Annotated in this window: 106 protein-coding genes and 3 pseudogenes (1 of these 109 running past the window's edge); 55 read left to right on the top strand and 54 right to left on the bottom strand. The window is 62.9% G+C overall.

Annotated features, from left to right (window positions below):
* From ACX3OZ_RS10110 to ACX3OZ_RS10080, 7 genes are all read left to right on the top strand, one after another.
* Positions 1–781, top strand: the 3' portion of a protein-coding gene (locus tag ACX3OZ_RS10110) for an HlyD family secretion protein (RefSeq protein ID WP_459104446.1). Its footprint begins 374 nt before the window's first position; 781 of the gene's 1,155 nt are visible here — the last part of the coding sequence; its start codon lies off the left edge, out of view; it ends in the stop codon at positions 779–781.
* A gap of 7 nt (positions 782–788) precedes the next feature.
* Positions 789–1,853, top strand: a complete 1,065-nt coding sequence (locus ACX3OZ_RS10105) for a hypothetical protein (protein ID WP_459097424.1) — start codon at positions 789–791, stop codon at positions 1,851–1,853.
* A gap of 123 nt (positions 1,854–1,976) precedes the next feature.
* The gene (locus tag ACX3OZ_RS10100; protein WP_459097425.1) at positions 1,977–2,210 is read left to right on the top strand and encodes a hypothetical protein; all 234 of its coding nucleotides are present in this window, start codon (positions 1,977–1,979) and stop codon (positions 2,208–2,210) included.
* Positions 2,211–2,330: 120 nt separating this feature from the next.
* Positions 2,331–2,507, top strand: a complete 177-nt coding sequence (locus ACX3OZ_RS10095; RefSeq protein ID WP_459097426.1) for a hypothetical protein — start codon at positions 2,331–2,333, stop codon at positions 2,505–2,507.
* Between the two features lie 174 nt (positions 2,508–2,681).
* The gene (locus tag ACX3OZ_RS10090) at positions 2,682–3,350 is read left to right on the top strand and encodes a 5-oxoprolinase subunit B family protein (protein ID WP_459097427.1); all 669 of its coding nucleotides are present in this window, start codon (positions 2,682–2,684) and stop codon (positions 3,348–3,350) included.
* Positions 3,347–4,234, top strand: coding sequence for a 5-oxoprolinase subunit C family protein (locus tag ACX3OZ_RS10085; protein ID WP_459097428.1), 888 nt, complete (start codon positions 3,347–3,349; stop codon positions 4,232–4,234). Before ACX3OZ_RS10090 ends, ACX3OZ_RS10085 begins: the two co-directional genes overlap by 4 nt.
* Entirely contained in the window at positions 4,231–4,992 is a 762-nt protein-coding gene (locus ACX3OZ_RS10080) for a LamB/YcsF family protein (RefSeq protein ID WP_459097429.1), read from the top strand. Before ACX3OZ_RS10085 ends, ACX3OZ_RS10080 begins: the two co-directional genes overlap by 4 nt.
* A gap of 172 nt (positions 4,993–5,164) precedes the next feature.
* Here the strand turns inward: ACX3OZ_RS10080 and ACX3OZ_RS10075 are convergent, their stop codons facing one another.
* The 5 genes from ACX3OZ_RS10075 to ACX3OZ_RS10055 all read right to left on the bottom strand — a co-directional run bounded on the left by ACX3OZ_RS10075 (position 5,165) and on the right by ACX3OZ_RS10055 (position 10,357).
* Complete coding sequence (locus ACX3OZ_RS10075) at positions 5,165–5,905, bottom strand: ABC transporter ATP-binding protein (RefSeq protein WP_459097524.1); 741 nt, start codon at positions 5,903–5,905, stop codon at positions 5,165–5,167.
* A gap of 26 nt (positions 5,906–5,931) precedes the next feature.
* Positions 5,932–6,699 (bottom strand): ABC transporter ATP-binding protein, encoded by a 768-nt coding sequence (locus ACX3OZ_RS10070; RefSeq protein WP_459097430.1) that lies wholly within the window; start codon positions 6,697–6,699, stop codon positions 5,932–5,934.
* 12 nt (positions 6,700–6,711) lie between these two features.
* Positions 6,712–7,869, bottom strand: coding sequence for a branched-chain amino acid ABC transporter permease (locus ACX3OZ_RS10065; RefSeq protein WP_459097431.1), 1,158 nt, complete (start codon positions 7,867–7,869; stop codon positions 6,712–6,714).
* Between the two features lie 6 nt (positions 7,870–7,875).
* A complete protein-coding gene (locus ACX3OZ_RS10060) occupies positions 7,876–8,904 on the bottom strand; it encodes a branched-chain amino acid ABC transporter permease (protein ID WP_459097432.1) in 1,029 nt (342 codons plus the stop codon).
* Between the two features lie 103 nt (positions 8,905–9,007).
* Entirely contained in the window at positions 9,008–10,357 is a 1,350-nt protein-coding gene (locus tag ACX3OZ_RS10055; protein WP_459097433.1) for a substrate-binding protein, read from the bottom strand.
* 189 nt (positions 10,358–10,546) lie between these two features.
* Between ACX3OZ_RS10055 and ACX3OZ_RS10050 the strand changes: the two genes are divergently transcribed.
* Genes ACX3OZ_RS10050 through ACX3OZ_RS10035 form a run of 4 tightly spaced genes read left to right on the top strand, consistent with a single transcriptional unit; the run spans position 10,547 to position 15,535 of the window.
* A complete protein-coding gene (locus ACX3OZ_RS10050) occupies positions 10,547–12,169 on the top strand; it encodes a helix-turn-helix domain-containing protein (protein ID WP_459104445.1) in 1,623 nt (540 codons plus the stop codon).
* 57 nt (positions 12,170–12,226) lie between these two features.
* On the top strand, positions 12,227–12,610 hold the full coding sequence (locus ACX3OZ_RS10045) for a response regulator transcription factor (RefSeq protein ID WP_459097435.1): 384 nt from the start codon (positions 12,227–12,229) through the stop codon (positions 12,608–12,610).
* A gap of 13 nt (positions 12,611–12,623) precedes the next feature.
* Positions 12,624–12,830 (top strand): hypothetical protein, encoded by a 207-nt coding sequence (locus ACX3OZ_RS10040; protein WP_459097436.1) that lies wholly within the window; start codon positions 12,624–12,626, stop codon positions 12,828–12,830.
* Positions 12,830–15,535 (top strand): ATP-binding protein, encoded by a 2,706-nt coding sequence (locus ACX3OZ_RS10035; protein WP_459097437.1) that lies wholly within the window; start codon positions 12,830–12,832, stop codon positions 15,533–15,535. Before ACX3OZ_RS10040 ends, ACX3OZ_RS10035 begins: the two co-directional genes overlap by 1 nt.
* Here the strand turns inward: ACX3OZ_RS10035 and ACX3OZ_RS10030 are convergent.
* Positions 15,532–16,347 (bottom strand): ion channel, encoded by an 816-nt coding sequence (locus tag ACX3OZ_RS10030; protein ID WP_459097525.1) that lies wholly within the window; start codon positions 16,345–16,347, stop codon positions 15,532–15,534. The two genes, ACX3OZ_RS10035 and ACX3OZ_RS10030, sit on opposite strands and share 4 nt — an antisense overlap.
* An 89-nt stretch (positions 16,348–16,436) precedes the next feature.
* Between ACX3OZ_RS10030 and ACX3OZ_RS10025 the strand changes: the two genes are divergently transcribed.
* The 4 genes from ACX3OZ_RS10025 to ACX3OZ_RS10010 all read left to right on the top strand — a co-directional run bounded on the left by ACX3OZ_RS10025 (position 16,437) and on the right by ACX3OZ_RS10010 (position 19,670).
* Positions 16,437–16,934, top strand: coding sequence for a DUF1993 domain-containing protein (locus ACX3OZ_RS10025; RefSeq protein WP_459104444.1), 498 nt, complete (start codon positions 16,437–16,439; stop codon positions 16,932–16,934).
* 116 nt (positions 16,935–17,050) lie between these two features.
* Positions 17,051–17,794 carry a glycosyltransferase family 2 protein gene (locus ACX3OZ_RS10020; protein WP_459104443.1) on the top strand — a complete coding sequence of 248 codons (744 nt, stop codon included), beginning with the start codon at positions 17,051–17,053 and terminating at the stop codon, positions 17,792–17,794.
* 71 nt (positions 17,795–17,865) lie between these two features.
* Positions 17,866–19,401 carry a flagellar hook-length control protein FliK gene (gene fliK / locus ACX3OZ_RS10015; protein WP_459104442.1) on the top strand — a complete coding sequence of 512 codons (1,536 nt, stop codon included), beginning with the start codon at positions 17,866–17,868 and terminating at the stop codon, positions 19,399–19,401.
* Complete coding sequence (locus ACX3OZ_RS10010) at positions 19,398–19,670, top strand: EscU/YscU/HrcU family type III secretion system export apparatus switch protein (RefSeq protein ID WP_459104441.1); 273 nt, start codon at positions 19,398–19,400, stop codon at positions 19,668–19,670. The genes fliK and ACX3OZ_RS10010 overlap by 4 nt, the downstream gene beginning before the upstream one ends.
* A 54-nt stretch (positions 19,671–19,724) precedes the next feature.
* On the opposite strand, the gene ACX3OZ_RS10005 is transcribed toward ACX3OZ_RS10010, so the two are convergent.
* The gene (locus ACX3OZ_RS10005; RefSeq protein WP_459097442.1) at positions 19,725–20,144 is read right to left on the bottom strand and encodes a hypothetical protein; all 420 of its coding nucleotides are present in this window, start codon (positions 20,142–20,144) and stop codon (positions 19,725–19,727) included.
* 186 nt (positions 20,145–20,330) lie between these two features.
* Here ACX3OZ_RS10005 and ACX3OZ_RS10000 point away from each other — a divergent pair, with 186 nt between their 5' ends.
* A complete protein-coding gene (locus ACX3OZ_RS10000) occupies positions 20,331–20,879 on the top strand; it encodes a DUF2076 domain-containing protein (protein WP_459104440.1) in 549 nt (182 codons plus the stop codon).
* 34 nt (positions 20,880–20,913) lie between these two features.
* Here the strand turns inward: ACX3OZ_RS10000 and ACX3OZ_RS09995 are convergent.
* Positions 20,914–21,270: pseudogene (locus tag ACX3OZ_RS09995) on the bottom strand (cell wall hydrolase); the annotation flags it as partial.
* A 204-nt stretch (positions 21,271–21,474) separates the two neighbouring features.
* Positions 21,475–21,807, bottom strand: coding sequence for a hypothetical protein (locus ACX3OZ_RS09990; RefSeq protein WP_459097444.1), 333 nt, complete (start codon positions 21,805–21,807; stop codon positions 21,475–21,477).
* Positions 21,808–21,989: 182 nt separating this feature from the next.
* Between ACX3OZ_RS09990 and ACX3OZ_RS09985 the strand changes: the two genes are divergently transcribed.
* Positions 21,990–22,316 carry a hypothetical protein gene (locus ACX3OZ_RS09985; protein ID WP_459097445.1) on the top strand — a complete coding sequence of 109 codons (327 nt, stop codon included), beginning with the start codon at positions 21,990–21,992 and terminating at the stop codon, positions 22,314–22,316.
* On the opposite strand, the gene ACX3OZ_RS09980 is transcribed toward ACX3OZ_RS09985, so the two are convergent.
* Positions 22,313–22,894 (bottom strand): 5'-methylthioadenosine/S-adenosylhomocysteine nucleosidase, encoded by a 582-nt coding sequence (locus ACX3OZ_RS09980; RefSeq protein ID WP_459104439.1) that lies wholly within the window; start codon positions 22,892–22,894, stop codon positions 22,313–22,315. The two genes, ACX3OZ_RS09985 and ACX3OZ_RS09980, sit on opposite strands and share 4 nt — an antisense overlap.
* A gap of 128 nt (positions 22,895–23,022) precedes the next feature.
* Here ACX3OZ_RS09980 and ACX3OZ_RS09975 point away from each other — a divergent pair, with 128 nt between their 5' ends.
* Positions 23,023–24,369 carry an MFS transporter gene (locus tag ACX3OZ_RS09975; RefSeq protein ID WP_459104438.1) on the top strand — a complete coding sequence of 449 codons (1,347 nt, stop codon included), beginning with the start codon at positions 23,023–23,025 and terminating at the stop codon, positions 24,367–24,369.
* A gap of 8 nt (positions 24,370–24,377) precedes the next feature.
* Here the strand turns inward: ACX3OZ_RS09975 and ACX3OZ_RS09970 are convergent, their stop codons facing one another.
* The 9 genes from ACX3OZ_RS09970 to ACX3OZ_RS09930 all read right to left on the bottom strand — a co-directional run bounded on the left by ACX3OZ_RS09970 (position 24,378) and on the right by ACX3OZ_RS09930 (position 34,323).
* Positions 24,378–25,586, bottom strand: a complete 1,209-nt coding sequence (locus ACX3OZ_RS09970) for an MFS transporter (RefSeq protein ID WP_459097447.1) — start codon at positions 25,584–25,586, stop codon at positions 24,378–24,380.
* A gap of 83 nt (positions 25,587–25,669) precedes the next feature.
* Complete coding sequence (locus tag ACX3OZ_RS09965; RefSeq protein ID WP_459104437.1) at positions 25,670–27,178, bottom strand: FAD-dependent monooxygenase; 1,509 nt, start codon at positions 27,176–27,178, stop codon at positions 25,670–25,672.
* 364 nt (positions 27,179–27,542) lie between these two features.
* On the bottom strand, positions 27,543–28,481 hold the full coding sequence (locus ACX3OZ_RS09960) for an N-acetylglucosamine kinase (RefSeq protein ID WP_459097449.1): 939 nt from the start codon (positions 28,479–28,481) through the stop codon (positions 27,543–27,545).
* The gene (locus ACX3OZ_RS09955) at positions 28,478–29,143 is read right to left on the bottom strand and encodes an N-acetylmannosamine-6-phosphate 2-epimerase (protein ID WP_459104436.1); all 666 of its coding nucleotides are present in this window, start codon (positions 29,141–29,143) and stop codon (positions 28,478–28,480) included. The genes ACX3OZ_RS09960 and ACX3OZ_RS09955 overlap by 4 nt, the downstream gene beginning before the upstream one ends.
* Positions 29,140–30,003, bottom strand: a complete 864-nt coding sequence (locus ACX3OZ_RS09950) for a carbohydrate ABC transporter permease (RefSeq protein ID WP_459097451.1) — start codon at positions 30,001–30,003, stop codon at positions 29,140–29,142. Before ACX3OZ_RS09950 ends, ACX3OZ_RS09955 begins: the two co-directional genes overlap by 4 nt.
* Positions 30,000–30,920, bottom strand: a complete 921-nt coding sequence (locus tag ACX3OZ_RS09945; protein ID WP_459097452.1) for a carbohydrate ABC transporter permease — start codon at positions 30,918–30,920, stop codon at positions 30,000–30,002. The genes ACX3OZ_RS09950 and ACX3OZ_RS09945 overlap by 4 nt, the downstream gene beginning before the upstream one ends.
* 76 nt (positions 30,921–30,996) lie before the next feature.
* On the bottom strand, positions 30,997–32,238 hold the full coding sequence (locus tag ACX3OZ_RS09940; protein ID WP_459097453.1) for an extracellular solute-binding protein: 1,242 nt from the start codon (positions 32,236–32,238) through the stop codon (positions 30,997–30,999).
* 25 nt (positions 32,239–32,263) lie between these two features.
* The gene (locus tag ACX3OZ_RS09935) at positions 32,264–33,328 is read right to left on the bottom strand and encodes an ABC transporter ATP-binding protein (protein WP_459097454.1); all 1,065 of its coding nucleotides are present in this window, start codon (positions 33,326–33,328) and stop codon (positions 32,264–32,266) included.
* 146 nt (positions 33,329–33,474) lie between these two features.
* The gene (locus tag ACX3OZ_RS09930; RefSeq protein WP_459097455.1) at positions 33,475–34,323 is read right to left on the bottom strand and encodes a MurR/RpiR family transcriptional regulator; all 849 of its coding nucleotides are present in this window, start codon (positions 34,321–34,323) and stop codon (positions 33,475–33,477) included.
* Between the two features lie 164 nt (positions 34,324–34,487).
* On the opposite strand from ACX3OZ_RS09930, the gene murQ reads away from it, so the two are divergent.
* From murQ to ACX3OZ_RS09885, 9 genes and pseudogenes are all read left to right on the top strand, one after another.
* Positions 34,488–35,423: an N-acetylmuramic acid 6-phosphate etherase gene (murQ, locus tag ACX3OZ_RS09925; protein ID WP_459104435.1), complete on the top strand. Its 936-nt coding sequence runs from the start codon at positions 34,488–34,490 to the stop codon at positions 35,421–35,423.
* Positions 35,424–35,446: 23 nt separating this feature from the next.
* Entirely contained in the window at positions 35,447–35,938 is a 492-nt protein-coding gene (locus ACX3OZ_RS09920) for a GNAT family N-acetyltransferase (RefSeq protein WP_459104434.1), read from the top strand.
* Positions 35,939–35,940: 2 nt separating this feature from the next.
* A pseudogene (locus ACX3OZ_RS09915) lies at positions 35,941–36,962 on the top strand (glycoside hydrolase family 3 N-terminal domain-containing protein).
* Positions 36,963–36,992: 30 nt separating this feature from the next.
* Complete coding sequence (locus tag ACX3OZ_RS09910; protein WP_459104433.1) at positions 36,993–38,651, top strand: ABC transporter substrate-binding protein; 1,659 nt, start codon at positions 36,993–36,995, stop codon at positions 38,649–38,651.
* A gap of 51 nt (positions 38,652–38,702) precedes the next feature.
* Positions 38,703–39,680: an ABC transporter permease gene (locus ACX3OZ_RS09905; RefSeq protein WP_459104432.1), complete on the top strand. Its 978-nt coding sequence runs from the start codon at positions 38,703–38,705 to the stop codon at positions 39,678–39,680.
* A gap of 12 nt (positions 39,681–39,692) precedes the next feature.
* Positions 39,693–40,571 (top strand): ABC transporter permease, encoded by an 879-nt coding sequence (locus ACX3OZ_RS09900; protein WP_459104485.1) that lies wholly within the window; start codon positions 39,693–39,695, stop codon positions 40,569–40,571.
* Positions 40,568–41,386 (top strand): ABC transporter ATP-binding protein, encoded by an 819-nt coding sequence (locus ACX3OZ_RS09895; protein WP_459104431.1) that lies wholly within the window; start codon positions 40,568–40,570, stop codon positions 41,384–41,386. The genes ACX3OZ_RS09900 and ACX3OZ_RS09895 overlap by 4 nt, the downstream gene beginning before the upstream one ends.
* A complete protein-coding gene (locus ACX3OZ_RS09890; protein WP_459097462.1) occupies positions 41,383–42,294 on the top strand; it encodes an ABC transporter ATP-binding protein in 912 nt (303 codons plus the stop codon). Before ACX3OZ_RS09895 ends, ACX3OZ_RS09890 begins: the two co-directional genes overlap by 4 nt.
* 5 nt (positions 42,295–42,299) lie before the next feature.
* On the top strand, positions 42,300–42,719 hold the full coding sequence (locus ACX3OZ_RS09885) for a GNAT family N-acetyltransferase (RefSeq protein WP_459097463.1): 420 nt from the start codon (positions 42,300–42,302) through the stop codon (positions 42,717–42,719).
* 129 nt (positions 42,720–42,848) lie between these two features.
* On the opposite strand, the gene ACX3OZ_RS09880 is transcribed toward ACX3OZ_RS09885, so the two are convergent.
* The 6 genes from ACX3OZ_RS09880 to ACX3OZ_RS09855 are packed head-to-tail and all read right to left on the bottom strand — an operon-like array spanning position 42,849 to position 50,066.
* Complete coding sequence (locus ACX3OZ_RS09880; RefSeq protein WP_459097464.1) at positions 42,849–43,964, bottom strand: anhydro-N-acetylmuramic acid kinase; 1,116 nt, start codon at positions 43,962–43,964, stop codon at positions 42,849–42,851.
* A gap of 10 nt (positions 43,965–43,974) precedes the next feature.
* Positions 43,975–44,976 (bottom strand): serine hydrolase domain-containing protein, encoded by a 1,002-nt coding sequence (locus tag ACX3OZ_RS09875; RefSeq protein WP_459097465.1) that lies wholly within the window; start codon positions 44,974–44,976, stop codon positions 43,975–43,977.
* Positions 44,973–46,697, bottom strand: a complete 1,725-nt coding sequence (locus ACX3OZ_RS09870) for an ABC transporter ATP-binding protein (RefSeq protein WP_459104430.1) — start codon at positions 46,695–46,697, stop codon at positions 44,973–44,975. Before ACX3OZ_RS09870 ends, ACX3OZ_RS09875 begins: the two co-directional genes overlap by 4 nt.
* Positions 46,694–47,533, bottom strand: coding sequence for an ABC transporter permease (locus ACX3OZ_RS09865; RefSeq protein WP_459097467.1), 840 nt, complete (start codon positions 47,531–47,533; stop codon positions 46,694–46,696). Before ACX3OZ_RS09865 ends, ACX3OZ_RS09870 begins: the two co-directional genes overlap by 4 nt.
* Entirely contained in the window at positions 47,533–48,492 is a 960-nt protein-coding gene (locus ACX3OZ_RS09860) for an ABC transporter permease (protein WP_459097468.1), read from the bottom strand. Before ACX3OZ_RS09860 ends, ACX3OZ_RS09865 begins: the two co-directional genes overlap by 1 nt.
* Before the next feature lie 59 nt (positions 48,493–48,551).
* On the bottom strand, positions 48,552–50,066 hold the full coding sequence (locus tag ACX3OZ_RS09855; RefSeq protein WP_459097469.1) for an ABC transporter substrate-binding protein: 1,515 nt from the start codon (positions 50,064–50,066) through the stop codon (positions 48,552–48,554).
* 346 nt (positions 50,067–50,412) lie between these two features.
* Between ACX3OZ_RS09855 and ACX3OZ_RS09850 the strand changes: the two genes are divergently transcribed.
* Positions 50,413–50,892, top strand: coding sequence for a VOC family protein (locus tag ACX3OZ_RS09850; protein WP_459097470.1), 480 nt, complete (start codon positions 50,413–50,415; stop codon positions 50,890–50,892).
* A gap of 22 nt (positions 50,893–50,914) precedes the next feature.
* Here the strand turns inward: ACX3OZ_RS09850 and ACX3OZ_RS09845 are convergent, their stop codons facing one another.
* Complete coding sequence (locus ACX3OZ_RS09845; protein ID WP_459097471.1) at positions 50,915–51,307, bottom strand: GFA family protein; 393 nt, start codon at positions 51,305–51,307, stop codon at positions 50,915–50,917.
* A 31-nt stretch (positions 51,308–51,338) separates the two neighbouring features.
* Positions 51,339–52,541, bottom strand: coding sequence for a GGDEF domain-containing protein (locus tag ACX3OZ_RS09840; protein WP_459104429.1), 1,203 nt, complete (start codon positions 52,539–52,541; stop codon positions 51,339–51,341).
* A gap of 149 nt (positions 52,542–52,690) precedes the next feature.
* On the opposite strand from ACX3OZ_RS09840, the gene greA reads away from it, so the two are divergent.
* Positions 52,691–53,173 (top strand): transcription elongation factor GreA, encoded by a 483-nt coding sequence (gene greA / locus ACX3OZ_RS09835; protein WP_459097473.1) that lies wholly within the window; start codon positions 52,691–52,693, stop codon positions 53,171–53,173.
* A gap of 34 nt (positions 53,174–53,207) precedes the next feature.
* Here the strand turns inward: greA and ACX3OZ_RS09830 are convergent, their stop codons facing one another.
* Positions 53,208–54,374: an MFS transporter gene (locus ACX3OZ_RS09830; protein ID WP_459104428.1), complete on the bottom strand. Its 1,167-nt coding sequence runs from the start codon at positions 54,372–54,374 to the stop codon at positions 53,208–53,210.
* A 189-nt stretch (positions 54,375–54,563) separates the two neighbouring features.
* Here ACX3OZ_RS09830 and ACX3OZ_RS09825 point away from each other — a divergent pair, with 189 nt between their 5' ends.
* Entirely contained in the window at positions 54,564–55,460 is an 897-nt protein-coding gene (locus ACX3OZ_RS09825; RefSeq protein ID WP_459097475.1) for a LysR family transcriptional regulator, read from the top strand.
* A gap of 194 nt (positions 55,461–55,654) precedes the next feature.
* Positions 55,655–56,395 (top strand): ATP-binding cassette domain-containing protein, encoded by a 741-nt coding sequence (locus ACX3OZ_RS09820; RefSeq protein WP_459097476.1) that lies wholly within the window; start codon positions 55,655–55,657, stop codon positions 56,393–56,395.
* Here ACX3OZ_RS09820 and ACX3OZ_RS09815 read toward each other — a convergent pair.
* The 6 genes from ACX3OZ_RS09815 to ACX3OZ_RS09790 all read right to left on the bottom strand — a co-directional run bounded on the left by ACX3OZ_RS09815 (position 56,392) and on the right by ACX3OZ_RS09790 (position 61,412).
* A complete protein-coding gene (locus tag ACX3OZ_RS09815; protein WP_459104427.1) occupies positions 56,392–57,204 on the bottom strand; it encodes an ABC transporter permease in 813 nt (270 codons plus the stop codon). The two genes, ACX3OZ_RS09820 and ACX3OZ_RS09815, sit on opposite strands and share 4 nt — an antisense overlap.
* Entirely contained in the window at positions 57,195–58,316 is a 1,122-nt protein-coding gene (locus ACX3OZ_RS09810; protein WP_459104484.1) for an ABC transporter substrate-binding protein, read from the bottom strand. The genes ACX3OZ_RS09815 and ACX3OZ_RS09810 overlap by 10 nt, the downstream gene beginning before the upstream one ends.
* A 31-nt stretch (positions 58,317–58,347) precedes the next feature.
* Positions 58,348–59,322 (bottom strand): PQQ-dependent catabolism-associated beta-propeller protein, encoded by a 975-nt coding sequence (locus tag ACX3OZ_RS09805; protein ID WP_459104426.1) that lies wholly within the window; start codon positions 59,320–59,322, stop codon positions 58,348–58,350.
* Positions 59,323–59,324: 2 nt separating this feature from the next.
* Positions 59,325–59,756: a cupredoxin domain-containing protein gene (locus ACX3OZ_RS09800; RefSeq protein WP_459097480.1), complete on the bottom strand. Its 432-nt coding sequence runs from the start codon at positions 59,754–59,756 to the stop codon at positions 59,325–59,327.
* A 136-nt stretch (positions 59,757–59,892) separates the two neighbouring features.
* Positions 59,893–60,699: a pentapeptide repeat-containing protein gene (locus ACX3OZ_RS09795; RefSeq protein WP_459104425.1), complete on the bottom strand. Its 807-nt coding sequence runs from the start codon at positions 60,697–60,699 to the stop codon at positions 59,893–59,895.
* A complete protein-coding gene (locus tag ACX3OZ_RS09790; RefSeq protein ID WP_459104424.1) occupies positions 60,696–61,412 on the bottom strand; it encodes a hypothetical protein in 717 nt (238 codons plus the stop codon). The genes ACX3OZ_RS09795 and ACX3OZ_RS09790 overlap by 4 nt, the downstream gene beginning before the upstream one ends.
* Positions 61,413–61,432: 20 nt before the next feature.
* Here ACX3OZ_RS09790 and ACX3OZ_RS09785 point away from each other — a divergent pair, with 20 nt between their 5' ends.
* Positions 61,433–61,996, top strand: coding sequence for a thermonuclease family protein (locus tag ACX3OZ_RS09785; protein ID WP_459097528.1), 564 nt, complete (start codon positions 61,433–61,435; stop codon positions 61,994–61,996).
* A 56-nt stretch (positions 61,997–62,052) separates the two neighbouring features.
* On the opposite strand, the gene ACX3OZ_RS09780 is transcribed toward ACX3OZ_RS09785, so the two are convergent.
* From ACX3OZ_RS09780 to ACX3OZ_RS09750, 7 genes are all read right to left on the bottom strand, one after another.
* Positions 62,053–63,855 carry a PQQ-dependent dehydrogenase, methanol/ethanol family gene (locus ACX3OZ_RS09780; protein WP_459104423.1) on the bottom strand — a complete coding sequence of 601 codons (1,803 nt, stop codon included), beginning with the start codon at positions 63,853–63,855 and terminating at the stop codon, positions 62,053–62,055.
* A gap of 28 nt (positions 63,856–63,883) precedes the next feature.
* Positions 63,884–64,492 carry a Rieske 2Fe-2S domain-containing protein gene (locus tag ACX3OZ_RS09775; protein WP_459097484.1) on the bottom strand — a complete coding sequence of 203 codons (609 nt, stop codon included), beginning with the start codon at positions 64,490–64,492 and terminating at the stop codon, positions 63,884–63,886.
* 51 nt (positions 64,493–64,543) lie between these two features.
* A complete protein-coding gene (locus tag ACX3OZ_RS09770; protein ID WP_459097485.1) occupies positions 64,544–64,942 on the bottom strand; it encodes a hypothetical protein in 399 nt (132 codons plus the stop codon).
* 238 nt (positions 64,943–65,180) lie between these two features.
* Positions 65,181–66,194, bottom strand: coding sequence for an FAD:protein FMN transferase (locus tag ACX3OZ_RS09765; protein WP_459104422.1), 1,014 nt, complete (start codon positions 66,192–66,194; stop codon positions 65,181–65,183).
* Positions 66,194–68,341, bottom strand: a complete 2,148-nt coding sequence (locus ACX3OZ_RS09760) for a 4Fe-4S binding protein (protein WP_459097487.1) — start codon at positions 68,339–68,341, stop codon at positions 66,194–66,196. Before ACX3OZ_RS09760 ends, ACX3OZ_RS09765 begins: the two co-directional genes overlap by 1 nt.
* A gap of 209 nt (positions 68,342–68,550) precedes the next feature.
* Positions 68,551–69,540 carry an SMP-30/gluconolactonase/LRE family protein gene (locus ACX3OZ_RS09755; RefSeq protein WP_459104421.1) on the bottom strand — a complete coding sequence of 330 codons (990 nt, stop codon included), beginning with the start codon at positions 69,538–69,540 and terminating at the stop codon, positions 68,551–68,553.
* 427 nt (positions 69,541–69,967) lie between these two features.
* Complete coding sequence (locus tag ACX3OZ_RS09750; RefSeq protein ID WP_459097489.1) at positions 69,968–71,131, bottom strand: pyridoxal-phosphate-dependent aminotransferase family protein; 1,164 nt, start codon at positions 71,129–71,131, stop codon at positions 69,968–69,970.
* 139 nt (positions 71,132–71,270) lie between these two features.
* Here ACX3OZ_RS09750 and ACX3OZ_RS09745 point away from each other — a divergent pair, with 139 nt between their 5' ends.
* From ACX3OZ_RS09745 to ACX3OZ_RS09695, 11 genes are all read left to right on the top strand, one after another.
* Positions 71,271–71,981, top strand: a complete 711-nt coding sequence (locus ACX3OZ_RS09745; protein WP_459104483.1) for a GntR family transcriptional regulator — start codon at positions 71,271–71,273, stop codon at positions 71,979–71,981.
* A gap of 163 nt (positions 71,982–72,144) precedes the next feature.
* Complete coding sequence (locus ACX3OZ_RS09740) at positions 72,145–73,278, top strand: NAD(P)/FAD-dependent oxidoreductase (RefSeq protein ID WP_459097490.1); 1,134 nt, start codon at positions 72,145–72,147, stop codon at positions 73,276–73,278.
* Positions 73,275–74,276 carry an ABC transporter ATP-binding protein gene (locus ACX3OZ_RS09735; protein WP_459104420.1) on the top strand — a complete coding sequence of 334 codons (1,002 nt, stop codon included), beginning with the start codon at positions 73,275–73,277 and terminating at the stop codon, positions 74,274–74,276. Before ACX3OZ_RS09740 ends, ACX3OZ_RS09735 begins: the two co-directional genes overlap by 4 nt.
* Complete coding sequence (locus ACX3OZ_RS09730) at positions 74,273–75,370, top strand: ABC transporter ATP-binding protein (protein WP_459104419.1); 1,098 nt, start codon at positions 74,273–74,275, stop codon at positions 75,368–75,370. Before ACX3OZ_RS09735 ends, ACX3OZ_RS09730 begins: the two co-directional genes overlap by 4 nt.
* 101 nt (positions 75,371–75,471) lie before the next feature.
* Positions 75,472–76,968 carry an ABC transporter substrate-binding protein gene (locus ACX3OZ_RS09725; protein ID WP_459104418.1) on the top strand — a complete coding sequence of 499 codons (1,497 nt, stop codon included), beginning with the start codon at positions 75,472–75,474 and terminating at the stop codon, positions 76,966–76,968.
* 55 nt (positions 76,969–77,023) lie between these two features.
* The gene (locus ACX3OZ_RS09720) at positions 77,024–77,971 is read left to right on the top strand and encodes an ABC transporter permease (RefSeq protein WP_459097494.1); all 948 of its coding nucleotides are present in this window, start codon (positions 77,024–77,026) and stop codon (positions 77,969–77,971) included.
* Positions 77,968–78,837, top strand: coding sequence for an ABC transporter permease (locus ACX3OZ_RS09715; protein ID WP_459097495.1), 870 nt, complete (start codon positions 77,968–77,970; stop codon positions 78,835–78,837). Before ACX3OZ_RS09720 ends, ACX3OZ_RS09715 begins: the two co-directional genes overlap by 4 nt.
* 26 nt (positions 78,838–78,863) lie before the next feature.
* Complete coding sequence (locus tag ACX3OZ_RS09710; protein WP_459097496.1) at positions 78,864–80,246, top strand: M20/M25/M40 family metallo-hydrolase; 1,383 nt, start codon at positions 78,864–78,866, stop codon at positions 80,244–80,246.
* An 11-nt stretch (positions 80,247–80,257) separates the two neighbouring features.
* The gene (locus ACX3OZ_RS09705) at positions 80,258–81,376 is read left to right on the top strand and encodes an NAD(P)/FAD-dependent oxidoreductase (protein WP_459097497.1); all 1,119 of its coding nucleotides are present in this window, start codon (positions 80,258–80,260) and stop codon (positions 81,374–81,376) included.
* Between the two features lie 9 nt (positions 81,377–81,385).
* Complete coding sequence (locus ACX3OZ_RS09700; protein WP_459104417.1) at positions 81,386–82,417, top strand: NAD/NADP octopine/nopaline dehydrogenase family protein; 1,032 nt, start codon at positions 81,386–81,388, stop codon at positions 82,415–82,417.
* Positions 82,418–82,590: 173 nt separating this feature from the next.
* Positions 82,591–83,460 carry a DUF2189 domain-containing protein gene (locus ACX3OZ_RS09695; RefSeq protein ID WP_459097499.1) on the top strand — a complete coding sequence of 290 codons (870 nt, stop codon included), beginning with the start codon at positions 82,591–82,593 and terminating at the stop codon, positions 83,458–83,460.
* Positions 83,461–83,489: 29 nt separating this feature from the next.
* On the opposite strand, the gene ACX3OZ_RS09690 is transcribed toward ACX3OZ_RS09695, so the two are convergent.
* The 5 genes from ACX3OZ_RS09690 to ACX3OZ_RS09670 are packed head-to-tail and all read right to left on the bottom strand — an operon-like array spanning position 83,490 to position 87,899.
* Entirely contained in the window at positions 83,490–83,849 is a 360-nt protein-coding gene (locus ACX3OZ_RS09690) for a cytochrome C oxidase subunit IV family protein (protein ID WP_459104416.1), read from the bottom strand.
* 5 nt (positions 83,850–83,854) lie between these two features.
* On the bottom strand, positions 83,855–84,577 hold the full coding sequence (locus ACX3OZ_RS09685) for a heme-copper oxidase subunit III family protein (RefSeq protein ID WP_459097501.1): 723 nt from the start codon (positions 84,575–84,577) through the stop codon (positions 83,855–83,857).
* A complete protein-coding gene (locus ACX3OZ_RS09680) occupies positions 84,574–85,293 on the bottom strand; it encodes a cytochrome c oxidase subunit 3 (RefSeq protein ID WP_459104415.1) in 720 nt (239 codons plus the stop codon). The genes ACX3OZ_RS09685 and ACX3OZ_RS09680 overlap by 4 nt, the downstream gene beginning before the upstream one ends.
* Complete coding sequence (locus ACX3OZ_RS09675; protein WP_459097503.1) at positions 85,290–87,059, bottom strand: cytochrome c oxidase subunit I; 1,770 nt, start codon at positions 87,057–87,059, stop codon at positions 85,290–85,292. Before ACX3OZ_RS09675 ends, ACX3OZ_RS09680 begins: the two co-directional genes overlap by 4 nt.
* Before the next feature lie 48 nt (positions 87,060–87,107).
* Positions 87,108–87,899: a cytochrome c oxidase subunit II gene (locus ACX3OZ_RS09670; protein WP_459097504.1), complete on the bottom strand. Its 792-nt coding sequence runs from the start codon at positions 87,897–87,899 to the stop codon at positions 87,108–87,110.
* A 534-nt stretch (positions 87,900–88,433) separates the two neighbouring features.
* Here ACX3OZ_RS09670 and ACX3OZ_RS09665 point away from each other — a divergent pair.
* Genes ACX3OZ_RS09665 through ACX3OZ_RS09650 form a run of 4 tightly spaced genes read left to right on the top strand, consistent with a single transcriptional unit; the run spans position 88,434 to position 93,702 of the window.
* The gene (locus tag ACX3OZ_RS09665) at positions 88,434–89,534 is read left to right on the top strand and encodes a glycosyltransferase (protein ID WP_459097505.1); all 1,101 of its coding nucleotides are present in this window, start codon (positions 88,434–88,436) and stop codon (positions 89,532–89,534) included.
* Positions 89,531–90,529, top strand: a complete 999-nt coding sequence (locus tag ACX3OZ_RS09660) for a glycosyltransferase family 2 protein (protein WP_459097506.1) — start codon at positions 89,531–89,533, stop codon at positions 90,527–90,529. The genes ACX3OZ_RS09665 and ACX3OZ_RS09660 overlap by 4 nt, the downstream gene beginning before the upstream one ends.
* Before the next feature lie 5 nt (positions 90,530–90,534).
* The gene (locus ACX3OZ_RS09655) at positions 90,535–91,425 is read left to right on the top strand and encodes a glycosyltransferase family 2 protein (RefSeq protein WP_459097507.1); all 891 of its coding nucleotides are present in this window, start codon (positions 90,535–90,537) and stop codon (positions 91,423–91,425) included.
* 42 nt (positions 91,426–91,467) lie between these two features.
* Complete coding sequence (locus ACX3OZ_RS09650) at positions 91,468–93,702, top strand: GNVR domain-containing protein (protein WP_459104414.1); 2,235 nt, start codon at positions 91,468–91,470, stop codon at positions 93,700–93,702.
* Positions 93,703–93,720: 18 nt separating this feature from the next.
* Here the strand turns inward: ACX3OZ_RS09650 and galU are convergent, their stop codons facing one another.
* Positions 93,721–94,632: a UTP--glucose-1-phosphate uridylyltransferase GalU gene (gene galU / locus ACX3OZ_RS09645; RefSeq protein ID WP_459104413.1), complete on the bottom strand. Its 912-nt coding sequence runs from the start codon at positions 94,630–94,632 to the stop codon at positions 93,721–93,723.
* 459 nt (positions 94,633–95,091) lie between these two features.
* Here galU and ACX3OZ_RS09640 point away from each other — a divergent pair, with 459 nt between their 5' ends.
* The 7 genes from ACX3OZ_RS09640 to ACX3OZ_RS09610 all read left to right on the top strand — a co-directional run bounded on the left by ACX3OZ_RS09640 (position 95,092) and on the right by ACX3OZ_RS09610 (position 101,677).
* Complete coding sequence (locus tag ACX3OZ_RS09640; RefSeq protein ID WP_459097510.1) at positions 95,092–95,274, top strand: hypothetical protein; 183 nt, start codon at positions 95,092–95,094, stop codon at positions 95,272–95,274.
* Between the two features lie 409 nt (positions 95,275–95,683).
* Positions 95,684–96,355 carry a sugar transferase gene (locus ACX3OZ_RS09635; RefSeq protein ID WP_459097511.1) on the top strand — a complete coding sequence of 224 codons (672 nt, stop codon included), beginning with the start codon at positions 95,684–95,686 and terminating at the stop codon, positions 96,353–96,355.
* 11 nt (positions 96,356–96,366) lie between these two features.
* Positions 96,367–96,747, top strand: coding sequence for a hypothetical protein (locus ACX3OZ_RS09630; protein WP_459104412.1), 381 nt, complete (start codon positions 96,367–96,369; stop codon positions 96,745–96,747).
* Positions 96,748–96,779: 32 nt separating this feature from the next.
* Positions 96,780–97,973: a glycosyltransferase family 2 protein gene (locus tag ACX3OZ_RS09625; protein WP_459097513.1), complete on the top strand. Its 1,194-nt coding sequence runs from the start codon at positions 96,780–96,782 to the stop codon at positions 97,971–97,973.
* Complete coding sequence (locus ACX3OZ_RS09620; protein ID WP_459104411.1) at positions 97,970–99,262, top strand: O-antigen ligase family protein; 1,293 nt, start codon at positions 97,970–97,972, stop codon at positions 99,260–99,262. The genes ACX3OZ_RS09625 and ACX3OZ_RS09620 overlap by 4 nt, the downstream gene beginning before the upstream one ends.
* Positions 99,213–100,205: a glycosyltransferase gene (locus tag ACX3OZ_RS09615; RefSeq protein WP_459097515.1), complete on the top strand. Its 993-nt coding sequence runs from the start codon at positions 99,213–99,215 to the stop codon at positions 100,203–100,205. Before ACX3OZ_RS09620 ends, ACX3OZ_RS09615 begins: the two co-directional genes overlap by 50 nt.
* The gene (locus ACX3OZ_RS09610) at positions 100,202–101,677 is read left to right on the top strand and encodes a lipopolysaccharide biosynthesis protein (protein WP_459097516.1); all 1,476 of its coding nucleotides are present in this window, start codon (positions 100,202–100,204) and stop codon (positions 101,675–101,677) included. The genes ACX3OZ_RS09615 and ACX3OZ_RS09610 overlap by 4 nt, the downstream gene beginning before the upstream one ends.
* Here ACX3OZ_RS09610 and ACX3OZ_RS09605 read toward each other — a convergent pair.
* The 7 genes from ACX3OZ_RS09605 to ACX3OZ_RS09575 form a co-directional block, all read right to left on the bottom strand.
* On the bottom strand, positions 101,674–102,567 hold the full coding sequence (locus ACX3OZ_RS09605) for a polysaccharide pyruvyl transferase family protein (RefSeq protein ID WP_459104410.1): 894 nt from the start codon (positions 102,565–102,567) through the stop codon (positions 101,674–101,676). The genes ACX3OZ_RS09610 and ACX3OZ_RS09605 overlap by 4 nt on opposite strands.
* A complete protein-coding gene (locus ACX3OZ_RS09600) occupies positions 102,567–103,361 on the bottom strand; it encodes a family 16 glycosylhydrolase (protein ID WP_459097518.1) in 795 nt (264 codons plus the stop codon). Before ACX3OZ_RS09600 ends, ACX3OZ_RS09605 begins: the two co-directional genes overlap by 1 nt.
* Positions 103,358–104,587 (bottom strand): polysaccharide biosynthesis/export family protein, encoded by a 1,230-nt coding sequence (locus ACX3OZ_RS09595; protein ID WP_459097519.1) that lies wholly within the window; start codon positions 104,585–104,587, stop codon positions 103,358–103,360. Before ACX3OZ_RS09595 ends, ACX3OZ_RS09600 begins: the two co-directional genes overlap by 4 nt.
* A 121-nt stretch (positions 104,588–104,708) precedes the next feature.
* Positions 104,709–105,392, bottom strand: a complete 684-nt coding sequence (locus ACX3OZ_RS09590; RefSeq protein WP_459097520.1) for a hypothetical protein — start codon at positions 105,390–105,392, stop codon at positions 104,709–104,711.
* Positions 105,393–105,636: 244 nt separating this feature from the next.
* Positions 105,637–106,683 carry a glutathione synthetase gene (locus tag ACX3OZ_RS09585; protein WP_459104409.1) on the bottom strand — a complete coding sequence of 349 codons (1,047 nt, stop codon included), beginning with the start codon at positions 106,681–106,683 and terminating at the stop codon, positions 105,637–105,639.
* Positions 106,684–106,692: 9 nt separating this feature from the next.
* Positions 106,693–108,546 (bottom strand): flavohemoglobin expression-modulating QEGLA motif protein, encoded by a 1,854-nt coding sequence (locus ACX3OZ_RS09580; protein ID WP_459104408.1) that lies wholly within the window; start codon positions 108,544–108,546, stop codon positions 106,693–106,695.
* Entirely contained in the window at positions 108,543–109,367 is an 825-nt protein-coding gene (locus ACX3OZ_RS09575) for an N-formylglutamate amidohydrolase (RefSeq protein ID WP_459104482.1), read from the bottom strand. The genes ACX3OZ_RS09580 and ACX3OZ_RS09575 overlap by 4 nt, the downstream gene beginning before the upstream one ends.
* 165 nt (positions 109,368–109,532) lie before the next feature.
* Between ACX3OZ_RS09575 and ACX3OZ_RS09570 the strand changes: the two are divergent.
* Positions 109,533–110,197 (top strand): annotated as a pseudogene (locus tag ACX3OZ_RS09570) (HupE/UreJ family protein).
* Positions 110,198–110,405: the final 208 nt, after the last annotated feature.

Genomic DNA, 110,405 nt, shown 5'->3' with positions numbered 1-110,405 from the left:
GCGCCAGGCGGTTGCCGCTTCCGACAGCTCCTTGGCGGCAACGCTGGCCCAGGTGGAGCAGGCCCGCACCAGTGTGTCAGCGAGCCAGGTCAGCTTCAACCGCACCACCGAACTGCACAGTCGCGGCCTGATCTCCCAGGCCAATCTCGATACGGCGCGGGCACAACTGGAATCGGCCGGCTCCAGCCTCGCCGCTGCCGAAGCCGGCTATCGCAGCGCCGAGCAGGGCGCCGGCGGCATCGGCGACGCCAACGTCAAGGTTCTGGCCGCCCAGGTGCAGCTGGAGCAGTCCCTGCTCAACCGCGAGTTTGCCGTGGTGACCGCGCCGAGTGATGGCTATGTGACCAATCTCAAGCTGTCGGCCGGGCAATATCTGAATGTGGGCTCGCCGGCGCTGACCTTTATCTCCAGCGAGCGCCCTTGGGTGATGGCTGATTTCCGCGAGAACCAATTGGCCCATGTCGAGGCCGGCAAGGATGTCGCCCTGGTGTTTGACGGGCAGCCGGGCCAAGTCCTCAAGGGGCGCGTGCAGGGCGTGGCCTGGGGCATCGATGCGGGCCGCACCACCGCCAATGGCCTGCCGCAAAACCAGTCATCGACCCGCTGGTTTGAGCCAGCGCGCAGCATTCCGGTGCGGATCGAGATCGTCGACGACGTGCCGGCCAATATGCGCGTCGGCTCCAAGGTCAATGCCATGATCTATGCCACCGGCGAAAACCCGGTGGCCTGGCTGGCCTCGGGGATGCAGCGCATCGGGGCGCTATTCTCCTACCTGTACTGAGCCAGCCATGTATATCGCACCCCGTCCGACCTTCGAAGATGACCCGCTATTTGCGGTGCGGCTGGCGATTGTCCCGATCGTCAGCTTCGCCATCGGCATGATGGTGCAGTCGCCCATGGCCATGCTGTATCCGACTTTGGCGGTGTCGCTGGTGGCCGGGCATCGCAAGGCGCTCAGCATTGGCCGGGCCCTGGCAGCGCCGATCATGCTGGGCGGCATGATGTGGGTGATGAGCTTTTTCGTGGAAATGTTCATGGGCCTGCCCGGCCTGCTGTTCGGCTTCACGGCGCTGATCTGCTTCCTCGGCTTTTTCGTCATTCAAAAGACCGGCAACAGTTTTGGCATGCTGCTGATCGTCTCCGTCCTGATGATGACGATCATGGGCGCCAATTCCTATGTCACCATGACCTATCTGCGCGGCGAAATGTTCAAGGCGGCGCTGACGGTGGGCCTGCTGACGCCGATCGCCTATATGCTGCTGCGGCCGCGGGCGACCGAAGAATTCGTTGAAATCCATACGCCGGTCCGCGATGACCTGATCGCCAAGCGCGCCCTGATCCGTACGGTGGTGCTGATGACCTTCACCGGCTTGCTGGTTACCGTGCTGGATTCGTCCAATCTGATCCTGGCCATCGGCGCCATGTTTGCTATCATCTATCCATATACCGATCAGGTCTGGCGCGAGGCGCGTGAGCGTTCGATCTCCACGCTGGGCGGCGGCATCCTGGGATTGATCCTGCTCGGGCTGCTCGGCATCTCGGCCCATGTCACCGTGTTGTTCGGCGTTACCGCGCTGTTCCTGCTGTGGCTGGGCCACAAGATGATGGTGGGGCGGCTGTCGCCAATGACCTATCAATACGCCGGCTCGGTCATGGTTTCGCTGGCGGGCAGTGCGCTGATGACCTCCGAACCCTCCTTCGCCTTTCTCCAGCGCGTGGTGCTGACCGTGGTGGGTGGGGTCGGCGCGGCTATGGCCATTGCCGTCCTCGAAACCTGGCTGCTCAAACCGGAAAATCCGGCCGTAGCCAGCGCCGAAAGCCAAGGTGAGCTGCGGGCAGTTGCGCCGTCGTAAGGTGGGCCCGCGGAAGACGTTTTGATTCCGCGCGAGCTTTAGGGTAGGTAGCCCATTGTAGGGCGCTGACGGACTGACTGGTGTCATTCCCTCTCTGCCGCCAATCGCTGCAAAGGAAGAGACGTGAGCCGAAAGGAATTGGATGTGTCGCGGATGCGCCGGATGAAGCGGATCGCTGCCCGGCATGGTCTGACCATTCTCACCGCAGAGAAGATCAAGGTCCTCGGCGGTACGGGAGGCCACGCATTGCGCGAGGATGAAAGTTACAAGGTGGTTTACGGCAATGAGCCGCAGCCATTCTCGGCGTCGCTCGACGATATCGAGGCCTATCTCGATAAGCTCGAAGCGGGGGAATAGTAAGGCCGCCCGACCGAACTGGCAATCGGCCTCCCTTTGGGGATCGCCACATTCCATTATTTGTTCCGTAACGGGAATCGCCCACACTCTCCCCATTGGCTAACTTGGAGGCGCGTTATTGTGTTTACTCTGATCAACGCCGACGCCGAAGACGACGACACCGAAATCACCGACCCCCAGGAAATCGCGGAGCTGTTTGCTGCCATCGCCGCGGTCGCTATCGAAGCGATTGGGGCGGGACAGGCCAAGGAACTGTTCGACGCCGTAGTCGAACAGGAGGGCAGGGAGCCGAACTGACCGGACGCTACCGTCCCGGCAGGTCAAATCCGGCCGCAGCCTGACACAGGTGATTGCGGCACATCACGAACGGTCTTCCGAGCGCGGCAGAGTTCTTGCGCTTATGGACCGGGTTGACTGATCCGGGCGGGTCCGACAGGACTTGCCACATGTTCCGGCCGAGGAGGCTGCGTCGTGGCTGGCTCGTCCGCCCCCGAAAATTTTCCTGTGCCGACGCTTATCCCGCTCGGCGATAGTGGGCTGCTGGTGCGCTTTGGCACCAGCCTCACTGATGACGCCAACCGGGCGGCTATCGCGCTGGCCCTGGCGCTGGATCGCGCGCCAATCCCCGGCGTGGTCGAAATCGCCCCCAATCTGGTCTCTGTGCTGCTGCGCTACGATCCGCTGGAATCAGCCCCATCGGTGATTGTCGGCGAACTGCGCTTGCTGCTGTTCAATCTGGGCCACGAGCGTCGAGCGACGAAGCACTGGACCATTCCGGTGTCGTTTGACGGTCCCGATCTCGACGCGGTCGCCGCGGTGCTGGGCATGACCGCCCCGGACTTCATCGCGGCGCATAACGCCAATCCCCTACGCGTGCTCGCCACCGGATTTGCCCCGGGCTTCGTCTATTGCGGGCTGCACGCACCCGAATTGGTGCTGCCGCGTCAGACCAGTGTGCGCCCCTCGGTGCCAACAGGGAGTGTGTTGTTTGCGGCGGGGCAGACGGCGATTGCCGCGACTGAAATGCCCACCGGCTGGGCGGTGATCGGCCACACCAGTTTTATCAATTTTGACCCGACCAGCGAGAGGCCGACGCGGCTGGGCGCGGGGGATGTCGTGACCTTTGTGGTAGCGCCATGAGCGCCGTGCTGACCATTTTGCGCGCGGGGCCGCTGGCCAGCATTCAGGATGCGGGACGGTTTGGCATGCTGCGCCACGGCATCAGTGCCTCGGGGCCGATGGACCGGGCGGCCTATGCCGCGGCCGGCGGTGGGCTGGGGGGCATCGAGTTCACCATGGCCAGCATTGAGCTGAAGCTGACCGAGGGGCGCTGCCGCATCGGCTTTGCCGGTGGGCAGTTTGTTGCTCGGCACAACGGCCAGCCATTGGCGTGGCCGGGCGCGGTGGCGCTGGAAGCCGGCGATGTTCTGGCGGTGACGCCGGGCGAGTGGGGCAATTATGGCTATCTGCGCTTTGATGCCGATATCGCCGTCGCGCCAGTGATGGGCAGCATTGCCACCAGCAGTCGTGCCCGGCTGGGCGGGCTGGACGGGCGAGTGCTGCGGGCCGGCGATGTGATCGAGCTGGCGAAAGCAGAACGCCTTGAAGCGCCTGCACCGGTCGAAGACCGTATCGAGGGACCGATCCGGGTGATCTGGGGGCTGCATGCCGAGCTGTTTGCGCCGGCGGCGCGGCAGCGCTTCGTGGCCGAGACCTTCGTGGTGTCGACGCGGCTGGATCGCATGGGGGTGCGGCTGGAGGATAAGGGCGCTGTCTTTGCTGACGCGACGATCCTGTCGCTGGCCTCCGACGCCATCGTGCCGGGCGATATTCAGATTCTGGGCGATGGCACGCCCATCGTGCTGATGCGCGACCACCAGCCCACCGGCGGCTATCCGCGCATCGCCACTGTCATCACCGCCGACCTGGATCGGTTCGCCCAATTGCGCCCCGGATCGCCAATTGCCTTCCAGCCGGTCACGGTGGAACATGCGCAGGCGCTGTTGCGGAGCCGCCGAAGATGATTTCGATCGACCTCAATGCCGATCTTGGCGAGGGCATGGGCACCGATGAGGACCTGCTCGGTATCGTGTCTAGCGCCTCGATCGCTTGCGGCGGCCATGCGGGAGACGCGCCGACGATCCGGCATATACTCAAGCTGTGCAAGGCGCGCGGCGTCCGGGCCGGCGCCCATCCCGGCTACGCCGATCCAAAACGGTTCGGCCGGTTTCGGCTGGTGATGCCGCTCGATGAATTGCTGCGGCAGATCCGCAGCCAGCTGTTTCTGGTGCGTTTCATCGCCGATGAGGTGGGCGTGAGACTGGCCTATGTGAAGCTGCACGGTGCGCTGGCCAACCAGACGGCGGAAGAGCTCGCTTTTGCCGTGGGCATTTTTGCTAATATCCAGGCGATGGACCCCAAAATGGCAGTGCTGGCGCTCGACAATAGCCAGCAGGTGCGGGCGGCCAAGGCGGTTGGCATGCAACTGATCCGCGAGGCCTATGCCGACCGGGCCTATACGGCGGACGGGTTGCTGGTGCCGCGCAGCCAGGATGGGGCGGTAATCCATGATGTGGATACGGTGATCGAGCGCTGTTTGCGGCTGGCCAACACGGGCGAAATCGTCGCCATCGACGGCACGGTGCTACAATCGGCGGCGCGCTCGATTTGCCTGCATGGCGACACGCCCGGGGCGGTCGATCTGGCCCGCGAGGTGCGCGATGCGCTGGAGGGCGAGGGAATCGTGATTGCGGCGGGGGAGCCTGAGGCGGCGGCGGATTGAGGCAGCTTGCGCCCTTGCGGGTGCCCCACCCACGATGTCACCCCGGCCTTGGGCCGGGGCCATCTTGAGATCGTGCTGCAATCTGCACGCAAGTGAGAACCTTACCCTGGGCCTCTCGATGGGGAGAGGGTGAGATCGGCGGAATGCCTTTGGTCGACAGGCCCAGGGTAGCTCAGATCGCCAGATATTCCTGGCGAAGTTCGGCGTTGTCGAGAACCTCCTTGGCGGTGCCGGTGAAGGCAACTTCGCCGGTATCGAGGATGACCGCGCGGTCGGCGAGCTTGAGCGCTGCCACGGCGTTCTGTTCGACAATGATGGTGGTGATGCCCAGCGGTTTGATCGATACCAGGATGCGCTCGATCTCGTGGACGATGACCGGGGCCAGCCCTTCATAAGGCTCGTCCAGCAGCAGCAGCTTGAGGTCTCGGGCCAAAGCGCGGGCGATGGCCACCATCTGCTGCTCGCCGCCGGAGAGGGTCACCCCCTCCTGCTTGCGGCGCTCGGCCAGGCGCGGAAAGCTCTCATAGATCTGCTCGAGGCTCCAGCCATGGCCGGGGGCGACCTGGGCCAGGGTGATGTTTTCTTCCACAGTCAGTCCCTGGATGATGCGGCGATCCTCAGGCACCAGCTGGATGCCGGCGCGTGCCGCCTGATAGGACTTCATCTGGTGGATCGGGTTGCCGTCGAGCCAGATTTCACCCTGCCGCATTTGCGGATCATCGGTGCGGGCGATGGTGCGCAGGGTGGAGGTCTTGCCAGCGCCATTGCGGCCCAGCAGCGCCAAAATCTCGCCCTTGCGCACGTCGAAGGACACGCCCTGCACGATATAGCTTTCGCCATAATAGGCGTGCATGTCGCGGATCGAGAAGAACGGCCGCGTGGTTTCGACGCTGGCGGCGTGGCTGTTGGTCATGGTCTGGCTGTCCATGGTTATCGCGTTCATGACTGGGCCCCTCCGAGATAGGCTTCCTGGACCTTGGGGTTGCCACGCACCTGGTCGGGCGTGCCGTCGGCGATGATCCGGCCCTGGGCCAGCACCGAGATTTTATCGGCCAGCGAGAACACCACATGCATGTCGTGTTCGATGATGACCTTGGTCATGCCGCGCTTTTTGATCTTCTGCAGCAATTCGATGGTGGTGTTGGTGTCGTGGCGGCTCATGCCGGCCGTCGGCTCATCCAGCAGCAGCAGGCGCGGATGCTGGATCAGGCACATGGCCAGCTCCATACGGCGCTTGTCGCCGCGGCTGAGGCTGCCCGCCGCCATGTCCTGGCTCGCCAGCATGCCAACATCTTCGAGCATTCCCTCGGCTTCCTGGCGGATGGCGGTTTCGCTATCGAGCGCGCGTAGCATGTTGAGCTTGAACGCGCCGTCGCGCCTTGCGAGGGCAGGGATCATCACATTCTGCAGCACCGACAGGTCGGCGAAGATTTCCGGCGTCTGGAACACCCGGGCAATGCCCAGCTGGTTGATCTGGTGCGGCTTGCGCCCGGTGAGAATGGCACCGTCAAAGATCACCTGGCCGCTGGTCGGCGCCAGCTTGCCAATGATGACGTTGAGTAGAGTAGACTTGCCGGCGCCATTGGGGCCGATGATGGCATGGGTCTGGCCTTCCTCGACCTGCAGGTCGATATCGGCCAGGGCATGTAGGCCCCCGAAGCGCTTGTGGACGTCAGCAACATGCAGGACGACATTGGGTGTGGTCATTATTGTCGTTCCCTATTCTGCTGGTTGCGTGGACGGACTAGGCGGCACATCGGGCACTGGAGGCCGCTGTCGTCGGCTCTGCACCCAGGCTTGCAGCCTTCTGACCCCTTCCATGACGCCACCCGGCAGGAACACCACGACCACCACGAACAGTAGGCCCAGCGTCAGGTGCCAGCCTTCGCCGACGAATTTGCCGGCCACGGCAACGGCGAAGTCGGTGGCGCCATCGGGCAGGAAGGCGAACACGTTGCGCAGGATGGTTTCGTTGATCGCAGAGAAGATGTTCTCGAAATATTTGATCAACCAGGCGCCAATCACCGGCCCGACCAGGGTCCCGGCGCCGCCGAGAATGGTCATCAGCACGATATTGCCGGACTCGGTCCACTTCATGCGTTCCGCTCCGGCCAGCGGATCGGTAACCGAGAGCAGCGCGCCCGCCAGGCCCGCGAACAGGCCGGAGATGACGAAGGCGGCCAGCGTATAGGGCTTGGGATTGAAGCCGGTATAGTTCATCCGTGTCTGGTTGGACTTGATGCCGCGCAGTGCCAGCCCGAAGGGGGACGCGAAGATTTTCTGCGACACATAGAAGGCCACGATCAGCATCGCCGCGCAGAAATAGAAGCCGGAATAGCCATTCATGGCGATGCCGAAGAAGGAAGGCGTTGGCAGGCCGGCGCTGGTGGACTGGGTGCCCAGCAGCATATCGAGCATGCGCGGATCGTCACGCGCCAGCAGCAGGCCGGTCTCGCCATTGGTGATCGGGGTGAGCACGGAATAGGCGAGGCTGTAGCACATCTGGGCGAAAGCCAGCGTGAGGATGGAGAAGTAGATGCCGGTGCGCTTGAGGCTGAAATAGCCGATGATCAGGGCAAACACGCCCGAGACGATGACGGCCAGGATGACGGCCGGCACCACATTCATCGATAGCAGCTTGAACGACCACACCGTGGTGTAGGAGCCGATGCCGACAAAGGCGGCATGGCCGAAGCTGAGATAGCCGGTGAGGCCGAACAGGATGTTGAAGCCGATGGCAATGATGGCGTAGATGACGAATTTCTGCATCAGCCCGGGATAGGCGGCGCCGAACGGCGACAGCCACAGCGGCATGGCCAGAACGACGGCGCCGAACAGCACCAGGGTAATGAGGTCTTTGCGGGATAGGGACAGCATGGCTGCTTAACTCTCCATGACGCCGCGGCGTCCCAACAGGCCGCGGGGGCGTACCAGCAGGATGATGACGGCCACGAGATAGATGATGACCTGGTCGATGCCGGGGATGAGCGACTTGATTTCGGTCATGGCGGCGAAGGACTGCAGGATGCCAAGCAGGAACCCGGCAGCGACTGCACCGGGCAACGAGCCCATGCCGCCAACGACCACCACCACGAAGCTAAGCACCAGGAAGTCCATGCCCAACTGATAGTTGGGCGGCAGCAACGGCGTGTACATGGCGCCAGCCAGTCCGGCGACCACGGCGGCCAGGCCAAACATGATGGTGAAGCGCCGGTCGATATTGATGCCAAGAATGGCGACGGTTTCACGGTCGGCCATGCCGGCCCGCACCACCAGCCCGAAGGTGGTGAACTGCAGGAAGGCGAAGACGGCGCCGATGATGGAAACCGAGAACAGGAAATAGATCAGCCGCCACCATGGATAGGTGAGCGCGTGAGGTGCCATACCGAACCACATGCCGATATCGGCCGCGCCGCGGATGTCGCTGGGGATGGGCTGGGGGATCGGATTGGCGCCGAAAATGCTCTTGACGATCTCCTGCAGCACGATGGCCAGTCCGAAGGTCACCAGGATCTGCTCGGCATGGGTGCGCTTGTAGAAATGCTTGATCAGGCCGCGTTCCATGGCGATGCCGATGATCAGCATCACCGGAATGACCAGCAGGATCGAAAGCGGCACCGAATAATCGACGAGGAAATAGCCGAAGTCACCGAACCAGTTCTGCACGATCGGGGTCCGCACCTCCATGGGAGCGCCCCATGGTGACAATTGGGTCGGATCGAGCGTGACGGTTTCCATGGTGAGGAAATATCTGAGGGTTACGGCGCAGAAGCAGCCGAGCATGAACAGGGCACCGTGGGCGAAGTTCACCACGCCCAGCGTGCCAAAAACCAGCGTCAGGCCCAGGGCGATCAGCGCATAGGCGCCGCCCTTGTCGAGGCCATTGAGCAATTGTGCGAGTATCGTATTCATCAGCGCTCTCTCGCGGGATGAGGTTCCCGGCGTATCTCCACCTTGGGCAAAGGCTCCGGCGCCCTGAGGTGCCGGAGCTGATTGTGCGAATGGATGGTGCTACTCAGCACATATTGGGTTCGTACGGGCCCAGTTCGCCGCCGAAGATCGAGGCGTCGTACATGACGTCTTCACGCGGCGTCTGGCCGATGACGTTGAGCACGTCATACTGGCTGCTCGGGTTGTCATTGCCCTGCACCACAAGCACTTCCTTGAAGCACTGGTGATCTTCGGCGCGGTAGAGCGTCGGGCCATTGCCGGCGCCGTCGAATTCGAAGCCTTCCAGCGACTTGATGACTTCGGTGGGGTGGAACGTACCGGCCCGCTCGCAGGCGTCGGCATAGAGGATGGCCTGCACATAGCCGGTATGAGCCGACTGCGACGGCGGGGAGCCATAGGCTTCGCCATAGGATTTGGTGAAAGCCTTGGTGCCGGCGTCCTGCAGGTTCCAGTGCCAATTGGAGGTGCCGATAATGCCCTTCACTGCTTCACCGGCGCCCACGGCCATCAGCTCGGAGAACATCGGCACGATGATCTCGAACTGCTTGCCATTGGCCTGACGGTCGCGCAGGCCGAACTGCACGGCCTGCGGCAGCGAGTTGACCATGTCGTGGCCGTAGTGGTTGAGGATCAGCACGTCGGCGCCGGAGTTCATCACCGGGGTGAGGTACTGCGAGTAGTCGCCCAGACCCAGCGGGGTACGGACGGTGGCGACGGTTTCCCAACCGAGCGCTTCGGTAGCGTTCTTGATCGATTCTTCCTGGGTCCAGCCCCAAGTGTAGTCGGCGGTCAGGTGATAGGCGCGGCGTTCCTTGCCATATTGCTGGGCCAGATAGGGCGCGATAGCCACGCCGGACTGGTAGGCGTTGAAGAAGTGGCGGAAGCCGAAGCGGCGCTTGTCCTTGCCGGTGGTGTCGTTGGAGTGGGTGAGGCCGGACATGTAGATCACGCCCATTTCCTGGCACAGCGACTGCTGGGCAATGGCTTCGCCCGAGGTCACCGAGCCGGTCACCATTATGGCATGGTCGCGCTCGATCATGCGGCGGGCGCCGTCGCGCGCCGCGTCGGTATTGGTCTGGGTGTCGCCGGTGACGAAGCTCACCTTCTTGCCGAGAATACCATTGCCCTTAAGGGCAAGTGGCTTCAGCGTATTCATGATGCCGCCGTCGCCTTCGCCGTTGATGTGCTTGACCGCGAGCTCATAACCCTTGAGCTGATCAAGCCCTTCCTCGGCGTAGGAACCGGTCTGCGGCACGTTGAAGCCGAACACGACGGTGTCGCCGGGGGGATTGCAATATTCCTGGGCAAAGGCGCCGCGGCTCAGAATAGTCGGCATGACGCCCGCGCCCAAGATACCGGCCATGCCAGTCTGAAGCACCCGGCGTCGTGAGACGCCGCGAGTAAATACAGTCATTGATTTCCTCCTTTGGCACGGGGTCGGAGGTGCATAGCCGCCAACTCACCGTGCGCAGGAGATTTGCCCCGAATGCAAACAGAGGCAATATGCTATTGTTATAAAAGGGATTTTCTGTAAATTGTTGATCGTGCTGGCGCGGATAACTGTCAATTCATTGACAGGGCGCCGGGCGAGGGGGAGATCAACATGCGGGCGCCAATAGGGTTTCGCATCAGCAACCGGCGGAAATCACTCAAGATTTCGCAGGCCGCGCTGGCCAGAGTGATTGGTATTTCGCCCAGCTATCTCAATCTGATCGAGAACAATAAACGCGATATTGCCGGCGCTTTGCTGAACCGGGTCGCCGCCAAGCTGAATATTGATATCGATGAGCTGGCCGGCCGGTCCGAGCAAAAGCTGCTGCAGGACCTCGAAGAGGCCTTTGCCGACCCCATGCTAGAGTCGCTGCCATTCCGCCCGGATGAGCGCCGCGAGCTGGTGGCGCAATACCCAGCCAGCGCCACAGCCTTGGCGCGGCTGCACCGGGCCTATGGCGATGCCATTGCCAGCGCCGACGCCTATGCCGACCGGTTGCGCTCGGACCCGCTGCTGAGCCAGTTGCTGCATCAGATCCTGTCGGGCATCACCGCGGTGCGCTCCAGCGCCGAAATTCTCGAGGATGTGGGCGATCTGGACGAGGCCGAGCGGCGGCAGTTTCTCGCGGCCATCGGCCGTGAAACGCGGACGCTGGCTGATGTGGCGCGCAATTTGATCGGCCAGTTCGAAACCTCAAGCCGCAGCCGCAGCAGCGTTTCGCCGGCGCGCGAGATCGATGATCTGATCATCGAGCAGGAGAACCATTTCCCTGAACTCGAACGGGTAGCCGATGGCTTACGCGTTGAAATCGAGCGGGCAGGGCCATTCGGCATTGCCACGCTGGCCAGTCTGCTGGGCGAAAAATTCGGCGTGACCGTGGTGATGGGCGGCCCGCCTACCGAGCCGGACTATCCCGGGCAATACCGGTTTGATCCATCGCGCCGGGTGATGTGGTTCCATGGGGCGTCGACGCTGGCGACACGACAATTCCAGCTGGCGCGGCTCTATGGCGAGCTGGCGGCCGCCGACGCCATCGCGCAGGTGCTGGAAAGCGCCACCCTATCGACCCCGACCGCGCGGCGGCTCGCCTCGCGGGCCGTTGGCTCCTATCTGGCCGGGGCCATGGTGTTTCCCTATGGGCGCATGCTGGAGGAGGTCGAGGCCTCGGCCTATGACATCGACCATTTGCGCCAGGTGTACAACGCCAGCTTCGAGCAGGTGGCGCACAGGCTGGTCACGCTGCGGCGGCCGGGCGAGGAAGGTATACCCTTCGGCTTCCTGCGCTCCGACCCGGCAGGGCGGCTGACCAAGCATTTCCCCTTGCCGGGACTGCTGCTGCCCAATAGCGGCCATGCCTGCCCGCTCTGGGCAATTTATGGAGCGTTTCGCGTGCCTGATACCATGCTGCGGCAAGTGGTGCGCTTCTCCGATGGCTCGCGTTATATGTTTCTCGGGCGCACGGTGCAGCAGCGGGCCGGCTCCTTCCACCGGCAGCCGACGCTGTCTTCGGTCATGCTGGCCTGCGACGTGCTGCATGCCGACCGAACGATCTACGGCTCCGGGCTCGACCTGTCGGACCTGTCGGCCGATATTCCGGTGGGACCGAGCTGTCGGCTTTGCACCCGCCGCGACTGCGCCAGCCGGCAGGAAGAGGCCCTGTCGCCGGGCGGAAATGGCGCCGAAATCCGTGCGCCGCTGCTACCTGCGGATTTCGGCCTTGGCGATCCGTCGTGATTAGGCTTTAGTGCCGGAACTCGCGGAGGGGAGACCGTGGGTAGCCAAGGGGGAAATTTGGCACTCGATGTACTCATTGCCGAGGACGAACCGAGCATTCTTGAATCGCTCGACTTCATCCTGCGGCGTGCGGGCTGGTCCATCAGCGCCGTAACCGATGGCGACGCGGCGCTGGAAGCCGTTCGACGCCTGCGGCCGCGCGTGCTGGTGCTCGACGTCATGCTGCCCAAGCGCAGCGGCTTCGAGGTGCTCAAGCAGATCCGTGCTGATGCCGATACCCGCAGCCTGCGGGTGCTGATCCTGACGGCCAAGGGCCAGCAGCAGGATCGCCGCATTGCCGAGGAGTTCGGGGCGGACGTGTTCGTCACCAAGCCCTATGCCAATGCCGATGTGGTCGGCGCGGTACGGCAATTACTGGGCGAGCATGGCGGACCGGCGTAGGCTCACTGGCGGCATGCTGCTGCTGACAGTGCTCGGCGCAGTGCTGATGCTGCCGCCCATGGTCTATGTGTTCAGCCACCCCGTTTCCCATTTCGGCATTCCGCAGATCGTTTTCTACCTCTTCGTCGTCTGGCTGCTGCTGGTCGTCGGCACGGCATTGCTAGCCCATGCCCTGCCGCCGGACGAGCATGGCTCCGACCCGGGCAAGGGTGAGCACTGATGCTGTCGGCCGATTTCGTCATCGCCACGGCGGTTGGCTATGTCGGGCTGCTGTTCGTGCTGGCCTATTTCGGCGACCGCCGCGCCCGCACTCACACCAAATCCTTCCTGCACTCGCCGGCGGTCTACACGCTGTCCATCTCGGTTTATTGCACCAGCTGGACGTTTTATGGCGCCGTGGGCAATGCGGCGCGCAGTGGGTTGGAGTTCGTCACCATCTATCTGGGGCCGACGCTGGTGTTCGTCGGCTGGTGGTTCCTGCTGCGCCGGTTGGTGCGGATCAGCCATTTACAGCGCATCACCTCGGTAGCCGACCTGCTTTCGTCGCGCTTCGGCAAATCCAACCGGCTGGCCGTGCTGATCACCTGCATCGCGGTCATCGGTATTGCCCCCTATATCGCGCTGCAGCTCAAGGCCGTGACCTCCTCGATCCAGGCCGTGGCCGGTTCGTCCGAATTCGGCCAAGGGAGCCTCGCCGGGATTGACGATGTGGGACTGGCCTTTGGCGTCGCGGCCGCAATGGCCCTGTTCACCATCCTGTTCGGCACCCGCCATATCGACGCCAAGGAACAGCATCACGGCGTCGTCGCCGCCATTGCCTTCGAGGCTGTTGTAAAGCTGACGGCGTTGCTGGCGGTGGGCATATTTGTCGTGTTTGTCGGCGGCGGCTTTGAAAATATCTTTAGCCGTGCGGCCGAGATCGGCATCGAAGTCGACTCCAGGAACACGTTTGACGCCCGCTGGCTGACCACTTTGGGTCTCTCCATTGCCGCCATTGTCTGCCTGCCGCGCCAGTTTCAGGTCACCGTGGTCGAAAATTCCGACGAGAACCATCTGCGCGTCGCCAGCTGGGCCTTCCCCGCCTATATGCTGCTGATGAGCCTGTTCATCCTGCCGATTGCGGTGTTCGGCATGACCACCATGCCGGCTGGCTCCAACCCCGACATGTTCGCCCTGACTCTGCCGATGGCATTCGGGCAGGACGCGCTGGCGCTGTTCGCCTTTATCGGCGGCTTCTCGTCGGCGACCTCGATGATCATCCTCGAGTCGATCGCGCTGTCGATCATGGTGTCCAACCACATCATCATGCCGCTGATCCTGCGTTTCAGCTCGGGCGGCGGTGGCGACGGGCAGGGCGTGACCAGCATGGTGCTGATCGCCCGGCGCTTTTCCATCGTGCTGATCCTGTCGCTCGGGTTTTTCTATTTCTTCTTCACCCGCGATTCCAACGCGCTGGCGCCGATCGGGCTGATTTCCTTCACCGCCATCGCCCAGTTCTTTCCGGCGGTCATCGCTGCCTTGTTCTGGCGCGAGGCCTCGCTCAAGGCCGCCACTGCAGCCATCGCCGCCGGCTTCGTGTTCTGGGTGTGGTGCAGTTTCCTGCCCTCCTTCGAATCGGTGTCGCCACAGGTCGCCTTGCTACTCAGCGAGGGGCCGTGGGGGATTTCCTGGCTGCGCCCCGAGGCCATGTTCGGGCTCAACGACGTCGATTCCCTCGCCCATGCCGCGTTCTGGAGCCTGTCGATCAACGTGTTGACGCTGACCGTGGTGTCGCTGCTGACCAGTCAGTCAGCACTGGAGCGGATTCAGGCCAGCGTCTTCGTCGATGTGTTCAAGCGGGGTCAGGCGACGCGCGGCAATTTCGTGCGTGGCTCGGCCACCGCCAATGATCTGTTCTTCGTCGCTGAACGCGTGCTGGGCGACCGTCGCGCCGCGGCCTTGTTCCAGACCGAGGCGCGCGATAGCGGCGTCGACCCCGACATGCTGGAGCCCTCGCCCGAATTCATTGGCAGGCTGGAGCGTGAACTGGCCGGCTCCATCGGCGCGGCGTCGGCGCACGTCATGCTGTCCAAAGTGGTGTCGGGCAGCGAGGTGTCGCTGGAAGAAATGATGCAGATGGCCGACGAGACCCAGCAGGTCATCGAATATTCCCAGCAGCTGGAAAAAACCTCGGCCGAATTGCGCTCCACCGCCCAGCAACTGGAAGATGCCAACTTCCAGCTGCGCGAGCTGGATAGCCAGAAAGATGAATTCCTCAGCCAGGTGAGCCACGAAGTGCGCACCCCGATGACCTCCATCCGCTCCTTCTCGGAAATTTTGCTCGATGCCGGCGAGATCGACGACGCCCAGCGTCACCACTTCGTCTCGACCATTCACCAGGAAAGCCTGCGGCTGACCAAGCTGCTCGATGAGATCCTCGATCTGTCGGCGCTGGAACGCGGTGAGCGCACCTGGGACAATAGCCCGACCGATGCCGGCGCGGCGCTCGACCGGGCCCTGGCAGTGTGCGAGGCCCTGCTGCGGCAGCGCGGCATGAAGGTTGAACTGGGCGAACGAGCCCGCCGGACCATGGTGAAGGGCGATGCGGACCGGCTATGTCAGGTCTTCATCAATCTGATTTCCAATGCGGTGAAATACAACGACACCGACGAGCCCAAAATGCGCATCGCCACTTCGGTCCGCGCCGGCAATTACGTGGTCGAAATTTCCGATAATGGACCGGGCATCGCCAAGAGCGAACGCAAGCTGATCTTTGAAAAATTCTGGCGTGGACCCGGCGGCGTGGCGGACCAGGGCGGAGCCGGGCTGGGCCTCGCCATTTCCCGGCAGATCGTCAGCCGCATGAATGGCTCGCTCGATCTGGTGCAGGGAGCCTTGCCGGGCGCCTGCTTCCGTGTGCGGCTGGCGGTAGTGCGGCCCAGCTAGCCCTCGCCGTGGTCGGGAATATTCAGCAGATGTCCGCAGGCCTTGCAGTGGACGGCGTCCGGCTCATGCTTTTGCAAGCCGCATTGCGGGCAGGGGAAATGCACCTTGGCCGGGCGGAAGATCGACTGCGCCAGCCGCACGAACAGCGAAATGCCGATGATCATGATGGCAATGGAGGCCAGCTTGCCGCCAGTGCCGGGCAGGGTCAGGTCGCCATAGCCGGTGGTGGTAACGGTGGTCACGGTGAAATACAGCGCGTCGACATAGCTGGCGATAGCGTCGTTACCGCGATTGGCGAAGGCGGTATAGACGAAGCCGGTGACCACAAACAGGAACACCAGCAGGTTGATTACCGCCTGCACCGCATCCTGGTACCGCGCCAGACCGCGCTTGCGCAGCGGCCGCCAGAAGGTGGACGTGCGGGTCAGCGTCCACAGCCGCAGAATGCGGAGGAACCCCAGATTGAACAGCCAGGTCGGCGCCAGCAGCGTGGCGAGGATGAACAGGTCGATGATGATCGGCGGTTGCCGCAGCCAGCGCAAAATATCGGTCGAGGCCAGCGCGCGCGCCACCATGTCGATGATCAACACGCCGGCAATGGAGTAGTCGATCCAGAGGAACGACGTGTTGTCACGCAGTAGGGGCGTGGCGATGAAAAACAAAATGATGGCCAGATCGACGACCATCACCGAGCGCTGGAAGCGCTGCGCCTTGGGCGACTGACTGTGATAGAGCAGCCGCAAGGTCGATCTCAGCCGCTGAAACCCGGTCGATTTTTCCGGCGTCGTCTCGGCCACCTTGTCTTTTTTCATACCCATACCGAACTGCCTTGCCAGCCCTCCAATGCGGGCGCAAGAAGAGTTGTTCCCGTTCGGGGCCGGACAATCAAGGTGACTTTGCGATGAGCATTTCTGTCTACGGCATGACCGTGCCGATCTTCACGCGCATGCTGACCAATCTGCTGGCCATGGACAAGGCCGAAGCCAATGCGGGCGAGCGCAAGGTCGACACCATGGTGCTGTCCAATATGCGGCTGGCGGCGGACATGATCCCGTTTCGCGGGCAAGTGATGATCGCCACCGACCACGTCAAGGGCTGCGTGTCGCGCCTGGCTGGCCGCGAAATCCCGTCCTGGCCGGATACCGAAGAGAGTTTCGATCAACTCCGCGCCCGTATCCAGAAGGCGCTCGACCTGCTGGCGACGATCAAGCCGGAAGACCTTGAGGGCGGCAACGAGCGGCAAGTGACGCTCAAGCTGGGCGGCAAGGACGTGACCATGTCGGGCCAGACCTATCTGACCGAGCGGGCACTGCCGAACTTCTTCTTCCACGTCACTACGGCCTACGCCATTCTGCGTCCTGCCGGCGTGCCGATTGGCAAGCGCGACTATATCGGCTGAGGCGAGCCGGGGCTTGCCCCAGGAAAAGCGCGCTGCTCTGTTGCCGTTGCCGCAGTCAGCGGCTATTGGCAGCGCATCGCGGCGCGCCGCGCCGCCCCCTTAGCCCAGAGGCAGCAATGAAACTGGCCTTCGTCATACCCGCCTATAATGAAGAGGCGCTGATCGGCAAATGCCTCGACTCGGTGGTGGCCGAAATCGCGCGCTCCGGGGCCGATGCCGAGATCATTGTCGTCAACAATGCTTCCACGGACCGCACCGGCGAAATCGCCCGCAGCTTCCCCAGTGTCCGCGTGGTGGATGAGCCCAAAAAGGGTCTGGTCAATGCCCGCGACGCCGGCTTTGCCGCCAGCGAAGGTTTTGAGCTGGTCGCCAATATCGACAGCGACACCATGGTGCCGGCCGGCTGGCTCGACACCGTGCTGACCGAATTCCAGCGCGATCCCAAGCTGGCGTGCCTCAGCGGCCCCTATGTCTATTACGACATGAGCGCTTGGAGCCGGTTCCTGGTGAATATGTTCTACGGCCTGACCTGGCTGATCTACGTGCTCAATCGCTATATTTTGCGCGTCGGCTCGGTGGTGCAGGGTGGCAATTTCGTCTTCAAGCGCGCCGCCTGGGCGCAGGTGGGCGGCTATGACCGCTCGATCCAGTTTTTCGGCGAAGACACCGATGTCGCCGTGCGCCTGTCCAAGGTGGGCAAGGTCAAATTCACCTTTGCCCTCAAGATGAACACCTCCGGCCGCCGGCTGGAGAAGGAAGGTGTGTTCCGCACGGCGGGCACCTACACGCTGAATTTCTTCTGGGTGACCTTCCGCGGCAAGCCGGCCACCAAGGATTATACCGACGTCCGGCCCGACTGAACGCCGATAGCGGGAATCGTCCCACCTGCTAGAGTGGGCAGGCCGCATAGGGCGGCCGAGGGTTGGAACGCATGTCGATCCCTTCCCAACTTCCCCAACTGGTGACTGCCGCCCGCACCGGGGCGCTGCAGGCCTTGGCCTTGCAGGCCTTGGCCTTGCAGGCCGGGCAATTGATCGATGCCAGGATCGTCGCCACAGCGCCGAATGGCGGCACCCAGGTGGAAATCCGCGGGCAAATGCTGAACCTGCTGCTGCCGATGGTAGTGCAGGCCGGGCAGACCCTGACCTTTGAGGTGCAGGGCAGCGGCCCGCAATTGCGCCTGGCGCTGCAGCCGGCAGCCGCCGTAACGCCCAGCCCAGCGCCCGCCGCAGCCAGCCCGCCAGTGCCGCAACCGGCTAGTCCCCTTCCGATGTCCCCAGCGTCGGCACCACCGCCGCAGATTTTGCCGTCGCCACAGCCCGTGCCACTCGCCGCGCAACCGACCAGCCCGGCGGCAGCGCAGCCCGCTCAGCCAGTAGTGTTGCCAGCGACGCCTTATGCCCCGGCCTCGCCAGCGATGGTGTCGACCAACCCGGCTGCAACCGCTGTTGCGACCACGGCGCCCGCCACGCCGCCAGCCGCGCAGCCCATACCCGGTGGCATCCAGCCGGTGGCCCCAGCCATGACCGGGGGCGGCCTCTCCAATCAACCGCCTCCGGCCCAGCCGGCGACCCCACAGGCGGCCCTCGCCCAGATGGTACAGGCTTCCGTGCCCCGGCAGGGCGCGGTGACCAATCTGACGGCGGCGCTGACGGCCATTGCCGGCCGGGTCGTGCTCCCGGAGCCGGTGCTGCGGGCGGCGCAGCAGGTCTTGGCAGGGCGAGTGGCCATCGACGGCGTCAAATTCGACGGCGCAAGCTTGCAGAATGCGGTACGCAGCTCGGGCGTGTTTCAGGAGGCCGCGCTGGCGCGCGGCCAGTCGCCACTGCCACAGGCCGACATGAAGTCGGCGCTGCTGGCCTTGCGGCAGACGCTGACCACCTGGCTGGGCCAGCATGCGCCGGTGACGCCGGTCGCCCATATCGCGCCGCCGCTGAAAGGCAGCGTGCCGCGCGCCCGGGCCAACGAGCCGCCGCCGCTCGATCCCGATGACGGGCCCGAAGCGATCGGCAAGCAATTGCTGGAGCGCACGGATTCAGCGCTGGCGCGGGTCCGGCTGCACCAGCATGCCTCTTTGCCCGAGCCGTTGGGCCGAACCGGCGATTGGAGCATGGACCTGCCGGTGCTGGTCGGCACCCAGCAGACGCTGATGCAGATCCAGATTCACCGCGACCAAAGCAATGAGGGTGCCGAAGGCGGCGAGCGTGGCTGGCAATTGCGCTTCGCGCTGAACCTGCCGGGCATGGGAGAAGTGGGTGCGCAGGTGTCGCTACGGGCCGGGGCCACGGGCGTGATGCTGTGGGCCACCGAGCCTCAAACCTCGGCGGCGCTGGAGGCGGACCTAGCGCTGCTGCGCGATGGGCTCATGGCGGCCGGTCTCAACCCCAGCGCCGTCATCGTCCGCCACGGCGCGCCACCGGCGCCGCCGCCTGCGCCTTCGGGCCATTTCGTGGATGCGCGCACATGAGCGATGACCGCAAACCACGCGCGCTAGCTGTGGCGCTGCAATATGAAAAGGGGACGCGGGACGCGCCGCGCGTCATCGCCAAGGGGCGTGGGCTGCTCGCCGACCGCATTGTCGAACTGGCGGAGGAAAATGGCGTGGTGATCGAGGCCAATCCGGTGTTGGCCGAGGCGCTCAGCGGCGTCGAAATCGACGACACCATTCCGCTTGAACTCTACGAGGCCGTGGCCATCGTCATCGGCTATGTGTTGCGGGTCAGTACGCAGAAATAGCCGGAACCGGCCCCGCAATGGATCGCGAGGCCGGATTGATCGGTAATTTCGAGCTTACTGAACGCCAAGCATCTGCTTGGCGGCCTGCTCAGCCATGTCGCCGGCCTGGGTGATCTGCTCGGCCGTCAGGCCCTGCGCCTTGGCGGCATCTTCAGCGGCCTTGCGGGCAGCAGCAATGGTTTCGGCCTTCTGCGCATCGGTCATGGTGGCGGCCTGGGCCTGCACAGCCTGCATCGCCTGCTCCGGGGTCACCGTGGTGGCATCGGCAGCAGGGGCTGCGGCAGGAGCGGCAGCAGGTGCCATCGCCGGCGCGGCCGGAACGGCTTCGACAGCGGGTGCTGCCGCTGCGGCGGGCGCTGCCACCGGGGCGGTTTCGGTCGTCGCTGCGGGCGCTGCAGGGGCGTTGGAGTCGCTGCAGGCAGCCAGAGTCAGGAGGGCGACGGCAGCCAGCGGCAGCAGGATCTTGGTGGTCATTGAGAATATCCCTGTGGTCTCGGCCACTTATGCGGCCAATCACGGTCTCGTTACACTGCGAGTCCTGGCGAAGTTTTGGCCAAGCCGTGGCTTTTGTGAGGCAAAGTCCAATGGGGCGATCAACATTGCAACGATTGGCCTTGCTACCCACTTATTCCCCATCATCCGTCGCTCAGGAGTGGGCCCATGCCGAACCAGCAAGACCAGCAGGCGATCGACAGCCTGTTCAACCGCATCGAAGATGTGGCGCGCAACAGCCAGCCGCGTGATCGGGATGCCGAAGCACTGATCCAGCAGCGATTGCGCGAATTTCCGCCCGCGCCCTATTACATGGCCCAGACCATTCTGGTGCAGGAAGAGGCACTGCGGCAGGCGCAGGAGCGCATTCAGGAGCTTGAGGCCAACCAGCGCGCCAGCTCAGGCGGCGGCTTTCTCGACAGTCTGTTCGGCGGCGACGTGCCACCGCGTCGGCCGGCCCGCCGTGGACCATGGGATCGTGGGTCGCAGGATTATGCTGACCGGCGCGGGCAGGGCGGCGGCTTTCTCGCGGGCGCGGCACAGACTGCGCTTGGCGTTACCGGCGGCATGCTGCTGGGGAGCGCCATTGTCGGCATGCTCGGCGGCGAGGCGCAGGCCGGGGAGCCGGACAGTGGCAGCGCTGACGATCAGCAGGATATTGACGCCGGTGGCGACGGTTTCGATGGTGGCGACTTCGATATCGGCGGCGATTTCTAGGCTTCCTGCCGGGACCTCAGAATGTTCCGGGAGTGCGCTTTTCGTAGAACTCGTTGCCGCCAGCTTCGAGCACGTAATACATATTGTTGTAGGGGAAGCGCAGGCCGGCGGTGTGGAAATGCTGGGCATTCTGCACGCCGGGATGCCGCGCGCCACGCAGCACCTGGTCGGCGGTCTGCGCCGCCAAAACCGCGCCGCTATCGGTCATCTTGCGCGTGAGTACGCCCTGGGCGAACTGGTTTTTCTGCCCCACCACGCCGCAGACTGATCTGGGGTAGCGGCCGTCATGGACCCGGTTCATCACCACGGTTCCGACGGCAAGCATGCCTTCGGAACTGGAGCGGTTGGACTCGAAATACATCGCGCGCATCAGGCATTCTTTTTCGCTGAGCTGCGCCATGCCGAAATTGAGGCCCAGGAAACTGCAGCCACCCAGGCTGGTCACCGCGACGGCAAAAGCGGCGAAACGCAATATGGCTGTTTGGGAACGCGCCATGGGGCATCTCCGGTCTGTTGCTTTTGTGCAAGTTTGACCGAAAATGCCCCAACAGACTTAAGGAAGGCCTGCGTCGAAGGGTTAATGAAACGACAAAGCTCAGTGGCGCGTGAAGATCAGCGTCGAGAGCAGGGCGATGACGCCGAGCGCGACTAGGGCCGGAACCGGGTTCTCCTGCACCGCCTTGCCGGCGGCATTGGCCTGGCGGCCGACCTGCTTGGCAACCACGGCGCCCTGGTGGCGCACTTCCTTGGCGATGGCCACGGCGTTGTGCTGTACATCGTCCAGCGCGCCGCCACTATATTCGCTGACAGCAGAAGAGATTGCGGCGATTTCCTTACGCAAGTTCGCAACCTGGTCATGCAGTGCATCGGACATGTTTTCGCTGGCGTCTTCGACGGTCTTGAGGGTTCGTTTGGCGGCGGTGGCCATCGGCTCGCTCCGGTAAGTTGAGTGTGTAGTGGCTCAACTCGGCGCCGGGCCGGAGGTTCCCCCAGCCCGCTATCTGGGGCGATTTAGCCGTTTGCACGAAAAAGTAACCGCATTCCTCTTGGCTACTATATGTCTTATGCCCAGATAGTGGGTGGAACAGTTCCGTCCGAGGGGATCCGACTATGGCAGCCAAGAGCCACGACCGCCTCAACCGGCAGTTTGACCGCCTGCAACGCCGCATACCCGATTTCGCCGCCCGCCTGCTCGAACGCGTTCGCCGTCCCGGTGCGCGCTGGGTTCGCATTCCACTGAGCATCCTGTTGATTTTGGGCGGTATTTTCAGCTTCCTGCCGGTGCTGGGTATCTGGATGCTGCCGCTGGGCCTGCTGCTGCTGGCGATCGATCTGGTGTTCCTGCAAGGACCAGTCAATCTGGCCATCGTCCGTGGCACCCGCAAATGGACCACCTGGCGCCGCGCCCGCCGCGACAAAAAGGCCAGTGGTAACTAGGCGCTGAGCGCCTCGATCACATCGACCGCCGCCGCCAGCTTCTCATCGATAATGTGCAGATACTGCGTCCAGTCGCCGACATGGCCGAGCTCTTCTGCGCCATCCGAAATGCCGCGCAGCGCCAGCAGCGGCACGCCAAAGCTCTGGCAAGCCCGCAGCACGGCATAGGTTTCCATATCCACCATCTCGGCCTCGATCGCGTCATAAGCCACGCCGGAAACGATATTGGCGCCAGTCGACAGCGTGGCCGTGGCGAGGCCCGGGATGGTGTGCAGCGGCAGCACGGCCGGAAGATCGAGGAAGGGCGTCTGGCCCATGGGAAAGCCCAGCGCCGACGCATCCATGTCGCGATAGCTGACGCTGCTGGCCTGATAGACGCCGCATTGTTCCAGACTACGCGAGCCAGCCGAGCCGAGTGACACCACCAGTCCGGGCAGATTGTCCTGCCGTTCGGCCAGCGCCCGCGTCACCGCCACGGCGGCTTCCACCGGGCCGATGCCGGTCATCAGCGGCGTGATCCGGGCCCGCAGATGCGGCCCATATTCGGCCTCGGCGGCCATGACATAGAGGATGTTCATGGGTGCCACGCTAGCACGGCTTGGAGCAGAAAACCGCCTGCTGACAGAAGCTGACACGGTCAATCGTTACTTGAGCAAGCCGCGATAAACCCATAGTTTAACGCCCCGCGCGAGGTGCAGGTGACGTCATGAACAAGACTTTTTATCACATCCTCGGCAACAATCTCGTCGCCAATATCACCAACTTCACCGTCTGGTTCGCGGTGACCTTCTGGGTGTTCATCGAGACCCAGTCGGTATTCGCCACCGGCATGATTGCCGGGCTCTATCTGGTGTTCACCGCCGGCTTTGGCTTCTGGCTCGGTAGCATTGTCGATCACAATCCCAAAAAGCTGGTGATGATGGGCTCCAGCGTCGTATCTTTCGGCTTCTACGGCCTGGCGCTTATCGTGCTGCTGCTGGAGCCGGAAGGGGCGTTCACCGATCCCTATGGCCTTTATCTCTGGGGCTTTGTGCTGCTGATCATGCTCGGGGTGATTGCCGGCAATATCCGCTCCATCGCGCTGCCAACGCTGGTGACCGTGCTGATCCCCGAGGATCGGCGCGACAAGGCCAATGGGCTGGTCGGCATGGTGAGCGGCATTGGGTTTCTGACGACCTCGGTCATCAGCGGCTTCCTTGTGGCTTATGGCGGCATGTTGGCGGTGTTGCTGATGGCGCTGGCGCTGAGTCTGCTGGCCTTCCTGCATCTCAATTTCGTGACGATTGACGAGCAGCGCGTTGCCGCGGTTCCGGGTGAGCCGGCGGCGCCCAAGACTGTTGATATCAGGGGCACCATTGCCGTGATCGCGGCGGTGCCGGGGCTGTTTGCGTTGATCTTTTTCGCCACCATGAACAATTTCCTCGGCGGCATCTTCATGGCGCTGCTTGATGCCTATGGGCTGTCGCTGGTTTCGGTGCAGGTCTGGGGGCTGTTGTTCGGCGTGCTTTCTACGGCCTTCATCGCCAGCGGCATCATCATTTCGCAGACCGGGCTGGGCAAAAATCCCTTGCGTACCCTGCTGTTAGTCAATCTCATCACCTGGGGCGTATGCTGCATCTTCACCATCCAGCCGTCGATTTGGCTGCTGGCTGGTGGCTGTTTCATCTGGATGCTGCTGGGGCCTTATGCCGAGGCGGCCGAACATACGACGCTGCAAAAGGTGGTGCCGCTGGAGCGGCAGGGCCGGGTATTCGGCTTCGCTCAATCGGTGGAACAGTCCGCTTCGCCGCTGACGGCCTTCCTGATTGGGCCGCTGACGCAGTTCGTGGTCATTCCGTTTATGACCGACGGGGCGGGGGCTGATGCCATCGGCAGCTGGTTCGGGACCGGGCCGGATCGCGGCATTGCGCTGGTTTTCACCGTCGCCGGCCTGTTCGGGGTGATGCTGACCATTCTGGCCTTCAACTCGCGGTATTATCGTGAATTGTCAGCGGCTTATGCTGGCGGGGATGACGACGGCGATGGCGGAGCGACCGAAGCCAGCCCCGCCTGACGACAAGCTCACGCCGGCAGCATGCTGGCAGATTTCTTGCGGTTTTCTGGCGGGAAGGCCAGAGCCATGGCGGCGGCGGCCAGGCCGATGGCGGCCGAGCTGATATAGAGCCAGTGATAGTCGCCAAACGTATCGAAAATCCAGCCGCCACCGAGCGGGCCAAACGCCATGCCGATGCTCGAGGTCATGGTGATGCCACCCAGCACCATGCCCATCACCTGCGGCTCGAAATATTCGCGCGCCAACACCGCATAGAGCGGCATGACGCCGCCATAGGCCATGCCGAGCACCACGGCGAGCATGTAGAACTCGGTGAGCTGGGTGACGTAGATATAGGTGAAGATGCCGGCCGCCTGCAGCAGCAAGCCGCCGATGATCACCCGCTTGACGCCGAGCCTGTCACCCATGATGCCGAACGCCAGCCGACCGAACAGGCCGGCGACGCCTTCGACGCTATAGATGCTGGCGGCGGCCAGGGCCGAGGCGCCGCAGATCATGGCGTAGCTGACGGTGTGGAAGATCGGGCCGGAATGCGCGCCACAGCAGAGGAAGAACACCACGGCGAGCACTGCGAATTGTGGTGTGCGCAGGGCCGACCAGGTTGAGGATTTTTTTGGCTGCGGGCCATCGACCGGCGCCGCTGCCGCCAACAGGATGGGGGCGCGGCGAATGAGCAGGCTGGTGGGCAGCAGGATGATCCAGGCGGCGATGGCGATGATCAGCATGGCGCTGCGCCAGCCATAGGCTTCGATCAACACGCTGGCCAAGGGGGTGATCACCATCGGCGCGACGCCGCCGCCGATCGAGACCAGCGAAACGGCCAGACTGCGGTTTTTGTCGAACCAGGCCAGAGTTGTGGCGATGAGCGGAGCGAAGAAGGCTCCGCCAGCGGCGCCGATCAACCCGCCATAGGCGAACTGAAATTGCAGCAGGTCAGTGGCGCGGCTGGCGAGGAACAGGCCGAGGCCGAGCAGGCCCGAGGCGATCAGCACCACTGGGCGGGCGCCGATGCGGTCGCTGACCGTGCCCCAGAAAAAACCGGCAAAGCCCATGACGATAAAGCCGATGGTCATGGCCCCGGAAATGCCGGCGCGCGACCAGCCGGTGTCGTCGGCCATCGGTTGCAGATAGACCGGCAGCGCGAACATCGAGCCCGCCGCCACACAGGTGATCAGCGCCCCGGCGGCGACGATGACCCAGCCATAATGTCGTTCCATGATTTTTGCCCCTCCGAGCGTGTACCATTCTAGACGAATGGCTCCCGGCTGGCTCGACACGCCCGAGCAATTTTTTTTGCGACTTAGGGCGGGGCGGGAGGGCCGAACCAGGTGGTGAGGGCGTCGGTCAGTCCCTGCTGGCTCTGGTCCCCGACCCAGGCGACGTAGCCGTCGGGCCGGATCAGCACGGCGGCGGGCGCGGGGATCGAGCCGAGGTCCGGGAGGTCCCATGGGCCGGCATAGTGGGCGTCGAGCAGTTGTACCCGATCCGCCCATGGGGTGATGTCGAACGCGCCGGGTGCGCCGAAATTGAGCAGCAGCGGTTGGGCCTGATGCAGCAGGCTGAAGACGCGCAGCGGGCCTTTGGTGGTGACCAGATCGAGATCGGGCATGCGACGGCCGAGCAGGGGATGGCCAGGGCCGAAATCGTAATGGATGTCGAGCCCGGACAGCATGGCGGCGAAGTGGCGGCGCGGCTCGTCCATGCCCAGCAATTCCGCCACGGTGTCGCGCAGCGCCTTGGTGCGGCCGTCGTCGCGGCGCAGCGCCACGGCGGCGATGGTATTGCGCAACACGCGGGCGCCAATGGGGTGGCGTTCGGCGTGGTAGGTGTCGAGCAGGCTGTCGGGCGAAATGCCCTTGATCACCTGCGCCAGCTTCCAGCCCAGATTGACTGCGTCCTGCACCCCGGTCTGCAGCCCCTGACCGCCATCGGGCGGATGCACATGGGCGGCGTCGCCGGCAATCAACACCCGGCCCTGGCGGCAGGTGGCGGCCTGCCGCGCCATATCGGTGAAGCGGGAGATCGAGATCGGGCTGTGGACGCCGTAATCGGTGCCATAGACGGCGATCATTGCCTTGCGGAGATCGTCCAGCGTCGGGTCGCCATTGGCGCCGACCTGCTCTTCGGTGACCATGACGCCGATTGGGCCCGTGTCGGCATAGATCACCTCGCCATCGCGGATTTCGTACTCGACCCGGCCCAGCGAATGGACGCCGAAGGCGTTGCGGGTGGTGCCCCAGGCCGGTGGCAATTCAGCAAGCTCGACCTGGGCGATGAGGTTGCTGGTGGTCGGGTCGAGGCCGGGGAAGTCGATACCGGCAGTCTTGCGGATCAGGCTGCGCCCGCCGTCGCAGCCGACGAGATATTGCGCATGCAGCACCCGGCCATCGCTGAGGACTACATCGACGCCGCTGGCGTCTTGGGTGAAGTTCGTGACCGTAACACCATGGTAAATCAGCACCTTTAGCTCGTTGACCCAACCGGCGAGAATGCGTTCGATATGGTTTTGCCATAGGCCGAGCCCATAGGGATGGCGGGTGGGAAAGTCGCTGATATCAAATTTCACTCCGGCAAAGCCGGCGACCTGCGCCTTTTGCCCCTCGTCCAGAAAGCGTTCAGCGATGCCGCGCTGGTCGAGGATTTCGATGGTTCGGGAATGGAGGCCCCCGGCGCGCGAGCCGGCGAGGTTCTGACTGGGGCGGCGCTCGATGATGAGTGGTGTAACGCCGGCCAGCGCCAGTTCGCCCGCCAGCATCAGCCCGGTCGGGCCGCCGCCGGCGATGATGATTGCAGGCTGGGGATTGGGCATGGGTCGCTCCGCACAGTTGGGGTCGGACAGAGGTTTTACGCCAGGGGCGGGGCCTTGAAGCAAGACCCTTGTGCGCTACATGTAAGGATGGCGGGGGGGTGGACGTTGCCCCAACCACGATGTCACCCCGGCCTTGAGCCGGGGCCCATCCCCCGATCACACCGTTACGGCCATCTCAGGATGGGTCCCGGCTCAAGGCCGGGATGACACGGTGGTTCGATGTTGTCTCCGTGTGCTTGGCTCCACCCCACCCTCATTCCCTCCCCATCGAAGGGGAGGGAGGCGCAGGTTGCGATGCCGGTGCCATCGTCGCCCTCTCTTGTGGGGAGGGATCAGGGTCGCCCAAATGCCGGCCCCTGTGCGACTAGCCGATCGATGTTCGCGCGGCCAGCACTTGCCGCCAACCGGGGGTGCTGCTGGTTTGCAGTTGGGCGGCGGCGAGGGCGGCGTCGGCGTTGAGCAGGCGGATATCGGCGTCGGGCAGCAGGCGCTGAATTTCCTCGGTGATCAGCGGATGCAGTTTGAGCACGCCGCCGATGACGCCGACGGGGTGGTGGCCGGCCCGGGCGATCAGGGCTTGGGCCAGACGCGCCAGTTCGGCGGCGGCGTCGCGCAGGATTGTCGTGGCGACCAGATCACCGTCATGGGCAGCGCGGGCAACCGCGACGGCGAGAGTGCCGATGCGGCCGCGGTCGCCGGCATAGATGAACTGGCGCACAGCGTGCCATTCGGCCCCGCCGATGGCGTTGAACATATGCTGGGCCAGCGTGGCGACGACGTCAAAGGAGCCGTTATGGTCTTGCGCGCGGTAGAGCAGGTCCAGCGCCCGCAGCGCGATCCAGCTGCCCGAACCGGCATCGTCGATGAGAATGCCCCGGCCTCCGACGCGGACAAAACTGCTGTCGGCGCTGATATGCAGGCCAATGGAGCCGGTACCGGCGGAAATCAGATGGCCTTCGCCCGGCGCGAAATTGGCCATATAGGCCAGCACGATATCATCGGTGATGATGATGGAGCCGGGTCCCGCCATAAACACGGCGGCGATCAGGGCTTCCACCTCGGCGGCGACGGCGGAGCCATAGCCGGTCAGGCCGATGGTGATGCTGGTTGTGGCCAGCCCGGCCGCGCCCAACGCCTGGGCGATGCTGACGAGCGCCAGCCGCAGGCGTTCCTTTTCAACCGGATTGAAGATGTGTCCGGTCGCGCCAGCGGCCTGGCCGCGCGCCAGCACTGCACCAGTTTCGTCGCAGGCGACCCAGCGGCTGGCGGTGCCGCCGACATCAATGCCCAGATGAGCACTCAATGGGGGACGCCTTCGGTGACGAAGCTACGGGTAATTTCGCGCGGATTGGTGATCATGGTGCCGACGACGACGGCATGGGCGCCGGCGTCGAAGGCCCGCCGCACCAGAGCGGGCGTGTTGAAGCGGCCTTCGGCGATGACCGGCACGGAGAGGCGCGAGGCGAGAGCTTCGAGCAGGGCCAGATCGGGCTCCTGTGGCTTGGGTTGCGTCGCCTCAGTATAGCCCGAAAGCGTGGTGGCGACATAGGTCGCGCCGTAATCGGCGGCGGCCAGACCCTCTTCGATTGTGGAAATATCGGCAAACACTTCCGCGCCCAGCTCGTCGCGGATGCGGCACACCAGTTGCTCGGGGGCTTCGCCATTGCGGGGGCGGGCGGTGCAGTCGAGAGCGACGATCTCTGCGCCCGCCGCGACGATGGCTTCGGCGACGACGAAGTTGGGGGTGATGTAAACCGGGTAGCGGTCGGAGAAGATCTTGTGGATGCCGATGATCGGCAGGCCGGCGGCTTTGACCGCAGCAATGTCGTCGGGGCCGTTGGCGCGAATGGCGACGGCGCCGCCATCGCGGGCGGCCAGCGCCATGGCGCCCATGAAGGCGGGGCCATGCAACGGGTTATCGGCCCGCGCCTGGCAGGAGACGATCAGCCCGCGTGGCAGTTTCATTTCACCGCACCCGAGGTCATGCCGGCGATGAACTGCTTGGACAGCACGATATAGAGGATGACGATGGGCGCGGCCGACAGGGTCAGGCCGGAGAACAGCACGCCCCAATCGGTGGTGTATTCGCCCATGAAGGTGGTGAGGCCCTGCGGCAGGGTTTTGAGGTCATCATTCTGGATGAAGACCAGCGGGAAGAAGAAATCGTTCCAGATCGGCACTACGTTCTGGATGGCGGCGATGACCATGGCGGGCCGCACCAGCGGCAGCATGATCGACCACATGATGCGGGCCTCGCTGGCGCCATCCATGCGGGCGGCGTCCTCCAGCTCATTGGGCAGGGTGCGGATGAAGCCGGTCATGATGAACACCGTCGAGGGCAGGCCCATGGCGGTATAGACGAAGATCAGCGACAGCTGATTGTTGAGGATCGACAAGTCCCGCATCAGCATGAACAGCGGAATGATGGCCAGCTTGAGCGGCAGGGTCAGCCCGGCGAGGAAGAACATCAGGATGAAGCTGGCGCCGGTGAAGGCATAGCGGCCGATGGCATAGGCGGCCATGGTGCCCAGCGTCAGGATCAGCACCATCGAGGCGCCGGTGACGAAGAACGAGTTCAGCAGATAGCGCAGGAAATTGGTCTGGGTCCAGATTTTGATGAAGTTCGCCACCTGGGTGAAATCAGGGACGGAGAAGGGCGACTGGAAAATCTGCGGCGTGGTCTTGAAGGCCGAGAATACCATGATGACGATGGGCGCCAGCATGATGACGGTATTGGTGATCAGGATGATCTGCAGCAGCCCGTCGCGGCCCAGCGCGGCGAACGGACCCTTGCGGTCGTAATAGGCAGTTTCGGCGGCGCTCACAGCTGAATCTCCCGGGCCCGCAACCTGACGGTGATGACGCTGGCAATGGCGGCGATGAAGATGAAGATCAGCACGGCCAGCGCGCTGCCCAGCCCGAAATCCTGCTGGCCGGACGAGACGTTGCCGAAGGCGGTGCGGTAAAAATAAAGCCCCAGCACGTCAGTGGAGCCGAAGGGCGAGCCGTCGAGCCCGGCCATGATGTAGGGCAGCTCAAACCAGTTGAAGGCGCCGACAAACAGCAGGGTGAAGACGATGGTGGCGCTGGGGGCGACCAGCGGCCAGACCACTTTGGTGATCTTGACCCATTCGCTTTCGGTTTCCATGCGCACGGCGTCGAGGATTTCCCCCGGGATGCGCTGCATGCCGGCGAGGAACACCAGGGTGGGAAAACCCACCATGTGCCAGGCCTGAGCGGCGATCAGCGACCACAGGGCGGTGGAACTCTGCCCCAGCCAGGGTTGGGCCAGCCAGCCCAGCCCCATGCCGCGCAGGCTGAGATTGACCGCGCCGAACAGGGGATGGAGGAACAGCTTGAACAGATAGGCCACGATGATGGTGGAGAGCACCACGGGCAGGAACACGGCGATGCGGTGAAAGCGGGCGCCGGGCAATTCGCGCCACAGGGCATAGGCGAGCAGAAAGCCCAGCCCGTTCTGCAGCACCATCAGCGCTACGAACACCGTGATGTTGTGGCTGAAGGCATTGATGGTCCAACTGCGATAGGGCTCGACGAACAGGACGGTGGAGAAATTCTCGAGGCCGACAAAGGCGCCGCGGCGCAGGCCCTGCCAGTCGAAGAAGGCATAAGCGAAGGCCGACAGGATCGGATAGACGATGAACAGCGCCACAAACGCCAGTGGCGGCACGATGAGCACGGTGATCCACAGACCACGGCCGGTCATCCGTAATTGGGGCATGTCGCGTTCGCTTCGCTGGACAGTCGGGGCGGGGATGCCCCCTCCCGCAAGCGGGAAGGGGCGCAAGCGTGGTGGCTTACTTCTTGAACGGCGCGTACCAGGCAGCGAGCCCGTCGGTGATCGCCGTGCCGATGGCCTCAGGCGTGGTCTCGCCGGAGAACAGCTTCTGCATCTCGCCCTGGATCAGCACCGAGCCGGAAGGCTCGCCATAGCGGAAATTCACCAGCATCAGATAGGGAATGGAGTGCTGGTTGAGTTCGTTTACCTCGGCCAGCAGCGGGCTGTCGAAGCTGACGCCCGGCACGGCCGAGACGGCGCTGAGCGTATTGGCCATGGCCTGACCGAATTCGGTGCTGGCCAGATAGTTGAGGAACTTGAGCGAGGCTTCCTTGTTGGCGCCGGCGGCATTGGCCGCGTAGCCACCGTCGAAATAGATCGCCACCAGCTTCTCATCGGCAGCGGCGCTGCCGGGAGAGGCGAACATGCCGAGCTCGATATCGGGGTTCTGCGCCTTGAAGGTGGCCAGCTCATAGGAGCCGCCGACAAACATGCCGGCCATGCCCGAGCTGAACAGCTGCTGGGCCGAGGGGTAATCGAGGCCGATAAAGCCATCGGGGAAGTAGTCGGCGGCGAGGCTGGCGATCGCGCCCAGAGCCGAGGTGAAGCGCTCATCGGTGAAGTCGGCTTCGCCGGCCATCAGCGCATCATAGAAGTCCCGGCCCATCAGCGAGGAGCCGAGGCCGAAGGTGACGGTCTCGTTCTGCCAGGCGGTCGCAGTGCCGTTGGCGAAGGGGATAACGCCGGCATCCTTGAGCTTCTGGCTGGCGGCGACCAGTTCGTCCCAGGTCTGCGGCTCGGCGAGGCCATTGGCGTCGAAAATGGCCTTGTTGTAGATCACCAGCTGCGACTGGCTGGCGAAGGGCACGGCATAGAGCGTGCCGTCTTCGCGCATGCTTTCAGCGGCGAGCGCGGTGGGCGCGAAGGCGGAGAGGGCTGGGATCATCTCGGTGGTCAGCGGCTCGAGATAGCCACCAATGGCGAGGTTTTCGAGGCCGCCATAGGCGCGGACCTGGGCCACGTCGGGACCGGTGCCGCCGGCGAGGGCGGTGGCCAGAATGGTGTTGTAATTGGTCGCCTCAAAGGTCTCGAACTTGACCGTGATGCCGGGATTGGCGGCTTCGAAGGTGTCGATGAACTGCTCATAGGCAGCACGGTCTTCCTGGCGCCAGCTCCAGAAGGTCAGGTCCTGGGCCAGTGCCGGGACGGCGATGAGCACGGCGCCGAGCGCCGCGCCGATGCGGATAAGATTGGTCTTCATGAAGGTTCCTCCCTGTTGCAGTCGTTTAAGGCGTCAGCCGCCGGCCATGCTCGGCGGAAAAGAAATGCGCCGATGCTGGTTCCACCCGGACGGTGACCAGTTCATCGGGCGGAAAGCTGTCATTGGGGGCGGTGCGCGCGGCCAGCAAAATGCCGTCGGTCAGCCGCACATAGACATAGGCGTTGTCGCCCAGATATTCGGTGTAAACCACCTGACCGGCAAAGCCCTCATCGGTGTGGCCCCTGGCCAGCTTCACCGCATCGGAGCGCAGGCCGAGTTTGAACGCATTGCCTTCGGGCATGGGGCCGACGGCCACCGCGCCGCCGCCTTGCATGGCCAGCCGGTCACCGTCGCGGGCGACGTCGAGCAGGGTCATGCGGGGCGAGCCGATGAAGGTGGCGACGAAGGTGTTGGCGGGGGTTTCGTAGAGCTGGCGCGGCGAGCCGACCTGCTCGATGCGGCCTTCATTCATCACCACGATCTTGTCGGCCAGGGTCATGGCCTCGACCTGATCATGGGTCACGTAAATCATGGTGCCGCCGATATCGTGGTGCAGGCGGGCGATTTCGAGCCGCACATCGGAGCGCAAGGCGGCGTCCAGATTGGACAGCGGCTCATCGAGCAGGAACACATCCGGCTTGCGCACCAGTGCCCGGCCGATGGCGACGCGCTGGCGCTGGCCGCCCGAGAGTTCGCGCGGCTTGCGCTGCAACAGCGGTTCGAGGCGCAGCATCTGCGCGGTGTCGGCGATGCGCTGTTCGACCTCGGCCTTGTCGAGCCCCATCAGGCGGGCGCCAAAGGCCATGTTTTCGTAAACATCCATATGCGGGTAGAGCGCATAGGACTGGAACACCATGGCGATGCCGCGCCGCGAGGGCGGTACGTCGTTCATGCGCTTGCCGTTGAGGAAGAACTCGCCTTCGCTCATCGGATCGAGCCCGGCGATCAGCCGCAGCAGGGTCGACTTGCCGCAACCGGACGGGCCGACAAACACGACAAATTCGCGATCCCCGATTTCGAGGTCGATGCCGTGCAGCACTTCGGTGTTCTTGAAGCGCTTCTTGATGCCGCGCAGCGATAGTTGAGCCAAGACGCCTCCTCCAAGGTCCAGCGGGCAGGCAAGCCGCTGCAAGCCGGCACACCCCTCCAAGGCGGGCCAACGTTGGAATACTAAATTCCAAATCTTCTTAGTGTCAAGAATATAAAATTAAGAGACGGAGCTTGTCGTGGCTGGTTTCAGGCCTTCAACACGGTGACGGCGGTCTCGCTGCGATGGATGTAGTCATAGGCATCGGGCTGGCGTCGGACCAGGAGGATGAACAGCATGTCCATCAGCATCAGCTGGGCGTCGCGCGAGGTTATGGCGGAGGAGCGCACCCGCTCTTCATCGGCCACGGTGAACAGGCTGATATCGGCCAGATCGAGCAGCGGATTGGGCTGCAACCCGGTGATCGAGATGATGGTGGCGCCGCGCTGCTTGGCCAGTTCGGCGATGCGCAGGATTTCGAGGCTCCGCCCGGAATGGGACAGCGCCATCAGCACGTCGTTTTCGTTCAGCGCCGACGCATTGGAAATCTGGATGTGGCTATCGTTGTCGAGCAGCACGGTGCGGCCCAGCTTGAGCAGCTTGAAAGAAAAGTCCTTGGCCACCAGCGAGGAGGCGCCAACGCCCGCCAGCTGGACCCTTCGCGCCTTGACCAGCGCATCAATCGCCAAATCGATGGTGTGTTCGCCATTGGCCGACGACGTCTCGCGCATCGACAACAGCTTGCTGCCGATCAGCTTCTGCAGGATGGTCATATAGCTGTCGCTGGCGTCGATGGTGCCGTGAATGACGCCACCCGGCGAATGCCATTCCAGCGCCTTGGCCTTGTTTACCGCCAGCTTGAGCTGCTGATAACCGGCATAGCCGAGCTTCTGGCTGAACTTGACCACACTGGACTGACTGCGGCCAGTGGCCTCGGCCAATGCTGCCGAAGACAGGGTCAGCATGCGTTCGGGATTGTCGATGATGAACTGCGCAATCTGGCGATCCGCCTGCGTCATCGACTCCAATTGTGCACCGAGGATCTTCAGAATGGACATGCTTGCTTCCGTAGTTGGCGCTGCCAAACCGCCGCCGCTGCGCTGCGATTGGCCGCCACGCCATGCTGCACCGTGTCGACATGAACTGGAATACAATATTCCTCGTTTCGTTGACACAAGGAATATTCGCCTCTAGCATTTCAGCGGATTTGAGTGAAGGCACGATGGCAAAACACACCCTGATGGCGGAACTGGGCGATCTGGTTTCCGAAGCGCGCAATCCCCAAACCACGCAGATCGACCTCATGTCGACCCAGCAGATTCTGGCCGCGATGAATGCGGAGGATACAAGGGTGCCCGAGGCGGTCAACGCGGTGCTCCCCAATATTGCCGCAGCGGTCGATCGCATCGTCGATGCCTTCAAGGCGGGCGGGCGGCTCATCTATATGGGCGCCGGCACCAGCGGGCGGCTGGGTGTGCTCGACGCTTCGGAATGTCCGCCGACTTTTGGCGTGCCCGAGGGCATGGTGATCGGGTTGATCGCCGGCGGCGACACGGCCTTGCGCCATCCAATCGAAGGCGCCGAGGATGATCGCGACGAAGGCCGGCGCGACCTCGAAGCCATCAATGTTTCAGCCAAGGATGTGGTGGTGGGGATCGCCGTCAGCGGCCGCACCCCCTATGTGATTGGCGGGCTCGATCACGCCAAGAGCGTCGGCGCCGTCACCGTGGCGCTGTCCTGCAATCCCGACTCGGTGATTGCCCGCCTCGCCGATATCGCGATTTCGCCGGTGGTGGGGCCCGAGGCCCTGACCGGCTCGACCCGCCTCAAATCCGGCACGGCGCAGAAGCTGGTGCTCAACATGCTGACCACGGCCAGCATGATCCGCATCGGCAAGAGCTATGAGAATTTGATGGTGGATCTGTCGGTCAGCAATGAGAAGCTGGCGGCGCGGGCCACGCGCATTGTGGTGGAAGCAACCGGCTGCAGCAGCGAAGAGGCGGAACGCTATTTGGCGTTGAGCCGCAATAATGTGAAGCTGGCCATTCTGATGGCGCTGACCGGGCTCGACGCCGCCGCCGCCGAGGTGAAGCTGAACGCGGCCGATGGCTTCCTGCGCCGCGCGGCCGGCCAGCAGCAGCCACGCGCTGCCGGCTAGCGCCTGTATTGGAGGATTGATCGATGGATCTGCTCGCCAATCTCCATAGTCGCCAACTGGACGCCTTGCGCCAGCGCGTCGAGGGGGTAGGGGCGGTGATCCGGGTGGCGCTGCCGCCCGAGCAGCACATCATCAAGGACTGGGTTCGTGCCCATTTCAGCGAATATTGGGTGAGCGAAGTCAGCGCCGCCATGGCGCACCAGCCGCCGGGTTGCCTGATCGCCGTGGTTGACGGGGAACTGGTGGGCTTTGCCTGCTACGACGCCACGGCGCGCGGCTTTTTCGGCCCGACCGGGGTGTCCGAGACCCAGCGCGGCAAGGGCATTGGCCTGGCTTTATTTTATCACACCCTGATCGCCATGAAGGCGCAGGGCTATGCCTATGCCATTATCGGCTCGGCTGGTCCGGTGGATTTCTATGTCAACGCCGTGGGCGTCATGCCCATTCCGGCCGACAAGGAGGATATCTATCAGGGCCTGCTGCGCCTCAAAGCCAAACCAGAAACCGCTGGGTGACCATGACCACCACGCCACTCGCTTTGTTCGTCGGCATGCCCGGGCTCGAACTCTCCGCCTCCGAGATTGCGTTTTTCCGCGAGGCCAACCCGTTCGGGCTGTTCCTGTTCCGGCGCAATCTCGACAATCCCGAGCAGATCAAGCGCCTCTGCGTCCAGTTCCGCGAAGCGGTGGGGCGGGCGGATGCGCCGGTTTATATCGATCAGGAAGGCGGCAGGGTGCAGCGGCTCGACAATGGCAATTGGCCGCTGTTTCGGAGTCTCGGCAGTTTTGGGGCGCTGGCGCGCAAGGATCTTGAGCTGGGCAAGCGCGCCATGCGGCTATCGACGCTGGCCATGGGCGCGATGATGACCGAGCTGACCATCGGCAGCGGCACCACCCCGGTGCTGGATCTGGCGCGACCGGGCACGCATGACGTGATCGGCCAGCGCGCTTTTGGCGACGATCCCGAGCTGGTGATCGCCATGGGGCAGGTGGTTGTCGACGCCATGCTGGAGGTCGGTCAGATGCCGATCATGAAGCATATTCCTGGCTATGGCCGGGTGACGGTCGATCCGCATTTCGATTGCCCGGTGGTCGATGCCAGCGTCGAGGATATGCGGGGCACGGATTTCCGCCCCTTCATGGCGCTCAGGGATACGCCCTGGGCCATGGTGGCGCATTTGATCTTCACCCAGATCGACACCGAACTTCCGGCCTCGGTATCGCCACTGGTCTGTGAGCTGATCCGCCGCGAGCTTGGCTATGATGGCGTGCTGATCACCGATTGCCTCACCATGAGGCGCTCAAAGGCACATGGCCCGAACGGGTGCGCGGCGCGCTCGACGCCGGTTACGACATTGCCCTGCATAGCCAAGGCGATCTGGCGGCCAGTGCGGCAGCAGCCCATGCGGCGCGGCCGCTGACCGAGGCCAGCCTCGGCCGCATTGCCCGGGCCCAGGCCCGGCTCGGCACCACCCGCGTCGACGTGCAGGCGCTCCACGCCGAAGTGGAGCAGATTTTCAGGGAGAACGGCTTCGCCTGATGGAGCCGCAACAGCAGAGGAGAGACAGGAATGCTTAGAACATCGCTGATCGCGGCTGTATCCGCGGCGCTTCTGGCCACGGTGGCGCCGGCAAGTGCGCAAGCCGTGCTGACGGCCAGCTCGGAACAGACCACCACCTGGGTGCGCAATTTCAACCCCTTTGGCCAGACCACGGCCCGCGCCACCACGCTGGATTTCGTCTATGAGCCGCTGGTGGTGTTCAACCGCCTCAAGGCCAATGAGCCGCATTTCCGCCTGGCGGAGAGCTTTGCGCTGGCTGATGACCTCAAATCCATCACCTTCACCCTGCGCGATGGGCTGAAATGGTCGGATGGCGAGGCGCTGACCGCCGACGACGTGGTTTTCACCTATGACTATATCAAGAAATTCCCGGCGCTGGATTTCATCTCGGTCACCGGGCTGCTGGCCTCGGTGGAAAAAGTCGATGAGCGCACCGTGCGCTTCAACCTCAACGAGCCCAACTCGCTGATTGCCAACACCATTGTCGGCATGCCCATCGTGCCCGAGCATATCTGGGCAAGCATCGACGACCCGGTGACCTTTGCCAATGAAACCCCGGTCGGCTCCGGCCCGCTGACGGAAATCACCCGCTTCACGCCGCAGGTCTATGAGCAGTGCCGCAACCCGAATTATTGGGACGCAGCGACGCTGGCCGTCGACTGCATGCGGTTGCCGCAGCTGGCCGACAACCCGCAGGTGCTGGCGGCTTTGGCCGAAGGCACGCTGGACTGGGCGACGAGCTTTATTCCCGACATCGACAATACGTTCGTTGCCAAGGACCCCGAGCACCATAAATACTGGTTCACGCCGTCGAGCCTGGTGTCGTTCCAGCTCAGCATGGTCACGCCGGACGAGAATAACCGCAAGGCGTTCAACGATGTGAACTTCCGTCGCGCGCTCAGCATGCTGGTCGACCGCCAGACCATCGTCGACATCGCCGGCTATGGCTATCCGCTGGTCAATGACGACCCGTCCATGCTGGGCGAACTCTACAAGAGCTTTGCCAACCCGGAAGTGGCAACCCAGTTCGGCCAATATGGCAAATTCGACATGGCGGCCGGCGTGGCGCTGCTGGATTCCTCGGGCTATGTCGACGCCGACAGCGATGGTTTCCGCGACAATCCCGATGGCTCGGCGATCGCCATCGATATCGAAGTGCCCAATGGCTGGACCGACTGGATCGACGCGGTGCAGATCACCATGGAGAGCCTCAAGGAAGCCGGCCTCAACGTGAAAATGAGCACGCCGGAAGCCGCGGTGTGGACCTCCGACCTGATCGCGGGCAAATATTCGATGACGCTGAACGCGCTGGCGTCGGCGGCGGACCCCTATTTCCCCTACCGCCGGTCGTTTAATCCTGATGATTTCGGCAAGAGCCGCTTCACCGCGCCGCATTGGGAAAATGCCGAGGTGATGGATTTGCTCGAGCAGTATTCGCAGAGCAAGGACCCGGCCGAGCAGAAGACCATCATGGACAAGGTGCAGCTGATCGTGGCCGAGGCCATGCCGGTGATCCCGGTCTATAACAGCCCGTCCTTCTACGAATACAACACGACGCGCTTCACCGGCTGGGCCGATGCGGACAATCCGTTCATCTCGCCGGTGGTGTCCAACGCCAATCCGGGCCGGCTGATCCAGCTGCTGGCGCTGCGTCCGGTGGCGAAATAGCGTTCCGGGGGCGCGCCACGGCGCGTCCCCACCTCCGGAAGGGGAGACGTCATGGCCTTTCTGCTCCGGCGCCTGGCATTTTATCTCGCGGCGTTTCTGGCCGCCGCCACCATCAATTTCTTCCTGCCCCGGCTGATGCCGGGTGATCCGATCGAGATCATGTTCGCCAGCGCCGGCTCGGAGCTGTCGCTGGAAAATCTCAACGCGCTCAAGCTGACCTTCGGCTTCATCGACGCGCCGATCGGCGAACAATATCTGGCCTATCTCAAAAGCGTGTTCACCGGCGATCTGGGCCGCTCGATCAAGTATTTCCCGCTGCCGGTGACCGATCTGCTGGGCCGGGCGCTGGTGTGGACCCTGCTGCTGGTGGGGTTGGCGACGCTGATCAGTTTCGTCGTCGGCTCGCTGCTCGGGGTGATGGCGGCGTGGCGCCGCGCCACCTGGTTCGATTCCGTGGTCTCGGTGGCGGCGATTTTTTCCAGTTCCGTCCCAGCCGTCGTGGTGTCGCTGATCGTGTTGTTTGTGTTCGGCTACACGCTGCGCTGGTTTCCCAATGGCTATGCCGCCGATCCGATGCTCGATCCGGGGCTGACCTGGGAATACATCTCCAGCGTGATCTATCACGGCACGCTGCCGATGCTGACGCTGGTGGTGGTGCTGACCGGCGGCTTTGCCATGACCATGCGCAACAACATGATTAACCTCTTGGGTGAGGACTATATCGTGATGGGCCGCGCCAAGGGGCTGTCCGATGAGCGGGTGATGGTGTGGTATGCGGCGCGTAACGCGCTGCTGCCCACGGTATCGAGCCTCGCCATCGCCGTTGGCACTATGCTGGGCGGCTCGCTGGTGACCGAGGTGGTGTTCAACTATCCCGGGCTCGGCAATACGCTGTATCAGGCCATTCTGGCGCGCGACTATCCGGTGATCCAGGGCCAGTTGCTGATCATGACTGCGGCCATGCTGGTCGCCAATTTTGTCGTCGATCTGAGCTATGTGCTGCTCGATCCACGTCTCAAGGGGGCGTGAGCGATGACCCTGCTGCGCCAATTGCTGCACAACAAGAAGGCCATGGTCGGGGTGTGCATCCTGATCCTGGTCATCCTGGCGGCGGTGTTTGCCCCGCTGCTGACCGAATATAGCCCGACCCAGCGGGTCGGCCGGCCACATCAGCCGCCATCTGCCGACCATTGGCTGGGCACGACAAGGCTGGGGCATGACGTGTTCACCCGGTTGCTTTATGGGGCGCGGGTGTCGCTTGCAGTTGGCTTTGGCGCCGGACTGCTGATCACGCTGATCGGCACGGTGCTGGGCATCATCGCCGGCTATAAGGGTGGCGTGATCGACGAAGTCATCAACTTCTTCACCAACATGGTGCTGGTGGTGCCCAACCTGCCGCTGCTGCTGGTGCTGGCGGCCTTCATCGGCCAAGCCAGCCCGCTGGTGATCGCCCTCATCCTCGGCTTCACCTCATGGGCCTGGGGCGTGCGCGTCACCCGCTCGGAAACGCTCTCCATTCGCCAGCGCGACTATGTGAAGTCGGCGGAGATGCTGGGAGAATCCAGCTGGCGGATCATGGCGCTCGAGGTGTTTCCTAATCTGATTTCTATCGTTGGGATCAACTTCATCGGCAGTGTCATTTTCGCCATCATCACCGAGGCGACGCTGGAATTTCTTGGGCTGGGCGATCCCAATACCGTGTCATGGGGTATCATGCTGTATAACGCGCAGAACGCTTCGGCGCTGTCGGTGGGGGCGTGGTGGGATCTGCTGTCGCCCTGCGTGGCGCTGGCGGTATTGGGGCTGGGACTGGCGCTGATCAATTTCGCCATCGACGAAATCGCCAATCCGCGACTGCGCACCGGGGGCATGCTGTACCGCTGGACCCGCATGGTCCGTCTTGGGGAGGGCAAGCTATGAGCGAACCCGTCCTTTCCATCCGCAATCTCAGCATCGACTATGTCGGGGCGGAAACTGATTTCCATGCGGTCAAGAATGTCAGCTTCGATATCGCGCCCGGTGAATTCTTCGGGCTGGCCGGCGAATCCGGTTGCGGCAAGAGCACTATCGCCTTCGCCGTCAGCCGCCTGCATCGGCCTCCGGCGCTGATCCGCACTGGTAGCCAGATTCTCGTCGGTGGCCGCGATGTGCTGGCACTCGATGATGAGGCGCTGCGCCGGTTCCGCTGGCGCGAGGTCGCCATGGTGTTTCAGAGCGCCATGAACTCGCTCAATCCGGTGCTGACCATCGAGGCGCAGTTCCACGACGTGCTCAAGGCGCATCTGAACATGGGCCGGGACGAAGCCCATGCGCGTGCCGTCGAGCTGCTGAAACTGGTCGATATTTCGCCGGACCGGCTGTCGGCCTATCCGCATCAATGCTCGGGCGGCATGCGGCAACGCATCGTCATTGCCATCTGCCTGGCGCTGAGCCCCAAGCTGCTGATCATGGACGAGCCGACCACGGCGCTCGACGTGGTGGTGCAACGCGAAATCCTGCAGCGCATCGACAAATTGCGCAAGGAGTTGGGATTTGCGGTGCTGTTCATCACCCATGATCTGGGGCTGATGGTGCAGGTGAGCGACCGGATCGGCATCATGCTCGAAGGCGAGCTAGTGGAGGTCAACGACGCCAAGACCATCTATCACGCGCCCCAGCATGACTATACCCGCAAGCTTTGGGCTTCGATGCCCAAGCTGCATGGCGCGCAAATCCAGCTGGAGACCGGGGCATGAGCGACACGCCACCCATTCTGGCGCTGGACAAGGTGTCGAAAATCTTCGGCCATACCGACCGGCCGGTCCATGCCGCGCGCGACGTGTCGTTTGCGCTGCATGCGGGCCGCACGCTGGCTTTGGTGGGGGAGTCGGGCTCGGGCAAGACCACGGCGGCGCGGCTGATCATGCGCGAATACCGCCCCGATGGCGGGCAATTGCTGTTTCGGGGCGTGCCGCTGGGCAAGGGCGACGCCAAGGCTATCAAGGCCTATCGTGCCTCGGTGCAGATGGTGTTTCAGGACCCGTTTTCATCGCTCAATCCGGCCCACACCATCCGCTACCATCTCGAGCGGCCGCTACGGCTGCATCAGCGCGGTCTCGGCAAGGCGCAGCGGCAGGCGGCCATCGAAGAGCTGTTGGAGCGGGTGAAACTCGACCCGGCGCAGGTGATGGCGAAATATCCCTATGAGCTATCGGGCGGGCAGCGCCAGCGCATCAGCATCGCAAGGGCACTGGCGGTCAATCCGCAGGTGATCGTGGCCGACGAGCCAACCTCGATGCTCGACGTGTCGGTGCGGCTGGGCATTCTCAACCTGCTCAACGACATGAAGGCGCAACTCGGGCTGGCGCTGCTCTATATCACCCACGACATCGCCACGGCCCGCTATGTGGCCGAGGACATCATGGTGATGTATGCCGGGCAGATCGTGGAATGGGGGCGGATGGAAAGCGTGCTGAACAATCCCCAGCATCCCTATACGCGGCTGTTGCTGTCGGCGGTGCCCGATCCGGACCGGCGCTTTGCCGAAACCCCGTTTGCCGATGAACTTGACCGCATCGAGACCATTCGTCGGCAGGCGGCGCTGCCGCAGCCGGACATCCGGCAGGTGGCGGATGGCCACTTTATTCGCCCCATGCCCGAGTAGCTCTTATGTCCAATGCCCTGTCCGTCACCGCCACGCCGACCAGCACGGAGCTGGCCAGCATCGGCGACAATCTGGCCCGCTTCAACGATGGCGATGTGGGGCCATCGGAGCGGCTGGCGCTCGCGGTGTTGCTGCGCGACGAGACCGGCGAATTGGTGGGCGGGTTGTCGGGCTATACCGCCTGGGGGTGGCTCTATGTGCAATGGCTGTGGCTGGCCGAGGATCAGCGTGGCGGCGGCTGGGCCGGGCGGATGCTGGCTGCGGCCGAGGAGGAGGCGCGGCAACGCGGCTGCCATGGCGCGCATATCGATACGTTCAATCCGGTGGCACTGAAAGTGTATGAGCGGCAGGGCTATGCGGTGTTTGGGCAGTTGCCGGATTTTCCTAAGGGGCAGACACGCAGCTTTTTGATGAAGGTGCTTTAGGGACCACACCCCCGGTGTCATCCCGGCCTTGAGCCGGGACCCATCCCGAGATGCAATCACCGGCACAATCTCAGGATGGGCCCCGGCTTTCGCCGGGGTGACATCGAGTTTGGGGGGGCGTTGGGGAGCTTACCCCGCGATCTGCCCGCCGGTCATCGGCTCGGGCACCCCAGTCGTGGTCGGAAAACTGATCGGCAGGCCGCGTAGCACGCGGGCGGCGAGGAAGGCGAAGCATTCGGCTTCGACGGCATCGCCACGCCAGCCGACGCTGTCGGCATTCACCGCTTCGACACCGGCGCGTTCGGCCAGCATTTTCATCAAAGTCGGATTGTGGCGACCGCCGCCGGCGACGATCAGCCGTTTGGGGCGCTGCGGCAGCAGGTCCAGCGCCTTGCCGACGGCGGCAGCGGTAAACGCGGTCAGGGTGGCCGCGCCGGTTTCAAGATCGAGGCCATCGGCCATGCTGGACGAAAAGTCGAAACGGTCGAGCGATTTGGGAGCGGGGACGGTCAGATAGGGGTGTTCAAGCAGGCGGGCCAGCCGGGCTTCATCCACCGTGCCGCGCGCGCCAAGCACGCCGTCGCGGTCCATTTCGCCCTGGCCGTTCGCCTTGACGAAGTCATTGAGCGGGGCGTTGGCCGGGCCGGTATCGAAGGCGATCAGCCGCTCGGCGCCATCCCACCAGGTGATATTGGCGACGCCACCCAAATTGAGCACGGCGGTGTCGCCACTGGTGTCGAGGCCGCGCAGCAAAGCCTGGTGATAGGCGGCGGCGAGCGGTGCGCCTTGGCCGCCGGCGCGCACGTCAGCACTGCGGAAATCATAGACCACGCGCGTGCCGAGCAGTTGATGCATGAGGGTGCCATTGCCCAATTGGCGGGTGTCGCCAATGCGGGTGGGCTGGGGCGCGCGATGCAGCACCGATTGGCCGTGGAAGCCGACAGTACCGATATCGCTCATCTGCATGTTGTTGGCGGCGGCGAAGTCGAGCACGGCTTTGGACTGGGCGCGGGTCAGCGCATCCTCGGCGCGGGCGAAGATTTCCGGCTCCGGGCCGGTGAAATTCCATTGACGGGCCTGCGCCAGGGTTTCCTCCAGCAGCGCCCGCACTTCGGCGCTATAGGGCGCCAGCGTATAGGGGCCGAAGCGCTCAATGATTTCGCCATCGGTCTTGAGCATGGCGATGTCGATATTGCCGTCGAGCACGGTGCCGGTCATCAGGCCAATGGTCCAGATCGGGTCCATGGAGCCCTCCTCAGTTCTGGTTGATAGCGTCGCCGACGGCGCGGCGCAGGGCGAGAATGCCGCTGTCGAAATGGCGCGTGGGGTGGACGCGGTTGGTCAGCAGGGTCCAGGCGCGGCCATGGGCAAAATCCAGCCACAGGCCGGTACCGGTAAAGCCGGTGTGGCCGATGGTTTCGGGTGAACACTGCTCGCCGCCGGACCAGCCCTCATAGGGGCGCTCCCAGCCATGGGTGCGGCGGGCTGACAGCGGGGTGCGCATCTGGGTCACGATCTGCGGCGACAGCGTGGTGGCGTTGAGGGCGCCATGGGCGAAATCGAGCACGGAGCCGACTGTGCCGAACAAGCCAGCATGGCCGGAGCCGGCGAGGGCAAAACAGTTTTCGTCATGCACCTCGCCGCAGACAACCCGACCCCGCCACGGGTCGCTTTCGGTGGCGGCGGCTTCGGCTGGGTCAGCCGACCAGGCAAAGCCGGGACCGGGATCGATAGCGCGCATGGTCTGGCCGCTCAGGCGCTCGATGGCGATGCCGAGCAGGATGAAATTGATGTCGGAATAGACGGCGGGGCCGGCTTGCCAATCGCGTTGCAGCACGAAATGGCGCAGCCGATTGGGATCGTCGCCATAGGTGTAGAGCGGAAAGACGCCGGGCAGGGGCGTCTGGTGGCCGAGGCATTGGCGAAAGGTGATTTTGCGCTGCCAGTTGTCTGGATTGTATTGCGCGAAATCGGGAATGACGCTGGTGAGCGGCGCATCGAGATCGATGGTGCCGGCCTCGGCCAGCGCCAAAATGCGTGGCGTGGTGAACAGCACCTTGGTCAGCGAGGCGAGATCGAACCAAGTGGACTCGGTCATCGGGCGGCTTGTCGGCACGCGCTGCGCCAACCCGATGGCGCGGGTCAGCCGCTGCCCGGACGCATCGATCAACCCCAGCACGCCGCCGGGAATGCGGCCGCTGTCGACGGCTTCGGTCAATGAGAAAAAGGCGCGGTCGAAGACCGTTTGCAGGCTCATGCTGGCTCCACGCGAACGAGATGGTCGGGGCCGATACTGGCCCAGTCGGCTGGCGGCGGCTCGTAGCCGCGCGGCCGGACCAGCGAGGGCACCGGCGCGGTGTCGATGCCGTAATGCTGGCGGCGACGATCCATATCGGGCACGGCGGCGATCAGGCGCTTGGTATAGCTGTGGCGCGGCTGCGACAGCACGGCTCGGGCGGCGCCGATTTCGACGATCTGGCCGGCATACATGACCGCCACGCGATGGGAAATGCGCTCCACCACGGCCATGTCATGCGAGATGAACAGATAGGCGAGGCCGAATTCGCGTTGCAGATCGATCAGCAGATCGAGCACCCGCGCCTGCACCGAGACGTCGAGCGCCGAGACCGCCTCGTCCAGCACCACCACATCGGGATTGAGCATCAGCGCACGGGCGATGCAGAGCCGCTGGCGCTGGCCGCCGGAGAATTGATGCGGATAGCGAGGCAGGCAATCGGGGGGCAGGCCGACGCGTTCGAGCAGGAAGGTCATGCGCTCATGCAAGGCCGCGTCGATGCGCCGGCCGGCAGCGATGGCCGGCTCGGCGAGCAGGCTTTGCACATTGAGGCGCGGATTGAGCGAGGCGAAGGGGTCCTGAAACACCATCTGGATTGGTCGGCTGCCGGGCTTGCTGGCGGCGGCGGTGATACTGCCGCCGGCCTTGGTGACCAGCCCGAGAATGGCGCGGGCGATGGTGGATTTGCCGGAACCGCTTTCGCCGACAATGCCGAGGGTTTCGCCGCGCACGAGGTCGAAATCGACGCCCTCCACGGCGTGGACGGCGCCGGCATTGCGGGAGAACAGGCCGCGTCGGACCGGGAATCGCACCATGAGGTTGCTGACGGCGACCACCGGCTGTTCGTCTGCTGCGCGGGTGCCATCGACGCGCACCGCCTGACCGCCGCTGAAATGTGGCACGGCTTGCAGCAAATGGCGGGTGTAGTCGTGCTGGGGGGCGTCGAGCACGGTGTCGAGCTTGCCCTGTTCCACCACTTCGCCGTTCTGCATCACCAGCACATGATCGGCGATGCCGGCGACTAGGCCGATATCATGGGTGATGAAGATCATCGCCATGCCGGTTTCGGCTTTCAGTTCGGCCAGTAGCGCCATGATCTGCGCCTGTACCGTGACATCGAGTGCCGTGGTCGGCTCGTCGGCGATCAGCAGGCGTGGATTGCCGGCCAACGCCATGGCGATCATGATGCGCTGGCGCATGCCGCCGGAGAGCTGATGCGGATAATAGCGCAGGCGGGCGGCGGCGTCGGCAATGCGCACCCGGTCGAGCGCGTCTTTGGCGGCCAGCCGGGACGCCTGACCGTCTAACCCGCGATGCAGGCGGAAGGCCTCCTCAATCTGCGCGCCCACGGTGTGGACCGGATTGAGCGAGGTCATCGGCTCCTGAAAGATCATGCCGATCTCGCGACCGCGGATGGTCTCGAGGGTCTTCTCCTCGGCCTGCGCCAGATCGAGCGCCGTGCCGTCCGGGCGGGTGAGACCCATGGCGCCGCTGACGATGCGGCCGCCGCCGAAATCGACCAGACGGTTGATCGACAAGGCGGTCACCGATTTGCCCGAACCGCTTTCGCCGACAATGGCGAGGGTTTCGCCCGGCTTGAGGTCGAAGCTGACGCCCTTGACCACTGGGGCGGCGTTCTGGCCGAAGGCGACGGACAGGTCGCGCACTGATAGCAGGGTCATGCTGGCCTCTGCTGGGTGCGGGGATCGAGAATGTCGCGCAGCGCGTCCCCGAACAGGTTGAAGCCGAGAATGCCGAGCATGATGGTGAGGCCGGGGAAGGCCAGCAGCCAGGGGGCTTGCTGCATCAAATTGCGCGCCTCGCTCATCATCAGGCCGAGCGAAGGGGCTGGGGGCTGGGTGCCGAGGCCGAGAAAGCTCAGCGCCGCCTCGGTCAGCAGCGCCCAGGCCAGCGCCAAAGTTACCTGCACGGTCAGCGGGCCGACCAGATTGAGCAGAAGATGGCGGGTGAGGATATAGCGTTGCGAGCTGCCGAAGGTGCGGGCCGCATCGACGAAATCGCGCTGCTTGAGCGACAGGGTGGGGCCGCGCACCACGCGGGCGAAGATCGGCGTATAGACAATGGCGATGGCGGCGACGCTGGTGAAGGTGCCGGGGCCGGTGACGGCGATGATCAGCAGCGCCAGCAAAATGGCCGGGAAGGCCAACAGCACATCCATAGCGCGCATGAACAGCCCATCGAGCGCGCCGCCCCACCAGCCGGCCAGCAGACCGATCAGCGTGCCGAACAGGGTCGCCAGCCCCACCGAGGCGAAGGCGATGACGAAGGATTGGCCGATGCCGACCATCAGCCGGCTGACAGTGTCGCGACCGAACAGATCTGTGCCCATCCAATAGCTGGCGCTGGGCGGGGTAAGCCGGTCGATGCGGAATTGCTGCAGCGGATTATGCGGGGTGAAGCCGAGCGTGCCGCACAGGGCCAGCAGCAGATAAAGCAGGATGATAGCCGCACCGATGCGGCCGGTGGGATGGCGGGCGATGGCCGCAAGGATCCGCATCAGCGTGCCCCCAGCCGGATGCGGGGATCGAGCGCGGCATAGGCCAGGTCGACCAGCAGATTGACGATGAGGAAGTTGAGCGCGATGAACAGTACGCAGCCCTGCACCAGCGCATAGTCGCGCTGGCCGATGGCGTCGAGCGTCAGCCGGCCGAGGCCGGGCAGGGCGAAAATCTGTTCGACGATCACCGCGCCGCCCAGCAGATAGCCAAATTCGACGCCGCTCAGTGTCACCACGGGGATGAGCGCATTGGGTAGCGCGTGGCGCCAGATGACGTTGCGGGCGGGAACGCCCTTGGCCCTGGCGGTGCGGATATAGTCGTCGCTCAGCACGTCGAGCATGGCGGCGCGGGAAATTCGGGTCACCGAGGCGGCAAAGGCAAAGCCCAGCGTGATGGCGGGAAAGATCAACTGCCCGAGATTGGCCAACGGATCGACCCAGAGCGGGGTAAAACTGCCAGTAGCCGGCATGACGCCAAAATACACCGACAGCACGTAAATGATCAGCAGGCCGACGACAAAGCCCGGTGTCGATTGGCCGAGCATGGCCAGCACGCGCATGGAGATGTCGGTGGGCCGCTCATTATGGGTGGCGGCAAGCACCCCGGCCGGAACGCCGGCGCCCAGCGCGATGATCATGGCCAGCAGCGCCAGTTCCAGCGTTAGCGGGAAACGCTCGAGGATCACCGTCAGCACCGGCTTGCCATAGGTGACCGAGATGCCCAGATTGCCTTCGAACAGCCCGGCCAGCCAGCGGCCATACTGTACCACGACCGGCTGATCGATGCCGAAATAGACGGCGAGGGACTGCCGCTGGGCCGGGGTCAGCAGGCCCGCCTCGGTGCCGAGCATGGCGATGATAGCGTCGCCGGGGATCATGCGGATGGCGAAAAAGACCAGCAGCGACACGCCGAGCAGGATCAGCGGAAACGTCAGCAGCCGCCGTGCCAGATAATTCATAAAGCCAGCCCGTTTTGTGGAATAGGGCGGGCCTCGCGGCCCGCCCGGTTAGTTTTGGCTTACGGAGCCAGCTTCACGGTGGTGAGGCCGAACAGCGTTCCGGTGGGCGAGGATTCGTAGCCGGACACGGTTTTCAGCTGCGCCGTGTAAAGGTTGGACGTGGACAGCCAGATCCAGGGCGCCAGCTCGGCGATCCGCGCTTCGAACTTCTGGAAGATTTCCTTGCGCTTGGGGATGTCGGTTTCGATACGCCCCTGCTGCAGCAGGCTGTCGATCTCGTCATCAGCGAAATTCGACACCTTTTGCAGATTGCCGTCCTTGGTGAAGTAGCGGTTATACATCGAATAGGGGTCGGGCCGGCCGCCATTGAGCGCGACGGCCATGTCGAAATCACCGGCCAGCCAGCGGTCGACATAGACGTTGAGTTCCATCAGCTCGATTTCCAGCGTGACGCCGATTTCGGCCAGCTGGCTCTGCAACACCTGGGCCTCGGCCGAGGCGACTGGCGGTTCTCCCGTCGCGGCGATGACTTTTGCGGTAAAGCCATCCACGCCGGATTCAGCCATCAGCGCCTTGGCCTTCTCGATATCCTGCTCGTAGCAGAACAGCGTCGACGGATCGCTGGCATAGGCCGGCATGGTCAGCGGACCAGTGACCTTGCCTTCGCCGACGAGAGCGGTGTCGAGCACGTCCTGCCGGTCCACGGCGCAGGAGATGGCCTGGCGCACCTGCAGATTGTCCATTGGCGTGCGTGCCGGGTTGAGCTGCAGCACGTTGTAGGCGAGGCCCGGAACGGCATTGAGCTGCAGATTGGGCTCATTGGGGACGAGTGTCGCCACCAGCGGATCGTTGAGCAGGGCAAAATCGGTCTGGCCAGCGCGCAGCGAGGCGAGAATGGCGGTTTCGTCCGGCAGCACGGAAATGGTGATGCCGTCATAGGCGATCTTGCCACCAGCCCAATGCGGGTTGACGCTCAGCACTTCGCGGGAATTGGGCTCCCACTGGTCGAGGACAAACGGACCCGAGCCCAACGTCGTGGTGCCGATAGAACCGTCAGCAATGGATTTTGCCGGGACGACGGCGGCGTTGATCGTCGCCATGGCGACCAGCAGCGGCGCATCCTGCTGCGACAGGGTGAACACCACGGTGGCCGGATCGGGCGCGTCGATAGAGGCGATGGAGAGGAAATTGGAGCGGGCTGCGGCCGCCGTGGCTTCATCGAGCAGGCGCTCGAACGAGGCTTTGACGTCCGCCGAAGTGACCGCTACGCCGTCGCTGAATTTGGCATCGGGGTCGAGCTTGAAGGTCAGGGTCAGACCGTCATCGGAGAAGCTCCACGATTCGGCCACGGCCGGCACGACATCCAGCGCCGCATCGAGGCGCACCAGCGGCTCATAGATCAATTCCAGCAGGCGCAGCGACGAAAATGCCGGCTGCGTATGCGGATCAAGCCCGGTGGCATCCTGCGACCAGGCCATGCGCAACTGGGCGGCCTGGGTCGGCAGCGCAACCGCGGTCGAGAGCAGGGCCGCAGCCAGGCCAGCGAAGACGGTGCGGGTGAATTTCATTGGCATTCTCTTCCCCTCAGAGGTGCTGTCGCTGGGCGCCAAGCCGCACCTCGAATAGCTTGACGCCGCCAGACGTTGCTCCATTGCGCCGGCCATCTCGCATGGGCCGCTGGCAAATGGAGTTCGTCTGGATGGGAGCTTAGGAGCGATCCATAGGCAATGTCGAGAGTGGTCCTACACTGGTCTGACTTTGACCCCAGATTGGTATGGAATCGTGGCCCCGATGACCGCGCCTTCCACGCCAAGGTTGGAACGCGATTCCGCATGAGCGCATTTACGATTGTGATAGATTTCTACACCCAGCCAATGGCGGCCTTGGGCCTGATTGGCGTTGGAACGGAAGGAACCAGCCATGGCAATCGCCAAGAACACCGTCTGCATCTGGTATGACAAAGACGCCGAAGCCGCCGCTCGCTTCTATGCCGAAACCTTTCCCGACAGCACCGTCAGCGCCGTTCGCCGGGCGCCCAGCGACAATCCATCCGGCAAGGAGGGTGACGTGCTGACCGTCGAATTCACCGTCTGCGGCATCCCTTGCGTCGGCCTCAATGGTGGACCGGCCTTCAAGCATGACGAAGCCTTCTCGTTCCAGATCGCCACTGACGATCAGGCCGAGACCGACCGCTATTGGAACGCCATTGTCGGCAATGGCGGCGCGGAAAGCATGTGCGGCTGGTGCAAGGACAAATGGGGCCTGTCTTGGCAGATCACCCCCCGCGCCCTCATCGAAGCGATGACCGCCGGTGGCGCTGAAGCCAAACGCGCCTTCGAGGCCATGATGACGATGAAAAAGATCGACATCGCCGCCATCGAGGCGGCGCGTCGCGGCTGACCCTGTCTGGGCCATTTGCTGCCTAGTCTTCGCTGCGTTCCGTGCTGTCGCGATCACGCGCATAGCGTTTCGTCAGCGGAAACGGCGGCAGCCAGGATTCGCGGCGGATGGTCCAGAGTTCATAAGCTGGCCGCAACTGGTCCGGGGCATCCAGGGCGCCGAGATGGACTTCGATTTCGTCGCCGCTGCGGGAGAACACCGATGAGCCGCAATGGGGGCAGAAATGGCGTCCGGCATAGTCGCTGGTTTCGCCGGTGATGGTCACTGCATCCTGCGGGAAAATCGCGGAGGCGTGAAACAGCGCGCCATGATGCTTGCGGCAATCGAGGCAATGACAAATGCCGACCCGGTAGGGGCGACCCAAGGCCACCAATCGAACCTTGCCGCACAGGCAGCCGCCGGTAAATCGGTCCATGCTGCGCCTCCTTGAGGATCAAGCGTCCAACTTACGCGACGGAGCGGCCAATTTTGGGGCCGGGCAGGGCCGTTGCATGCGGCAGGCTGGCCTGGGTGGCGCGATCACGCCCCTGGCGCTTGGCCGCATAGAGCGCCTCATCGGCACTGCGGACCAGATCATCGAAATTCGAGCCGGCCCGGTGCGAACAGATGCCAAAGCTGGCGGTCAGCGCGGTCTGTCGCGACAGGCCTTCGATAGCGCGGGCGCGGAATGCCGCGCGCACCCGATCGACGAACAGATGGGCCGACGCCTGCTGGCTGTCGGGCAGCAGGATGGCGAATTCGTCGCCGCCGATGCGGCCGATAATGGCCTGATTGTCGGCGGCCTGGCGCAGATCGGCGCCAAAGGCCGCAATCACCGCATCGCCGGAGGCGTGACCATGGGCGTCATTGATCCACTTGAAATGGTCCAGATCGGCCAGCACCATCATCGCGGGGCGGCCGTCCTTGATGCAATCCTGCAGCCGTTCATCGGCCTGGTCCTCGAAGCCGCGCCGGTTCAACAGGCCGGTGAGTTTGTCGGTGCGGGATTCGGTTTTCAGCTCGCCGATCAGCTCCAGGGCAATGGCCACCATCAAGGTCAGGGCGACGCCGATGGTCAGCAGGAACGAGGCGAACTGCACCGTCGTCCAATAGACCGACTGCTGAAAGCCCTCATAGCTGGTATAGCGCGAGCCATCCTGCACGATCAGCGCCGGGCGCAGGATGAAGTTGAGCAGCGCCAGCACCGTGATGCCGGTGACCAGATAATCCACCACATTGCCGCGCCGTGGCCGGCCCAGAGCGTAGAGTGTTACCGCCAACACCAGGCCGATGGTCCCGTTCACCGCATAGATGCGCGCGTCGAGGCGGACCTCGACATAAGTGTACCAGGCCAGAAAAATCATCCCGCAGGTCAGGATAACGGCCCAGGCCCGATATGGAAGCTCGGCACCGCGCCGGGATATGGTGGCGGCACATAGCAGGGTGACCGAGGCATAATACAACCCGTTGGCCAGCAGCTTGCTGGCGCCGAAATCGGGTAGCGGCGCGACGTCCTGTATGAAAAAACCCACCGCGCAGGCGGCAAAGCCCCAGGCGGAAAACAGGATGTAGGCGCGATCCTTGCGGTAGCTCCACAGAAAGAAGAAAGCCACGGCCAGCAGCAGCGCAACTGCCGGGTTGAACAGAGATACGAAGAATTGACCAGTCATGGCTGCCAGTATTCGCTGAAAGCGATACCCTGCGCTGCTGCAACGAAAATAGTGTTAAACACCGTGGTTGGATTGCGCTGATTTGCCTGGCGCGAACGAATGCGGCTATGGGAGCCCAGACGCCGGCTTGCGTCGAGAAGGAGATTTGCGTGAGCGTTGCTTTCACCAAGGAAGAGAGTGCCGAAACGGCCTCGGAAACCCTGCTGCCCGATCGGCCGATTTCTCCCGAGCCCAACCTGGTTACCGCCGCGGGCCTCGCGGCGCTTGAACAGGCACTCGAAACAGCGCGCCTGGCCTATGACGCCGCGATGCTGATCGAGGACGTCAACGAAAAGCGGCGGCAAGCCGCCGGGCCATTGCGCGACCTGCGCTATTACGCCGACCGGGTCCGCACCGCGCAACTGGTGCCGCAGGCATCCACCAGCGACGTGGTGGCTTTCGGTGGCAGGGTGACCTTCCAGCGCGACGACGGCCGCGTGCAAACCTATCGGATCGTCGGCGAGGACGAGGCCGACCCCAAGGCTGGCTCGATCTCCTATGTCTCGCCCATCGCGCGGGCGCTGATGGGCAAACAGGTGGGCGATGTGGTGAGCGTCGGCGCGCAGGAGTTGGAGGTCGTGGACCTGTCCTGAACAAAAAAGGCGCCCCGAAGGGCGCCCAAGGTTCCTATTCTGCGGGCTGCGTAGCCCGGGCAGGACGGTGCCCGGACACGAAGACCACCACCAGGCCCAGCGCGGCGACCGCAGCGCCGGCGAAGGATGCCACGGGCAGGCCGAGGCCGGCGGAGATCACCACCCCGCCAACGGCCGCGCCCAGGGCATTGCCGAGATTGAAGGCGCCGATATTGACCGATGAGGCGAGGCCCGGGGCGCCGCTGGCGGCCTGCATCACCTTGGTCTGCACCGGCGGCACGATGCCGAAGGTCGCCACGCCGAAGAGGAACAGGCCGATAGCGGCGCCGATCTGGCTGGTCAGCAGGAAGGGCAGGGCGATCAGGATGGCGATAATCGCCGTCAGGAAGATCTTGATGCTGCCATCGAGCGACCACGAGGCGAGCCTGCCACCCAGGCCATTGCCGATGGTGAAGCCAACACCCACCAGCATCAGTCCCAGGGTGATGAAGACCGGGGACGCGGCGGTCAGGGTTTCGAGCATCGGCACCACATAGGTGTAGAGCGTGAACATGGCGCCAGCGCCCAGCACCGTGGTCAGCAGAGCCAGCAACACCGGGCCCTGGGTGATGGCCGCAAGCTCCTTGCCGATATCGGGGCGCTCGGCGACGGCGCCGCGCGGCAAGGCCAGCAGCAGCGCCAGCATGGTCAACAGGCCCAGACCCGCCGTGGCCCCGAAGGCCATGCGCCAGCCGATCTGCTGGCCGATCCAGGTGGCGGCGGGTACGCCGCCGATATTGGCGATGGTCAGGCCCATGAACATGGTGGCGATGGCCGCAGCCTGCTTTTCCTTGGGCACGAGGCTGGCAGCGACCATGGAGCCGAGGCCGAAAAACGCGCCATGGTTGAGGCTGGTGACGAGGCGAGCGGTCAGCAGCGTCCAATAATCCGGCGCAATGGCCGACAGGATATTGCCGAGGGTGAAGATGGCCATGAGGAAGATCAGCGCGGTGCGGGTGCGCAAGCGGCCGAACAGTAGCGTCATCACCGGCGCGCCGAGCATGACGCCGATGGCATAGGCGCTGACCAGCAGACCGGCTGTGGGGATATCCACCCCGACTCCGGTGGCGATAGTGGGCAGCAGGCCCATGGGGGCAAATTCGGTAGTGCCAATGCCAAAGGCGCCGATGGCCAGCGCCAGAAGGGGCCAGTTGAGTTTCATGGATCTAGGTCCTTGCAGAAGAAAGAGGCGCGGCAACGCGCAGGACCGATTCACGGTCGCTCTGAGTTGCCCTTAGATGACACTGATCGCGCTCGGCGATAATGACACGCAGCGTCGCATCACTCATGAAACCAGTTCACAGATAGCGGGCCGCACATTAGGCTATTGTCGCGTGGATGGAGCATTCCAATGGACAATCGCATCGGCGAACTACAGGTCTTCCTGCGGGTGGTGGAAACGGGGAGCTTCTCGGCGGCGGCGCGGCTGACGCAGACCACGCCATCGACGGTCAGCAAGCTGATTGCGCGGATCGAAGCGCGGCTGGGCACACGCCTGATCGAGCGCTCGACGCGTCGGCTGTCGCTGACCGAGGAGGGGCGGCTATTCTACGAGCGCGGCAAGGCGATGGTGAGCGCCTTCGACGAGTTTGAGCGCGATTTGACCGCGGGTGCCGCCAGCACCGGGGGCATTGTCCGGGTCAATGCGTCGGTCGGGCTGGGAGTGCATGGGCTGGAGCCGCTGCTGCCGGAATTCTGGGCGGCCTATCCCAATATCATCGTCGATCTGTCGCTGTCGGACGAGATCGTCGACCTCTATCTTGATCGCACCGACATCGCTTTCCGCATCGGGCCGCTGGCTGATTCCAGCCTGACGGCGCGGCGCATCGGTGCGGTGCAGCGCCGCATTGTTGGCACGCCGGCCTATCTGGCGCGCTACGGCACCCCCCAAAGCATCGAAGACCTCGACCGCCACAATTGTCTGGGCTTCAATTTCCGCCGCTCCGGACCAATCTGGCCGCTCAATCATGGCGGCCGCATTGTCGATCACATCATCGCGGGCAGCCTGTTGGCCAATAATGGCGAATCGGTGCGGCGCATGGCCTTGGCCGGCGTCGGTCTGGCGCGGCTGGGTGATTTCCACCTCCGGCAGGACCTGGCGGCGGGGCGGCTGGTCGAGGTGCTGCCCGATCTCGGTATTGGCGATTTCGAGGAGGTCCACGCGCTCTTTCTCGGCGGCCGGCATATGCCGCATCGGATCAGGCTGTTTCTCGATTTCATCGTCCCGAGATTGCAGGCCTGGCTGTGAGATCGCCCAATAGTGAGCCCGGCGACGTATGACGAGACTGGCGCTGGAAAAAGCTGGATGTGTAGGGACAATGCCAGGCGCGTGCCTTATCTAAGGGGCGTGGCGGTCAATTCAAACGGCTTGCCACAGGCCTCCTATATTCTCCAACGCAGGCCGGTCTCATCGACCCTGCGGCATGATCGAAAGGTTGCAGCGTGACACCCTCCCTGGAGTTCCGCGACGTCCGTAAATCCTACGGCAAAACCGAAGCCCTCAAAGGGGTCAGTCTGGCGGTTGGGGCCGGAGAATTTGTGGGGCTGCTTGGGCCCAATGGCTCAGGCAAATCCACCCTGTTCCAGATCGCCGCTGGGTTGTTTGTGCCGGACGCAGGCTCGGTTTCGGCATTTGGGCTGGGCTATCGGAAAAACCCGTCCGAGATATTGCGAAAGCTTGGGGTGGTGTTCCAGACACGCTCGATCGATCTGGAGATGAGCGTAGTCGCCAATCTCAAATTTCATGGGGCGCTGTTTGGCCTGTCGGGCAAGGCGCTCACGGCGCGCATCGATGAGGTGACGCGGCTGTTGGAAATTGACGCGGTCGCCAACAAGACCGTGCGCATGCTGTCAGGCGGCAACCAGCGGCGGGTGGAAATCGCGCGGGCGCTGCTCAATCAGCCTGAATTGCTGCTGATGGACGAGCCCTCGGTGGGGCTTGACCCAGAAAGTCGGCGCCTGCTCAACGAGCATATCATCGGGCTGCAACGCACCCGCAAGGTGGCCGTCCTGTGGGCCACCCACCTTGTGGAAGAGGTTGCGGCGGCGGACCGGATCGTGTTGATCGCCGAGGGATTGGTGCTGGCCGCCGGGACGCCCGCCGAGATCTGTGAACTGGCGGGCGCCGCGACGTTGGCTGAGGCCTATCTGGCGCTGGTGGGCAGTGCGGCGGTCGCCGCCTAATCGCGCTTTTGCTTGCGAATAGCCCCTGCCTGCGGGTCATAGCCGCGCGCGGCCAGGGCGAAAGCGGCAATGGTTGAGCCGGCAACGACCGCAAAATCGACCCAGCTGAACCGGCCATAGGCGGCAAACCGCATTAGCTCGACGGCGTGAGTGAAGGGGTTCGCCTCGGAGAGGTAATAGACCGGCTGGGCCCCCACCTCCCGCAGCTTCCACAGCGGGTAGAGGGCGGACGACAGAAAGAACATCGGAAAGACGACGAAGTTCATCATGCCGGCGAAATTCTCCAGCTGGCGCGTATAGACCGAGACCAGCAGGCCGATGGAGCCCAGCATCAGACCCGACAGCAATATCGCCGGAATGATGGTGACGTAGCCCCAGAGCGGAAAGCCATAGCCGAACAGCCGGGCCAGGCCGAGAAAGGCATAGGCCTGCAGCAGTGACAGGATGGTGGCCCCGACGATCTTGCCAAACAGCAGGAAGTTGCGCGGCAGTGGCGAGACCAGCATGACGCGCATCACGCCGGCTTCCCGGTCATAGACCATGGACAGCGCCGACTGCATGCATTGGAACAGGACGACAATCCCGACCAGCCCCGGCAGGATATATTCCTGATAGGGGGTATAGGTCTGGTAGGGCGGGATGATCGAGACGCCCAGCAGATCATGCATGCCGGTGGCGAACACCAGCAGCCACAGGGCAGGCCGGATCAGGGCCGCGAGCAGGCGCTCAGTCTGGCGCAAGAATTTTGAAATCTCGCGCCAGCTGATGGCAACAATGCCGAGCCAAAGATGATGGGCGGTTACAGACACGCGTGTTCCGGTTCGTCAGTGCCGAGCGTGTCGAGCGTGTTGATCTGGTGTTCAAACCCATCGAGCGGCGGAATGGCTATCACCGCGTTGTGGGTTGCCAGCATGACCGGCATGCGCATCTGCCCGTCCCATTCGCGGAAGTTCATGGTTACGCCCTTGGAGCCGTCGATGCGCAGCTTTGAGGCCCGCAGATACGCGTCGATGCCGGCGGCATCGGTCGCGCGCGACTTGGTGTAGGCCGTGGCGATGGCTTTAGCCGCAATCCAGGTCGACCAGTCCTGTCCGGCCATCCGGCGACCACCGGAAATATCCTCGAAGCGAGAATTGACCTGGGGTGCGCCATAGCGCTCCAGCGACCAGTGCCATTCGGTGGCGACAAGCCCGGTGGAGCCCAGGACGGGGCGCGGCAATTGCGTCGCATAGGGCAGGTACCGGCCATACTCGCCATCGCTATCGGCGAGGTAGATGACGTCATAATCCGCACCGCCGGTCAGCAGGCGGGTATTGTTCTCCTCGCGGCTCTCCGGATTGGTGCTGAGCGAGAAGGGACGCTGGTCCACGATGTCCAAGCGATAGCGCTCGGCCGACTGGCGGAAGCTGTCGGCGATCTGGGCGTCACGAGGCTGTTCGCCAACCAGCAGCAGCACCTTGGTCCAGTTGTTGCTCCGCAGGTACTGCACCATGGCGTCGGCGGTCATCCGGTCGGATGCCGCAGTATGCAGCAGGTTGGGATAACAACGACCGCGCAGGACATCGTCTGGCGCGGTCGCATTGACCAGCGTCACCGGTAGATCGCGGCTGGCACTGGCCAATTGGTCGACCGTTTCGCCGGGCAGGTCGAGAATGACAAACTGCGTCCCGGCTGCGGCCATGGCCTCAACCTTGGCCAGCAGCCCGTCGACATCGCCGGCCTTCTCTGCATCGAGCACAAAGCTGTTGCCGGTTGCCTCGGCCAGCATCTGGGAATCGAGCAATCCCAGTTCCGCGCCCTTGAGCGCGTCACCGGTGGGATGGAGTTCGATCCGCGCATAGACATAGTCTTCGGAATAGCGCGGATCGTTCTCGAGCGACAGGTAGCCAATGCTGATGTCGGCGGCCAAAGCCGTCGACACCAACAGAGAAAACCCAAGGGCTGCCAGGGGCCTAATCATCGATCAACACAGTGTGCGGAACCCGTCCAACGGGAACCGATTTCACCGCCTTCATGGTGGCCATATCAACGATGGTGATGTCATCCGACAGGCCATTGGCCACAATCGCGATGGAGTCATCGTGATTGAGCGCCACCGACCAGGCGCGCCGGCCGACGAGCACATATTCGATCACTTCTTTGGTGGCGACATCCACAATGGCGATGTGGTTGGCGCGACCCAGGCTGACCAGCGCCTTGCTGCCATCCTTGGTGATCTCGATGCCCACCGGGGTCACGTCTTCAAGGCGGAAACCGGGCGGGATATATTCCAGCACGTCCTTGATTTCGTTGGTGGCGCGATCGATCACATAGACCTCGCTCGACAGCTCAGCCGACACCCACAGCTCGGTATCGTCCGGGGTCATGGCGAAGCGACGCGGACGGGTGCCCACCAGGATATTCTTGATGACCGCATTGGTCGCCACGTCAATGACGTGGATCATGTCCGCAACTTCCGACGTCACGTAAACCGTGGTGTTGTCGGCCGTGGCGATAACACCTTCCGGCTCGGCGCCAGTGGGAATATCGGCAATCGAAATGCGGGTCGCCGCATCGATCACTTCAAGCCGCGAATCTTCTTCGTTCGAGACGTAGATGCGCGATTCGTCGGGTGAGAAGGCAAACACTTCCGGGCTCGGCCCGGTCGGAATGCTGTCCACCACTTCGAGGGTTTCAACATCGATGATATCAATGATGTCGTCGTCGCCGCACGCCACGTAGAGCAGGGTGCGGTCGGCGTTGAAATGCATGTCGCGCGGACGACGCGAGGTCTCGATCCGCTTGACGATCTCGTAATCAGGATTGAGCACGACAACTTCATGGCTCTTTTCGTTAGACACGAAAATGAGATTAGTTCCCGCCGCCTGGGCGGGAACAATCATGGCCAACGTCATGCCGACGAGGGTGATAAGGGATTTTAGCTTCATGGCTATTTCACGATGAACTTGCCGACCAACCCACGGCTCTCATAGCCGTCAGCCGAGAACTGATACTCGCCCGGGCGGACCGGAACGAACCAGATGTCGACGATGCCTTCGTCGTCGAATTCGACGCTGTGCAGGCCATAAGGGGTGATTTCGAGATCGTTGATGATCACCTGGTTGATCCAGGAATTGCGGAACAGGCCCGGTGCGATCACTGCCAGCTCTTCGCCGCCATCATGGACGATGCGCCAGCGGTAATACTTGCCGGTTTCCAGCTCGAAGGTGGTTTGCGAGAAGGTCAGGTCAGTGGAGTTGATTTCCAGATCAGGCAGGCGGGTCGCATTCGATGCCAGGTTACCTTCGGCCAAAGCCGTGCCGGGGACGGAAATCAGGCAGGTAAAAATAGCGGCTGCCTTGAGTGAATTCCAAATCTTCATCGTCGTGTGTCCTCTTCCCTGAGTGAACAATTGCTAATTTTTTTGGCGCTGTTCGCTTTGCGCAACCCAGCGCGTCGTCGGAATTGTGTTTTTTACAAATTTATTGGTGTGTCTTAGGTCGGCATATCTCCATTTTTTAGTCGTGCCAGGAGGCGTCCGGCATAAGGGCGCCACTGAAATTCGTGCCTTCAATATTCGTGTCGCGGAGATTCGCCGCAAGCAGCCTTGTTCCGCTCAGATCGGCATTGGACAGGTCGGAGTTTACCAGATCGGCGCGCAGCATGTCGGCACCCTTCAAGGTGGCTCCGGCGAAGTTGCTGTTGCGGGCATTGATCTCCGACAGGTCACCGCCCTCTACGCTGCCACCCTGCAGGTTGAAGCGCTGCATGGTAACGCCATGAAAGGTCGAGCCTTTCAGATCGGCACCAGAGGCATCAACGCCGCTCAGGCGCGCGTTCTCATATTGGCTGAACGGCAATTCAGCGTTCTTGAGCGTGGCACCGGTCATAACGGCACGGCGAAACACCGCACCCAGCCCGACTGCGCCATCGAGAACCGCGTTTGACAGCTTGGTCCGGAAGAAGATCACCTGATCGACCGTGGTCTTCTGCAAATTGGCGCCGGTCAAATTGGCTTCGGTGAAATCGGTATGGGTCAGGTTTGCGCCCTGCAAATTCACGCCCTGCATGCTGGCCCGATAGAAACCGGAATTTGCCAGATTTTTCCCACTCAGATCGAGACCATCGAAGATGGAGTCGGTGAAATCGCCCTCGGACAGATTGGCGCCACCCAGATCTGCGCCGGTAAAGTCACAGGCTACGCAGCGCGTCGTCGTCCCGGCCAGGAAATCCTGCAACGGATCGGCACTGGCCATGCCCGTGCCCTGGGCGAGAAGGAGCAGCGTCGCGAACGCGCCCAGTGCTGTCCTGCGTGCCAGGGTCATTGCTGGGCTTTCTCCTCGACGCGAGGATAGGACGCATCCCAAGCTTCCCACCGCGTCGAGCTTTCAAACTGGCCTGGGGCGAACTGGCCGGTGAGATCGACACCGGTCTGGCCCGGCTTGCGGAAGGCATGGCCCTGGACGCGCACAAATTTGCCGTCGACGGACTTGGTGCAGATGTCATCGACGTAGTTGGTGCCCACCGGCGTGCGCCCGAAGCGTGGTTCGAAGCTGTCGCAGTCCCAGCCTTCGCTGCCATAATGCGAATACACCCGGAAGCGCAGCAAATAGGCCTTCGAGCGGTCGCGCGTTTCAGCGCGTGAATCGGTCACCGCACGGAACCCCCGCGACACGCCATTCTCGTCAAACAGCAGGGACATCACCACGGGAAAATTGGCGACCCGCGTGCCGCCGAAGGGCTGCAGCCAGAGCTCTTCGTCATATTGGTCATGAAACAGCTGGGACAGGCGCTCGGTGCTGTTGCCGAATTCGACAACAACTTCATGCAGCCCGTTCTCGTCAGCCGCGCATTTTGCATACTCCGCCCAACCGGATAAGGCTTGCAGCGACAGATTGCCATTGTTGCCGCAGGCAAAGCGGTCATACCCTTCAGTGGTAATGTCCGCAGCATTCTGCCCGATGCCCAAGGTGCGGAAATCGGGCGGGAAGGGCGCTGTTTCCTGGGCCTGTACGGCGGCCGAGAGGCTCAGCGCCAAGACCGAAGCGGCAATTGCCGATGCATATTGAGCAGAGCGAAGTTTTTGAAGAATTGCGGAGAATACAAATGAAACGGGTCGCATGTTTGGCTTTTCTATATTCGGCGCTGGTTGGAGCCACATATGCCCAAGGGATATTAAGCGCGCCCCTGAAGACGGAAGTCGGACCCGCCGTCGCGGTTGAAGGGGATCATGTGGCTGTGAACGGCGTGGTCTTCGCGCTGTTTGGAGTCGATGCGCCCCTTAGAATTCAGTGGTGTACCAATGATGGCCAAAAATTTGGCTGTGGCTTGGAGGCCTTGCAGTCGCTGCAGGGCCTGATCGAAAACGAGACCGTAAGCTGCGAGCAGGTCCGCGATCCGCACTTGCGCCGCCGCGTGCTGCGCTTTGGCCGGTGCACTATTGGCGACCTGGATCTCGCCGCTGAGCTGGTTCGTCAAGGTATGGCCATGGCATTTCCCGACCAGTCTGATGAGTATGTGCGGCTTGAGGAAGAGGCAAAGTCGAACAGGGTAGGTTTGTGGGCCGCGGATGAATTTACGCCTCCGTGGATCTGGGAGGATACGTATCTCAACGAGCGCTAAAGGCCTCCCACAGCGTGAGGTAAAGGTGGGCCCCATTGGGGCCCACCTTCGATAACTTAGTTGATCGCGAAGACGTAGAGCTGATCGGTCGGCACGAAGAACGCGGACGGCGGATAGACGCCACGATCTGCGGCAGACGGAGCAGCACCAGCCAGCACAGCGATGTACTGCTTGCCATCCACTGCGTAGCTCATCGGCGGGCCAGCCAGCGAGGTGCCGACGTTGAACTTCCACACCACTTCCAGCGACTTGGCGTCATAGGCAGTGATGTAGCCGTCCGTGCCCGAACCGAAAACGAGGTCGCCACCGGTTGCCAGCATGCCGTTCAGACGACGCGGCATGGTGACCTTGCTGACCGTTTCACCGGTAACCGGGTCGATCGCGATGACCGAACCACCGTTGAACACTTCCGGCATGACCGTGCCTTCAGGAGCAGGCAGACGCCCGTTCCATTCACGCTGTGCGGCCACGACGTCGTATTCGCCACCGGTAATGGTCGGATTCGGCGACTCTTCAGGCACGTAAGCCGAGCAACCTTCAGCCGACGTCACGTACAGCAGGTTCACACCCGGGTTGTACGCAGCAGGCTGCCAGTTCTTGCCGCCGCCGAGCGTCGGGCAGTAGATGCCGACGTCGCCAGCACGCGAACCGACGGTACCAGCAATGTACTTCTGCAGACGGGCTGCAGGATCGTACTCGTTGGGCTTGCCGGTTTCGAGGTCAATGCCAGTGGTCCAGGAGACGTCTTCAACATACTGCTCGGCATAGCTCAGCTTGCCGTCCAGACGGTCGAAACCGTACATGAAGCCGTTACGGGCCGCACGAACCACCATCTTGCTGGTCTTGCCGTCTTCACCGACGACGTCGATCAGCTGGTTGTCACCAACTTCGTCATAGTCATACGGGTCGTTCGGCGTGAACTGGTAGTGCCAGTCGATGGCGCCGTCCTTGGAACTGATCGCCACGATGCTGGACGCATAGAGGTTGTCGCCAGGACGGTATTCGGCGTCAATCTGCGGCGCCGGGTTACCGGTGCCCCAATACATCATGCCGGTTTCCGGGTCATAGCTGCCGGTCTGCCAGATCGAGGCGCCGCCAGTCTCCCAGTCACGACCTTCCCAGGTATCAAAGCCTGGCTCGCCAGGTCCGGGGACGAGGTGAGTCCGCCATACCGGCTCGCCGGTATTCAGATCCAGGGCCTCAAGCCAGCCGCGAATACCATATTCGCCACCTGCCGGACCGTAGACTGCGGTGTCACCCACGATCAGCGGTGCGCCGGTAAAGCTCTCGGCACGCTCCTGGTCGGCGCGCTGCACCTCCCAGTTCACTTCGCCGCTTTCCTTGCTGAGCGAGAAGACGCGTCCGTCCATGGTCAGGCCGATAACATCGCCGTTCCACAGGCCGATACCGCGGTTTTCTGCACCGCAGCAGGTCGCGTCCGAAATCCACTCACGGTCGACTTCCGGATCATACTTCCAGATGATCTTGCCGACCTTGCCGTCGCGAACGTCCACTTTGTACACCACGGACCAGCCGGACTGCACATACATGAAGCCGTCTTCAACCAGGGGCGTACCCTCGTTGCGAGCGCTGGCATAACGACCACCGCGCGAGGCGTTGTCGAACGTGGTCACGAACGCGAGCGTCAAATCCTTGACGGTGTCCGTGTTGATTTCCTTCAGCGGGCTGAAGCGATGGCTGTCATAGGTCCGGTGAACCATCAGCCAGTTGGCGTCTTCGGCCTCGTTGCCGGCGGCGAGCAGGCGCTCGGCCGTCGTGTCAGCGGCCATCGGCGCGCCAATGGCCAAAGCCATGCTGAGTGCAATCAGGCTTGATTGCAGCAGAGAATTCCGTCTCATACTATTGCCTCCCAATCTAAAAATTAAATCACATCGTCTCGTCGCCGCCGACTCGTGAGTCGAAGACTGAAGCAACCACGATCTCGCCATCAACTATTTCCAGACCAAGCTGGGGTAGTTTTCTACTGGCAGGCCCAAACACGACTGAACCGTTGTTTTTTGGGTCGAAGTGCGAGCCATGGCACGGGCACTCGAGATTTTTCTCTTCGCGAAGCCAGCCGGTCACTTCACAGCCGGCATGCGTACAGATCGCGGAATAGACAAACACCCCTTCAGCTGCAGCAGCCTTGGCCTCGTCGGTCAAATCGCTGTCGTTGAACTTGATGGCCAGCAGGGTGTGCATGTAATCGCCGTTACGGACAACGCCTTCGGGCGACACCGCATAAGCCGTCTTCGGGCTGGTGCCTGCGCGCAGTTCCTTGACGGTCAGGCGGCGGCCATCTTCACGGATCGTGATGAAGTCGCCAACCTGCGGCGCCAGCTCGTTGTCGGCCTGGGCGAAAGCGGGACCAGCGACGGCAATGCCGCCAACGGCGACCATGCCCTGAAGAACGGCGCGCCGGCCAAAGCCAGCAGCCAAACGGCAGATCGGCTGACCTTCGCCAAATTCTTTGTTGTTATCTTCTTTGCTGCTCATTCAGCGCTCCTCAACAACGCATAATATTATCGGTAGAAATTGGCTCCGCCCTCAAGGGCAGAGGTTCAGCTTCCCCTTGGGGCCGGCGCCATCCAGCACCTTGATGTCAACGGACTGCTTGTCGTCCTGCAGCGAAATGCGCAGCGTACCGCTCTCGGCCTCTTCATGGCCGGCCTCGCACACGACATTGGCATCCCAGACCGTCTTGCCATCTTCGGCAACCGGATCGGTCAACCCAGTAATGGTACAAATGGCCTCATCAACGAGGGCCTTCTCTGCTCCCAGGGCTCTAACCTTGCCATCTGGAATGGAACGCTCGCCATTTATGATCGCGCAACCAGCCGCTGTTCCGTAGGTGCCGTCTATCTCAAGCGGCTGCGCCAACAATGGTGACGAACACAATGAAAACACAACAACGGCAGCGAGGAAGCGACGTTTGGATTGAGGCATTATTGCAATACCTTCCCTTTTAAACTTGGTGGTTCAAAAACTAGAAAATTCGTCCTAAACCACGATAGTTGTTACAAAAAATGACGTGGATGGCAAGCAAGAATGGGCAAAAGTCATACGAATGTCTAAAAGCCTTTCCGGGGTTCGAGACGTCGGCCGGTCCGGAGGCTGAGTCGACGGCCACAGGACAGGTTTGGAGCATGCCGGACGATCAAAGCGCGCCCAAAACGGCTGCGGGCTACGCACTGGTGCCATCGCGGCGCGTCAGCATGGCCCGAGTCTCGGGATAGAGCGCCAGCAGCGGCTGGGCCGCAGCTTCACCCGAAACAAAAATGGCTGTGGACAGGGCATCGGCGAGCATGGCGCGCGGGGCAACTACGCTGACCTCCAGCAGACGCTGGGCGCTGCGCCCGCTGGCCGGATCGAAGATATGGTGCAGGTCCGACCCGGGGAAATGCTGACCATAGCCGCCCGAAACAGCCAGCGCTTCATTGGCGATGCTGATGGTGCGATTGATTTCCAGGGTATTGCGTGGGTTTTTGAGGGCGATCAACCAGGCGCCACCCTCCGGCCGCCCGCCGATGGCACGGGTTTCGCCCACGTCCACCATGCTGTTATCGAAGCCTTCCTGCTGCAGTAAATCGGCGATCCGATCAGTAATATAGCCCTGGGCGATGCCGTTGAGCGTCACGGCCATGCCGGGCTTGGCGAATCGTAGCTGCCTTGGGCCGATCTCGAGCTGGCGATAGTCCACCAACGCGCGCGCCGCTTCGATGATCGCAGCAGGCGGCCCCGCGACCAACTCCGGTTGCTTGCGGAAATGCTCACTATAGACCCGCCAGAGCGGCTGGACCGTCGGATCGAAGGCGCCATGGCTCGCAGCGGCAATCTCGCGCGCAGCCTCCAGAACCGCCACCAGATCGGGCGAGGGCGTGAGCAGCCGGCCATTGTGGTTGAGCCGGGAAATTTCGCTGTCATGGCGGAACAGGCTGAATACCCCTTCCAGCCGTTCGACCTCGCTCCGCATCCGGGCGATTGTCGAATGGGCAAAGGCGGCATTGGGGTGCCACAGCGTCAGGCTGGCCGGGCCGCCCAGCGACTCGCCTTGCCAGGTCTGGAATGAAGGTTGCTCGCCGAGCCGGCTGAGGCCGGCAATGCCGACCGGCACGGCCAGCGTCGCCGCCAGCACCTTGAGGGCCTGCCGACGCGAGTATTTCGACGGAGCGCCGGGGCGCGAGGAGGTTCCGCTCATCATTTAGCCACCGCATTGCGCGTGAAAACCGGAACATTCGGACGCTGGGCGGCGCTGGAGCGCTCACGCTGCTTGCGCTGCTTGGCCAGCGGCGGGCAGCGATGGTCGTCGTAATATTCCACCTGACAATCCAGGCATTGGAAACACTCGGCCATGTTGATCTTGCCGGTCGGCTCGATCGCACGCACCGGGCAACTGCGTTCGCATAATTTGCAGGGGCTGCCGCATTCCGGGCGGCGCTTGAGCAAGGTCAGCAAATGCAGCCGGTCGAGGATCGCCAAGGCGCCGCCAAGCGGGCAAAGGAAACGGCAAAACGCCCGTTCGGTAAACAAGCCGATGGACAACAGCACCACCGCGTAAAGCACATAGGGCAGGGCGCGGACAAAGTGGGTGGAAATTGCCGTCTTGAATGGCTCGATGTCGGCGGCGACCGAACCCGCAGTGGGCGCCAGGAACGCCAAGCCGACAACCACGGCGAAGGACACATATTTCCCCCACCACAGCCTGCCTTGCAGCTTGGCGCTGGGATTCCATTGCGGCAGGCGGAGCAGGCGGGCCGCCTGGGCCAGCAATTCCTGCAAGGCCCCGAATGGGCAAAGCCAGCCGCAAAACACCCCGCGCCCAATAAGCAGCAGCGAAATGGCCGTATAGATCGAAATCATCACGATCAGCGGTTCGGCCAGATAGAAGCCGATATCCAGATTCTGGAACGGCGCTTTGAGATAGTTGATGACATGCACGATGGAGAGTTGCGCGCCGACACCCCAGCCCAGCCAGACCAGCGTGAACACTAGGAAACCGGTGCGAACCCAGCGATGCAAACGCCGGTAACGCGACAATACCGACTGGAACGCCAGAATTCCCGTCAGCGCCAGCAGAGCCACGCCCAGGATGATCACTTCGGTCCGACTATGCTCCCAGGCCTCGACCCAGGCCGGAACCGGGTCCGGTTCGGGCATCAGGATGTGGCGGGGGGGCAATTGATAGTCCAGCACGGGCAGCGCGATGGTCGCGGTGGCGCCGGTAGCAGCGTCGGTGGCATGAACCAGAATCTCGACGCCCCAAGGCGCCAGCGGGTCGAAACCGCTATCGGGCGGCAACAGCACCATGCCGCTGACCTTGCCCAGCCGAATTCCGGCCCGCATGAAACTGGATTTGTCGAACTCGAAGCTGCGGTCGCCCTGTAGGATGCGCAAGCGCTCCAAGTGGAAGCCGCTGGAGCGGTTCTGGAATTTATAGCCCAGGAAATCATAGCGGCCATTGGAGGCCAGAAAAATGGCCTGAGACCCCGGGGGGAAGTCGGCGAAGATCAAGTCGTGGCTGCCCCGGCCGGCGGCATTCCGGCCGATCATGGCAGGCGTGGCAAGGCCAGCGCGCAGTTGCAGATAAACCTCATCAGGTCCACCGCGCGGAGTAATCTCGGGCGTCATTGCTGCCGCCCCGGCCTGTTCCATCGCCTGGGCGAGATCGGCATTGGTGATGGTCATCGACGCGATGGAGCCATCGGCGAGCAGGGCGTTGTGGTCCATCGGCGCGAAACTATCGATGTCGAGCGTGGGCTGGGTAATCACCGGCCGGCCGAGCCGCGCGCTGAGCACGACGCGGGCACTATCTCGGATCGCATTACGGAAGGCCCGGCCAGAGGTCGTCACCCCGGCAAGGAATTCCGGCTTGGGGCCGTCCGCAGCCCCGGTACGTGAGGACATGCCCGCTGTGGCGGTCAGAAATTTATCCGTCAGCGCGATGAGCCGGTCATCCTCGATGATCAGGGGCTCACGGTGAAACAGGCTGACCGCGCCGGTCACCCGTCCATCCAGGCCAACACCCGCGATGACATCGAATGGCGTGCCCGAATAACCATGAGCCCGCACGATATCCAGCGTCGAAAAGATATAGCCGAGCAGTTCATCGCCCTGATAGGCGGCTGCCGACAGCGGCCCCTCATCGTCCAGCAATTCGGTGCGGTCGGCTTCGGGAAAAACCTTGCTGACCACATCTGGCGTCAGCCGCTCGCTGAGTGCGGGCGGATGCTCCCCATATTCGTAGTCAGCAGCATGGGCCAGTGACGCGATTAAAAACGACAGGCAAAAAACAGTCCGGATGAAAAACCCGGCGAGGCGGGCATCGCGCCCAGTAAAACTAAACAATTCAGACATCTCCCACCGCCGGAACTGCGTTTCGACGATTAGCGTGAGTCTATGCCTATTTGTCGCGCCGGGGGAAGGCAGACGCGATCACAACCGTCCACCGGAGCGGATTTTGAGGTTGAATTTGCTGATTCTGGGCCGCGCGGATTGCGGGCGTCGCCGCCAGCAATCCGCGCGTTTTCAGCACGAAGGCCTGTTCAGACCTGCGATCAGTCCAGCTTGAGGAAAGCCAGTCCGTTATTGTTGTTGAGCGGGATCACCAACTGGTTGGCCTCGGCGTCGTAGCACATCGAGGCGGCGCTCGGCACGCCGGTGGCGATAAGCTCGGCCGGCTGTCCCGGGACGATCTTGGAAATGCCGCCCTGCGTGACGCTGCTGACATATTTGGTGCCGTCGGCCATGATCACGAGGCCATCGCTGCCGGGTTGGGCGGCATGCTCGGTATTGAGCAACTCGCCTTCGGGCGAAAACGTCAGCACCGCATCGTCGCCGATATTGACCACGACAATATTGCCGTCGCCATCGATCCCCACACCGTTGGGCGATGCCAGCGGCGCGCCGTCAAGAAAGACGCTGGCCGTGCCATCCGGGGTAATCTTGTAGATGCGCATCGGATCTTCGGCCTTGCCGCCGCCGGTCTGGGACGCATAGATCGTGCCGTCGTCGGCGACTTCGATGTCGTTGAACCACGCCACTTCGGGCACCGGAATTTCGCCCGAAGGCGCGCCGGTTGCCATGTCGAACATGCGGATGACGACAGTTCGTGCTACCCCGTCAGCAGTGCCACCATCGCTATCGGCGGCGTAGAGCGTGCCGTTCACGATGTCGCTGCCGAATGGCTCATTGAGCACCAGGCCGTTGCGATTGGCCCCGATCCAGCGGGGCGTATGCACCGAACCATCATGATTGATCAGGGACACAAAGGCATCATTGGGGAATCTGTCCTGCGGCGCACCTCGGTTGAGGGCCACAATGAGGTTTCGTTCAGCATCGTAGGAACAGCTCTCGGTGCTCACCAGGGCGCCGTACATTTTTACATTGTCAGAAGCCGGGGTGTAGACCCCGTCGCGGCTGGTCACACCCACTGGCATGCCGGCCTTGAACGGCTGCACTTCGGCTGGTGCCGCAGCTTGCTGTGCATTAACTGCGCCAGTGCTCAGCAGAAGGGCAATGCAAATGCTTGATGTTGACAATTTCATGAAAAATCTCCAAGTCGGCTTGCTTCAGGCGAAGGCGGATGTATTCGGAGTAATTTTGGCAAGACAAGAATAATTTCTTGTAGGTCAATTTTAGGCTGGACATATTCAACTTAACGTCGATGCCGGCCCTCCGGTTGACTGGAAATACTTGCATCGTCCCAGATGCGGGACGATGCACGCATGGCGGATCATTGCGTATTTGGCCGGCGCTGGCCAGTGTTGGAATGGCCATTTGATAAGACGTTACCGCCTTGGCGCAGCGGCCCGCTCCCCATCTACGCCCACATGGTCGTCACTGATCCCGCCCTCCTTGGTCTTGAGCTGCCGCCTGTTCGGTGACCTCGCGAGTGCGCAAGGCGGAGTAAGTGCTACTCAGCCCTGCGCCCAATCGTTTGCCTCACCTGGCTGGACAATGCCGGGCCGTTGCCTATCTGCCCAGCACATCCATCGCTGCCTGGACGCCGCCTCGCTGGAAGGGGATTTCCGTGCCCTTCAGGCCCATCTCGATGCCGGAGAGCGTCGCAAGCAGGGTCAGGTCGTTGCATTGTCCCAGGTGGCCAATGCGGAAAATCTTGCCTTTCAGCTTCGTCAGTCCCTGGCCGAGAGAAAGATTGTAATGCTCCAGCACGTGGGCCCGCAACGCATCGGCGTCGTGACCCTCAGGCAAGAGGACCGCCGTCAGCACGGAGGAATAAGCATGGTCATTGGTGCAGAGCACTTCCAGACCCCATGCCTGCACCGCGGCGCGGGCGGCGGACGCAAGGCGGTCATGGCGGATAAAGACATTGGCCATGCCTTCGCCTTCGAGCAGGGCAATGGCCTCCCGCAAACCGTAAAGCAGGTTGGTAGCGGGGGTGTAGGGGAAATAGCCGGTTCGATTGAACTCGATCATTTCGGACCAGTCCCAATAGGATCGGGGCATCCCGCCCGTCCTCGCTGCCTCGATGGCCTTGGGAGACAGGGCGACCAGACTCAGGCCGGGTGGCAGCATGAGGCCCTTTTGCGAGCAGGTGACGGTGACGTCGACGCCCCAATTGTCGTGCTCATAGGGCAGGGAGCCCAGCGACGAGATCGCGTCGACCATCAGCAGTGCCGGATGGTCCTCCGCGTCGATCGCTGCGCGGATCGCGGCGATTGGGCTGGCGACGCCGGTCGAGGTCTCGTTGTGGACCACCATCACCGCCTTGATGTGATGCTCTCGATCCTTAGCCAAATGCTCGCGAATGACCTCGGGATCGGCCCAGTCCCGCCAATCGCCAGGGATAAACTCGACTTCCACGCCCCATTTCGTGGCAAGCTTGCGCCATTGGGTGGCGAAGTGTCCGGTCTCAACCATGAGTACACGGTCGCCGTGGCTCAATGTGTTGACGATGGCTGCTTCCCAGGCGCCGGTGCCCGAGGAGGGGAAGATCAGAACCGGGTGTTGGGTTCCGAAAATGCGCTGGCTGCCGGTGAGGACCGTCTTGGCAAGATCGGCAAATTCGGGTCCCCGGTGGTCGATGACCGGCATGCTGATGGCACGAAGAACCCGGTCAGGGACCTGGCTTGGGCCTGGGATTTGCAGGAAGTGCTGTCCAAAATGAAGTGTCATCTGCCGCCTGATTGCCTTGAAGTGAATCCTTGGTCCGCATTTTGCATTCATTTTCGGGGCAGTACAATGGATTTGTATTCGATCTTTTCGAGTGGTAGAGTGCGGACTACCTAAGTTGGGGGCGGGCGGAATGGCCGAAATGGGCGGTGTGGCGGAGGCGGGCGAGGAGGGTGCCCTGCGGTCTGCTGGAGGGTCGCTGCACGAGGAAATCCTGGCTAGCCTGCGGCATTACCTGATCGAGGGCAGTCTGCCTGATGGCGCGCGCATTCCCGAGCGACTGTTGTGCGAAACCATGGGGGTGTCGCGGACGCCCCTGCGCGAGGCGCTCAAGGTTCTGGCGGCCGAAGGGCTGGTGGAGCTCTTGCCTAATCGCGGTGCGCGCGTGCGGGTCTATAATGAGAATGACATCCGCGAAATGTTTGAGGTGATGGGTGGCCTGGAAGCGGTCGCTGGTCGCCTAGCCTGCGAGCGCATAACGGATGCAGAAATTGCGGAGATCGAAAAACTCCATTATGATATGTATTCCAGCTATATGCGGCGGGATCTTCCAGCTTATTTCTCCCTGAATCAGCAGATCCATCAAGCGATCGTCGCCGCCGCGCGCAATGCGGCCCTGGCGGTGACGTATGGCAATTTCACTAGCCGGCTGCAGCGGGTGCGCTACAACGCAAACCGCGAAAATCACAAGGATCGCTGGGGCGAGGCGATGCGGGAGCATGAGCAGATGCTCGACGCTCTACAGCGTCGTGCCGGGCTCGAACTGAGCGACATCATGTTCCGCCATTTGCAGAACAAGCGTGCGGCGGCCCTGCGCTATCTCGGCGGCAATCGCTCCCAAGATCTGGACTGATCATCTGCCCTTATGACCCTCCGCTCGCAGCTTGTTGCGGGCGGTTTTTTTGTGTCGTTCGCGCCGGTGCCCTCCAGTTTGCATATGTGACGAATTTTTGCTTGAAATGAATGCATAATCAGGCATTGTGCGTTTGGAGTGCATTCTCGTGATGGGGGCGACGATGAAAGCGATAGTGGTGGGGGCTGGCGTTATCGGCTCTTCGGTCGCCTATCGTCTGGCTGAGGCCGGCGTGCAGGTTCTGCTGCTCGAAGCCGGCCGGGTTGGCGCCGGCACGTCGCTTGTCAGCTTTGCCTGGGTCAGTGCCTGCGAGAAGGTCGACTCCAATGATCATTTCCGGCTGAACCTTGCCGGCGTCCATGCCCATGCAGCGATCGCCGAAGAGTTTGGCGCTCAGGGAGATTGGTATCGGCGTCCTGGCGCCATCCAGTGGCAGCATGCCGAGCTGGAAGGGCAGGCGGGAGGGCGTGCTGGGCTCAAGCTGTCACGGCTGCAGGAGCTGGGATATCCGGCCGAGCTGCTGACGCGGGCCGATCTTAAGCGTCTGGAGCCTGAACTTGCAGACACCGCCATCGATGAAGGCCACGCCGCAATCCATTATCCTGAAGATGGCTATGTGGAGGCGCCGGTTTTCATCGGGGCGCTGCTGGATGCTGCGGTTCGACGTTATGGCGCCGAGGTGCGGACCCAGACGCGGGTGACGCAGGTCCTGGTTCAGGGTGACCGCGCCGTCGGCGTTACCACTGCCGCCGGCGAGAGCCTGATGGCCGATGTTGTGATCAATTGCGCCGGCCGCTGGGTGAATGATGTGGTGGGCTGCGAGGACTTGCAGGTTCCGCTGGCCCCGACCGTGGGCCTCATTGCCTATACGCCGGCCTTGCCGGCCACCATCCGCAAAATCCTCCGGACCCCAAATCTCAATGTTCGTGCCGACGGTGGTGGCCGGTTGCTGCTCCGCGCCAATGACTTGGACGAAACCGTGGGTATGCACGATCTGCCGAACCCCGCGCATCCGGCGGCGCAGGCGTTGGTGGAGCGCCTTGGTGCGCTGGTGCCGTCTCTGGCCGGCGTTCCGGTGGAGGCCGTTCGCATTGCGGTTCGGCCCATTCCAAAGGGCGGTTTGCCTTGTGTGGGGCCGATCCCCGGCATCGAAAATTATTGGGTGGCGGTCACGCATGGCGGCATCAATACCAGCGCCTTTATCGGGCTGGCCTTGCGCGATGAAATCCTGAGCGGGCGTCCAGCGCCTGAATATGCGCCCTATCGCCCGGCGCGGTTCTTCGAGGCAGCAGCATGACCCAACCGGCTTCCCAACCCCTGCTGACGGTCGAGGATTTCTCCCTGAGTTTTTCCACCTCCGGGTCGGATCACCTGATCGATGGCGTATCATTTTCGGTTTTTCCCGGCCAAACCCTGTGCCTTGTGGGTGAATCCGGCTGCGGCAAGAGCGTCACGTCGCTGGCGCTGATGGGCCTGCTGGCGACCCCGCCTGCCCGTATTGCCAGCGGTCGCGCCATCTTCGAGGGGCAGGATCTGTTCACGATGCCGGATCGGCAGCGCGCCGACCTGCGCGGCAATAGCATGGCGATGATTTTCCAGGAGCCGATGACCTCGCTCAACCCGTCGATGACGGTGGGGCAGCAAATCATCGAGGGCATTCGTCGGCATAGCCGAGTGTCAAAGCAGGATGCCCATGAGCGGGCGCTGGAAATGCTGCGGCTGGTCCGAATTCCAGCGCCGGAAAAGCGGCTGAACGCCTATCCGCACCAAATGTCCGGCGGCATGCGCCAGCGTGCCATGATTGCGATGGCGTTGGCGAATTCGCCCAAGCTGCTCATCGCCGACGAGCCGACGACGGCGCTCGACGTTACCATTCAGGCTCAGATCCTGGCGCTGATCAGCCGGCTGCAAAAGGAAACCGGCACGGCGATGATCCTGATCACCCACGACCTCAGCGTCGTGGCCGAGGTCGCAGATCATGTCGCGGTCATGTATGCCGGCCGCATCGTTGAGACCGGGACCGTGGAGGATATTTTCTCCGACCCACAGCATCCTTATACGCTCGGCCTGTTTGGTTCGGTGCCGTCGCTCGGCCGCCGGACGGGCGCGCTGGCGACGATTGAAGGCTCAGTGCCGCCCCTGTCACTGATGCCCAAGGGGTGCCGCTTCGCCACGCGCTGCCCGTTCGCCGATCAGCGCTGCCATGAGCAGGTGCCGCCCATTTTCACTGCAGCGCCAAACCACCAGGTCGCGTGTTGGTATGCCCCGCTCGAACTGCATGGGAGAACGGCATGACCGCCTCGTCTGTTCCAATTCTTGAAGCGCGCAACTTGGTGAAGCGCTTCGGGCATCCGGCTGGCTTCATGCGCGCATCAAACCTGGTGCATGCGGTTTCCGATGTGTCATTGACCATCGCCCGTGGCGAAACCTTCGCTATCGTCGGGGAATCCGGTTGTGGCAAGTCGACCTTGGGGCGGGCACTGCTGCGTCTGCTGGAGCCCACCTCCGGCCAGGTCTTCTATGAGGGCCGCGAGATCACGGCGCTCAGCCAGCGTGAGATGCGCCGCTTGCGCAGTGAATTGCAGATCATCTTCCAGGACCCCTTTGCGTCGCTCAATCCGCGCATGACGGTTCGGGATATCCTGGCGGAGCCGATCCGCCTGCATCGCCTCGCCAAGGGTAGCGAAGTGAATGATCGGGTGGACGACCTGATGCGTACGGTCGGCCTGCGCCCTGATTGGAGCGATCGCTACGCCCATGAATTCTCCGGCGGGCAGCGGCAGCGCGTCGGCATTGCCCGGGCCTTGGCGGGCGGGCCGAAGCTGATCGTGGGTGACGAGCCGGTTTCGGCCCTCGACGTTTCGATCCAGGCCCAGGTCGTCAATCTACTAGGTGAGCTCAAGCAGAATTTCGGCCTGACGCTGCTGATCGTGGCGCATGACCTCGCGGTCATCCGCCATATGAGCGACCGCGTCGCCGTCATGTATCTGGGCGAGATCGTCGAACTCGCCTCGGCGGACGATGTCTACGAGACGCCGTTGCACCCCTATACCTCGGCGCTGCTGCAGGCGATCCCGGTTTCAGATCCCTCTGCTCGCGGCACGCGCCAATTGCTGCAGGGCGACGTACCGAGCCCGACCGCGCCCCCAACCGGGTGCCTGTTTCACACCCGGTGCCCGCACGCCCGTCTTCGTTGCTCGACCGATCATCCGGAACTCGAGGTGGTGGGGGCAGGGCGGCAGGTCGCCTGTCACTTCTGGCGGGAAATTCAATCTGCGGGGGCAAGCGTGCCATTTCCGGCAGAACGGAGCCCGGCCCTCAAAACGCGGCTGGAGCTTTATCGGGCCCGGCAACGGGAAAAGGAAACGGCCAAGTCGGTGCAAACGTAGGTAGCCCTAGGCCAATTTTCATTCTGATCCGCAAAAAGACACCACGGGCGAGGGGCTCGCGGCGGCATCAGTGGACGACATTAGTGAAGCAGGAGACGTTGATGTTTAAGAAGCTAGCCTTGACTACTATTCTTGCAGCGATGTTGAGCTCGACGGCGTTTGCCGCCAACCTCAATATCGCGATGCAGGACGATCCCGATATTCTCGATCCGCACCGCGCCAATACTTTCGTTGGCCGCCTGGTCTTCGGGCCGATGTGCGATACCCTGTTCGACATCGACACCTCGCTGAACATCGTGCCACGTGTCGTCAGCGAATGGGCCTGGTCGGAGGGTGATACCGTCCTGACCATGACCCTGCGCGACGATGCGCTGTTCCATGATGGCACGCCGGTCAACGCCGAAGCCGTCAAGGCAAACCTCGGCCGCGCCATGACCCTGCCGGAAAGCAACCGCAAGGCCGAGCTGGCCTCGGTGGCCTCCGTCGATGTCCTCGGCGATTATCAGGTGGCGATCACCCTCAAGGCGCCCGATGCCGCCTTCCTCGCCAATCTTACCGACCGCGCCGGCATGCTGATCTCGCCTGCGACCTTCGAGACCACCGGCGAAGGTGGCCTGGTTTGCTCGGGTCCCTACAAGTTTGTCGAGCGCATCCAGAACGATCGTATCGTGATGGAAAAGTTTGCCGACCACTGGGATGCCGACAACTACCACTTCGATACCGTGACCTACCGCCCGATTCCGGACACCACGGTTCGCCTGGCCAACTTGCAGTCGGGCGATCTGCAGATCATCGAGCGCCCGGCGCCGTCGGATATGGAGACCATCAAGAACGATCCGAACCTGGTGTTCGATCTGGTCACCGGCCTTGGTTTTTATGGCGTCAACTTCAACATGGGCAATGGCGACCGCGCCAATAGCCCGATCAACCAGGACAAGCGCCTGCGTGAAGCGCTGAATCTGACCATCGACCGCAACGTGCTCAACGAGGTTCTGGGCGCCGGCACCTATCCGCCTGCCTACCAGCCCTTCTCCAGCGCGTCCTGGTCCTACAATCCCAAATTCGATGGCGGCGGTCGCGATATCGAGCGCGCCAAGCAGTTGATGGCCGAAGCTGGCCATGAGACGGTTTCGTTCGAGATCCTCTACGCCAATAACAGCGCCATGCAGCAGCTCTTCGAACTGGTTCAGGCGATGGCAAGCGAGGCCGGGTTCAACATCACCCTGCGTCCGACCGAGTTCGCCGCCTATGTTGAAGAGCGTGAAGCCGGCAATTTCGACGTCAGCCAGTTTGGCGCTTCGGGTCGTATCGACCCCGACGGCAACTTCCACCGCTACCTCGCCTGCGGCAGCGCCGGCAATGTCGGCGGCTACTGCAATGAAGAGCTGACCGAACTGCTGAACAAGGCGCGCGTCGTCAACGACGTCACCGAGCGCAAGGCACTCTATGACCAGGCGCAGGAAATCGCCCAGCAGGATCTGCCGGCATTGTATTTCTACTACACGCCCCGGACCTGGGCCTACAGCGCCAAGCTCGACGGTATCGCCTCCTATGCCGACGGCGTGTTGCGCCTGGCAGGGGTGAAGCCGAAAGAGTGATCCATATCGAGGCGGCGGTTCTACCGCCGCCTCGACCTGAAACAGGTCCGACTCCATGATCAAGCTCATCCTCCGACGTATCCTGCTCGCCATACCGACGTTGATCATCCTGTCGATGATCATCTTCGGTCTGCAGCGCATGCTGCCGGGCGACCCGATAATGACGATGATGGCGGAGGAGTCCGACCCGCAGGTGCTGGCGTTCCTGCGCGATAAATACCGCCTCGGCGACCCGGTGCCGATCCAATATCTAGCCTGGGTCGGCAATGTGCTGCAGGGCGATTTTGGTCGATCCCTGCGCACCGGGCTGTCCGTGTCCGACATGATCCTGCAGAAGTTGCCGATCACGGTGCAGTTGGCGACGATGGCGATGATCATGGCGATGCTGATCGGCATTCCTGCCGGCATCATCGCCGCCGTGCGCAAGAACACGATCGTCGACTACGCCACCAACACCGTTGCCCTATCGGGGATGTCGATTCCCAATTTCTGGCTGGGCATCATCCTGATCATGGTCGTTGCGGTGAACTGGAAGCTGCTGCCTGCCTCGGGATATGTGCCGATCACGCAGGATTTCTGGCTATCGATCAAGACCATGCTGATGCCGGCCTTTGTCCTGTCGACCGCCGTCGCGGCCTATTTGATGCGCCACACCCGCAGCGCGATGCTGAGCGTGCTCAGTTCTGACTATATCCGCACCGCCCGTGCCAAGGGGCTGCTGAGCAGCGCCGTCATTCTCCGGCATGCGCTCGGTAATGCGCTGATGCCGATCGTCACCCTGGCAACCCTGCTATTCGGCGATCTTCTGGCCGGCGCCGTGCTGACCGAACAGATCTTCGTCATCCCCGGGTTTGGCAAGCTGATCGTCGATGCGGTTTTTACCCGTGACTATGCCGTGGTCCAGGGCGTGGTGCTGTTCACCGCCATCGGCTTCATCGCCATGAACATCCTTGCCGACGTGCTCTACATCCTCATCAATCCCCGTCTCAGGCATCCGCAATGACCGTAGCCGTCCAAGCCGAGGCCGTCGCGCCGCGCCGCCGTTTCCGAGCACTGTCCAAGATTGCCAGCAATCGCGGCGCGCTGGTCGGCGCCGCCATCGTCCTGTTTTTCGTCGTGCTGGCGGTTTTTGCTCCTGTTTTCGCCACCCACGATCCATTCGCCACCGCCTTCACCGATGTTCGCAAGCCACCCTCGGCCAACTTCATCCTGGGCACCGATGAAATTGGCCGCGATATCTACAGCCGGCTGCTTTACGGCGCCCGTGCGTCGCTGATGGCGGGCGTGGTTTCGGTTTCCATTGCGCTGGCAATCGGCGTGCCATTGGGATTGCTTGCCGGCTATTTTGGTGGCTTGGTCGATGGCACGATCTCGCGGGTGATCGAAGCCTTGCTGGCCATTCCGTCGCTGATCCTGGCGATTGCCCTGGCGGCAACTCTTGGCCCCAGCCTGACCAATGCCATGTTCGCCATCGGCATCGCGGCAACGCCGATCTTCGTCCGCTTGACCCGAGGGCAGGTGCTCGCGGTCAAGACCGAGGACTATGTCGAGGGCGCGCACGCGATCGGCCTGCCGCACTTCCTGATCATCATCCGCTACATCCTGCCCAATGTGATGTCCCCCATCGTGGTGCAGGCGACGATCACCGTCGCCACGGCGATCATTGCCGAAGCCAGCCTGTCGTTTCTGGGGCTCGGGCAACAGCCACCCAACCCCTCCTGGGGATCGATGCTCAATACCGCCAAGAATTTCATGACCCAGGCTCCGTGGATGTCGATCTTTCCCGGCGGCGCGATCTTTCTCGTCGTCCTGGGCTTCAACCTGCTCGGTGATGGCCTGCGTGATGCGCTGGACCCACGCGCCAACTAATCGAAACTTCAAGGACTAGACCGCTCATGACCGTACGTGTTGCCGATCACTTGGAAACTCAGCTCGATGCCATCATTGGCCGGCTGGCAGAATATGTCGCCTGTGCCAGCGTCAGCGCCGATCCCGCTTTCGAGGCAGGCATGCAGGGCGCGCGCGAGTTTCTGCTCCGTCGCATGGGCGAAATCGGCATGGAGAACATCCAACTGCTGGACGGTGGTGGTCACAAGGCGGTCTATGCCGATTGGCTGCATGCCCCCGGCAAGCCGACGCTGATCGTTTATGGCCACTATGACGTCCAGCCGCCCGATCCGCTGTCGGCCTGGGAGACCGATCCGTTCGTCCTGACCCAGAAAGGCGACCGCCTTTACGGCCGTGGCGCCTCGGATAACAAGGGTTCCTCGACCATCGCCATCGAAAGCCTCGCGGCCTATCTGGCGATCGAGGGCGGCTTTCCATTCAATGTCCGTTGCCTGTTCGAGGGTGAGGAAGAGGTCGGCGCCGTGACGCTGCCGGTGATTTTCGAACGCTATCGCGACCTGTTGCAGGGGGACATGGTCCTCTCTGCCGATGGCGGGCGAAACGGGTTCTGGCCAGCCATCAATGTCGGCTGCCGTGGCGTCAACGCCCTGGAAGTTACGCTCAAGACCTCGGCCGTGCGCGACCTGCATTCGGGCCGTTATGGCGGCACCACCCGCAACGCCTTGCACGATATGACGCGCCTGCTGTCGTCCCTGCATGATGCGGAAGGCCGCGTGGTCGTTGACGGCTTTCTGCCCGAGGCTTCGCTGCCCAGCACTGAGGCCCGTCGCCATGTCGCCGAACTGGGCATGGACGAAGACGAATTCTTCGCCAGCTTTGGCGGCGTGCCGCACGGCTATCCGGAATATTCGGCCGTTGAACGGCTGATGCTCATGCCCACTCTTGAGCTCAACGGTATCTGGGGTGGCTATACCGGCCCAGGCTCCAAGACCGTCATTCCCAATGAGGCCCACGCAAAAATTACCATTCGTCTGGTGCCGGGCCAGGATCCCCAGATCGCTGCGAATGCCGTCATCGCGCATCTTGAGGCACACAAGCCTGTTGGCACCAGCCTCGACATCACTTCGGATCGCAATGGCGCACCGGCCTATAATTTGGCCGAGGACAGCCCTCTGGTGATTGCGGCCGATCGGGTGCTCCGTGACGTAACCGGGCAAACCCCGGTCCGGGTGCGTAGCGGCGGCACGTCGCCCATTACCTCCACCATTCGGACCGAGCTTGGCATCGATACGCTGATGTTCGGCTTCAGCCTGCCGGCCGACGGCGTCCACGCGCCCAACGAATCCTATGCGATCCAAAGCATCCGCGAAGGCATTCGCTGCTGGCCGCTGATGCTGGCTGAGCTGGGTCGCGTCTGGGCAGAAGAATAAGGATCGAGAGCATGAAAGTCATTGTCGTCGGAGCCGGGATCATCGGTTCATCCATCGCCTTCCGCATGGCGGAAGCGGGGGCAGAAGTCGTCCTGGTAGAAGCCAATCGGGTGGGCAGCGGCACCTCGTCGACGAGCTATGCCTGGGTCAATGCCTGCGAGAAGCTGACCTCCAAGGCCTATTTCGAACTCAATATGGCCGGGGTCCGCTCGCATCGCCGTGTCGCCGAGGAATTTGCGGGCGCCAACTGGCTGCATCGTCCGGGCGTGGTGCAGTGGCAGGACGCCGGTGCCGAGGCCGCGGGCTTCGATGAGGGCGATTTCGACAAGCTGGAGCGGCTCAAACAGTGGGGCTATCCGGCTGAAACCATCGATCGCCAGACGCTGGCCGAACTCGAACCCGATGTCGACCTGAGCACATTCAACGAGACCGGTGCGATCTACTATCCCGAGGACGGCTGGCTCGATGCTCCGGTTTACGCTGGTGCCATGGTGCAGGCAGGCATCGCCAGGCACGGACTGGAACTGGTCTATGGCAAGGTCACCGGGCTCGTCGTCCGCGACAACGCGGCGCGCGGGGTAACCCTGGACACGGGCGCGGTGATCGAAGCCGATCTTGTCGTCAATAGCGGCGGCCGATGGGCCAACGAGGTGGTCGGCGTACCGGATTATGAATTGCCACTAGCCCCCACGGTCGGGCTGATCGCCTATACCGTCAGTTGTGACACGAGCCTGCGCCACGGCCTGCGCACGCCGCTGGTCAATTGCCGTCCCGATGGGGCAGGGCGCATTCTCCTGCGCGCCAATGATATCGACAAGACCGTACCCGCCGATGCCGATCCGGTGCCATCGCACCCGGCCGCCCAGCAATTGCTGGCGCGCGTCACGGAATTGATGCCGGCGCTCAAGGGCGTGCATGTGGAAGCGGTTCGGACCGCCATTCGTCCCATCCCGCGCGACGGGCTTTCCGCCATCGGGCCCCATCCCGCTCTCAAGGACTACTACGTGACTGTGACGCATAGCGGCGTCACCCTTGGCGCCTTCATCGGCGAGGCCGTGACAGCGGAGCTGGTGCATGGGCGCGACGTGCCCGAGCTGGCCGAGTTCCGTCCCTCTCGCTTTTTCAACTAGGAGCGGGTCATGCGGGTCGCCATTCTTGGCGCTGGAGCGATCGGCTTCGCCAGCGCAGCCTATCTCATGGAGCGCGGCCATCAGGTCGCCCTGTGGTCGCCTTCGGGGCGCAGTACCCTTGCCCTGAAACAGCAGGCGTTGCACTGCGAAGGACTGGTCGAAGGCGAGTACAGACCCGAGATCGCCGCTGACATAGCAAGCGCGATTTCCGGGGCGACAGCTATCCTCATCGCCTTGCCGGCCAATGGCCACCGGATGGTCTATGACGCCTTGGCCGAGTCGGTTTCTCCAGGCCAAACCATCATCATCAACGCGCATCCGGCCCTGGGCGGTTTCCACCTGCTGCAGCAGCTTGAGGCGGCTCAGTTGCAGGTTCCGGTTGTCGCCTGGGGGACGACGTTGCTGCGCGCGCGGCGCGTCGGGGAGACCGGGGTTCGGATCAACACCATACGCAAGCGCATCGACGTCGCAACGGCCCCGGCCAATGACATTGGCGCCATTTCGCTTTGCCGTGAATTGTTCGGTGACCATTTTGAACCGCGGGCCAACCTGCTGGCCATCTCACTATCCAACCTCAATCCCCAAAGCCATCTGGCCCTGGCGCTCACCAATTTCACCCGGATGGAGCGTGGCGAGGCCTGGGGGCAAAGTGAAAACCTGACGCCATCCGTCGCCCGCCTGATGGACGCACTGGACCGCGAACGTCTGGCCATTGCCGATGCCCTGGGCCTCTCGGTGCGTACGGCGGCCGAGCACTACCATTTGAGCTACAATATCCCACTGGCGCCCTTGCCGGAGATGGCAGACACCATCCGGGCCATGGGTCCGGGCCAACTCGGGCCGACCAAAGCCGACAGCCGTTACGTGCTGGAAGACGCGCCATTCGGCCTGATGCCCCTGGTTCGCCTGGGCGAGGCAGTCGGTGTCCCTCCGGTCCTGCACCGGGCCGGCCTCGACCTGCTATCCGCTCTCTATGCGCGAGATTTTGCGGCGGAGAATGACCTGAAGTTGGATATGGCCAGCCTGGGAATACTCAAATAAACCAAGCCTCTACATAAGAGTTTTGATGCTTTGGTGCGGACCAGCCAACGAGCTGACATGGCGAGCCATCGGCGCTACTATGGCGGTATAGGTCGCGTAGGCGTGGCCAAGAAGTTTGTCCTGGCGGAAACACGCTGCCGACGGCCGGTTCATGGCGCGTTTGGGAGGACAACATGTTGCCATCTCGCAGAGGCACCGGCGTTGTCGTCGGGCACAGTGCTATCCCCGAAATCCGCAAGATCGGCACGGGTGATGTCGTGGACGCCCTCAGGCATGGCTTCGATGATTTCTGGCAGCATCCATCGCACTACGTCTTTGCCGGGTTGATCTATCCCATAGTGATGACGGTGCTGGCATTCTGGATTTCCGGGCAGAACGTGTTGCCACTATTATACCCGCTGGCCTCTGGTTTCGCCCTGCTTGGACCCTTCGTGGCCCTGATTTTCTATGAGATCAGCCGACGTCAGGAGCTTGGTCTTGATGCGTCCTGGAAACATGGCTTCGAAGTTTTTCGATCGCCCGCCCTGCTATCCATCGCCACATTGGGCCTGGTGTTGGGCGTGTTGTTCGTCACCTGGCTGATCGCTGCGCAGGTGCTGTTCGCGGGCCTGTTCGGCAACGCCCTGCCGAGCTCGCTGTCGGCCTTGTTCTACGAGGTTTTCACCACGACCAATGGTCGGATCCTGATCGTCGCCGGCAATGTCATCGGGCTGTTGTTCGCTATTGAGGTTCTGGGCATTTCGGTGGTGTCCTTCCCGCTGATGCTCGACCGGCATGTCAGCCCCAGCCTGGCCATCGCCACGTCCATCAGGGCCAGCTTGGCCAATCCGGTTCCTGTAGCGCTGTGGGGCCTGATTGTGGCGGTATCGCTAGCCGTGGGCATGGCGACGCTGTTCATCGGATTTGTGATTATTATGCCGGTGCTGGGCCATGCCACATGGCATCTTTATCGCAAACTGATCGTGCCGCAGGCCGGCCGGCAAGCCCGCACGCGAAGGTCGCAATCCGCCGCGCCGACCCGGCGGTCACCTGGCACGATCTGAATCCTGCGCTCACAGTGACGCGCTGGGGCTTATGTTCCCCCATTGAGGAATAGCACGCGGGTCATCTGCGTGTAGCTGGCCTCAAATGCCATCAGCATGACGAAGACCAGGATCAACACCGGGGGCACCAGAATGGCGTAGCTCAGCGCCAGCCGCTCCCAGCGCATATGCATGAAGATCGAAACGATCAGCCCGGACTTGAGGGCCATCAAGGCCAGGATCAATCCCCAGCGCAACAGGCCCTGGAACTGCAGGATATCGACCAAGTATGAGCCGACGCTGAGCACGAACAGCCACGCCCATACCACCAGGTACAGGCGGATCGGGTGCTGCTGACTCTCAGCGTGGGTGGATGTCGGCGGAGCGGAGGCGGTCGCGCTATGATTCATCTGGCTCACCACAGGTAAAACAAGGCAAAAATGAACACCCACACCAGATCGACGAAGTGCCAGTAAAGGCCCATGATTTCGACGATCTCGTAGCGCCCCTTGCGGGCGGTAAAGAAGCCGGGGCGGCCGCTATCGAAATCACCCCGCCAGACTTTGCGGGCGACGATCAGCAGGAAGATGACGCCGATGCTGACATGGGTGCCGTGAAAGCCCGTGATCATGAAGAAAATGGCGCCGAACTGTTGCGCGCCAAACGGGTTCTCCCAGGGCCGAACGCCCTCAGAAATCAGCTTGCTCCATTCAAACGCCTGCATGCCCACAAAGAGTGCACCGAATGCGGCGGTCAGCAGCATCAGGATGGCGGTTTTCTTACGGTCGCGCCGGTAGCCGAAATTGACCGCGATGGCCATGGTGCCGCTCGAGGTGATCAGCACGAAGGTCATGATGGCGATGAGCAGCAGCGGGAAATGCTGGCCGGCGATCTCCAGCGCGAACACCTCGCTGGCATTGGGCCAGGGCGCGGTCGTGGACAGGCGCGTCGTCATGTAGGAGAGCAGGAAGCAGCCGAAGATGAAGGTGTCGCTCAGCAGGAACACCCACATCATCACCTTGCCCCAGGAGGCGGTCTTGAACGAGCGCTGGTCCGAGGACCAGTCGGAGACGATGGAGCGCCAGCCCGGCGTCGGTGCCGGCGTGACATCAGGTGGCGTCGCAACATGATCGTTCATGGTCGGCCTCCTTGGGACAATAGCTGGCCGCACAGCGCCAGGAACTCGCCAGCCGAGCCCGACAGCACCCCGAGCAGCAGCGCCCAGATCAGCAGCATGAACAGCCAATAGGTGGCGGATAGCTCGACGCTGAGACGGATGCGCTCGGGCCGATCATGTCGCCTGATCCGCTCGAACGTGCCGGCGAGTGCAAACATGCCGCCGATCACGTGCAGGGCATGGGCTGCCGTCATCAGGTAGAAGAAACTGGCGGCCGGTCCGGAATTGACGAAGTTGCCGCTGCCCACCAGCATCCGCCAGGCCAGGAGTTGGCCGGCGAGGAACAGCACGGCGCACCCGCTCGCCACGAGCACGCCCGCGCGCAGGCTTGCGGTGGCGCCGCGCGCCAAAGCGGCCAACGACCATTCCAGAGCCAGTCCGGTGCCGAGCAGCACCAGCGTATTGGGCCAGACAATCCAGGGCAGGGCCATATCTCGCCAGTCTGAACCCTCGGAGCGCAGCAGATAGCCGGTCATCAGCAGGGCGAAGAGCGACCCCACGACGGCCAGAAACACGCCCAGTCCGACCTGCGCCGGTGCATAGGGCGAGGGATTGGTGGCCGCCACGCCGCCGGCCTGATCGACCTGCAACCAGGGCTTGGCGAATATTCCGTGCCGCGACAGCCACCATCCCACGATGAGGGTCAGGATGGCGATGAAGCCAAGGATCGCGCTCATGCCGCGCCTCCCTTGGTCAGCGCGCCCGGCTCGTTCTGGGGGATGAAATCCTCCTTGGCCCCCGGCACGCTGTAATCATACGCCCAGCGATAGACCAGCGGCTGATGCTCGCCCCAATTGCCGTGGGCCGGCGGAGTCTGCGGGGTCTGCCACTCCAGCGTGGTCGCGCGCCAGGGATTGGGCCCCGACGGCTTGCCGTGACGCAGGCTCCAGATCAGGTTGAACACAAACACGATCTGCGCGAAGCCGACGATGAAGGCCATAATGGAAATGAAGGCGTTCAGCGTGTGCGCCGATTCCGGCATGATCATGATGTCGGCAGTGTCGAAATAGCGGCGGGGCAGGCCCATCAGGCCCAGATAGTGCATGGGAAAGAAGATGAGATAGGCGCCGAGGAACGTCACCCAGAAATGGAACTTGGCCAGGGTGTCGCCGAGCATCCGGCCGGTGACCTTGGGATACCAGTGATAGATGGCCCCAAAGATCACAAGGATCGGCGCCACCCCCATCACCATATGGAAGTGGGCGACCACGAACAGGGTGTCGGAGAGCGGCACGTCGACCACCACATTGCCCAGAAACAGCCCAGAAAGACCGCCATTGACGAAGGTGACGATAAAGCCGAGCGCGAACAGCATGGGTGGGGTGAAGTGGATGTCGCCCCGCCACAGGGTCAGCACCCAATTATAGACCTTGATCGCGGTCGGCACGGCGATGACCAGGGTGGTGGTGGCAAAGAAGAACCCGAAATAGGGGTTCATGCCGCTCACATACATATGGTGGGCCCAGACCACGAAGCTGAGCACGCCAATGCCGACGATGGCCCAGACCATCATCCGGTAACCAAAAATATTGCGCCGCGCATGCGTACTGATCAGGTCGGAGACGATGCCGAAAGCGGGGAGGGCGACGATATAGACCTCGGGGTGGCCGAAGAACCAGAACAGGTGCTGAAACAGGATCGGGCTGCCCCCGCCATAGCTGAGCAGCTCGCCCATTTCCACGAGGGTCGGCATGAAGAAGCTGGTGCCCAAATATTTGTCGAACAGCATCATGACCGAGGCGACGAACAAGGCCGGGAAGGCAAGTAGGGCCATCACGGTGGCGACGAAAATGCCCCAGATGGTGAGCGGCAGGCGCATCAGTGTCATGCCCCGCGCCCGCGCCTGCAGCACGGTCACCGTGTAATTGAGGCCTCCCATGGTGAAGCCGATGATGAAGATGATCAGCGACACCAGCATCAGCATGATGCCCCATTGCTGGCCCGGCGTGTTGGAGAGGATGGCCTGCGGCGGATACAGCGTCCAGCCGGCGCCGGTCGGGCCGCCCGGGACGAAGAAGCTGATCACCAGCAGCATCACCGCGACGAAATAGAGCCAGAAGCTGAGCATGTTGGCGTAGGGAAACACCATGTCCCGCGCGCCCACCATTAGCGGGATGAGGTAATTGCCGAAGCCGCCCAGGAACAGCGCGGTCAGCAGATAAACCACCATGATCATGCCGTGCATGGTGATGATCTGGTAGTAACGATCGGCATCGATAAAATCGACCAGGCCCGGAAACCCGAGCTGCAGGCGGATCAGCCAGGACAAGACCAGCGCGACAAAGCCGATCGCCAGCGCCGTCACCGCATACTGGACGGCGATGACCTTGGCGTCCTGCGAGAAGACATACTTCGTCCACCAGCTGCGCGGGTGGTAAAGCTCCATATCCTCGATTTCGGCGAGCGGCGCCGATGCGCTCGCGTCATGCGGGATGTCGACCATAAATTCCTCCCCAAGTCTCCTCTTCAAGGCCCTGCGGGCGTTTCGCGCTCAGAGGGCGAGGCTGGCAAAGGTGATCTGCTCCGTCAGCCATTCCTGGTACTCCTCGTCGGTAACAACCCTCACCACACCGCGCATGAACGGGTGTCCCGTGCCGCACAGTTCCGCGCAGAGAATTTCGTAGGATCCGGTGTGGGTCGGCGTCACCCAGAAATAGGTGACCGAGCCCGGGATCATGTCCATCTTCGCCCGGAATTCCGGGACATAGAAATCATGCAGGACGTCGATCGACCGCAATAGAAACCGCACTGGCCGGTCCACGGGAAGCACGAGCTCTGTTCCTTCGAGCAGCACGTCGTCTTGCCCGAACGGATCAGCCGGACTGACGCCCAGCGTATTGTCGAAATCGACCAGGCTATTGTCGGCAGCACCAAGCTTGCCGTCTGCGCCTGGCAGCCGGAAGCTCCATAGCCATTGCTGGCCAATCACTTCCACATCAGTCGCCGTTTCGGGCACCTCGATGAACTGGGCCCAGACAAACAGGCCCGGAGTCAGCATCGCGATCACCCCGCCAGCGGTGATGGCGGTCAACCAGCCTTCCAGCCGCCGGTTTTCGGGTTCATAGGCGGCTTTGCGGCCTTCCACATGCCGGAAACGAAACAGACAGTAAGCGACAAACAGCAGGACGGCTGAAAACACCGCGCCGGTGATCCAGAATGTCAGCACCGTGGTGTCGTCGATATAGCCCCAGTTCGATGCCAGCGGCGAGAACCACCACGGGCTCAAAAAGTGGAACAGCAACGATCCGACGACGATGAGCACAAGGATGAGTGCAATGGCCATCGTACACTCACCTCCCTTTCGGCAGGCGAGTTCGAAATGCGCGGACCAGTCCGATTGGGTGATATGCTAACCGACCCAGGCGGCCGTCATGTCGTATGCTCATTCGCATGGCCACGCTCCTTGCATCACCTTCAGTGACTCAGTGCAGGAACAGACTCGACGCAAGAAAATGGGCCACAGTTACTTTGATGAGCAACCCACTCCATTGCAGGCTCTCACTGACTAGGGCGAATGTCAACTTGCTGTCGCGCCGTCCGAAACACCGGCACGACTATCCCCGCCAACGAGCCGCCGCGCTGGATTAGGGCTCTTTCGTGGCATGCGCTCTGCGCATCACAGTGTCACCCCGGGTCAGGTTGACCCTATCGGCCGTGCGTCCTCAACTCGCCGTTCATTCCCATCGCCTCGGTGAAGGGACATGCCAGCGGCAGTCGCTGCCGGCCAGTCGGCCCCTTGAGCATACGCCTCGCTCGGGACAGGAGACGCTATTTGCCAAGGATATTGTATCTCGTTCACAACCTTGCGGACCCGGCGGTGGCACGGCGCGTCGCCATGTTCCGGGCAGGGGGCGCCGAGGTCGAAATCGCCGGGTTTCGGCGTGGCGACGCGCCGCCGCCGACGTTGCCAATCGACACCGTAGTAGAACTCGACATCACCCATGACGGCCGCATGCTGCACCGGCTCGCGGCGACACTGGGTGCCGCCTGGCGCGCACCCAACTGGTCGCGGTCGCTGCGCCGCCCCGATGTGATCGTGGCGCGCAATCTTGAAATGCTGGGGGTGGCCAGCCGCTTGCTCGGGTTGTGGGACCATGCGCCGACCCTAATCTACGAATGCCTGGACCTCCATCGCCTGATGCTGCGGCCGGACCGGATCGGTCAGGCCATGCGCGCACTCGAACAAAGACTGATGCGGAGCGTCGACCTCCTGATCACCAGTTCCCCCGCCTTTCTGCGCCATCATTTCGACATCCATGGCGCGCCACCGGCGCTGCTGGTGGAAAACAAGGTGTTTGCGCCCGACATCGGTGATTTGGGCCGCAATCCGGCTCTGCGCGAAGAGGTCTCGCCCATTCGCATCGGCTGGTTCGGCGCCCTGCGCTGCAACAAGTCGCTGGCGGCGCTTGCCGCGCTGTCGCGCCAGTTGGACGGGCAGCTTAAGGTTACCCTGGCCGGCCAACCGGCGCTGACCGAGTTCGACCACTTTCACGCGACGACAAGCGCGGCGCCGCATCTCGCCTATGGTGGGGCCTTTCGCTACCCCACCGATTTGCCCGCGCTTTATTCGGGCGTGCACTTCGTCTGGGCGATCGACTTCTTTGAAGCGGGGCTCAATTCGAGCTGGCTGCTGCCCAACCGCCTCTATGAGGGTTGTCTCAACGGCGCCATCCCCATCGCCCTGGCCGGCACGGAAACAGCGGCCTTCATCCAGCGGCTCGGCATTGGCATCGAAGTGCCTGATATTTCGCAACAAACGCTGGTCGATATGCTCAAGGGCATGACCGCTGAGCGCATTCGGCAACTGGCGGCCGCGGTCGCGGCGCAGGATGAAGCGACATTTCGATGCGATGTGCAGGACTGCATTGACCTTGTCACGCGCCTTGCCGGCAAGCCCGCCCTGGAGGTCGCAGCATGAGCGCCCGCACCATCATCGTCATTCCCACCTTGAACGAAGCGCGGCATATCGGCCCCTTGCTGGACGCGCTACTGGTCGAGGCTGAGGCGCTCGACGCAACTGTCATCGTCGCCGACGGCGGCAGTACGGATGGTACAGCCGATATCGTGGCGCAGCGCGCGCTGACGGCACCGCGAGTCGCATTGATGCACAACCCGCACCGTATCCAGAGCGCGGCGATCAACCTGGCGGTGCAGGAGTTTGGCGACGGCGTCGATTATCTCATCCGCATCGACGCGCATGGCGCCTATCCGCCGGATTATTGTCGGACGCTGGTCGCCGAGGCCGAGGAGCGGCAGGTCGGCAGCGTCGTCGTGCCCATGACCACCGTTGGCGTTGCACCATTCCAGCGCGCCGTGGCCACAGCGCAGAACTCAGCCATCGGCACCGGGGGCTCCGCCCATCGGACGGGCTTGGGCAGCGGGTCGGTCGATCACGGCCATCATGCGCTGATGCGCGTGGACGCCTTTCGCGGCGTGGGTGGCTACGACCAGAGCTTCCGCTTCAACGAGGATGCGGAGCTTGACTACCGCTTGCGGCAGGCCGGGCAGACCATCTGGCTCACCGAGCGCACCGCCATGACCTACTATCCGCGCTCGACGGTTGGTGGGTTGTTCCGGCAGTATTTTGGCTATGGCGGGGGCAGGGCACGCAATATCCTCAAGCACCGCATGCGCCCACGTCTGCGTCAGCTGATGCCACTCGCCATCCTGCCGGTGGTGCTGCTGGCGGCATTGTCCCTCTGGCATTGGGGCTTTTTGGTGCCCCTCGCCCTGTGGGGCCTAGGCTGCATTGCGTTGGGCATGCACGCGGCGCGAACACACTACCCGCAACAGGGCATGCCGATGGTGCTGTCGCCGTTGGTGGGTCTGGCGGCGATGATCATGCATTTGGCCTGGTCGTCCGGCTTCTGGGCCCATGTGGCGCAGCGGCCGTTTCGGCGGGAAACGGTGTGAGCGCCATGACCAGCGTGGATATCTGCATCTGCACCTTTCGCCGGCCATTCCTCGCCGAGACACTGGCCTCCATCGCCCGGCTTGCCGATGGCGGACACCTGCTCCGGGTGATCATTGCCGACAACGATCATGACCCCTCGGCCCGGGAACTGGTCGATGACCTGCGCGCGCAACTGCCGTTTCCCATCACCTATGTTCACGCCCCAGCGGCCAATATCTGCGTCGCGCGCAATGCCTGCCTCGACCATGCGGATGCCGATTACGTCGCCTTTGTCGATGACGACGAAACTGTCACCCCCGACTGGATCATGGCCCTGGTTGCTCAGGCCGAGGCAAGTGGCGCGGCAGCTGTGCTGGGACCAGTACGGGCCATCTACGGCCCTGACGCGCCGCGCTGGATGGCCGAGGGGGACTTTCATTCGACGTTGCCGGTCTTCGTCTGCGGCAGCATCCGCACCGGCTACACCTGCAACGTGCTGATCCGCTGGAGCGCGCCCTATCGCGGACTGCGCTTCGATCTGGCGCTCGGTAAATCCGGCGGCGAGGACACGGCGTTCTTTTATCAGCTCACGGCTCTGGGTGGCTCCATCGGCTACGCTGCCAATGCGGTCGTCGAGGAGCCGGTTCCGATAGAACGGGCGACCATGAACTGGCTCGTGCGCCGCCGCCTGCGCTTCGGGCAAACCCACGGCATGCTGCAAGCCGATGCTGGTGCCAAAGCCCTGGCGATCGTGGCAGCCAAAATCTTCTATTGCGGCCTGATGACCGCGCTCACAGCATTTTCGCCGGTGCATCGCCGGCGGAACTGGCTGCGCGCCGTGCTGCATATGGGCGTGGCGGGCGGCATTCTGGGCGTGCGTCAGGCCGTGCATTACGGGCAATCGACGCCATCGTGAGCGTCCCATTTTTCTTCCCGACCATAACGGCGGAGTACACCCATGCTTGACAAGACCCTCTATCCCGAGACGCTGGCCCCGCAACCGTCCGATCTGAAGACCATCGATCTGGAGCGGGTGTTCTCCTTGCTGCGTCGGCAGGCACTGGTGCTGGGCGCGAGCCTTGCGGTGATGCTGCTGCTGGCGGCGCTCTACCTTTCGCTGGCGCCGCGCAACTATCTGTCGGCCGGGCAGGTGCTGCTGGACCGGAACCTCGAGCAGGTTGCCGGGGAGGGCGGTGTCGCGACCAGCAGTGTCGAGCTGGAAGCGCAGGTGCTCAACCAGATCGAAGTGTTGCGATCGAGCCGCGTCGCCACGGCGGTAGCGCAGGCCGAAGGCCTGATGACCGATCAGGAATTTCTCGACCCGCCGCCATCCTTCACGCAGCGGCTGCGTGGACTGCTGCCCTTCGGTCAGGCCGAGCGGCCAGCTTCGCTGGAAGCGGGTCTCGACGAAGTGGTCGGCATGTTGCGCGCCAATGTTCAGGTCGACCGCATGGGGCGCAGCTCGATCATCCGCATTGGCTACGAAGCCGGGACCCCCGATCTGGCGCAGCGCATTGCCCGCGCCTATGCCGAGGCGCTGCTGCAGGATCAGCTCAATGCGGAACTCGAGGCAACCGGCGCAGCGGCCGACTGGCTGCAGCTGCGGCTGACCGAAATCGGGCAAAGCCAGCGCGATGCAAGCCTCGCCATCGAGGACTACCGCCAGCAAACCGGCCTGTCCGTCGGGCAGGATCGCAACCTCACCAATCAGCGCATCGAGGCCCTGTCCAACCAACTGGCCGAAGCACAGGCGGAAACCGCGCGGCTGCGGGCCTTGTCTGAGCAGTTGCAGACGGTGGTTGCGGCGGGACCGCAATCGGCCGCCAGTTATGTATCGCTGCTGAGTGGCACGCAGACCGACCCGGCTGATATCGCGGCGCTGCGCACGCAGTCCGCCGCGCTGACCAGCCGAATTGCCGAGGTGCGCGCCAGCTTTGGTGAAGAGCACCCGCAATTGATGACGCTCGCGGCCGAGAAGGCTGCGCTGGACAGCCGCATCTTTGCGCTGCTGCAAAGTCTGGACGAGCAATATCGCACGCAACTGGCCATCGCCACGCAGCAGGAGGCGGGCCTTCGTCGGGACATCAATTCCGAAGGCCAGAATGCCGGCTTGATCAGTCAGGAGCAGGTGCGCCTCAACGAGCTGCAGCAGCGCTCCGATGCGCTGCGCTCGCTCTATAACAGCTACCTACTGCGCTATGAGGAATCGGTGCAGCGGCAGAGCTTCCCGATCCCTTCGGTTCGTATCGTGACCGATGCACTCTTGCCCGAGCGGCCGTCGAGCCCGAAGACCATGATCATCCTGGTGGCGGCCCTCATCGGCGGCGCCTTCATCGGCGCGGTACTGGGCACTTTCAACGAACTGCGTGAGCGCGGTTTCCGCGTGGGCGCGCAGGTCCGGCGCCATCTGGGCCTCCGCTTCCTCGGCTACCTGCCCAAGCTCCAGTTCGGCCCCGGCGCGACGCCAGAGGAGCAACGCACGACTATTCGCGCCCTGGTCCGAGGTGCCTTTGGCCAGCGCATCGGGCGGCGCTGGCGCGGGCCGTTCATGGAGACGCTCAAGGCCACGCGCCTGGTGCTGCAGCCCGCGGCCAACCATGGGACTGCCGTGATTGGCATTCTTTCGGCGTTGCCAGGGGAGGGAAAGTCCACCTTCGCCACCGCTTTGTCGGAAATGCTGGCTGCCGCCGGCTCGCGCGTTCTGGTGATCAATGCCGACGAGAACACGGCGCGGATGCCGGGACGCGTCCTGCCATCGCAAATGGGCGACTGGCGTCGGGCCACCGCAACGGACGACGAGACGGGGATCGTGAGCCTTTCAGCCTCGGCGCCGGAAGCGGGCGGCGGCGACCTCTCAGGCATCGCCATGCAGAAGGTACTCGCCGAGGCGCGCGGACAGTTTGACTATGTCATTCTGGATCTGCCCGCCCTGGGCCTCGTCATCGACGCCCTTGCGGTTCTGCCGCTTACCGACGGGAATATTCTGGTGGCGGAATGGGGCAAGACGCCCCGCAGATTGCTCAACAGCTTGCTGGAGCAGGAGCCTGAGCTGGCCGATTACCTGGTTGGCGTGGTGCTCAACAAGGTGGATCTGGGCGCGCTGCCCCGGTTTACTGATGTGGGTGGCTTGGAACGGTTTGCCCATAAGGCCGAGCAGCGGGCGCAAAAGCAGGTGGAAGCGGCGCCCCATTAGGGCGCCGTTTGCACAGGGTCACTCAGCGGCGATCCGGAAGCCTTCCATCAGGGCATTGTGCAGCCCGATCTTGGTCAATGCGGCCAGGAAGTCGTCGCCGATATCGTCCCGATCCAGCGCATAGGCGACGTTTGCGGTCAGGAACCCCACCTTTGAGCCGCAGTCGAATGACTGGCCCTCATATTTCACGCCGGTAAAGTCCTGCTGCCGCATCAGCGTCTGCATGGCGTCAGTCAGCTGGATTTCCCCGCCCGCACCGCGCGGCTGATCAGCCAACAGCGTGAAGATCTCCGGCTGCAGGATATAGCGGCCGGAAATGATCAGGTTGGACGGCGCATCGGCCGGGGCCGGCTTCTCCACCATGTCATTGATGCGGAAGCTCCGGCTGTCGCCCGCGCCACGTCCAACGACGCCGTAGGACGATATTTCGGCCATCGGGACCTCTTCGACCGCAATGACGTTGCCACCGGTCCGCTCGTAGGTCTCCATCATCTGCTTGAGGACGCCGCGGCGGCCCTTAAACAGCATGTCGGGCAATAGCAGGGCGAAGGGTTCGTTGCCGACGATGTCGCGCGCGCACCAGACGGCATGACCGAGCCCCAAGGGCTCCTGCTGCCGGGTGAAACTGGTTCGTCCGGCCGAGGGCAGGTCCTGCTGCAGTTCCTTGAGGATGCGGGTCTTGCCGCGACTCTCGAGCGTTGCTTCCAGCTCGAACTGGCGGTCGAAATGGTCCTCGATCACCCCCTTGTTGCGGCCGGTCACGAAGACGTAATGGGTAATGCCCGCTTCGCGGGCCTCGTCGACGGCATACTGGATCAGCGGTCGATCGACCACGGTCAGCATTTCCTTGGGCATGGCCTTAGTGGCAGGCAGGAATCGAGTGCCCAGTCCTGCAACGGGGAAAACGGCGGTCCTTACAGGTTTCAACACATAGCTCTCCTTATTCTGCGTATGACGCCGAATTGGAGCATGATGGAGCAAGTCGATCCACTCGAAATGCATTGTGGGGTTGCATGGCTCGATTGCAGATATGCTCTTGATCGCATCTGTCAAATTTCGAAGCATTGGGTCAGGTTTCGGCCATATTGGCTATATGGCGCCATATTTGTTTTTTGGTGTTTTGACAGAGCTGCGAAGTAAGTACGCGCAATTTGCCTCGGCGCAAAATAGAACTGCATGGTGAATCTGGCTTTGCGTCCCGCGCGGGATACCCTGACATTCAACGCAGTCGTGATCGACGTGGCTATTTCACCCGCGCTATGAGGCTTGTATTTACCGTGCGATGGTAGTGAGTTTACGGGGGCGGAATTCGCTCCCGCAGAGGTCGACACCGCGGCCACTGCAGGACCCGTTGCCGGGCGCTGGTCCGGGCAGCTATGGGAGGTTTTCGTGGAGCCAAAGGGACCCGATGACGGGCAGGTGCATAAGGCGCCGCTGACCGCATCTCAGCCGGTGCAGGAGCGCACAGCTTTCCCATGGCCCTGGGGGCTGGTTGCCATCGGTATCATGGCTCTGGCCTGGGTCGGCATCTACCTGCTCTGGAACGGTGTCGCCTTTCTGTTCAATTGGTGATCGCCAGGTTTTACTTGCGGCAGCTGTGCCGCATAGCAGAGCCAAAACGATAGTCTTGTCAGGCACCGTCGCCGCTAGACCCTTCATCTTGCTCCCTGATTTGCTCCGGTTCTGCCCCAGCCGTTTGGGGTGAATTTGTGACAAACCGGCGCATCGCAGCTATGCGCACCCGGCGTTGCCACGCTTTTCTGATCATGTTTGCCTCCTGCCGATGGCGATACGCAATCCGGTCACGGAGGCGTTGTCGTCAACATGCGGCGCACCCGGACTAAGCGGTCCGGGACCAGTTTGATGTTTTGAGGGGCTTGGGTCCCGCGTAGGCGCCTGCGCTTGCGCGAACCATAGCTTATGCCCGGATGGATGGTTGGCGCTGCGCGTTCCCTGGTTCTCAACTTCGCGAGAAAATCTCATGTCGATCACCAATGCCGACGTCGATTCATCGGACAGACTTTCCAACATGAGCGCACGGCGTGGCACCGGAGCCAAACGGGCCTTTGACCTGATCGCGGCCTTGGCCATTCTGGCTTTCGCCCTGCCGGCCATGTTCTTCATCGCTGTCATTCTGTTTTCCACCGATCGAGGACCGGTCCTGTTCTCGCATGAGCGTATTGGGCGGAATGGCCGGCGTTTCCGCTGCCTCAAGTTCCGCTCCATGGTGGTCAATTCCCAAGAGGCGTTGCGGCGGCACCTTGAGTTGTTTCCGCAGGCGCGCGCCGAATGGGACGCCACGCAGAAACTGCGTGACGACCCCCGCATCACGCCTCTAGGTCGCTTTCTGCGCGTCACCAGCCTTGATGAATTGCCGCAGCTCCTCAATGTGATCCGCGGTGACATGAGCCTGGTGGGGCCCCGTCCGATCGTTCAGGAGGAAGTGGTGCGCTATGCCGACGAGATCGCGCATTACGCCGCTGTTCGCCCCGGTATCACGGGCCTGTGGCAGGTCAGCGGGCGCAGCGATGTCGACTACGACCAGCGCGTCCAGCTCGACAGCCGCTATGTCCGCGAATGGTCTTTTTCCGGTGATCTCGTGATCCTGATCAAGACCGTCAAGGTCGTCGTCATGCGCGCCGGCAGCCGTTAAGGAGACGAAAAATGTCGCTATTTTTCCTTCGTCCCCGTGCCTTTCGAACCCGCAATTCCGGCCGCGACGCCGAAACTGACGAGGCCCGCTTCGGCACCATTCGCAATGCCATTGCCATGGCTCTGGCGGATGCCCGCCGTGAGCGCGACGGCCTGAGCCAGCGGCTGGATTTCTACTACGCTCAGGCGACCACACTGATGGATAATTCAGGCGAGTACGGCCAGCGCGAGGGCGCCGACGAGGCTGCCATCGACACCGCCGGGCAGAACGCCTCTCGCGCCCGCCAGCGCATCGACCATCTCGACACCCAGATCGGGCGGTTGGAGGAGTTCCTCGCGCAACTGGACCACGCTCCTGGACCCCAGACCGTGCTGAACCAGGGCGTCGCCTGAGGGCGATGCCGCATCATGCGGGGCGAGGTAATATGGATTTCTCTGATCGACAGCCCCATGATGGGCCGCTCGTCTCCGTCATCATGGCCAATTTTCAGGCCGGCGACAAAATCATCCCCGCACTCCGTTCCGTGCTCGGCCAGACCATGTCAGATCTTGAGGTCATCGTCAGCGACGACGCCTCGCAGGATAACAGCGTGGCGCTGGTCCGTGCCATGGCGCAGGCCGATCCCCGGGTTCGGCTGATCGAGACCACGAGCAATTGCGGCCCCGCCTCTTGCCGGAACCGCGCGCTGGAGCTGGCGCGCGGGCGCTGGATCGCCATCGTCGATGCCGATGACATCATCCATCCCGAGCGCCTGGAGCGGCTGCTGGCCGCCGCCAGCCAGCAGGATGCCGATATCGTCGCCGACGACCTGCTGCTGTTCCATGAGGATGGCAGCCCCCCCAAATTGATGCTGGGCGCTGACGCTGGAGCCAGTTTCCTGGTGGCGCCCAAGCAGTGGGTGCTGGCAGGCGTCGACGGCACTCCGGCCCTTGGCTATCTGAAGCCGATGATCCGGGCCGATTGCCTCAAGCAACTGCGCTATGACGAAGCCCTGCGGATCGGCGAGGACTATGATTTCATCCTGCGCCTGCTGCTCGATGGCGCGCGCATGCTGGTGGTGCCCGAGCCGTTCTACCTCTATCGGCGCCATTCCGCCTCGACCTCGCACCGCCTGTCGGAGCCAGACATGCGGGCGATGATCGAGCGGCAATTGGCGCTGACTGCGATGCACGCCCCTCTATCGCCAAAGCTGTCAGCCGCGTTTGCCAAACGGCTCGCGGTGCTGCGGCAGGGCCTGGCCTACGAGGAACTGGTCGCCAGCATCAAGCAAGGCAAGGTGGTACAGGCTTTTGGCCTGCTGGCGCGCGACCCAGGCCTTGCGCGCCGCCTTTGGGTCTCGTTCAACGAGCGTCGTGGCGCTAAAGAGCCGGTGGATCGGCGGTCGCAGACACTTGTGCTCGGCGGGCAGGGGATGGCCGGCGCCGATCAGCCCGTTCCCGACTACGTCCCGGCCCATTTGGTCGATTGGTCCGTCCCGCGTCCCCGTGACGCCTGGCGCGAATTGGCGAGCCATGCCGGTTCCCACTGTATCGCCCTGGACGAAGCCGGCAGCTATGCCGCCGGTTTTGTCCCCGAGGTCAGGCTCGAAACCCGCACCACTGTGATGGAGGCCTCATGATCGCCTTGCCGTCCCGGGTGACCATCAACTTCGCCGATCTGCTGACCTTCGGCGCCTTTGCCGCATTGGTGCTGAATGCCATGTTCGGGCCGCTGGCCGCCCTGACCTTCATGGGCTGCGGCAGTCTGCTCATCGTTAGCAATGTGCCCGCCAGCATCGACAGCCTCCGTCGCTGGTGGTTCGTGCTGCTGTTGCCGGCCTATTGCATGCTGACGGCGCTGTGGTCGCAATATCCCGCCAATTCAATGCGCTACGGCGTGCAGCTGATGTTTACCGTCATCGTCGCTATTGTCATCACCGGGCGGCTGTCCACGGCCGCGTTGATGCGCCTGATGTTCATCGTCTACGCCATCGGCGTGATTGCCAGCATCCTGTTCGGCCGCACCGGCACGGGAGGCGCCTGGCTGGGCGTCTTCGGCAGCAAGAATGCCTTTGCCGCCCATATCGCCGTCTTCGCCCTCATCGCGGTAGCCGTGGCGGCCGACGGGAAATCGCCTTTGCTCCTGCGCCTCGCGGGCGCGGTGGGCGCGGTGGCATCTGCCCCCCTGCTGGTGCTGGCGCAATCGGCCGGCGCGAGCCTGATGGTCGCCCCGTGCCTCGCCATTGTGTTGTTGACCATTCTCTCGGCACGCCTGACCGGCATGCAGAAGCTGTTCATGCTCACCATGCTGGTCCTTGTTGCGGCGGCTCTTGCCGTCATCGTCATCACCGCCGGCGATGCGCTGCTGGCGGAAATCCTCGAAGGCTCCGGCAAGGATGCCACGCTGACCGGGCGCACCGATCTGTGGGCCACGGGGTTGAGCTATATCGCCGAACGGCCGTTCCTGGGCCTTGGCTATCGCTCTTTCTGGGTGCTCGGTTTCGCGCCGGCCGAAGAATTATGGGCCATGTTCGATGTGCCCTCCGGCGCCGGTTTCAACTTCCACAACACCTACATTTCCAATGCCGTCGAGATCGGCCTGATCGGGCTGGGGCTGCAGATCGCTATCATGTATGGCGGCGCCATCCTGATGGCCGCCTATACCTTCGCGCGTCCCAGCGCACCCAATGCCCTGCTGCTGGCGCTCCAGGCGCTGATGATCCTCCGCAGCTTCATCGAGGTGGAGGTGTTCTTTGAATTCTCCATCCGCTCGATCCTGGGCATTGCCACCCTCATTTACGCTGCAGCCGGGCTCATTGCCTTGCGCCAGCAATCGGCCGCGATGTCGCGGCGAAACCCCATCAGAGGAGTCCTGAGCCATGGCACAGTACCAGCCCGACCTCGTCCATTTCCGCACCCCGACCTATAAACGCCCCGAGGCGCTGCGCCGCGCCCTGCAATCGATGATCGCGCAGACCTGGCCGCACTGGGTCTGCGACGTGTTCGATGATGATCCATCGGAGGCGGCAAGATATGCCGTGGCCGAACTTGCTGATCCGCGCATTCGCTACACTGCCAACAAGCCGCAGCTGTTTGCCTCCCGCAATATCGACCAGTGCTTTACCGCCGAAAACCCGCACGGCGCGGCGTTTTTCTGCGTGGTCGAGGACGACAATTTTATCCTGCCCGAGTTCTGCGCCCAGAACATCGCCCTGATGGCTCGCGAAGGCGTCGAGATCGTGCTGCGCAACCAGGTGATCGAACACGCCAGCGGTACAGTGGCCGCCAGGATCGGCACCATTGGCGTGCTCGACGATCTCTTCACCGAGGGCCGCTACGCCGCCGAGGAATTCCGCCTGGCCCTGCTGGCCGGCATCGGCGTGTCCAATGGCGGGCTGTTCTGGTCGGTGCAGGCACGCTCTCCGCTCGAAATCCAATATGCCTGCACCGCCACCCTGCAGGAATATCTGCGGACCTATTCCATCGCCGAGCCGGTCTATGTCGCCATGGAGCCGCTGGCCGTTTGGGCCGAAAATGCCGAGCAGACCACGCGGAACGCCGAGCTTAAAGCCGGCTACCTGCGGCGCGAGCTTGACCTCAAACGCGCCGTCCAGGCCCTGCGGCAGAAGGTATGGAACGAGACCAGCAAGGAGGCGCGTGCTGCCTTCCTGACCAACCCACGCTTTGCCGCGCCGATTGCGGTGCGAGCAACCCATGTTGCAAAAGCCCTCATCGGGCAGGGGCTTTCGGGCCATGTTTCACCCATAGAGGCGCTGCGCCTACGCGCCCGCGGCATGATGATCCGCGCGCTGGGGCGGGTCACCCCCGATTTCGACCGCTTCGTCGCCTCGCGCAGTACCCCCCACACATGAGCGTTTCCATCGAAACGGGCGCGCGGCGCGACCATCTCACCACGGGACGAGCCTCGGCGGCGATCAAGGGCACACTCTGGTCGCTGGTCAGCAGCTTTGTGCCGGCGGCGCTGGGCTTCCTGGTGTTTCTGGCGAGTTCGCGTGTGCTGTCGCCCGCCGAGTTCGGCATCGTCGCCTTTGCCGTCAGCATTGCCAGCGTGGGGGTGGCCATCGCGCCCGCCGGTTTTCGCGAGGCGCTGATCCAGCGCGAGCGCATCTCCTCGGCCCATCTCGATACGGTGTTCTGGCTTTGCCTCGGCGCCGCCCTCGTTATTTATGCGGTGTTGTGCTTGGCCGGGCCGGTCATCGCCACTGCATTCGGCCAGCCGCTGCTGGCGCTGCTCATTCCGCTGGTTGCCGCGCGCGTCATTTTTGATATGGCGGCTGCCGTGCCCAACGCGCTCATCGTGCGCACCATGGCGTTCAAGACACTCGCGCTGCGAACCACATTGGCCTCACTCGTAACCGCTCTTATCTGCCTGGGACTGCTCTGGGCCGGATTTGGACTCTGGGCGCTTGCAGTCTCACAATTGGCCGGATCGGTGGCCAGTTGCGCCGGGGCGCTTATCGGCGCCCGCTGGCTGCCGGGCCGGCGTTTCAACCGCAGCGCCTTGCGGGACTTGCGGGCCTTTGGGCTGTTTTCGAACGGCAACCACTTCATCACGACGATCAATATCGATCAGCTGCTGATCGGGGCCCTGATGGGGCCGGGAGCGCTGGGTATTTACAGCTTCGCGCGTCGCATCTTCCAGATCCTGACCGATCTCATGTCCGGCGCCCTGAATCTGGTGTCCTATTCGCTGCTCGCATCAATGCAGCGCGAACCTGCTAAGCTGCGCGAGGCCTATTTGCTGGGTACGTTCGCCTCCTCGGTCGTGGCGTTCCCGGTGTTTTCAGGTCTGGCGCTGGTTGCGGGCGACCTGGTGCCAATGGCCTTTGGCGCGTCCTGGGTTCCAGCCGTACCGGTCGTGCAGGCATTCTGCGTGCTGGGACTGCTGACGGCGATAGGCATCTTGCAGTCCTCGCTGATCCGCAGCCAGGGACAGGCCGATTTGTGGTTCTATTACATCCTCGGCAAGCAGGGCGTGACTGTGCTTTACATCTTCCTGTTCTCAAGCTGGGGCGTCATGGCGCTGACCACATCGCTGGTGATCCTCAACATCATTCTGTGGATGCCGACGCTGCACATGGTCGTGCGTCTGCTCGGCATTTCGCTATGGGCCTATCTCGGTTCGTTCGCTCTGCCGGTCGTTGCCACGCTGGCGATGTGCGGTTGCGGGTGGCTGGTGCAGCATCAACTGGCGGGGGCCGATCCGCTGCTGCGACTGGCCACAACAATCGGCGCCGCAGCTTTGAGCTACGGCGCCGTTATCGTGCTGTTGGGGAGGCCGCGCCTCGAAACCCTGGTCGGCTTCGTCCGCCGCAGGCGCTAGCTCACGGCGAGGCGGCTGCGAACGAAGCCGTCCACGGCTTCCTGGGCGCGTTCTGTGACCTGGCGGATCATCGTATCGCTGCTCAGCTGTGGTTCGAGGCGGGACATTCCATCCAGATGTCGGGCGGCCATGTCGGTCAGAATGCCGTTCGGAATGCCCGCCAGCGGCGAGGCGCTGAAGCGGCCGACCTTGCCCAAGCTCCCGCCGCGCCCGGTCTTGCCGATATAATATTCGAGAACGCTGCTGGGCTTGAGCGCATTGAGCTGCACATCGAGGTCGAGCGCGCCTGCCCAATCGAGCCATTTGCTATGGTGGCCACCATAAATCGGGCGGGCGCCAATCCACGGCGTGCGCAGCGCATCGGCAACGATGGCCCCATGCATGGCCTCGGTGATCAGCAGGCGAGCGCCGCGAATCTGGCTCAGCACCTTTTCGACCGGCTCGGTCGCGTCGATCAGCGTGATCCCGGCCTGCCGGCACGCTTCGGCCCAGTTGCCCCGCTCAAGGCTCTCATAATGCGGCATGAAGGCGACCCCGACACTGGTGTCGGGCGCCGGCAAATTCATGTTGCGCAGCAGGATGGCGCTGTCGCAGATCGACAGGCTCGGGTCGATCCCTAGTGTCCTGGCCGTATTGGGACCACGGACGAAGCAGATGTCCCAGGTGCCGTCATGCACGTCGGGCAGCCCCATATAGCCGGCATAGCCCGAGCCCATGACGAATTTGCGCGCGCCAGCGGGCAAATGATCGCCGATGATCGAACCGATACCGACGAATAATTCGTCCTCGTTATCATCGAGAAAGCCCTTGGGCAGCAGCGCCGGCCACACATGGAGATTCAGTTCATCTCCGAAATTCGGCACCTTGCCGCGAAAGAACACCAGCTTCATCAATTGTCCTCGTTGTCTTGGCACAGGATGGATTGGTCGAAGGCGCATGCCTCCCCGAGCGGCGTAAAAGCCACCCAGTCCACCTGCATGGCGATGGCCGCATCGACAGGCGCAAAGCTGCCCATCCAGTCGGTCAGTGTGTCGGAACCCCACAGGCTGAAGAACATGCGCTGTGGGTTGCTCGGAATGGTTTTGGGGTCGTCCATGGTGCGCACCAACTTGCCATCGAGATAGAAGCGGATGCGGTCCGGTTCCCAGGTGAAGGCATAGGTGATGAAACCGCCATCGGACGGGACGGGCAGGGCATGGGATTGGCCGCTGCCAGTCGTGCCGTCGCCGCTCTTGCCGTTGACGAAGGTGGTGGTGTCGACCTGGCCGGTATTGCGCAGCAGCACCTCGAAATCGATCTCGTCATGCGGCTTGCCCTGCTGGGGCCCGATATAGGTGAAGAAGGACGCATTGAGGCCCGACCCGGACGGCGTTTTCAGGCGCGTCTCGTAGGTCCCGTAGCCATAGGCCTGTCGCGTCTGGAGCTCGCCGCAGCGATGCTCGCGATCCCCTTTGGCGAGCGGCGCAAAGCCCACTTGCAGCAGCCCATCACTCGCCGTCACCTGGTCGGATGACCAGGTGCAATTCTGGTGGCCGCCATTGCTCCAGCCATCCGATACATACCAGCGCGCCAGATCGAGCGTGTCGAAGTCGTCGCGGAAGGCGGTTTCCTGAGCAAATGCTTGCACCGGCAGGCCAAGCGCGCCCATCAGGACAAGAGCACTCAGGCTCTGTTTCGCGGTCATGACGCAAACTCCAGTCTGGCAACGACGACATCGCCCGCCTCGAGCGGCGTCGCCAGGTCGGCCGCAACTTCGTCGCCATCGCGGACGATGACGTAGCTGAAGGTCGGCGCGGAATCTCCCGGTACGGCAACGCCGGTATAAAGGGCGGCCTCCTGAACCAGCCCCCGCTGCGTCGCGATCTTGAGTTGCAGCGCCGCGATCTGCCCATCGACGGTCTGTCGTTCAAGCGACAGGTCTGAAATGCGCTGGTCGGTAAGCCGCGCCTTTTCCCGCTCGGCGGCGGCGATGTCCTGGCGGGCCTGCAAGGTCGTGGTCTGCGTATCGAGCAGCCTCGACTCGAGATCGGAGACATTGGTCTGAAGGGACGCCACGCGCGAGGCCAGGGCCAGACCATCGTCGGAAAGTGCCGTGATCTTGTCGAGTTGTTCCCTTGCCGCTGCCAGTTGTGCCTCGGTCCCGGTTTCCTTCTGCCCAAAGGCTTCAATCTGACTGTTGAGCAGCGCCACCTGATCGGTCAGCGAGGTCGACTGCGCCTCGGCCTGCCGCCGTTGTGCCGAAAGAATGGCTGTTTCGGCACTAAGCAGGGCGTCGAGCCCATCCGCCGTTTCGAGTTCGGCAGGGACGGTAATCTGCTCCTGCCCCGCCAAATCCGCATCGAGCCGCGCCCGGCGAACCAGCAGGCGACGATATTCGTCCTCCAGCACCTCCAGCGCGCCGGAGGTGGTGAGTATTTCTCGTTCCGGGCGCGCCACGGCCTCCGCGCTGCGCCGCTCTCCGCCCGCCAGGGCCAGCGCCTTCACCACGGTCAAATTGGGCGCGAATTTATACTCGCCGGGCGTGCCCACATCGCCGGACACATAGATCGGGCCATAGGCCGCCACTTCCACGGTTACCGTCGGCGCGGTGCTGAGACCGAGCGTCTGCTGCAGGGCGCCCCCTAGCGCCGCCGCCAGTTCGGCGCTGGTCTTGCCGGCGCCTTCGGTGGCCCCGACCATCGGAAAATTCACATTGCCATCGGCGCCGACGACATATTCGCCGGCCAGGGCCGTCCATTCCTCAAACGTGGAATCTGCCGCCTTCCATTGCACGACCTTAATATTGAGCGTGTCGGACACGCCCAGCGTGTAGGGTGAAGCGGCCTGCGCGGCGCCCAGCCAGGTCAGCCCGATGGCGACGCTGGCGGTATAGCGGAGGGCGGATCGAATCTGGTCCGGGGTGGGGATCATGTCCCATCCTTGCTGCTGATCGTAGGAGCAGGGATTGTCGGGATCGAACGTGCCCGCAATGGGGCGCTGGCACGGCCGGATCTTGCCGCTCCGCTCCTCATTCTGCCTTAACGTGTTGATATCAGTATATTTTTAGCGCGGAGCCGAGCGTTGCCACCCCAGTCAGGGCAGGCATGCGCGGTGCGGCCAGCTCGATTTCCACGCGCGGCGAGCGGCGGCCCTGGCTGCGGTGAACCAAGGTCCCCGCTGGCGCAAAGCCCAGTGACGCCAGCCGCCGCCGCTGTTGCGGCGAGAGTACGGTCCAGACCAGGCGTCGATCACCATCATCGAGCTCCCCGAATTCCTGCTGGTGCGCGTTGCTTCGGGTCTGCACCTCGAAAATTCTGGCGTTGGTTGCCTCGCCAACCTGCGCCATCGCAGAGAATAGTCGGGCGGCCCGCTGCGGAGAGAGCTGCAGATTGCGGTCGAAATACACCAGGATTTCTTCCAGCACCGCGTCGGGCAGGGCGCTCTGTACGTGGCGAAGAATGTCCTGGCAGGTCTGCTGCTTGAGGCGAGCCGTCAGCCCGTGCGCATAGGCCCGCGCAGCCTTGGGCAGCATGGGCTCGCCATCGAGCATGGCGCCGATTGGGTAGCGGCTGACGCAGCTCTGGCAAACCCACAAGGCCTGCGTGTCGCGCGTGACCTCATAGGTCAGGCGCAACGCAGTCCGCCCGCAAAAATCACAAGTGCTGGTCAGGGTGACATCATCCCTGAGTTGCCAGCTAAAGCTCCAGTCTTCTGGATTACCGACGGCGTCGCGCAATGTGTAACGGTTTCGAACCATTGCATATTCTCTTGCTGGTTGCAGGTGCCTTGGGGCGGCTCAGGACGTGGACCCAAGCAATTGCAGCCGGCACGATGGTCGGTGACGACCCTGAGCGAATCCTCATTCGGGCCGGTGCAATTTCTGCGTGGAAGATGGGAAGCAATTCCGGCTACAGCATGGCGCACCCCAAATGCGCCTGCCGGCCTCGCGTTCAGAGCATCAAAGCTGCCGGGGAAAAACGCTACAGCGTCGCCAGATCACGGTTGCTGACCTTGCCCATATAAGCGTCCCTGATGGTGACCTTGTGCTCGAGTGCGTCGATTACCGACTGGGTAAAATCGGTGTCATACATCTGCGACAGATTATTGAGCCCGCCCGGGGTGAACACATTGATCTCGAGCAGCTTGTCGCCGACGATATCGAGCCCCACCAGAAACATGCCATCGGCGATCAGCTTGGGCCGCACGGTTTCGGCGATACCCAGCATGGTCTGGTTCACCTCGATGGCCTCGGCGCGGCCGCCGGCATGGATGTTGGAACGAATTTCGCCCTTGGCTGGGGCGCGCCGGAACGCGGCATATTTGCCCTCGCGCTGCAGCGGCGTGCCATTCATCAGGAAGAAGCGCACGTCGCCTTCGGCCGCTTCGGGGATGAAACTCTGGGCGATCAGATAGCCCTCCTCGCTGACCGCCTCGAAGATCTGCTTGAGATTGGACTCCTTGGGGGAGGCGATCTTGAAGACGTTCTTGCCACCCGAGCCTTGCAGCGGCTTGAGGATCACCCCTTTCTTCTGCTGGTCGATAAAGGCGCGGATTTCCTCGATGCTCTTGGAAATCAGCGTTTCTGGCCGCACCACGGCAGGAAAATCCTGGAAATAGAGCTTGTTCTGCGCCTGTGCCAGCCCGTCCGGGTCGTTCAGCACGATGACGCCCCGTTCGGCCGCCAGCCGTCCAAACACCGTGCCCACCTGGGCGGCCCAAGGCCGATCGGCGGCATCCTCGGACGGGTCGTTGCGCAGCAGAAGCACGTCAATTTCAGTGACGTCGAGGGTCTGGATCGTCGTCCCGTCCCCTTGCAGGTCCTTGAACAGCGTTTCGGCCTTCTTGTAATTGGCCGCGGGCAGCGTCAAGGCGCGCACCGCCAGGCTATCGTCGGGCCGCAGCACGAAATCGCCCGGGGTCAGGTAGCAGATATCGTGACCGCGGCTCAGCGCCGCCAGCGCCAGATGGGTGGTCGAATAATTGGCGGTTTCACCCGCGATCGAATTGACGAAAAACGCGATGCGCATTGGACGCTCCTAAATGGCCGTCATCTGGACGGGCGAAATGCCGGCACGAGCGGCCTTGAGGCGCTCGTCGGCTTGTGGGTGAGACAGAAATTGCGGTAGCAGCCGGGGCGGCTTGAGCAGGCCGCGCGTGCCCAGTTCCTGCATGACGCCGAAATGGCTGGCGGCGATTTTGCCCATCCAGAATGGATCGAGCGAGCCGCCCGCCTGCAAATGGCTCAGGATTGCGAGTAGCCCGCGCAGATAGACCGCGTCCTTGGCCAGGCCCCCGCAACGATAGACCCTCAGCGCCAGATTGAATGCGTTCGCCTTGGCGAAGCCGAAATCACGCACCAGTTTGCGGTAGCATTCGACAAAACTGGCGCCATCAAGCATGTCGGCGCAGGCGACGACGCGGGCCGCAATTAGCCGCAATCGGCCTACCGTCATGCCGCCGACCAGATATTCGGCCAGCACGGCCAGGCCTTCCTGCACGCCCTCATAGCCGGCAAGACCCGAGCGAAACAGGCGAAGGCCTTGAGCCGAGCCGTTGAAATAGGTCAGCAGGTGCACCCCGACCTCGTGGCTGAGCAGGGCTTCGACCCGCCCCCGATCCAGCGCTGTGCTGCGGGAGATCAGCAGGCGCTCCCCAGAGACCATCAGGCCGGGTGGCAGGTCATCGCGCAGTTCGACGCGCGCCACAAAATCGGTATCGCTATCGGCATAGCTCTGGATCATCGAGCGGGCGCGGCGCTCGATGAAGGCGAAATCGACGGCGTTGCTGTCGTCCTTAGCCTTGCTGCGCCCCGGCCGGGTGCCGTCGAGAATTTCCCCGGCGGCAGCCAGCAGGCCGGGTTCCACCGGCCCATACAGCGCCCGGCCCAATTCAACGAAGCGCGGCAGTTCCCGCGCGGCGAGCAACGACAATTGCAGATCGAGCTCCTGCTGCTTTTCGCGATACAGCGTGGTCAGCACCGGATCCTCGAAATGGTCGAGCGCGACGGTGAACAGTGCCTTTTTCTGCCGACCCACCTCGATGGTCAGCGGTCGATAGAGAAATCGCGGCGCCCGTTCGAATTTGCTGTCGATAAATTCCGCCCAGGCGGCCTGGGTGTTGATCGGGGTGACGGCGAGCAGAAAATCAAAGGATTGCGCAACCTCATCGATGGCGCGATCCGCGCGGCCCACCGCATCGATGAAAGCCTGGCGACCGAGGGCACGGTGTGTGGAGATGGCCAGGCTCTTGGTCGCCCCGGCAAAGGCCGCCACGGCCTGCAGGCCGGCATCGACGATATTGGCGACTAGTTGCTCGCGTAATTCCGGATAAACGTCTTCGGAGTCCGGCACGCGATAGATCGGCGCGAACCTCAAGGTCAAAATGGGCAGCTTCGGCAACAGCCGCGCCAGCTTGGCGGCAGGATCATCTGCCATCTTGGGTCGAGCGATCTGCGGTGACCTGAACCTGGCATCGGCCTGTTCGGTCGCGGCGGTGAAGGCGAGCAATGCGGCCTGCGCGGCGCTGTCGGTGCTTGCCGATGCGCTCATGTCCAATGCGGGAAGATAGGCGGCGTCCTCGGCCACCGCATCGCGTCCGAGTTCACCCACGTCAACAACGATAAAGGCGCCAAATCGCTCAATCATCGCGGCGGCCACCAGCTTGATAATCGCGGTGGCAGTGCCCAGATTGCGCGCCACTAGATAGGACGAATTGGCGGTCACCACATCACGCGCCGCCTGCTGCCGAGTCCGGCCGACATGTACCATCAGGAATGGCAGCGGCCGGTCGATATGCAAGCGCTCGCCGCGTCCGAAATCGCGTCGAATCGGCTCTCCGCCCGCCAGCGCGGCCGCCAACTCCTCCAGCAGCTTGGCATCAGGCCCACTCATGCGGTCGCCCTGAGGGCGCCGAGCAACACCGGCAGTGATGCCGTAAGCATGGCCCGCATCACAACCAGCGCCTCAATATCGGGCTCGCCGGTCCACTCGTCCATGAAGAATTTCTTGAATTCGATGGCAATGGCACACCCGGTCTTGGGGAAATTGGCATGAACGAACCGCGTTTGCTCGCCCCGGCCTTCGAAGGCCACGTTCTCCCGCACGTCCATGCCCTGCCCACGAAACGAAAAGCTGCGGAGGCTCTCGATGAACGGATCAAGCACCGGCGCCCAGCGCGCGCGGTCCATGGAAAATGTGCCGATATTGATCGCCGGCGCCTCGGCCTCCGGCGTTGCCAGCGCATCCGGCCCCGCGCGGCGGTGATTGTAGCTATGGATGTCGAGTAGCACGAAGCGCCCGAATTCCTGTTCCAGGCCCGCCAGCATCTGTCCGAGCATGGCATAATAGGCGTCATGGATGGCAAGCGAGCGCGCGATCAGCGCAGCGCTCGGCGTGTCCGACCAGACGTCGAGACCCCAAGCCTGATCCAGGGTGACATAGACCGCGCCATCCCGGCCGCGATTGAGATCAATCTCAAAGCGCGAGCGGTGGAACACCACCCGGTTCGGCACGTCTCGGATAACGAATTCGGTGAACGGGTCTTCCTCGCGCAGCCGTCCGGCGTCATCGATCGCCATTGCCGCGCCCACGTCGTCGCGCAACCAATGCCCGTTATGGATCGCCGTGCCCACAATTGGCGAAGCACCGCGCTCCACTGACCACAAAGCGGCATCAGAGACACGGGGGTATAACTCATACTCGGTTGAGCACATGTTCGCTGCAGTCTGGATCATTGGACGCTTTGCTTTTGGACTGCCCTCGGTGAGGACAGTGTAGCGCCAACGGATTGGCAGCCCTGGCGGTTCCCGGAGCAGCCACGCCGACCCCGCAATCGGAGTGTTGGCTATCTGTTCGGCAAATTGACAAGCTGCCCTGCAATGAGGCAAAAATGTCGTACCTACACACTGATGCCGTGTGTCGCGCGTAGTGAACAGGATGTGTGCATGACCGCCAAGTTTGTGAGACTTACTGTGGTCGTGCTGGCTCTGGCCGCGATGCCCAGTATGGCCTTTGCCCATACCGATATTGGTGGCGGCGGCTTCACCTATGGCTTCCTCCACCCGTGGTCGGGGCTCGATCATATCCTGGCCATGGTAATGGTTGGACTGCTGGCGTTCCAGCTCGGCGGCCGCGCCCTCTGGCTGGTGCCGGCAACCTTTATTTCGGTGATGGTATTGGGCGGCGCGCTGGGCGTGGCAGGATTTGCAGTCCCGTTTGTTGAGGTGGGCATAGCGCTTTCGGTGATTGTGCTGGGCGCAGTCGCGGCCCTCAATGTTAAAGCGCCGGTCGCAGCGGCGATGGGGCTGGTCGGCCTGTTTGCGATTTTCCACGGCCATGCCACGGCGCGGAAATGCCCGCCCTTGCCGATGGCCTGAGCTTTGGCACCGGCTTCGTGCTGGCCACGGCACTGCTGCACGGGGCGGGGATCGGGCTGGGTTATACCCTTGGTCTCGCCGGCAATCGCTACGGCTCGATGGTGTCGCGGGCGGCGGGCGGGCTGGCCGCCGTCGCCGGTGTGGGCATCCTCACCGGCATGCTCTAAAGCGCGTCGCGATCTTTCAGATTCGCTCCATGCGCTTTAGACCATTGTTTTTGCGCATGTCTTTATCCCGAAACCGGTCCCCATGAGAGCGGCGGTGCAAAATTAGTCCACGGTAGCGGCGGGATAGTCCCGCTTCGGGCGGCGTAAAAGTCGGCCACCTATCTTCCTTCTGCGACGCTTGCAGGAGGGTTGGGGATCTATACCGTGG

The organism is Devosia sp. A369, assembly GCF_054489345.1.
Note: the sequence above shows the minus strand (reverse complement) of the source record. Positions and strands in the feature narration are given on the sequence as shown.

What these genes read in the sequence shown, in the direction of transcription:
- ACX3OZ_RS10105 (WP_459097424.1), top strand. Translation starts at nt 789, where the DNA reads ATGTATATCGCACCCCGTCCGACCTTCGAAGATGACCCGCTATTTGCG.
- ACX3OZ_RS10085 (WP_459097428.1), top strand. Translation starts at nt 3,347, where the DNA reads ATGAGCGCCGTGCTGACCATTTTGCGCGCGGGGCCGCTGGCCAGCATT.
- ACX3OZ_RS10080 (WP_459097429.1), top strand. Translation starts at nt 4,231, where the DNA reads ATGATTTCGATCGACCTCAATGCCGATCTTGGCGAGGGCATGGGCACC.
- ACX3OZ_RS10075 (WP_459097524.1), bottom strand. Translation starts at nt 5,905, where the DNA reads ATGACCAACAGCCACGCCGCCAGCGTCGAAACCACGCGGCCGTTCTTC.
- ACX3OZ_RS10070 (WP_459097430.1), bottom strand. Translation starts at nt 6,699, where the DNA reads ATGACCACACCCAATGTCGTCCTGCATGTTGCTGACGTCCACAAGCGC.
- ACX3OZ_RS10065 (WP_459097431.1), bottom strand. Translation starts at nt 7,869, where the DNA reads ATGCTGTCCCTATCCCGCAAAGACCTCATTACCCTGGTGCTGTTCGGC.
- ACX3OZ_RS10060 (WP_459097432.1), bottom strand. Translation starts at nt 8,904, where the DNA reads ATGAATACGATACTCGCACAATTGCTCAATGGCCTCGACAAGGGCGGC.
- ACX3OZ_RS10055 (WP_459097433.1), bottom strand. Translation starts at nt 10,357, where the DNA reads ATGACTGTATTTACTCGCGGCGTCTCACGACGCCGGGTGCTTCAGACT.
- ACX3OZ_RS10050 (WP_459104445.1), top strand. Translation starts at nt 10,547, where the DNA reads ATGCGGGCGCCAATAGGGTTTCGCATCAGCAACCGGCGGAAATCACTC.
- ACX3OZ_RS10040 (WP_459097436.1), top strand. Translation starts at nt 12,624, where the DNA reads ATGCTGCTGCTGACAGTGCTCGGCGCAGTGCTGATGCTGCCGCCCATG.
- ACX3OZ_RS10035 (WP_459097437.1), top strand. Translation starts at nt 12,830, where the DNA reads ATGCTGTCGGCCGATTTCGTCATCGCCACGGCGGTTGGCTATGTCGGG.
- ACX3OZ_RS10030 (WP_459097525.1), bottom strand. Translation starts at nt 16,347, where the DNA reads ATGAAAAAAGACAAGGTGGCCGAGACGACGCCGGAAAAATCGACCGGG.
- ACX3OZ_RS10025 (WP_459104444.1), top strand. Translation starts at nt 16,437, where the DNA reads ATGAGCATTTCTGTCTACGGCATGACCGTGCCGATCTTCACGCGCATG.
- ACX3OZ_RS10020 (WP_459104443.1), top strand. Translation starts at nt 17,051, where the DNA reads ATGAAACTGGCCTTCGTCATACCCGCCTATAATGAAGAGGCGCTGATC.
- fliK (WP_459104442.1), top strand. Translation starts at nt 17,866, where the DNA reads ATGTCGATCCCTTCCCAACTTCCCCAACTGGTGACTGCCGCCCGCACC.
- ACX3OZ_RS10010 (WP_459104441.1), top strand. Translation starts at nt 19,398, where the DNA reads ATGAGCGATGACCGCAAACCACGCGCGCTAGCTGTGGCGCTGCAATAT.
- ACX3OZ_RS10005 (WP_459097442.1), bottom strand. Translation starts at nt 20,144, where the DNA reads ATGACCACCAAGATCCTGCTGCCGCTGGCTGCCGTCGCCCTCCTGACT.
- ACX3OZ_RS10000 (WP_459104440.1), top strand. Translation starts at nt 20,331, where the DNA reads ATGCCGAACCAGCAAGACCAGCAGGCGATCGACAGCCTGTTCAACCGC.
- ACX3OZ_RS09990 (WP_459097444.1), bottom strand. Translation starts at nt 21,807, where the DNA reads ATGGCCACCGCCGCCAAACGAACCCTCAAGACCGTCGAAGACGCCAGC.
- ACX3OZ_RS09985 (WP_459097445.1), top strand. Translation starts at nt 21,990, where the DNA reads ATGGCAGCCAAGAGCCACGACCGCCTCAACCGGCAGTTTGACCGCCTG.
- ACX3OZ_RS09980 (WP_459104439.1), bottom strand. Translation starts at nt 22,894, where the DNA reads ATGAACATCCTCTATGTCATGGCCGCCGAGGCCGAATATGGGCCGCAT.
- ACX3OZ_RS09975 (WP_459104438.1), top strand. Translation starts at nt 23,023, where the DNA reads ATGAACAAGACTTTTTATCACATCCTCGGCAACAATCTCGTCGCCAAT.
- ACX3OZ_RS09970 (WP_459097447.1), bottom strand. Translation starts at nt 25,586, where the DNA reads ATGGAACGACATTATGGCTGGGTCATCGTCGCCGCCGGGGCGCTGATC.
- ACX3OZ_RS09965 (WP_459104437.1), bottom strand. Translation starts at nt 27,178, where the DNA reads ATGCCCAATCCCCAGCCTGCAATCATCATCGCCGGCGGCGGCCCGACC.
- ACX3OZ_RS09955 (WP_459104436.1), bottom strand. Translation starts at nt 29,143, where the DNA reads ATGAAACTGCCACGCGGGCTGATCGTCTCCTGCCAGGCGCGGGCCGAT.
- ACX3OZ_RS09945 (WP_459097452.1), bottom strand. Translation starts at nt 30,920, where the DNA reads ATGCCCCAATTACGGATGACCGGCCGTGGTCTGTGGATCACCGTGCTC.
- ACX3OZ_RS09940 (WP_459097453.1), bottom strand. Translation starts at nt 32,238, where the DNA reads ATGAAGACCAATCTTATCCGCATCGGCGCGGCGCTCGGCGCCGTGCTC.
- ACX3OZ_RS09930 (WP_459097455.1), bottom strand. Translation starts at nt 34,323, where the DNA reads ATGTCCATTCTGAAGATCCTCGGTGCACAATTGGAGTCGATGACGCAG.
- murQ (WP_459104435.1), top strand. Translation starts at nt 34,488, where the DNA reads ATGGCAAAACACACCCTGATGGCGGAACTGGGCGATCTGGTTTCCGAA.
- ACX3OZ_RS09920 (WP_459104434.1), top strand. Translation starts at nt 35,447, where the DNA reads ATGGATCTGCTCGCCAATCTCCATAGTCGCCAACTGGACGCCTTGCGC.
- ACX3OZ_RS09910 (WP_459104433.1), top strand. Translation starts at nt 36,993, where the DNA reads ATGCTTAGAACATCGCTGATCGCGGCTGTATCCGCGGCGCTTCTGGCC.
- ACX3OZ_RS09905 (WP_459104432.1), top strand. Translation starts at nt 38,703, where the DNA reads ATGGCCTTTCTGCTCCGGCGCCTGGCATTTTATCTCGCGGCGTTTCTG.
- ACX3OZ_RS09895 (WP_459104431.1), top strand. Translation starts at nt 40,568, where the DNA reads ATGAGCGAACCCGTCCTTTCCATCCGCAATCTCAGCATCGACTATGTC.
- ACX3OZ_RS09890 (WP_459097462.1), top strand. Translation starts at nt 41,383, where the DNA reads ATGAGCGACACGCCACCCATTCTGGCGCTGGACAAGGTGTCGAAAATC.
- ACX3OZ_RS09885 (WP_459097463.1), top strand. Translation starts at nt 42,300, where the DNA reads ATGTCCAATGCCCTGTCCGTCACCGCCACGCCGACCAGCACGGAGCTG.
- ACX3OZ_RS09880 (WP_459097464.1), bottom strand. Translation starts at nt 43,964, where the DNA reads ATGGACCCGATCTGGACCATTGGCCTGATGACCGGCACCGTGCTCGAC.
- ACX3OZ_RS09875 (WP_459097465.1), bottom strand. Translation starts at nt 44,976, where the DNA reads ATGAGCCTGCAAACGGTCTTCGACCGCGCCTTTTTCTCATTGACCGAA.
- ACX3OZ_RS09870 (WP_459104430.1), bottom strand. Translation starts at nt 46,697, where the DNA reads ATGACCCTGCTATCAGTGCGCGACCTGTCCGTCGCCTTCGGCCAGAAC.
- ACX3OZ_RS09865 (WP_459097467.1), bottom strand. Translation starts at nt 47,533, where the DNA reads ATGCGGATCCTTGCGGCCATCGCCCGCCATCCCACCGGCCGCATCGGT.
- ACX3OZ_RS09860 (WP_459097468.1), bottom strand. Translation starts at nt 48,492, where the DNA reads ATGAATTATCTGGCACGGCGGCTGCTGACGTTTCCGCTGATCCTGCTC.
- ACX3OZ_RS09855 (WP_459097469.1), bottom strand. Translation starts at nt 50,066, where the DNA reads ATGCCAATGAAATTCACCCGCACCGTCTTCGCTGGCCTGGCTGCGGCC.
- ACX3OZ_RS09850 (WP_459097470.1), top strand. Translation starts at nt 50,413, where the DNA reads ATGGCAATCGCCAAGAACACCGTCTGCATCTGGTATGACAAAGACGCC.
- ACX3OZ_RS09845 (WP_459097471.1), bottom strand. Translation starts at nt 51,307, where the DNA reads ATGGACCGATTTACCGGCGGCTGCCTGTGCGGCAAGGTTCGATTGGTG.
- ACX3OZ_RS09840 (WP_459104429.1), bottom strand. Translation starts at nt 52,541, where the DNA reads ATGACTGGTCAATTCTTCGTATCTCTGTTCAACCCGGCAGTTGCGCTG.
- ACX3OZ_RS09830 (WP_459104428.1), bottom strand. Translation starts at nt 54,374, where the DNA reads ATGAAACTCAACTGGCCCCTTCTGGCGCTGGCCATCGGCGCCTTTGGC.
- ACX3OZ_RS09825 (WP_459097475.1), top strand. Translation starts at nt 54,564, where the DNA reads ATGGACAATCGCATCGGCGAACTACAGGTCTTCCTGCGGGTGGTGGAA.
- ACX3OZ_RS09805 (WP_459104426.1), bottom strand. Translation starts at nt 59,322, where the DNA reads ATGAAGCTAAAATCCCTTATCACCCTCGTCGGCATGACGTTGGCCATG.
- ACX3OZ_RS09800 (WP_459097480.1), bottom strand. Translation starts at nt 59,756, where the DNA reads ATGAAGATTTGGAATTCACTCAAGGCAGCCGCTATTTTTACCTGCCTG.
- ACX3OZ_RS09795 (WP_459104425.1), bottom strand. Translation starts at nt 60,699, where the DNA reads ATGACCCTGGCACGCAGGACAGCACTGGGCGCGTTCGCGACGCTGCTC.
- ACX3OZ_RS09785 (WP_459097528.1), top strand. Translation starts at nt 61,433, where the DNA reads ATGCATATTGAGCAGAGCGAAGTTTTTGAAGAATTGCGGAGAATACAA.
- ACX3OZ_RS09780 (WP_459104423.1), bottom strand. Translation starts at nt 63,855, where the DNA reads ATGAGACGGAATTCTCTGCTGCAATCAAGCCTGATTGCACTCAGCATG.
- ACX3OZ_RS09775 (WP_459097484.1), bottom strand. Translation starts at nt 64,492, where the DNA reads ATGAGCAGCAAAGAAGATAACAACAAAGAATTTGGCGAAGGTCAGCCG.
- ACX3OZ_RS09770 (WP_459097485.1), bottom strand. Translation starts at nt 64,942, where the DNA reads ATGCCTCAATCCAAACGTCGCTTCCTCGCTGCCGTTGTTGTGTTTTCA.
- ACX3OZ_RS09765 (WP_459104422.1), bottom strand. Translation starts at nt 66,194, where the DNA reads ATGAGCGGAACCTCCTCGCGCCCCGGCGCTCCGTCGAAATACTCGCGT.
- ACX3OZ_RS09755 (WP_459104421.1), bottom strand. Translation starts at nt 69,540, where the DNA reads ATGAAATTGTCAACATCAAGCATTTGCATTGCCCTTCTGCTGAGCACT.
- ACX3OZ_RS09750 (WP_459097489.1), bottom strand. Translation starts at nt 71,131, where the DNA reads ATGACACTTCATTTTGGACAGCACTTCCTGCAAATCCCAGGCCCAAGC.
- ACX3OZ_RS09745 (WP_459104483.1), top strand. Translation starts at nt 71,271, where the DNA reads ATGGGCGGTGTGGCGGAGGCGGGCGAGGAGGGTGCCCTGCGGTCTGCT.
- ACX3OZ_RS09740 (WP_459097490.1), top strand. Translation starts at nt 72,145, where the DNA reads ATGAAAGCGATAGTGGTGGGGGCTGGCGTTATCGGCTCTTCGGTCGCC.
- ACX3OZ_RS09735 (WP_459104420.1), top strand. Translation starts at nt 73,275, where the DNA reads ATGACCCAACCGGCTTCCCAACCCCTGCTGACGGTCGAGGATTTCTCC.
- ACX3OZ_RS09730 (WP_459104419.1), top strand. Translation starts at nt 74,273, where the DNA reads ATGACCGCCTCGTCTGTTCCAATTCTTGAAGCGCGCAACTTGGTGAAG.
- ACX3OZ_RS09725 (WP_459104418.1), top strand. Translation starts at nt 75,472, where the DNA reads ATGTTTAAGAAGCTAGCCTTGACTACTATTCTTGCAGCGATGTTGAGC.
- ACX3OZ_RS09720 (WP_459097494.1), top strand. Translation starts at nt 77,024, where the DNA reads ATGATCAAGCTCATCCTCCGACGTATCCTGCTCGCCATACCGACGTTG.
- ACX3OZ_RS09715 (WP_459097495.1), top strand. Translation starts at nt 77,968, where the DNA reads ATGACCGTAGCCGTCCAAGCCGAGGCCGTCGCGCCGCGCCGCCGTTTC.
- ACX3OZ_RS09710 (WP_459097496.1), top strand. Translation starts at nt 78,864, where the DNA reads ATGACCGTACGTGTTGCCGATCACTTGGAAACTCAGCTCGATGCCATC.
- ACX3OZ_RS09705 (WP_459097497.1), top strand. Translation starts at nt 80,258, where the DNA reads ATGAAAGTCATTGTCGTCGGAGCCGGGATCATCGGTTCATCCATCGCC.
- ACX3OZ_RS09700 (WP_459104417.1), top strand. Translation starts at nt 81,386, where the DNA reads ATGCGGGTCGCCATTCTTGGCGCTGGAGCGATCGGCTTCGCCAGCGCA.
- ACX3OZ_RS09695 (WP_459097499.1), top strand. Translation starts at nt 82,591, where the DNA reads ATGTTGCCATCTCGCAGAGGCACCGGCGTTGTCGTCGGGCACAGTGCT.
- ACX3OZ_RS09690 (WP_459104416.1), bottom strand. Translation starts at nt 83,849, where the DNA reads ATGAATCATAGCGCGACCGCCTCCGCTCCGCCGACATCCACCCACGCT.
- ACX3OZ_RS09685 (WP_459097501.1), bottom strand. Translation starts at nt 84,577, where the DNA reads ATGAACGATCATGTTGCGACGCCACCTGATGTCACGCCGGCACCGACG.
- ACX3OZ_RS09680 (WP_459104415.1), bottom strand. Translation starts at nt 85,293, where the DNA reads ATGAGCGCGATCCTTGGCTTCATCGCCATCCTGACCCTCATCGTGGGA.
- ACX3OZ_RS09675 (WP_459097503.1), bottom strand. Translation starts at nt 87,059, where the DNA reads ATGGTCGACATCCCGCATGACGCGAGCGCATCGGCGCCGCTCGCCGAA.
- ACX3OZ_RS09670 (WP_459097504.1), bottom strand. Translation starts at nt 87,899, where the DNA reads ATGGCCATTGCACTCATCCTTGTGCTCATCGTCGTCGGATCGTTGCTG.
- ACX3OZ_RS09660 (WP_459097506.1), top strand. Translation starts at nt 89,531, where the DNA reads ATGAGCGCCCGCACCATCATCGTCATTCCCACCTTGAACGAAGCGCGG.
- ACX3OZ_RS09655 (WP_459097507.1), top strand. Translation starts at nt 90,535, where the DNA reads ATGACCAGCGTGGATATCTGCATCTGCACCTTTCGCCGGCCATTCCTC.
- ACX3OZ_RS09650 (WP_459104414.1), top strand. Translation starts at nt 91,468, where the DNA reads ATGCTTGACAAGACCCTCTATCCCGAGACGCTGGCCCCGCAACCGTCC.
- ACX3OZ_RS09635 (WP_459097511.1), top strand. Translation starts at nt 95,684, where the DNA reads ATGTCGATCACCAATGCCGACGTCGATTCATCGGACAGACTTTCCAAC.
- ACX3OZ_RS09630 (WP_459104412.1), top strand. Translation starts at nt 96,367, where the DNA reads ATGTCGCTATTTTTCCTTCGTCCCCGTGCCTTTCGAACCCGCAATTCC.
- ACX3OZ_RS09625 (WP_459097513.1), top strand. Translation starts at nt 96,780, where the DNA reads ATGGATTTCTCTGATCGACAGCCCCATGATGGGCCGCTCGTCTCCGTC.
- ACX3OZ_RS09620 (WP_459104411.1), top strand. Translation starts at nt 97,970, where the DNA reads ATGATCGCCTTGCCGTCCCGGGTGACCATCAACTTCGCCGATCTGCTG.
- ACX3OZ_RS09615 (WP_459097515.1), top strand. Translation starts at nt 99,213, where the DNA reads ATGGCACAGTACCAGCCCGACCTCGTCCATTTCCGCACCCCGACCTAT.
- ACX3OZ_RS09610 (WP_459097516.1), top strand. Translation starts at nt 100,202, where the DNA reads ATGAGCGTTTCCATCGAAACGGGCGCGCGGCGCGACCATCTCACCACG.
- ACX3OZ_RS09605 (WP_459104410.1), bottom strand. Translation starts at nt 102,567, where the DNA reads ATGAAGCTGGTGTTCTTTCGCGGCAAGGTGCCGAATTTCGGAGATGAA.
- ACX3OZ_RS09600 (WP_459097518.1), bottom strand. Translation starts at nt 103,361, where the DNA reads ATGACCGCGAAACAGAGCCTGAGTGCTCTTGTCCTGATGGGCGCGCTT.
- ACX3OZ_RS09595 (WP_459097519.1), bottom strand. Translation starts at nt 104,587, where the DNA reads ATGATCCCCACCCCGGACCAGATTCGATCCGCCCTCCGCTATACCGCC.
- ACX3OZ_RS09585 (WP_459104409.1), bottom strand. Translation starts at nt 106,683, where the DNA reads ATGCGCATCGCGTTTTTCGTCAATTCGATCGCGGGTGAAACCGCCAAT.
- ACX3OZ_RS09580 (WP_459104408.1), bottom strand. Translation starts at nt 108,546, where the DNA reads ATGAGTGGGCCTGATGCCAAGCTGCTGGAGGAGTTGGCGGCCGCGCTG.
- ACX3OZ_RS09575 (WP_459104482.1), bottom strand. Translation starts at nt 109,367, where the DNA reads ATGTGCTCAACCGAGTATGAGTTATACCCCCGTGTCTCTGATGCCGCT.